76 protein-coding genes (1 of these 76 running past the window's edge) are annotated in these 85,146 nt (G+C 62.1%); 40 read left to right on the plus strand and 36 right to left on the minus strand.

The window, feature by feature from the left end; translation table 11 throughout:
- The 6 genes from AB4Z25_RS22980 to AB4Z25_RS23005 form a co-directional block, all read right to left on the minus strand.
- Nucleotides 1-708, minus strand: the 5' portion of a protein-coding gene (locus tag AB4Z25_RS22980) for a DUF2218 domain-containing protein (protein ID WP_442209241.1). 405 nt of this gene lie to the left of the window's left edge; 708 of the gene's 1,113 nt are visible here — the first part of the coding sequence; it begins with the start codon at nucleotides 706-708; the stop codon falls past the left edge of the window.
- A complete protein-coding gene (fhuB, locus tag AB4Z25_RS22985; RefSeq protein ID WP_442209242.1) occupies nucleotides 705-2,693 on the minus strand; it encodes a Fe(3+)-hydroxamate ABC transporter permease FhuB in 1,989 nt (662 codons plus the stop codon). Before fhuB ends, AB4Z25_RS22980 begins: the two co-directional genes overlap by 4 nt.
- Nucleotides 2,677-3,549, minus strand: coding sequence for an ABC transporter substrate-binding protein (locus AB4Z25_RS22990; RefSeq protein ID WP_442209346.1), 873 nt, complete (start codon nucleotides 3,547-3,549; stop codon nucleotides 2,677-2,679). Before AB4Z25_RS22990 ends, fhuB begins: the two co-directional genes overlap by 17 nt.
- 5 nt (nucleotides 3,550-3,554) lie before the next feature.
- The gene (locus AB4Z25_RS22995) at nucleotides 3,555-4,334 is read right to left on the minus strand and encodes an ABC transporter ATP-binding protein (RefSeq protein WP_442209244.1); all 780 of its coding nucleotides are present in this window, start codon (nucleotides 4,332-4,334) and stop codon (nucleotides 3,555-3,557) included.
- Nucleotides 4,335-4,418: 84 nt separating this feature from the next.
- Nucleotides 4,419-6,587 (minus strand): TonB-dependent siderophore receptor, encoded by a 2,169-nt coding sequence (locus AB4Z25_RS23000; protein WP_442209246.1) that lies wholly within the window; start codon nucleotides 6,585-6,587, stop codon nucleotides 4,419-4,421.
- A 171-nt stretch (nucleotides 6,588-6,758) separates the two neighbouring features.
- Nucleotides 6,759-7,643, minus strand: coding sequence for a helix-turn-helix domain-containing protein (locus AB4Z25_RS23005; protein WP_442209247.1), 885 nt, complete (start codon nucleotides 7,641-7,643; stop codon nucleotides 6,759-6,761).
- 151 nt (nucleotides 7,644-7,794) lie between these two features.
- On the opposite strand from AB4Z25_RS23005, the gene AB4Z25_RS23010 reads away from it, so the two are divergent.
- Nucleotides 7,795-8,253 carry a YbaK/EbsC family protein gene (locus tag AB4Z25_RS23010; RefSeq protein ID WP_442209249.1) on the plus strand — a complete coding sequence of 153 codons (459 nt, stop codon included), beginning with the start codon at nucleotides 7,795-7,797 and terminating at the stop codon, nucleotides 8,251-8,253.
- 82 nt (nucleotides 8,254-8,335) lie between these two features.
- Nucleotides 8,336-9,343, plus strand: coding sequence for a Tim44 domain-containing protein (locus tag AB4Z25_RS23015; RefSeq protein WP_442209250.1), 1,008 nt, complete (start codon nucleotides 8,336-8,338; stop codon nucleotides 9,341-9,343).
- A gap of 19 nt (nucleotides 9,344-9,362) precedes the next feature.
- Here AB4Z25_RS23015 and AB4Z25_RS23020 read toward each other — a convergent pair whose 3' ends face one another.
- On the minus strand, nucleotides 9,363-10,640 hold the full coding sequence (locus tag AB4Z25_RS23020) for an L-fuconate dehydratase (protein ID WP_442209252.1): 1,278 nt from the start codon (nucleotides 10,638-10,640) through the stop codon (nucleotides 9,363-9,365).
- A gap of 14 nt (nucleotides 10,641-10,654) precedes the next feature.
- The gene (locus tag AB4Z25_RS23025; protein WP_442209254.1) at nucleotides 10,655-11,389 is read right to left on the minus strand and encodes an SDR family oxidoreductase; all 735 of its coding nucleotides are present in this window, start codon (nucleotides 11,387-11,389) and stop codon (nucleotides 10,655-10,657) included.
- A gap of 311 nt (nucleotides 11,390-11,700) precedes the next feature.
- On the opposite strand from AB4Z25_RS23025, the gene AB4Z25_RS23030 reads away from it, so the two are divergent.
- Complete coding sequence (locus AB4Z25_RS23030; RefSeq protein WP_310290391.1) at nucleotides 11,701-12,030, plus strand: hypothetical protein; 330 nt, start codon at nucleotides 11,701-11,703, stop codon at nucleotides 12,028-12,030.
- A gap of 15 nt (nucleotides 12,031-12,045) precedes the next feature.
- Here AB4Z25_RS23030 and AB4Z25_RS23035 read toward each other — a convergent pair whose 3' ends face one another.
- Nucleotides 12,046-15,666, minus strand: coding sequence for a hydantoinase B/oxoprolinase family protein (locus AB4Z25_RS23035; protein ID WP_442209256.1), 3,621 nt, complete (start codon nucleotides 15,664-15,666; stop codon nucleotides 12,046-12,048).
- Between the two features lie 89 nt (nucleotides 15,667-15,755).
- On the opposite strand from AB4Z25_RS23035, the gene AB4Z25_RS23040 reads away from it, so the two are divergent.
- The 9 genes from AB4Z25_RS23040 to AB4Z25_RS23080 all read left to right on the plus strand — a co-directional run bounded on the left by AB4Z25_RS23040 (nucleotide 15,756) and on the right by AB4Z25_RS23080 (nucleotide 25,026).
- Nucleotides 15,756-16,313 (plus strand): winged helix DNA-binding protein, encoded by a 558-nt coding sequence (locus AB4Z25_RS23040; protein ID WP_442209258.1) that lies wholly within the window; start codon nucleotides 15,756-15,758, stop codon nucleotides 16,311-16,313.
- 173 nt (nucleotides 16,314-16,486) lie between these two features.
- On the plus strand, nucleotides 16,487-16,912 hold the full coding sequence (locus tag AB4Z25_RS23045; protein WP_442209259.1) for a hypothetical protein: 426 nt from the start codon (nucleotides 16,487-16,489) through the stop codon (nucleotides 16,910-16,912).
- A 293-nt stretch (nucleotides 16,913-17,205) separates the two neighbouring features.
- The gene (locus AB4Z25_RS23050) at nucleotides 17,206-18,339 is read left to right on the plus strand and encodes a transporter substrate-binding protein (RefSeq protein WP_442209261.1); all 1,134 of its coding nucleotides are present in this window, start codon (nucleotides 17,206-17,208) and stop codon (nucleotides 18,337-18,339) included.
- Nucleotides 18,336-18,917, plus strand: a complete 582-nt coding sequence (locus tag AB4Z25_RS23055; protein WP_112538740.1) for an ANTAR domain-containing protein — start codon at nucleotides 18,336-18,338, stop codon at nucleotides 18,915-18,917. The genes AB4Z25_RS23050 and AB4Z25_RS23055 overlap by 4 nt, the downstream gene beginning before the upstream one ends.
- Nucleotides 18,917-19,765, plus strand: coding sequence for an ABC transporter permease (locus AB4Z25_RS23060; RefSeq protein WP_112388866.1), 849 nt, complete (start codon nucleotides 18,917-18,919; stop codon nucleotides 19,763-19,765). The genes AB4Z25_RS23055 and AB4Z25_RS23060 overlap by 1 nt, the downstream gene beginning before the upstream one ends.
- On the plus strand, nucleotides 19,762-20,682 hold the full coding sequence (locus AB4Z25_RS23065; RefSeq protein WP_112538741.1) for an ABC transporter permease: 921 nt from the start codon (nucleotides 19,762-19,764) through the stop codon (nucleotides 20,680-20,682). The genes AB4Z25_RS23060 and AB4Z25_RS23065 overlap by 4 nt, the downstream gene beginning before the upstream one ends.
- 25 nt (nucleotides 20,683-20,707) lie before the next feature.
- Nucleotides 20,708-22,327 carry an ABC transporter substrate-binding protein gene (locus AB4Z25_RS23070; protein WP_442209264.1) on the plus strand — a complete coding sequence of 540 codons (1,620 nt, stop codon included), beginning with the start codon at nucleotides 20,708-20,710 and terminating at the stop codon, nucleotides 22,325-22,327.
- Nucleotides 22,328-22,396: 69 nt separating this feature from the next.
- Nucleotides 22,397-23,341: an acetamidase/formamidase family protein gene (locus AB4Z25_RS23075; RefSeq protein WP_112388863.1), complete on the plus strand. Its 945-nt coding sequence runs from the start codon at nucleotides 22,397-22,399 to the stop codon at nucleotides 23,339-23,341.
- Entirely contained in the window at nucleotides 23,338-25,026 is a 1,689-nt protein-coding gene (locus AB4Z25_RS23080) for an ABC transporter ATP-binding protein (protein ID WP_442209266.1), read from the plus strand. The genes AB4Z25_RS23075 and AB4Z25_RS23080 overlap by 4 nt, the downstream gene beginning before the upstream one ends.
- Nucleotides 25,027-25,069: 43 nt before the next feature.
- Here the strand turns inward: AB4Z25_RS23080 and AB4Z25_RS23085 are convergent, their stop codons facing one another.
- The 9 genes from AB4Z25_RS23085 to AB4Z25_RS23125 all read right to left on the minus strand — a co-directional run bounded on the left by AB4Z25_RS23085 (nucleotide 25,070) and on the right by AB4Z25_RS23125 (nucleotide 33,759).
- On the minus strand, nucleotides 25,070-25,867 hold the full coding sequence (locus AB4Z25_RS23085) for a transporter substrate-binding domain-containing protein (RefSeq protein ID WP_112388861.1): 798 nt from the start codon (nucleotides 25,865-25,867) through the stop codon (nucleotides 25,070-25,072).
- Nucleotides 25,868-25,929: 62 nt separating this feature from the next.
- The gene (locus tag AB4Z25_RS23090) at nucleotides 25,930-26,658 is read right to left on the minus strand and encodes an amino acid ABC transporter ATP-binding protein (protein ID WP_112538745.1); all 729 of its coding nucleotides are present in this window, start codon (nucleotides 26,656-26,658) and stop codon (nucleotides 25,930-25,932) included.
- The gene (locus AB4Z25_RS23095) at nucleotides 26,642-27,295 is read right to left on the minus strand and encodes an amino acid ABC transporter permease (protein ID WP_112598015.1); all 654 of its coding nucleotides are present in this window, start codon (nucleotides 27,293-27,295) and stop codon (nucleotides 26,642-26,644) included. Before AB4Z25_RS23095 ends, AB4Z25_RS23090 begins: the two co-directional genes overlap by 17 nt.
- A 7-nt stretch (nucleotides 27,296-27,302) precedes the next feature.
- The gene (locus tag AB4Z25_RS23100; RefSeq protein WP_442209269.1) at nucleotides 27,303-27,986 is read right to left on the minus strand and encodes an amino acid ABC transporter permease; all 684 of its coding nucleotides are present in this window, start codon (nucleotides 27,984-27,986) and stop codon (nucleotides 27,303-27,305) included.
- A gap of 48 nt (nucleotides 27,987-28,034) precedes the next feature.
- The gene (gene kduD, locus AB4Z25_RS23105) at nucleotides 28,035-28,790 is read right to left on the minus strand and encodes a 2-dehydro-3-deoxy-D-gluconate 5-dehydrogenase KduD (protein WP_442209271.1); all 756 of its coding nucleotides are present in this window, start codon (nucleotides 28,788-28,790) and stop codon (nucleotides 28,035-28,037) included.
- A 4-nt stretch (nucleotides 28,791-28,794) separates the two neighbouring features.
- On the minus strand, nucleotides 28,795-29,631 hold the full coding sequence (gene kduI / locus AB4Z25_RS23110; protein WP_442209273.1) for a 5-dehydro-4-deoxy-D-glucuronate isomerase: 837 nt from the start codon (nucleotides 29,629-29,631) through the stop codon (nucleotides 28,795-28,797).
- Nucleotides 29,628-30,398, minus strand: coding sequence for a GntR family transcriptional regulator (locus tag AB4Z25_RS23115; protein ID WP_442209275.1), 771 nt, complete (start codon nucleotides 30,396-30,398; stop codon nucleotides 29,628-29,630). The genes kduI and AB4Z25_RS23115 overlap by 4 nt, the downstream gene beginning before the upstream one ends.
- Before the next feature lie 196 nt (nucleotides 30,399-30,594).
- Nucleotides 30,595-32,508, minus strand: coding sequence for a DUF5054 domain-containing protein (locus tag AB4Z25_RS23120; protein ID WP_442209277.1), 1,914 nt, complete (start codon nucleotides 32,506-32,508; stop codon nucleotides 30,595-30,597).
- Nucleotides 32,509-32,745: 237 nt separating this feature from the next.
- Complete coding sequence (locus tag AB4Z25_RS23125) at nucleotides 32,746-33,759, minus strand: LacI family DNA-binding transcriptional regulator (protein WP_442209279.1); 1,014 nt, start codon at nucleotides 33,757-33,759, stop codon at nucleotides 32,746-32,748.
- Between the two features lie 179 nt (nucleotides 33,760-33,938).
- Between AB4Z25_RS23125 and AB4Z25_RS23130 the strand changes: the two genes are divergently transcribed.
- The 17 genes from AB4Z25_RS23130 (at nucleotide 33,939) to AB4Z25_RS23210 (ending at nucleotide 53,663) form a co-directional block, all read left to right on the plus strand.
- Nucleotides 33,939-34,967, plus strand: coding sequence for an ABC transporter substrate-binding protein (locus AB4Z25_RS23130; protein ID WP_112388852.1), 1,029 nt, complete (start codon nucleotides 33,939-33,941; stop codon nucleotides 34,965-34,967).
- A 78-nt stretch (nucleotides 34,968-35,045) separates the two neighbouring features.
- Entirely contained in the window at nucleotides 35,046-37,286 is a 2,241-nt protein-coding gene (locus tag AB4Z25_RS23135; protein WP_442209281.1) for an ABC transporter permease, read from the plus strand.
- On the plus strand, nucleotides 37,283-38,344 hold the full coding sequence (locus tag AB4Z25_RS23140) for an ABC transporter ATP-binding protein (protein ID WP_112388851.1): 1,062 nt from the start codon (nucleotides 37,283-37,285) through the stop codon (nucleotides 38,342-38,344). Before AB4Z25_RS23135 ends, AB4Z25_RS23140 begins: the two co-directional genes overlap by 4 nt.
- 29 nt (nucleotides 38,345-38,373) lie before the next feature.
- Nucleotides 38,374-39,174, plus strand: coding sequence for an inositol monophosphatase family protein (locus tag AB4Z25_RS23145; protein WP_442209284.1), 801 nt, complete (start codon nucleotides 38,374-38,376; stop codon nucleotides 39,172-39,174).
- 171 nt (nucleotides 39,175-39,345) lie between these two features.
- Nucleotides 39,346-40,077: a FadR/GntR family transcriptional regulator gene (locus AB4Z25_RS23150; protein ID WP_112538782.1), complete on the plus strand. Its 732-nt coding sequence runs from the start codon at nucleotides 39,346-39,348 to the stop codon at nucleotides 40,075-40,077.
- 47 nt (nucleotides 40,078-40,124) lie between these two features.
- Complete coding sequence (locus AB4Z25_RS23155; protein ID WP_442209286.1) at nucleotides 40,125-41,633, plus strand: ABC transporter substrate-binding protein; 1,509 nt, start codon at nucleotides 40,125-40,127, stop codon at nucleotides 41,631-41,633.
- A 60-nt stretch (nucleotides 41,634-41,693) separates the two neighbouring features.
- Nucleotides 41,694-42,641, plus strand: coding sequence for an ABC transporter permease (locus tag AB4Z25_RS23160; protein ID WP_112388847.1), 948 nt, complete (start codon nucleotides 41,694-41,696; stop codon nucleotides 42,639-42,641).
- Nucleotides 42,638-43,510, plus strand: coding sequence for an ABC transporter permease (locus tag AB4Z25_RS23165; RefSeq protein ID WP_112538753.1), 873 nt, complete (start codon nucleotides 42,638-42,640; stop codon nucleotides 43,508-43,510). Before AB4Z25_RS23160 ends, AB4Z25_RS23165 begins: the two co-directional genes overlap by 4 nt.
- 21 nt (nucleotides 43,511-43,531) lie before the next feature.
- Nucleotides 43,532-45,316, plus strand: coding sequence for a gamma-glutamyltransferase family protein (locus tag AB4Z25_RS23170; protein ID WP_442209288.1), 1,785 nt, complete (start codon nucleotides 43,532-43,534; stop codon nucleotides 45,314-45,316).
- Between the two features lie 3 nt (nucleotides 45,317-45,319).
- Entirely contained in the window at nucleotides 45,320-46,075 is a 756-nt protein-coding gene (locus tag AB4Z25_RS23175) for a DUF1028 domain-containing protein (protein WP_442209290.1), read from the plus strand.
- A gap of 27 nt (nucleotides 46,076-46,102) precedes the next feature.
- On the plus strand, nucleotides 46,103-47,923 hold the full coding sequence (locus tag AB4Z25_RS23180) for an ABC transporter ATP-binding protein (protein WP_442209292.1): 1,821 nt from the start codon (nucleotides 46,103-46,105) through the stop codon (nucleotides 47,921-47,923).
- 275 nt (nucleotides 47,924-48,198) lie between these two features.
- Nucleotides 48,199-49,695, plus strand: coding sequence for a DegQ family serine endoprotease (locus AB4Z25_RS23185; protein ID WP_442209294.1), 1,497 nt, complete (start codon nucleotides 48,199-48,201; stop codon nucleotides 49,693-49,695).
- Nucleotides 49,696-49,843: 148 nt separating this feature from the next.
- Nucleotides 49,844-50,515 (plus strand): amino acid ABC transporter permease, encoded by a 672-nt coding sequence (locus AB4Z25_RS23190; protein WP_442209296.1) that lies wholly within the window; start codon nucleotides 49,844-49,846, stop codon nucleotides 50,513-50,515.
- Nucleotides 50,515-51,186: an amino acid ABC transporter permease gene (locus tag AB4Z25_RS23195; protein WP_112388840.1), complete on the plus strand. Its 672-nt coding sequence runs from the start codon at nucleotides 50,515-50,517 to the stop codon at nucleotides 51,184-51,186. The genes AB4Z25_RS23190 and AB4Z25_RS23195 overlap by 1 nt, the downstream gene beginning before the upstream one ends.
- A gap of 1 nt (nucleotide 51,187) precedes the next feature.
- Nucleotides 51,188-51,922 carry an amino acid ABC transporter ATP-binding protein gene (locus tag AB4Z25_RS23200; protein ID WP_112388839.1) on the plus strand — a complete coding sequence of 245 codons (735 nt, stop codon included), beginning with the start codon at nucleotides 51,188-51,190 and terminating at the stop codon, nucleotides 51,920-51,922.
- Between the two features lie 9 nt (nucleotides 51,923-51,931).
- A complete protein-coding gene (locus tag AB4Z25_RS23205) occupies nucleotides 51,932-52,849 on the plus strand; it encodes a N(4)-(beta-N-acetylglucosaminyl)-L-asparaginase (RefSeq protein WP_442209298.1) in 918 nt (305 codons plus the stop codon).
- 22 nt (nucleotides 52,850-52,871) lie between these two features.
- Nucleotides 52,872-53,663, plus strand: coding sequence for a transporter substrate-binding domain-containing protein (locus AB4Z25_RS23210; RefSeq protein ID WP_442209299.1), 792 nt, complete (start codon nucleotides 52,872-52,874; stop codon nucleotides 53,661-53,663).
- A 34-nt stretch (nucleotides 53,664-53,697) separates the two neighbouring features.
- Here the strand turns inward: AB4Z25_RS23210 and AB4Z25_RS23215 are convergent, their stop codons facing one another.
- From AB4Z25_RS23215 to AB4Z25_RS23245, 7 genes are all read right to left on the minus strand, one after another.
- Complete coding sequence (locus tag AB4Z25_RS23215) at nucleotides 53,698-54,699, minus strand: LacI family DNA-binding transcriptional regulator (RefSeq protein WP_442209349.1); 1,002 nt, start codon at nucleotides 54,697-54,699, stop codon at nucleotides 53,698-53,700.
- A 173-nt stretch (nucleotides 54,700-54,872) separates the two neighbouring features.
- A complete protein-coding gene (locus AB4Z25_RS23220; RefSeq protein WP_442209351.1) occupies nucleotides 54,873-55,391 on the minus strand; it encodes an RES family NAD+ phosphorylase in 519 nt (172 codons plus the stop codon).
- Nucleotides 55,384-55,755 (minus strand): antitoxin Xre/MbcA/ParS toxin-binding domain-containing protein, encoded by a 372-nt coding sequence (locus AB4Z25_RS23225; protein ID WP_112389052.1) that lies wholly within the window; start codon nucleotides 55,753-55,755, stop codon nucleotides 55,384-55,386. The genes AB4Z25_RS23220 and AB4Z25_RS23225 overlap by 8 nt, the downstream gene beginning before the upstream one ends.
- Nucleotides 55,756-55,833: 78 nt before the next feature.
- Complete coding sequence (locus AB4Z25_RS23230) at nucleotides 55,834-56,613, minus strand: crotonase/enoyl-CoA hydratase family protein (protein ID WP_442209352.1); 780 nt, start codon at nucleotides 56,611-56,613, stop codon at nucleotides 55,834-55,836.
- Nucleotides 56,614-56,615: 2 nt separating this feature from the next.
- Nucleotides 56,616-57,473, minus strand: coding sequence for a hydroxymethylglutaryl-CoA lyase (locus tag AB4Z25_RS23235; RefSeq protein WP_442209301.1), 858 nt, complete (start codon nucleotides 57,471-57,473; stop codon nucleotides 56,616-56,618).
- Nucleotides 57,470-59,449, minus strand: a complete 1,980-nt coding sequence (locus AB4Z25_RS23240) for an acetyl/propionyl/methylcrotonyl-CoA carboxylase subunit alpha (RefSeq protein ID WP_442209303.1) — start codon at nucleotides 59,447-59,449, stop codon at nucleotides 57,470-57,472. The genes AB4Z25_RS23235 and AB4Z25_RS23240 overlap by 4 nt, the downstream gene beginning before the upstream one ends.
- A 7-nt stretch (nucleotides 59,450-59,456) precedes the next feature.
- Nucleotides 59,457-61,064, minus strand: coding sequence for a carboxyl transferase domain-containing protein (locus tag AB4Z25_RS23245; RefSeq protein WP_442209305.1), 1,608 nt, complete (start codon nucleotides 61,062-61,064; stop codon nucleotides 59,457-59,459).
- Nucleotides 61,065-61,130: 66 nt separating this feature from the next.
- Here AB4Z25_RS23245 and AB4Z25_RS23250 point away from each other — a divergent pair, with 66 nt between their 5' ends.
- Both AB4Z25_RS23250 and AB4Z25_RS23255 read left to right on the plus strand, forming a co-directional pair.
- Nucleotides 61,131-61,385: a type II toxin-antitoxin system HicA family toxin gene (locus AB4Z25_RS23250; RefSeq protein WP_442209306.1), complete on the plus strand. Its 255-nt coding sequence runs from the start codon at nucleotides 61,131-61,133 to the stop codon at nucleotides 61,383-61,385.
- A complete protein-coding gene (locus AB4Z25_RS23255) occupies nucleotides 61,382-61,741 on the plus strand; it encodes a type II toxin-antitoxin system HicB family antitoxin (RefSeq protein WP_442209308.1) in 360 nt (119 codons plus the stop codon). The genes AB4Z25_RS23250 and AB4Z25_RS23255 overlap by 4 nt, the downstream gene beginning before the upstream one ends.
- Before the next feature lie 11 nt (nucleotides 61,742-61,752).
- Here the strand turns inward: AB4Z25_RS23255 and AB4Z25_RS23260 are convergent, their stop codons facing one another.
- Together AB4Z25_RS23260 and AB4Z25_RS23265 are read right to left on the minus strand one after the other, a co-directional pair.
- Nucleotides 61,753-62,916, minus strand: coding sequence for an isovaleryl-CoA dehydrogenase (locus AB4Z25_RS23260; RefSeq protein ID WP_442209310.1), 1,164 nt, complete (start codon nucleotides 62,914-62,916; stop codon nucleotides 61,753-61,755).
- Between the two features lie 84 nt (nucleotides 62,917-63,000).
- Nucleotides 63,001-66,471: an indolepyruvate ferredoxin oxidoreductase family protein gene (locus tag AB4Z25_RS23265; RefSeq protein ID WP_442209312.1), complete on the minus strand. Its 3,471-nt coding sequence runs from the start codon at nucleotides 66,469-66,471 to the stop codon at nucleotides 63,001-63,003.
- 260 nt (nucleotides 66,472-66,731) lie between these two features.
- Between AB4Z25_RS23265 and AB4Z25_RS23270 the strand changes: the two genes are divergently transcribed.
- Complete coding sequence (locus AB4Z25_RS23270) at nucleotides 66,732-68,096, plus strand: Xaa-Pro aminopeptidase (protein ID WP_442209314.1); 1,365 nt, start codon at nucleotides 66,732-66,734, stop codon at nucleotides 68,094-68,096.
- Here the strand turns inward: AB4Z25_RS23270 and AB4Z25_RS23275 are convergent.
- The 4 genes from AB4Z25_RS23275 to AB4Z25_RS23290 all read right to left on the minus strand — a co-directional run bounded on the left by AB4Z25_RS23275 (nucleotide 68,093) and on the right by AB4Z25_RS23290 (nucleotide 71,821).
- Nucleotides 68,093-68,998, minus strand: coding sequence for a DMT family transporter (locus AB4Z25_RS23275; RefSeq protein ID WP_112538771.1), 906 nt, complete (start codon nucleotides 68,996-68,998; stop codon nucleotides 68,093-68,095). The two genes, AB4Z25_RS23270 and AB4Z25_RS23275, sit on opposite strands and share 4 nt — an antisense overlap.
- A gap of 93 nt (nucleotides 68,999-69,091) precedes the next feature.
- Nucleotides 69,092-70,123 carry a hydroxyacid dehydrogenase gene (locus AB4Z25_RS23280; RefSeq protein WP_442209316.1) on the minus strand — a complete coding sequence of 344 codons (1,032 nt, stop codon included), beginning with the start codon at nucleotides 70,121-70,123 and terminating at the stop codon, nucleotides 69,092-69,094.
- Between the two features lie 22 nt (nucleotides 70,124-70,145).
- Nucleotides 70,146-70,574, minus strand: coding sequence for an aconitase X swivel domain-containing protein (locus AB4Z25_RS23285; RefSeq protein ID WP_442209318.1), 429 nt, complete (start codon nucleotides 70,572-70,574; stop codon nucleotides 70,146-70,148).
- A complete protein-coding gene (locus AB4Z25_RS23290; RefSeq protein WP_112538774.1) occupies nucleotides 70,571-71,821 on the minus strand; it encodes an aconitase X catalytic domain-containing protein in 1,251 nt (416 codons plus the stop codon). The genes AB4Z25_RS23285 and AB4Z25_RS23290 overlap by 4 nt, the downstream gene beginning before the upstream one ends.
- 248 nt (nucleotides 71,822-72,069) lie before the next feature.
- On the opposite strand from AB4Z25_RS23290, the gene ugpB reads away from it, so the two are divergent.
- The 5 genes from ugpB (at nucleotide 72,070) to AB4Z25_RS23315 (ending at nucleotide 76,546) form a co-directional block, all read left to right on the plus strand.
- Entirely contained in the window at nucleotides 72,070-73,380 is a 1,311-nt protein-coding gene (gene ugpB, locus AB4Z25_RS23295; RefSeq protein WP_112538775.1) for a sn-glycerol-3-phosphate ABC transporter substrate-binding protein UgpB, read from the plus strand.
- Between the two features lie 64 nt (nucleotides 73,381-73,444).
- Nucleotides 73,445-74,326 (plus strand): sn-glycerol-3-phosphate ABC transporter permease UgpA, encoded by an 882-nt coding sequence (ugpA, locus tag AB4Z25_RS23300; RefSeq protein ID WP_112388824.1) that lies wholly within the window; start codon nucleotides 73,445-73,447, stop codon nucleotides 74,324-74,326.
- 9 nt (nucleotides 74,327-74,335) lie between these two features.
- Nucleotides 74,336-75,184, plus strand: coding sequence for a sn-glycerol-3-phosphate ABC transporter permease UgpE (gene ugpE / locus AB4Z25_RS23305; protein WP_442209320.1), 849 nt, complete (start codon nucleotides 74,336-74,338; stop codon nucleotides 75,182-75,184).
- Complete coding sequence (locus tag AB4Z25_RS23310) at nucleotides 75,184-76,242, plus strand: sn-glycerol-3-phosphate import ATP-binding protein UgpC (protein WP_112538776.1); 1,059 nt, start codon at nucleotides 75,184-75,186, stop codon at nucleotides 76,240-76,242. Before ugpE ends, AB4Z25_RS23310 begins: the two co-directional genes overlap by 1 nt.
- A 52-nt stretch (nucleotides 76,243-76,294) precedes the next feature.
- Entirely contained in the window at nucleotides 76,295-76,546 is a 252-nt protein-coding gene (locus AB4Z25_RS23315; protein ID WP_112516414.1) for a hypothetical protein, read from the plus strand.
- A 39-nt stretch (nucleotides 76,547-76,585) separates the two neighbouring features.
- Here the strand turns inward: AB4Z25_RS23315 and AB4Z25_RS23320 are convergent, their stop codons facing one another.
- Both AB4Z25_RS23320 and traA read right to left on the minus strand, forming a co-directional pair.
- Entirely contained in the window at nucleotides 76,586-77,107 is a 522-nt protein-coding gene (locus AB4Z25_RS23320) for a DUF6118 family protein (protein ID WP_442209323.1), read from the minus strand.
- Between the two features lie 8 nt (nucleotides 77,108-77,115).
- Nucleotides 77,116-80,274: a Ti-type conjugative transfer relaxase TraA gene (gene traA / locus AB4Z25_RS23325; protein WP_442209325.1), complete on the minus strand. Its 3,159-nt coding sequence runs from the start codon at nucleotides 80,272-80,274 to the stop codon at nucleotides 77,116-77,118.
- Between the two features lie 349 nt (nucleotides 80,275-80,623).
- Here traA and AB4Z25_RS23330 point away from each other — a divergent pair, with 349 nt between their 5' ends.
- The gene (locus AB4Z25_RS23330; RefSeq protein ID WP_442209326.1) at nucleotides 80,624-80,884 is read left to right on the plus strand and encodes a mobilization protein; all 261 of its coding nucleotides are present in this window, start codon (nucleotides 80,624-80,626) and stop codon (nucleotides 80,882-80,884) included.
- A gap of 2 nt (nucleotides 80,885-80,886) precedes the next feature.
- Nucleotides 80,887-82,536, plus strand: coding sequence for a type IV secretory system conjugative DNA transfer family protein (locus tag AB4Z25_RS23335; protein WP_442209354.1), 1,650 nt, complete (start codon nucleotides 80,887-80,889; stop codon nucleotides 82,534-82,536).
- 70 nt (nucleotides 82,537-82,606) lie between these two features.
- Here AB4Z25_RS23335 and AB4Z25_RS23340 read toward each other — a convergent pair whose 3' ends face one another.
- Nucleotides 82,607-82,771: a hypothetical protein gene (locus AB4Z25_RS23340; protein ID WP_162702732.1), complete on the minus strand. Its 165-nt coding sequence runs from the start codon at nucleotides 82,769-82,771 to the stop codon at nucleotides 82,607-82,609.
- A 391-nt stretch (nucleotides 82,772-83,162) separates the two neighbouring features.
- Between AB4Z25_RS23340 and AB4Z25_RS23345 the strand changes: the two genes are divergently transcribed.
- A complete protein-coding gene (locus AB4Z25_RS23345) occupies nucleotides 83,163-83,321 on the plus strand; it encodes a WGR domain-containing protein (RefSeq protein ID WP_442209328.1) in 159 nt (52 codons plus the stop codon).
- Nucleotides 83,322-83,483: 162 nt separating this feature from the next.
- On the opposite strand, the gene AB4Z25_RS23350 is transcribed toward AB4Z25_RS23345, so the two are convergent.
- Nucleotides 83,484-83,807, minus strand: coding sequence for a DUF736 domain-containing protein (locus AB4Z25_RS23350; protein WP_442209330.1), 324 nt, complete (start codon nucleotides 83,805-83,807; stop codon nucleotides 83,484-83,486).
- 867 nt (nucleotides 83,808-84,674) lie between these two features.
- The coding region (locus tag AB4Z25_RS23355) for a zincin-like metallopeptidase domain-containing protein (protein WP_442209332.1) at nucleotides 84,675-85,146 on the minus strand (472 nt) is incomplete at its 5' end.

The raw sequence follows: 85,146 nt of genomic DNA on the forward strand, positions 1-85,146 counted from the left end.
GTCTCCGGCAAGGATAAGATCGGTCGCCTCGGGCATCCAGCCACCGCCCGGTCCCATGATACCAATCAAGTCGCCAGCGGCCGCCGTCGCCCCGAAGGTGGCGCCGGGCATGGTTTCGCCCTCGTGCAGCACGAAATCGATATCGACCTCACCGCGCTCCAGATCGACCTTGCGGATCGTGTAGATGCGGACTGCGGTGATCTTCTCGTCCGGCCATTGAATGCGGCCGTCGTCGCCGACAGTGGGCCAGACCGGCGCCTCACCATTCTGCGGCAACAGCAGGCGCACATGCAGACCACCCTGCTGGAAATCCTGAACATTGGCGCAGGAGAAGGTGACCCGGCGCATATGCGGCGTGACATTGCGGGCACCCGCTACCGTCGCCAGCCGCATATTGCCCGGCAGCGCCGGCTTCGGCTTTTCCGACCACGTCAGCTCGAATTTCTTCTCACCAGCGAAATGGAAGAGGTGCTCGGCGAGCACGGTGCGGATCATCGTCAGCTCGTCCTCGCTGTTCGAGGCGAGCTCGATTGTCAGCGTCTCGCCGGCGATGCGAATATCGGCTGCGCCGATCTCATGCTCGAGATGCACGGTTTCCCCGTTGCGGGTCACCGACGCATGCTCGGCGAAATGCTCGGCGATCTCTTCCAGCATATGCCTGGCATCCGGTGGAATTGCCGTACCCGAAAGCCGGAATTGCGCCGTCATGCCGCTTCCTTTCGCGTCAGGAGCCAGATGAGATAGGGGCCGCCGATCAGCGCCGCGAAGAGGCCGACCGGGACCTGATAGGGATAGATCACCACGCGCGAGAGCCAGTCGGCCACGACAAGCACGCCTGCGCCAAGCAGGATCGCGGCGGCAAGCTGCTGGCCCGGCCGGTGGAAGCCGGTGAGCCGCGCCAGATGCGGTGCGATGAGGCCGGTGAGGCTGAGCGGCCCGACGAGGAAGGAGGCGACCGCTGTCATCAGCGCCGCGATCATCGCCAGCAACAGACGGCTGGCGCCGACAGGCAGGCCGAGGCTGCGCGCCGAGGGACCGCCGAGTGGCAGGATGGTGAGCCAGCGGCTGAGGAAAGGCAGCGGTGCGGCGAGAACGGCGAGCGAGATCACTGCCGTCCAGGCTTCAAAGCCGCCGGCACGGTTGGTCGAGCCGGTGAGCCAGGTCAGCAGCACGTAGCCGCGCATGTCGCCCTGCGCCAGCACCATCGAGACGATCGCCATCGAGAAGGCGCCGATGGCGATACCGGCAAGCAATAGTCGCTCGGGCGCGAACTGGGCGCGAGCGGCGATGGCGATCATGATCAGGAAGGCGACGAGCGCGCCGATTGCCATCGACGCCAGCATGACGAAGGGCGGTGGGAAGCCGAAGATGAAAAGCGCAACCGTCAGCCCCGCGCCACCGCCGGTGCTGACGCCGAGCACTTCCGGGCTGGCGATCGGATTGCCGGTCACCCGCTGCATGATGAAGCCGGCGGCCGCCAGCATCGCGCCCGCACCGGCGGCAACGATGGTGCGCGGCAGGCGAAGCGGCAGCAGATCGGTAAATAGCGTACCGGTGGCGATATGCCAGCCGTCGTCGGCCGGTGCCGTGGTCAGCACCAGGGCGACGACAAGGGCAAGCGCCAATAGTAGCATGAGGAACACCCGGCCAGGGCTTTGAAGACGCCTGATCGCCACGGTCGTCTGCGCCGTGACCGACGCGAAGGAGTGGACGCGTGGCAGGAGATAAAGCAACAGCGGGCCGCCGAGCAGCGCGGTTGCGGCGCCCGCGGGAGCAAGATCGGTAAAGCCCGGACCAAGAAGCTGCGTCACGCAATCGGTGAAGAACAGCAGCGCAGCGCCGGTCAGCGGCGCGGCAATCACCAGCTGTCGGGTGGTGCGCGCACCGGCAAAGCGGGCGATTGCCGGCGCTGCAAGGCCGAGAAAGCCGATAATGCCGACCTCTGCGGTGACCGAAGCCGAGAGCCAGACGGCGAGCAGCAGCACGGCGAGGCGGGTCGTATGCAGGGCGACACCAAGGCTTTTCGCACCAGCATCGTCGAGCGACAGCACCTGCAGCGGCCGCAGCAGAAGAACGGAAACGGCGAAGCCCACGAGCAGCCGCGGCGCCAGCGATATCACCGCATGCCAATCCTGCTGGCTGAGCGAACCCGCGCCCCAGATGAAGATCGACATGGCATATTCGCCGCGGGCGAGAATGAGGGTGACGCTGAGCGCCGAGGCAATCAAGGTCACGATCATGCCCGACAGGGCGACGGTTACGGGATCGAGGCTGCGCCGCCAGCTGAGCGCCAGCACGATCGCCACGGCCACAAGCCCGCCCGCAAACGCCACCAGCTCGCGCGAAAGCCCGAGCAGCAGCGGCGAAACGCTGATGCCGATGGTCATGGCAAGCTGCGCGCCGGACGCGATTCCGAGCGTCGAGGCATCGGCGATCGGATTGCGCAGGACGCGCTGCAGCAGGAAGCCGGAGAGACCGAGTGCGGCGCCGGCGATCAGCGAAAGTGCTGCGCGCGGCATCATGCTCTGCCATAGCAGCACCGCATCGAGCGCCGCCTGTCCTTCCGGCAGACGCGGCCGGAAGGCGACGAGCAGGGCAAAGACGAAGGCGCAGGCAGCGAAGGACGCAGCTATACCAAGCAGCGTGCGGTTCGGGCGGCCACCGGCCACCCGGCGGCTAACCATTCCATGCATCGGTGAGCCCCTTCGCAAGCAGATCGGCAAAGCGCGACGCCGCAGGCAAGGCGCCATAAGGATTGATGGAGCCAAGTGTCAGCACCCGGCCTTCGCGGACGACGGGAAGCGCCTGCCAGAAGGCACCGCTCTGCAGCGTCACCATCGCATCCGGCGGATGCGGCGGGATGAAGACGATCCAGGTGTCCGGCATCGATGCCAGCGTCTCGATGCCGATCGGCGCCATCGCCGTATAGCTCGTCTTGCCCTGCCAGGCGTTTTTCAGCCCGGTACGGGCCAACACTTCGCCGAACATGCTGTCGCTGCCGAAGACGCGGTAGTGGCGCGCATCGCCGAGATTGATCGGCAGGATCGTGCGGCCGTCGCCTGCTGCAAACAGCGTCCGGTATCTATCGAGCCTGGCCATAAGATCGTCCGCATAGCGCTTGCCGCTATCGAGCTCCAGCTCGCCTGCCATCGCCAGCGTCACATCCTGCGCACGTTGGAAGGGACTATCGCCCATGCGATAGATCGCATGTGTCTTCACCGGCGCGATCCGGCTCATCAGGCCATCGGCCCAGCTGTAGAAATTGGAATTGAAGATCAGGTCCGGCCTGGCAAAGCGCAGCACTTCGAAATTCGGCGTGCCCCGGAGCCCGAGATCGGCAACGCCCTCGGGCACCGCGGGTTCGACGGCGATCTGCCGGTAGCCGCGCAGCTCGCTTCCCGCCACCACATTGGCGCCGATCGCCAGCAGCGTTTCCAGCAGAGCCCAATCGAGTGCGGCCGCGCGCGGCACCGCGGCGGCCTTCAGTACCGAGGGGGCGGCGAGAACCGCCGACATCGCCAGGAAGTTGCGCCGCGTCAGAGCTTGCATCGGCATCACAGCAGATAGCTGACCGGCTCGCCGCGTGCCGGGTGGGTGAAGACGCCCATGCCGACGCCGAAGATCGACTGAAGCCGGTCGGCCTGCATGATCTCTTCAGGCTTGCCTTGCGCGGTGATCCGGCCGCGGTTGAGCGCGATGATCTCGTCGCAATGGCGGGCCGCCAGATTGATATCGTGGAGAACGATGACGACGGTCAGCCCACGCTCATGGCTGAGCGATTCCACCAGCGACAGCATGGAGGCCTGATGCGCGAGATCCAGCGCCGAGGTTGGCTCGTCCAGCAAAAGACAGCTGGCATTCTGCGCCAGCATCATGGCAATCCACGCCCGCTGGCGCTCGCCGCCGGACATGTTGGCAACCGGACGCGCGGCGAATTCTTCGAGACTCGTGCGGGCGATAGCATCATCGACCAGATCGTGATCGGCCTTGCCGAAGCGGCCAAGCGTGCCGTGCCAGGGAAAGCGCCCCAGCGCCACCAGCTCGCGCACCGTCATGCCGTCGGTCCCCGGAGTGAACTGCGGCATATAGGCGATCTTGCGGGCAAATTCCCGCGCGCCCCAGGCGGCCACGTTCCTGCCTTGGAGTTCCAATGCCCCGCCGGTTGCCGCATGCTGGCGGGCGATGATCTTCATCAGCGTGCTCTTGCCCGACCCATTCGGCCCGACCAGCCCATAGATCCGCCCGCTCTCCAGTGTCAGATCGATGCCCGAGAGGATGGTGCGCTCACCTGCAGAAAAGCGGACATCCGACATTTTCAGAAATGGCGTGGACATGAAACGAGCTCCTGAAACAGCTGCGGGAGGGGCACCGCCCTCCCGCCATTTTGCTTGGTGCAAAACTTTACTACGATTGTCAACTTACCATTTTTTGCTGAGCTTGAAGGTGATGGTGCGGGCGTCGCCGTAGCCGCAAACGCCGAGGCCACCGCAACCGCTTACATATTCTTTGTCGAACAGATTGGTGACGTTGACCGATGCGCCCCAGTTGTCGCGATCGTAACGCAATGCAGCGTCGAAGATCGCGGCTCCCGGGACCTTCTTGGTATTGGCTTCATCCGCCCACGACCAACCCTGATAGCGCACGCCGGCGCCGAGGCTGACACCCTCAAGAGGTCCTGCCGTCACGGCGTAGTCCAACCAAAGTGAAGCCATGACCTTCGGCACGATAAAGGGCGATTTACCCACCAGCGACAGGTTGGCCTCGTTCTCAGTGACTTCCATATCGGTATAGGAAGCCGCACCGAGCAGTTTCCAATTGTCGTCGAGGTTGATCTTCGCTTCCAGTTCGGCACCACGGGAGACGACTTCGCCGAGCTGGCTCTGCTTGAAATCCGGATACGTCACAGTGTTGTTGCGCTTGGTGATGTGGAAGACAGAGGCCGTGATCGAGCCGTCCATAAAGGTCGGCTCATACTTGACGCCACCTTCGAATTGCTGGCCTTCCGCCGGTTTCAGGGCACCGGAAATGCCGGTACCGATCTGTGGATTGAAGAATGTGGCGGCGCTGACATACGGTGTGAGACCGTTATCGAACTCGTAGGCCAGACCGGCCCGGCCGCTGGCCGCGGTATCGGTGGTCGCATATGTGGTCCCCACGACTGCATCGGCATCGGTGTCCACATAATCGAAGCGGCCGTTAAGTGTCATCAGCCAGCCGTCGCCGAAGTGGATCTGGTCCTGAGCATAGAGGCCCAACTGCTGTTGCGTCACGACCTGATCGATCTGGACGTCGTTCACCGGTTGCGGCAGGCCATAGACTGGGTCCCAAGGGTCGATAGGGCTTGCAGCCGCCGGCCATGTCGGCCACTTCTGAACGTGGTCGAGGCGATAATATTTGTAGTCTAGACCGGCCATGAAATTGTGCTGCGTGCCGCCAAGATCGAATTCGCGCTCCGCACGATTGTCGATTGAAAGGGTGTCGGCCACAGAGTCACCTTCGAAGCCGACACGATACAGCGTGTCGGTACCGGCGACATATCCATAGGGATATGGCCCCTTCTCATGCTTGTCGAGATGGCCGTACCGGAGGTTCTGGGAAACCTTCCAGCCGTTGTCGAACTCGTGCTCGAACTCGTAGCCAAACATCTGCTGCGTGTAGTTGCCCGCATCGATATCGGGCTCGCCGAGAAAGGTCTTTCGATCGATCTTTCTTCCGTTCCTATCGACCACGGTTCCTTCGTAAGGAAGAAACCCGTTGCTGCTGTGAACCTGATCCAAGGCACCCGCGTATGCCCAGACGGTAAAATTCGTCTCTGCGTCGGGAGAAACCGTCAACTGAGGCATGATGAAACCACGAAAATCGTGGGTGAAATCGACATAGTTGTCTCCACCGGCGACCTTACCCGTGAGCCGGTAGGTCATGGCGTCGCTCGAGCCGACCTTGTCGGAGACATCAAAACCGGTAAACGCGTTGCCGTTACTATTGATGCCGATCTCCGTGTAATAGAGAGGCTCATCTGTGGGACGCTTGCGGACGAGATTGACAACCCCGCCAGGGTTGGCGCCGCCAAGCAAGACCGAAGCGGGGCCCTTCAAAACCTCTACGCGCTCAAGCATGAACGGATCGATCTGGAAACCGCCGAAGCCGTAGCTGAAGAGGGACAGATTATCCATGAAGACGCCCGTCTGCGTGGCGTCGAAACCGCGGATGTAAAACCAATCGGTATCAGCGTCATTGCCGTAGGGCTGCGTTGTCACGCCCGGCGTATAGCGTAGAGCCTCGTCCACCTTGTTGACGACACCACGATCGTCCATTTCCTGCGTTCCGATCACCGACACAGACTGCGGAATCTCGTTGATCGGCGTATCGCTTTTCGACCCCGTCGCCGACCGCTTCGCCACATATCCCTTGACCGGGCTGGTCGCCGTCGCCTCGGAATTTGCCGCTCCGGCCTGCCCCTGGATGGTGATCGGCGCCAATGCCGTCGCGTCCTGGGCCTGCGCCGGCATGGCGGCTACGAGGCCGATGGCGGCGGCGCCGGTCAGAAGGTTGGTCTTGAAGATGAGAGCCTTGGTCTGCCCACGCATTGTCTTACCCCACTCGCGCCGCGCAAACCCCAAAGTCACCCGGCTAAACAGCTTGTTGATAAGATGAGCGTTTAACTCAAATTTAACGGGTTGGATTGTCGCGATCCGGGGAATTTGAACGTTCTTGGGCAAATTTCCGCACTTTAAACAAATGCTCGTGAGGCGTGGTTTTCAGGCAACGTGAGCCTTCTTCCACAGCGCCGGGGTGGCGCCAGTCGTCTTGCGGAAGACGCGGGTGAAATGGGCCTGGTCGGAGAAGCCGGTATCGGCGGCAATCGCCGGAAGACTGAAATCGCCCCGCAGAAGCAGACGCTTGGCTTTTTCGACACGGGCATTGGTCTGCCACTGATGGGGCGCGATCCCGGTCGAGGCCTTGAAGGCGTGGCTGAAATGCGATTGCGACAACCCGGTCAGGTTTGCAAGCTCCTCGAGCCTGATGTTGCGAAGGCAATTCTGTTCAATGAAATCGGTGGTGCGGCGAAGCTGCCAGGTGGCCAGCTTGCTGCGCTTGCGCGGCTGCGCCTTGGTCAGCTTCAATACGTCGATGATCAGCGACAGGCACAGGCCATCGCCATAGAGATCGTGTAGCGGCTGCGGGTTCAGGCATTCAGCACCGATCAGATTGGCAAGCGCCATCACCCGCTCGTCGTGAAACAGCAGCCGGGCATCGGCAAGCCGTGACGGGTCGATATCTTCCATCAGCCGCCGTCCGACGATGTCGGCATCGAAATGGATATCGAGATGGCGGACGAACTGGACATCGACGAGATCGGCCCAAAGTTCCATCCCGGCGGGCACATAGGAGATCGGCCGGCGCACGGTGTCCTGGACGGCTCCTGCGCTCTTCGGTGTCAGCTTGACGCGTGAATCGCCGGGGCCGCGCATGTCGAGCAGAATGAAAAGCCGCGGATCGTGGGCGACATAATAGCCACCGGCATAGGGCGCGCACTCGACATCCCAGACATCGGCGACGATGCCATTCCAGCTCCGCCGGTTCATGCCGCCAACCACGGAGAAGCCTTCGATCCTGTTCTGCATGCGCGGTTGAAAGGTCATGGGGACGCCGGAAAATAAACCTTCATTTTATAATCAAGTTTTCTCCTAGCGAATATATGCCGGATTAGCAACATGCTTTCGCTGCAGCGCACAAGCGATCGTGAAACGCCGCCTCTTCATTTCCGCGCGCCGCTGTTCTAGCATTTGCGCCATGAGCCTCGAATCCGTCCGCGCCTTCTTCAGCGCCCATGCACCCGATATCGATATCATCGAAACCGAAGCCAGTTCTTCGACGGTGACGCTTGCGGCCGAAGCCCATGGGGTCGAGCCCGCGCAGATCGCCAAGACAATCTGCCTGCGGGTCGGCGACGAGGCCATGCTGGTGGTCGCCAGCGGCACGGCGCGGCTGGATAACCGCAAATTCAAGGACACGTTCGGCGGCAAGGGCCGCATGCTCGGGGCCGACGAAGTGCTCGAAATCACCAGCCATCCGGTCGGCGGCGTCTGCCCTTTCGGCCTGCCGTCTCCGCTGCCGGTTTATTGCGATGCGTCGCTCAAACAATTCGCCGAAGTCATACCCGCCGCCGGTTCCCCCAACTCCGCGGTGCGCATTCAAACAGGGCGGCTGGCAGAGCTGACGGCTGCAAAATGGGTCGATGTCTGCCAATAGAACTTTGGCATAACTTCAAATTGCCGAAAGAGCCCCTATATTAGGCTGCAACATGCCGTGGTTGCGCATGAGAGGAGATGAAATGCCGGGTGCCGTTTCGCGTTTTGCCAAGATTGCGGCGATTGCCGTTCTGACGAGCGCTACTGTTTTTGCTGCTTATAGTGAGGCCGAAGCCCGGCGGGCGGGCGGCGGTTTCAGCAGCTTCGGCAGCCGCGGCACACGTACCTTCCAGGCTCCTCCCGCAACCCGCACGGCGCCGGCACCTGCTGCACCCGTCGAGCGCTCCATGACACCCCAGCCGCAGACGACGGCCCCTTCGATGGCGCAGCCCGGCGTGGCGGCGCAGCGCCCCGGCGGCATGTTCGGCGGTTTCGGCCGCTCGATGGTCGGCGGCCTGATCGCCGGTGGTCTGCTCGGCATGATGCTCGGCCATGGTTTCGGCGGCGGCTTCGGCTTCCTCGGCCTGCTGCTGCAGATCGCGCTGATCTTCGGCGCCATCACGCTCGCCATGCGCTTCTTTGCCAATCGCCGCCAGCCGTCCTACGGCTCGGCAGGCGGGCCGTCCTATAGCAACATGTCGTCGAACAATAACAGCTCGTTCCGCATTCCGACGATCGGCTCGGGTGCGGCCGCCGCGGCTCCGCAGCGCAACAACCAGCGCCCCAGCGACGAGATCGGCCTGGCGCAGGCAGACCTCGACCAGTTCGAGGAGCTGCTGACCGAAGTGCAGACCGCCTATGGCGCCGAAGACTACGGCACGCTGCGCAAGCTGACGACACCGGAGGCGATGTCCTATCTGGCGGAAGAACTTGGCGAGAATGCCACAAATGGCGTTCGCAACCGCGTCTCCGACGTGAAGCTGCTGCAGGGCGATATTGCAGAAGCCTGGCGTGAAGACGGCCTCGACTATGCAACGCTTGCCATGCGCTACTCGTCGATCGACGCGATGGTCGAGCGCGACAGCGGCCGCGTCGTCTCCGGCGACGATCAGCGCCCGAGCGAAAGCACCGAAGTCTGGACCTTCGTTCGCAAGAACGGCGCCGACTGGAAGCTTTCCGCTATTCAGGGCACAGAGCAGCGCGCCGCCTGAGCGGCGCGCGTTTTCTTCCTCAGCCCTTGAAGGTGTAGTCGGCGATCGACTGCGCCTTCATCTCGATCGAGAATCCGGGCTTCGACGGCGGCATATAGGCTGCGTTCCTGATATCGCAGGGATCGAGAAAATGTTCGTGCAGGTGGTCGACATATTCGATCACCCGTCCGTCCTTGGTGCCTGATACGGCGATGTAATCGATCATCGACAGGTGCTGGACATATTCGCAGAGCCCGACGCCGCCGGCATGCGGCCAGACCGGCAGGTCAAACTTCGCGGCGATCAACAGCACCGCCAGAACCTCGTTCAATCCCCCCATGCGGCAGGAATCGATCTGCACGATATCGATCGCGCCTTCGGCGATGAACTGCTTGAACATGATGCGGTTCTGGCACATCTCACCGGTCGCGACCTTCACCGGCGCGATCGCCTGGCGGATCTTGCGGTGGCCGGCAACATCGTCGGGGCTGGTCGGCTCCTCGATGAAGAACGGCTTGGCGAAGGCGAGCTTGTTCACCCAGTCGATCGCCTGCGGCACTTCCCAGACCTGGTTGGCGTCGATCATCAGATAGCGGTCCGGCCCCATCACCTCGCGGGCGATCCGCAGGCGGCGGATATCATCCTCAAGATCGCGCCCGACCTTCATCTTCACATGGTTGAAACCGGCATCGATCGCTTCTTGGCAGAGGCGGCGCAGCTTCTCGTCATCGTAACCCAGCCACCCGGCCGAGGTGGTGTAGCAGGCATAGCCCTCGGCCTTCAGCGTGGCGATCCGCTCCGCCTTGCCGGCTTCGGCCTTCTTCAGGATCGCCACCGCCTCGTCGCGCGTCAGCACGTCGGTCAGATAGCGGTAGTCGACGATATTGGCGATCTCTTCGGCCGGGAGTTCAGACACCAGCTGCCAGACGGGCTTGCCTTGCTTCTTTGCCAGCAGATCCCAGAAGGCGTTGACGACAGCGCCGGTTGCCAGATGCATGGCGCCCTTGTCGGGACCGATCCAGCGCAGCTGGCTATCGCCGGTCAGATGCCGCCAGAACTTTCCGGGCGCGGCGCGGAAGGCTTCGAGATCCTGGCCGACGACGAGGTGATCCATCGCCTTGATTGCCATGCAGCAGATGTCGTTGCCGCGGCCGATGGTGAAGGTCAGGCCGTGGCCGTTAAGACCCGGCTCATCGGTATCGAGGATCACGTAAGCGGCGGAATAATCCGGATCCGGGTTCATCGCATCCGAGCCGTCGAGGCTCTGCGAGGTCGGGAAACGGAGATCGAAGACACGAAGGCCGGTGATACGAGTCATGATTTTCCTCCGGATTAAATCGTCCAGCCGCCGTCGATGGCGTAGGCCTGACCTGAGGTATAGGTGGCGCCGGCGAGATAGACGGCGAGTTCCGCGATCTCTTCGGGTGAGCCCAGACGGCCCATCGGCTGGCGCGAAATGAAGGCGGCGCGCGCCGTCTCGTAATCGCCCTGCGCCTTCATGCGATCCTGCAGTGAAGGGCTCTCGACCGTGCCGGGGCAGATGGCGTTGCAGCGGACACCCTGCGCCACATAATCGGCAGCAACAGACTTCGTCAGGCCGATGACGGCGGCCTTGGTGACGCCGTAAGCGAAGCGGTTCGGCACGCCCTTGATGCTGGATGCAACGGAGGCCATGTTGATGATCGAACCGTCCTTGCGCTCCAGCATGCCGGGCAGCACGGCCCGGATGGTGCGGATCATCGCCTTGACGTTGAGATCGAGGGCGAATTCCAGATCACTGTCCTTCATCTCGAGGATCGAACCTGCATGGACAAAACCGGCGCAATTGAAGAGCACGTCGATCTGGCCGATCTCTGAGACCAGCGCATTGACGGCTGCCTCGTCGAGAACATTCAGCTTGTGGATCGCAATCCCGGTTTCGGCCGTCAGCTGCGCCAGTGCATCGGTGTTGATGTCGGTGGCATGCACGGTGGCACCTGCCTGCTGGAAGGCGATCGCCGAGGCGCGGCCGATCCCCTGTCCTGCGGCGGTGATCAGAACGGTCTTGCCGGAAAGTGAAATGGTCATATGTCGAAGCCTCCCTTGATGTCGCGCATGGAAGGAGCGAAGGCGGTCTTCGCCGCTTCCCCGCTCGCATTGTCATATTATCGATAAAAAACAGAACCGGAAAAAGCAATGCCGAAGTTTGCGATTGCTGGCCTTGACAGCAAGGCACGGCGGCCGATCGCGGCAAGCGATTTTTCCTGCGGCTATATATTCTATTAATTTAGACGCCTTATGATTGCGCCTACAAATATCCGTAACCCATTATTTAGACATCATTAAAAGACTTTCGCTTTCCTGATGAACGACCAAACGAACGACAAATTGAGCGCCCGATGAGCGAATATCAGAACCGAGCCGTCGAACTCATGCAAACGCTGATCGGCAACCAATCCACCGCGGACATCAACGACCGCCGCAACGCCTTCATCTTCAGGGCCATCGGGCTCTACCAGGCTCTGGGTGGCGACCCGGAAGCCGTGCAAGGCGTCGTCGAGAAGGTCTATGCCGTCCGCGCGCCGCGGATCGATACCGCCGTCGGCGATCTCATGTACAATCTGGCAGGCGTCGGCCATGCCTCGGATCTCGACATCATCCAGGCTGCCTATAACAAGCTCGATCAGGCCACGCCTTCAGCTGTTCCGCTGAAGCGCGCCCGTACCTGATCTCCGTCGCCGGCCTCAAGCCTTCCCGTAGCCACCACCTGTCGGCGTGGTGACGATGAAGGCTTCGCCGGCTTCCAGCTGCGTGTGGGCACTGCCGATCAACACATCGAGCGCGCCGGAATTCCGGCGCACGGCATTGCGGCCAAGCTCGCCCGGCTCCCCGCCTTCAAGCCCAAAGGGCGCCACGCGGCGGTGGCCGGAGAGGATCGCGAATTCCAGCTTTTCACGTGCCCGGATCGTCCTTTCCGTGCCGTCGCCCGCCGACCATTTTCCGCGGCCGCCGGAACCCTTGCGGATATGGAAATCCTCCAGAACGACAGGGAAGCGCGTCTCCAGAATCTCAGGATCGGTCAGCCGTGAATTGGTCATATGCGTGTGGACGGCGTCCGCGCCGTTGAAGCCCGGGCCAGCGGGCGCACCGGAGCAGATCGTCTCGTAATACTGATAGGTCGCGTTGCCGAAGGTCAGGTTGTTCATCGTGCCCTGCGCCGCCGCCATGGCGCCGACCGCACCGAAGAGGCAGTTGGTGACCGCCTGGCTGACCTCGACATTGCCGGCAACCACAGCCGCCGGATATTCTGGCGTCAGCATCGTGCCCTTGGGAACGATGATGCGGATCGGCCGCAGGCAACCGGCATTCATCGGGATATCGGCCTCGACGAGGACGCGGAAGACGTAGAGCACGGCAGCACGGGTAACCGGCTGTGGCGCGTTGAAATTGTCGGCGCGCTGCGGCGAGGTGCCGGTGAAATCGACGGTCGCCTCGCGCTTTTCCTTGTCGACGGTCACCTTGACGACGATCTTGCAGCCCTGGTCCATCTCATAGCTGAATTCGCCGTCCTTGAGACGGTCGAGCACACGGCGCACGCTCTCGGCGGCATTGTCCTGGACATGGCCCATATAGGCATCGACGACATCCTCGCCGAACAGCGCGATCATCTTGGCGAGCTCGGCGACACCCTTTTCGTTGGCTGCCACCTGCGCCTTCAGATCGTTGACGTTCTGCGCCAGCTGGCGAACCGGATAGCGGGCGCCGGTAAGCAGCGCTGCCAGCTCTTCCTCGCGGAAACGGCCGCGATCGAGGAGCTTGAAATTGTCGATATAGACGCCTTCCTCCTCGATATGGGTCGCGAGCGGCGACATCGATCCCGGAGCAATGCCGCCGATATCGGCATGATGGCCGCGGCTCGCCACCCAGAAGCGGATGCGGCTTCCGTCGTTGTCGAAAACCGGCGTGCAGACCGTCAGGTCGGGCAGATGCGTGCCGCCATTGTAGGGCGCGTTGATCAGGAAGACGTCGCCCGGATGGATGACCGGGTTTTCGCGGATCGCGGTGGCCACCGAAGCATCCATCGAACCCAGATGCACAGGCATATGCGGCGCGTTGGCGACCAGATTGCCCTCGGCGTCAAAGACGGCGCAGGAGAAATCGAGGCGTTCCTTGATATTCACCGAGTAGGCGGTGTTCTGTAGCGTCACGCCCATCTGCTCGGCGATCGACATGAAGAGATTGTTGAAGATCTCCAGCATGACAGGATCAGCCCTGGTGCCGATCGCTGTGCGCTCCGGCAGTGCCTTGATGCGGGTCAAGACGATATGGTCATGAACCGTCAGCTTCGCTTGCCAACCGTCTTCGATAACGATCGTCTGGTTCGGCTCAATGACGATTGCAGGACCTGTTACAGTCTGCCCTGATTGCATCGCGGAGCGGAGAACGACGGCCGCGTCATGCGCTTCGCCCTGCGAATGGAAGCGCGTACGCCGCGCGGACTCAGCCTCCCCGCCAGTGCCCTCCTCTTTGCTAACATCGATCTGCGCCGCCGCACCACCAATCGTCTCCACCTCGATCGCCTCGACCACCAGCGGCTTGTCTTCGGCAACGAAGCCGAAGCGACGCTTGTGCAGCTTTTCGAACTCTGCCCGCAGCCGCACAGCATCGTCGGCGGCAGGAAACAGCGTTTCGACCGAGATCAGCGTATCCGTGCCGGCATAGCGGACATGGGCGCGCGCAATGGTTTCGATGGCAGAAGCCGGAACGCCCTGTGCCTCTAGCTCCGGAGCGCATTCGCGCTGCAGCTCGCCCGATAGCGCTGAGATCGCCGGTGGCGCATCGGCATCGAGCGCAACGCCGAGGGCCTTCTGGCGGGTGGCCCGGATATCGGCGAGGCCCATTCCATAAGCCGAGAGTAGACCGGACATCGGATGCAGCAGGATGCTCTTCATGCCGAGCGCATCGGCCACCAGGCAGGCATGCTGCCCACCGGCACCGCCGAAACAATTCAGCGCATAGCGGGTGACGTCATAACCGCGCTGGACCGAGATCTTTTTGATCGCCTCGACCATATTGGCGACGGCGATACGGATGAAGCCATCGGCCACTTCCTCCGGGCTCCTGCCGTCACCGATCCGGGCTGCCAGTTCGGCGAATTTCGCCCGGACGGTCTTTACGTCGAGCGGCTGATCCTGATCCGGGCCAAAGATCGCCGGGAAGAATTCCGGCAGCAGCTTGCCGGTCATGACATTGGCGTCGGTGACGGCGAGCGGCCCGCCGTTGCGATAGCAGGCAGGGCCCGGATGAGCACCAGCCGAATCCGGACCGACGCGAAAACGGTTGTCCTCGAAATGCAGGATCGACCCGCCGCCAGCGGCCACCGTATGGATCAGCATCATCGGTGCGCGGACGCGGACGCTCGCGACTTCGGTTTCGAAGGCGCGCTCGTATTCGCCGTCGAAATGCGCGACGTCGGTAGAGGTGCCGCCCATGTCGAAACCGATGACACGCGAGAAACCCGCCTGCTCGCCGGTCTTCGCGAGACCAACGACGCCACCAGCCGGACCTGAAAGAATGGCATCCTTGCCCTGGAACATATCGGCCGCCGTCAGGCCGCCCGATGACATCATGAACATGACACGGGCGCCGGTGCGCTTGATGTCGAGTTCATCGGAAACCTGCGCCACATAGCGGCCCAGCACCGGCGAGAGGTAGGCATCGACGACGGTCGTATCGCCACGGCCGACGAGCTTGATCAGCGGCGAGACTTCGTGACTGACCGAAACCTGCTCGAAGCCGATTTCGCGGGCGATGCGCGCGACAGCTGCCTCGTGCGCCGGGAACTTGTACGCATGCATGAAAACGATGGCGAGCGCCCGGTAGCCTTCGGCCCGCAATGCTTCGAGGGCGCGGCGGGCTTCGCCTTCATCGAGATCAAGTTCGACCGTGCCGTCGGCCAGCACGCGTTCGCCGATCTCTGCAACCGTATCGTACAGCGCATCGGGCTTGATGATCTCGGTGGCGAAGATCTTCTTGCGCTCCTGGTAGCCGATGCGCAGCGCATCGCGGAAACCCCTGGTCGTCACCAGCGCCAGCCGCTCACCCTTGCGCTCCAGCAGCGCATTGGTCGCAACCGTCGTGCCCATCCGCACTTCGCCGATCAGCCCGGCCGGGATTGCCTGGCCTGCCGTCAGCCCCAGATGCAGCCGGATGCCGTGGACCGCCGCATCGCGATAGGCGGACGGATTTTCCGAGAGAACCTTGCGCGCATGCAATTCGCCCTCAGGGTCGCGGGCAACGATATCGGTAAAGGTGCCGCCGCGATCGATCCAGAAATCCCAGCGCTTGGCGTTCGTCGCTTGCATAGAACCGTCCTCAAGATGGATTGCGAAATTGCACGTTGATAAAATATCGATAAAATGACGACATATTCTCGTCAAGACAGGAGAACGAAATGGCTGACGGCAAAAACAAGGATATGAGTGCCGAGGCCTTTCCCGGCATGGCCTCGTTCGGGCCGATCGTCTCCTCGGCGCATCTCGCCGAAGGCGGCTCGCCCGCCTTGTCGGAGATCGAATACGGCCTCATCCTCGCCTCGCATGCTTTCGACCGCTGGATCGTCCGCTGCATGGCGGCGGCCGGATTTCCGGGTCTATCGCCGATGGAAATCCTCATCCTTCACTCGATCCGCCACCGCGACCGGGAAAAGAAACTCGCCGATATCTGCCTGGTGCTGGATATCGAGGACACGCATGTGGTCACCTATGCGATCCGCAAGCTCCAGGCCGCAGGCCTCTTAACGACGGGCCGCACCGGCAAAGAAAAGACCGTGAAGATCACCGACAAGGGCGCCGAAGCCTGCAACACCTACGCAGACGTCCGCAGACATCTGCTTGTCGATCCGACCGCCAATGCCCGCCCCGCCGAACAGACGCTGTCCGAAACCGCCGCCATCCTGCGCTTCATCTCGGGCGCTTTCAACCAGGCGGCGCGGGCAGCCGCGACGCTCTAGATAATGGGCCACCGGGCTGCCACCTCAAACGGCCTGACTTCAATATGTCATTAACGTTGTCAAACAATCAGGGATTGCGGCCTCTGCAGAGAAGAGTATTGATTTCAACGGCGCTCTCACCCCGGACGATGGGATATCTCCAAGGTTAGCTCATGCGTGTTCGGATTATCTCCGTGCTGATCCTTGCGACGGCATTTGCATACTTCATGCCGATGGTGATGGAGTTCGGCCGAGCACTTTACGTCGATAATGACTTTGGATTTCCCAGGTCTACCGATTTTACCTTCTTCGGCATCGCGATTATTCTCGGCTTTCCAGCAGCAGCAGGCCTTTGGCTGTGGGATGCAAAGCAGCGCAAGTTACCGCTGCTGATCCTGCCCGCCTGCATCCTCGCATCGGTTGTCGTTGGCTACGCGAACACGGCGTTGGCGTTCCGTACAGCGACAGAACGCTATGATATTCTGACAAGTGATTGCTTCTACACCAACACCCTAGCCGTCAAAGGAAGGAACGGCATCTTCGTTTCTTCGGGTGGACAGACGGCATATCATCCATCCAGCAAGGTTCGATCAATGGTTCCGGTACCGGGCGGAGCGTAGTCCCGTCCCCATTTTAGGGCGGCTGAAGAACGGGCCGGTTGATGGCTTCCTTCGTGTTCGTGCTCGAATACGCAACGGGAAGCAGCCTGTTTAGCGGATACCGCGTTACAAATTCCCGGCACGGGATAAGGCCTTGACAAAGATCCGATGCCTGTATTTTATTCAAGCCTGCGGATTAGGCAGACGAGCCATACCGCATTCACATGACTCCGATAGTCGCTGGGCAGTTTCGCCCCATGACGCCCCATCGATGATGGGCCCGCGTCGTGGGGTTTTTGGTTTTTGGGTTCCGCATGACCGACGCGCTGAAAATCGGCATTCTTTACTCCACCACGGGGCCTTACGGCTCGATGGGGCGGGATGCGCGCGACGGCGCGGAATTCGCGCTGGCGGAAATTTCCGCCGCCCGCCAGGTGAGGATCGAGCCGGTCTTCTTCGACCCGCATGCCGATCTCGCCGCCTATCTGGAAGGCGCCCGCCAGCTGCTGCGCTCCGGCTGCCGCCATATCGTCGGCACAATCACGTCGGCAGCCCGCAAGGAAGTCATCCCGCTGGTCGAAAAGCATGACGGGCTGCTCTGGTACATGTGCCCCTATGAGGGCTTCGAGGCCAACGAGAACGTCATCTATGTCGGCGGCTGCCCGAACCAGCACCTGATCCCGCTATTCGAACACCTGATCCCGCGCTTCGGCACCCGCCCCTATCTCGTCGGCGCCAACTATGTCTGGGGCTGGGAGATGAACCGGCTGGCCCGCGAGCTGATCACCAATGCCGGTGGCGAGGTGCTTGGCGAACGCTACCTGCCGCTGGAGGAAACCGCGGTCGAGCGCATAGTCGCCGATATTGAGCAGCGCCGCCCGAGCTTCATTCTGAACAACCTGATCGGTCCGTCGAGCTACGCTTTCCTTGCCGCGATCGGCAAACTTGCCGAGCGCGATCCGGCTTTCCGCCCGGAAAATTGCCCCGTTGTCAGCTGCGACCTGATGGAATGCGAGCTTGCCGATATCGAGCCTGGCAAAGCAATCGGCCAGCTTTGCGCCGCCTCCTATTTCGACAATCTCTCAACACCCGAAAACCTGTCCTTCAAGATCCGTGTCGCGGCCCGCTATGGCGCGAACCGGCGCATTTCGAGTGTCTTTGCGAGCGCCTATACGGCCGTCAAGCTTTGCGCCGATGCGATCATCGCCGCAGGCAGCGACGAACCGGCCGCCGTGCGCCGCGAACTCTACGACACACAGCGCCCAAGCCTGTTCGGCTCGATTGCCATCGACCGTGAAACCCATCATGCGCCGCTGCCCTTCCATCTCGGCCAGATCAATGCCGAAAATGGCTTCGACGTCGTGGCCTCGCGGCCGCCGCTCGCCGCCGATCCCTATCTGACCGGCCGCAACAAGCCGGCCTCTCCGAAATTACGGGTGGTCTCATGAAAGAAACCCCGAATTTCACCGGCTGGCACGCTGCCATCATCCATCGCGAAGACAGCAACACCGAGAGACTGATCCGTCAGCTCCGGCTTCTCGGCATCCGTACGAGCCTGCAATGGGCGCCGCTTGCGGCGACCGACCTGCCCGATCTCGTCATCGTTGATGCAGACCAGGGCTGGGATGACCTGCTGCCCTGGAAGGATCCGGCAGCGGCCTGCCCCGTCGTCGCCCTTCTCGGCTCCGAAGCGCCGGGCCGCATTGCCTGGGCGCTGGAACAGGGCGCCGGTGCCATCATCGCCAAACCGATCGCCACGTCCGCCGTCTATCCGGCCCTCGTCATGGCCGTCTCCATCCATCAGGAACGCAAGAACAATGCCGAACGGCTGCAATATCTCGAAGAGCGCGTGCGCCTTCGCCCTCTCGTCCATGCCGCAGTGGAAAAGCTGATGGCCGCACACCGGGTCGATGAGGAACGCGCCTACGCTATCCTGCGCGATTGCGCCATGCGCCGCCGGCTGCCGATGGAACAGATCGCCGCCTTTATCGTCGGCGGTGCCGAGCCCCTGCCGGAGGCCGGTTGATGCGCGTGCTGAAAGAAATGCTGCGCCAGCCTGCGGCGCTGTTCGGCCTCGTGGTCGTCCTGCTCGTCGTCGTCATGGCGATCGCCGCGCCGTGGATTGCACCCTTCGACCCTGACAACCAGATGTTCGACGGGCTGTCGCTCGAAGGTGCGCCACTACCGCCCGGCGGGCAGTTCCTGCTCGGCACCGACACGCTCGGCCGAGACCTGTTCTCGCGCCTGCTCTACGGCGCTCGCACCTCGCTGGTCATCGGCCTGGTGGCAAACGGTATCGCGGTGGCGATCGGCCTCTTCGTCGGCATCATCGCCGGCTATGTCAAAGGCTTCGCCAGCAATGTGCTGATGCGCTTTACCGACCTGATGATGGCCTTCCCGGCGCTGCTGCTCGCCATCGTGCTTGCCGCCCTGCTGCGCCCGAGCCTGTGGATCGTTGCGATGGTCATTGCGCTGGTGAACTGGGTTCAGGTCGCCCGTATCGTCTATACCGAGACCCGTGGCCTCTCCGAGCGCGACTTCATCATGGCCGAACGCTCGCTCGGCGCCGGACATATGCGCGTGCTCTTCATGCATATCCTGCCGCATCTGGTGCCGACGGCGATCGTCTGGGGCACGCTCGGCATCGCCACCACGGTGCTGCTCGAAGCGACGCTCTCCTTCCTCGGCATCGGCGTGCAGCCGCCGCAGGCTTCCTGGGGCAACATCATCTTCGAAAGCCAGAGCTACTTCCAGGCCGCTCCCTGGCTGGTGTTCTTCCCCGGTATCGTCATCCTGCTGACCGCGCTGTCCTTCAATCTCGTCGGTGACGCGCTGCGCGATATCCTCGATCCGACGCAGCGGGGGAGAAACTGATGTTCCTCGTTCTCCGCCGCCTCGCCCAGGCGTTTCTGATCCTGCTGGGCGTTGCCGCCATCACATTCGTGCTGCTCTATGCGCTTCCCGCCGATCCGGCGCGGATGATCGCCGGGCGCAGCGCCACGGCACAGACGGTCGCCAACATCCGCCATGAGCTCGGCCTTGACCAGCCGCTGCTCGTGCAGTTCTGGCATTATCTGACCAATCTTCTTTCCGGCAATCTCGGCCGCTCCTATGCGCAAAAGACCGATGTCTGGACGCTGATCGTCGCCCGCCTGCCGGCGACGCTGACGCTGATGCTCGCCGGTATCGTCGTCGAAGTCATCCTCGGCCTAACGCTCGGCACCATCGCCGCCATCCGCCGCGGCGGCTTCGTCGACCGTCTTGTGATGATGGCCTCCTTCGTCGGCGTCTCGGCCCCGCAATTCGTCGTCGCGCTGCTGCTTCTCTACGTCTTCGCCGTCACGCTCGGCTGGTTTCCGATGAGCGGTTACGGCACGCTTGCCCATGTCGTGCTGCCGGCCACCACGCTCGGCGTTCTCGGCGCCGGCTGGTATGCCCGCATGGTCCGCTCGGCGATGATCGACGTGCTCAATCAGGATTATGTCCGCACTGCCCGCGCCAAGGGCCTGTCGTCGCGCCGCATTATCTTCCGCCATGCGCTGCCCAACGCCATCCTGCCGATCATTGCGATGATTGGCATCGATATCGGCCAGTTCATGGGCGGCGTGGTCGTGGTCGAGGCCGTCTTTGGCTGGCCCGGCATCGGCCAGCTCGCCTGGCAGGCGATCCAGCAGGTGGATATTCCGATCATCATGGGCGTGACGCTGACTTCAGCGCTCGCCATCGTCATCGGCAATCTGCTTGCCGACCTCATTGCGCCGGTCATCGACCCGCGTATCCGCACACGTTGACAGCAACCAAAGAAGGGGAACCAATATGTTCAAAAGCTGGCTTCGAATGACAACCATGGCATCGGTGGTGGCGCTGGCGCCGCTCTCGGTCATGGCACAGGATGCACCCAAGCAGGGCGGCGACATTGTCGTCACCTACAAGGACGATATCGCCACCCTCGACCCGGCCATCGGTTACGACTGGGTCAACTGGTCGATGATCAAGAGCCTCTATTCGCGCCTGATGGATTATGAGCCGGGTACGCCGAACCTCGTTCCGTCGCTCGCCGAAAGCTTTACCGTTTCGGATGACGGCCTCACCTACACGTTCAAGCTCCGCAAGGGCGTGAAGTTCTCGAACGGCCGCGAAGTCGTCGCCTCCGACGTCAAGTATTCGATCGAACGCGCCGTCAACCCGAAGACGCAGGGCCCGGGCGCCGGCTTCTTCGGCGCCATCAAGGGCTTCGAGGACGTGACGGGCGGCAAGTCCGAGACGCTTTCCGGCATCGAGACGCCTGATGCAGGCACCGTCGTCTTCACGCTGTCGCGTCCGGACGCCACCTTCCTGCACGTTCTCGCCATCAACTTCGCCTCCGTCGTTCCGAAGGAAGCAGTCGAGGCAGCAGGCGGCGATTTCGGCAAGAAGCCCGTCGGCTCCGGCACCTTCACCCTGAAGGACTGGACGATCGGCCAGAAGCTCGTGTTCGAGCGCAACAAGGACTACTTCGTCAAGGACGTCCCGCATGTCGACAGCTTCACGGTCGAAGTCGGACAGGAGCCGCTCGTGGCACTGCTGCGCCTGCAGAAGGGTGAAGTCGATATCGCTGGCGACGGCATCCCGCCGGCCAAGTTCCTCGAAATCAAGAATTCCGCCGATGGCGCGAAGATGATCGTCGATGGCGCGCAGCTGCACACCGGCTACATCACGCTCAACACCAAGGTGAAGCCGTTCGACAACGTCAAGGTTCGCCAGGCTGTCAACATGGCCGTTAACAAGGACCGCATCACCCGCATCCTGAACGGCCGCGCAACGCCTGCCAACCAGCCGCTGCCGCCGCTGATGCCGGGCTATGACAAGTCCTTCACCGGCTACACCTACGACGTTGCCAAGGCCAAGGCGCTGCTCGCCGAAGCCGGCTTCCCGGATGGTTTCGAAACGACGCTCTACTCCACCAACACCGATCCGCAGCCGCGTATCGCCCAGGCGATACAGCAGGATCTGGCCGCTGTCGGCATCAAGGCTGAAGTCCGTGCGCTGGCACAGGCCAACGTCATCTCGGCCGGTGGCACCGAAGGCGAAGCGCCGATGATCTGGTCGGGCGGCATGGCCTGGATCGCCGACTTCCCGGATCCGTCCAACTTCTACGGCCCGATCCTGGGTTGCTCGGGTGCGGTTGCCGGTGGCTGGAACTGGTCCTGGTATTGCAACAAGGAACTCGATGCCCGCGCTGTTGCGGCAGACTCGATGTCCGACCCGGCCAAGGGTGCTGAACGCACGGCTGCCTGGGGCAAGATCTTCACCGACATCATGGCCGATGCGCCGTGGGTTCCGGTGATCAACGAGCGCCGCGTCGTTGCCAAGTCGCTCCGCATGGGCGGCGCCGACAACGTCTATATCGATCCGACGCGCGTCATCAATTACGACGCGATCTACGTCAACCAATAAGCCCTGACGGGTGAACGCCCTCCCGGCTCCGGCCGGGAGGGCGCCATAAGAACGAGGGAGACACACAAGATGTGCATTGCCTGCACCCACACCATTCACCGCGCCCAGCACAATTTCGGCTGGAACAAGGATTTTGCCCCGGCTGTCGTCGCCAAGCCGGGCGAGACGATCCATTTCGAATGCATGGATTCCTCGGGCGGCCAGCTCGGCCGCGATGCGACCCTCGATACGCTGCGCGATCTCGATTTCGGCAAGATCAACCCGGTTTCCGGCCCTGTCTATGTCGAGGGCGCGAAACCCGGCGATGCGCTGAAGGTGACGCTGCGCAAATTCATTCCGTCGGGCGTTGGCTGGACGGCCAATATTCCGGGCTTCGGCCTGCTCGCCGACCAGTTCAAGGAGCCGGCGCTGCACGTCTGGTCCTATGATGCCAACAGCATGGTTCCGGCGCTCTTCGGCCCCGGCGGCCGCGTGCCGTTGAAGCCCTTTGCCGGTACGATCGGCGTGGCTCCGGCAGAGCCCGGCACCCATTCCGTCGTCCCGCCCCGCCGCGTCGGCGGCAATATGGACATCCGCGACCTGACGGCCGGTGTCACCCTCTACCTGCCGGTAGAAGTCGATGGCGCACTGTTCTCGATCGGCGATACGCACGCCGCCCAAGGCGACGGCGAGGTCTGCGGCACGGCGATCGAAAGCCAGATGAATGTCGAGGCGACGATCGAGCTCGTCAAGGACGCCCGTCTGCAGTCGCCGCGCTTCACCACGACGGAGCCGGTCACCCGCCACCTCGACGGCATGGGCTATGAAGTCACGACCGGTATCGGCCCCGATCTGATGACGGGCGCGCGCGAAGCCGTCATGCGGATGATCGATCTTCTGACGGTCGAACACGGCCTCAACCCTGTCGATGCCTATATGCTCTGCTCCGTCTGCGGCGATCTGCGCATCAGCGAAATCGTCGATATGCCGAACTGGGTGGTTTCCTTCTACTTCCCGAGGATCGTGTTCTCGTGACATTGCCCGCCACTACAGCGCCGGTCCTTTCCGTCCGCAATCTCAGCGTCGATGCACGCACGCCCGAAGGGCTGAAGCCTGTCCTCAGGGACATCAGCTTCAGCCTCTCAAGCGGCGAAACGCTCTGCATCGCTGGCGAATCCGGCTCGGGCAAATCGGTGACTTCGCTCGCCATCATGGGACTGCTGCAGAAGGCGTCGCTGCGCGTCACGTCCGGCAACATCCTGCTTGGCGAGCGTGACCTGCTGACGCTGTCGAACCGCGCCATGCGCAGCGTGCGCGGCGGCGATGTCGCCATGGTGTTCCAGGAGCCGATGACCTCGCTGAACCCGGTGATGTCGATCGGCGCACAGCTGACCGAGGCGATCCGCGAGCACCAGGGCAACGAGAATGCCGAGGCGACGGCGCTGAAGATGCTGGATGCGGTGCAGATCACCGATCCGGCGCGGCGGCTGAAGCAATATCCGCATGAGCTATCCGGCGGCATGCGCCAGCGCGTGATGATCGCCATGGCGCTCTCCTGCCAACCGAAGGTGCTGATCGCCGATGAGCCGACGACGGCGCTCGATGTCACGGTTCAGGCGCAGATCCTGAAGCTGATGCGCGAGTTGAAGGCCGAGTTCGGCACCTCGATCGTGCTCATCACCCATGACATGGGCGTGGTCGCCGAAATGGCCGATCGCGTGCTGATCATGCAGAACGGCCGGATCGTCGAGGAAGGCCCATCGCTCGCGATCTTCAACCGTCCCCAGGAAGACTACACCAAGCAGCTGCTCGCCGCCGTGCCGCGCCTCGGCGCACTTGCCGGCACCGATGGCCCGCCGCGGGTGACGCCACGCAAGATCGAGCCCGAGCGGACCGGTGCTGCACCCGTGATCGCCGTTCGCGATCTCGACGTCCACTACGGCAGCCCGGTCGGCCGGTTCTTCAAGGGCAAGCCGCAGGTGCAGGCCGTCAGCGGCGTTTCCTTCGGCCTGATGCCCGGCCAGACCCTCGGTCTCGTCGGTGAAAGCGGGTCCGGCAAGTCGACGACGGGCAAGGCCGTGCTCGGCCTCATTCCCTTCACCGGCAGCGTGCTGATCGACGGCCAGAACATTGCCGGCCTGACGCAGCGCCAAATGCGCCCGGTTCGCCGCTCGGCGCAGATGATCTTCCAGGATCCCTATGCCTCGCTCGACAGCCGCATGGCCGTCGGCCCCGCCATCGCCGAACCGATGCTCATCCACGGCATCGGCAACAAGAGCGAGCGGCAGGATCGTGTCGCCGAACTGCTGCGCCGCGTCGGCCTGACGCCGGATGCGGCAACCCGCTATCCGCACGAATTCTCGGGCGGCCAGCGCCAGCGCATCTGCATCGCCCGTGCACTTGCCGTTGGCCCGAAGGTGATTGTTGCCGATGAAAGCGTGGCAGCACTCGACGTTTCCGTCCGCGCCAAGGTACTCGATCTGATGCTGGAACTGCAGGAGACGATGGGCCTTGCCTATCTCTTCATCTCGCATGACATGGCGGTGATCGAGCGCATGTCGCATCACGTCGCCGTCATGCGCGGCGGCAAGATCGTCGAGACGGGAACGCGGCGGGAAATCTTCGAGAATCCGAAGGACGACTATACCAAGGCGCTGATCGCCGCGGTGCCGATCCCGGATCCCGAGGTCTATCAGAAGCGGGCGCAGGCGCTCGCTTGAAAACCCGCCGGGGCCGCAAAGCCCCGGCGTTTCTTTTTGATGCTTACTGACGCGAGGTCAGATCGTCAGGCAGTTCGGCATTGTGGAACTGGCGATAGATATCGCGCAGCACCTTGTTGTCGAAATTGGTCTTCACCCAACCATCGAGCCAGCCCTTCAGCGCCGTTTCGCCCTTGGGTATACCGATGCCGAGGTTGGTTTCCTTCTGGGTGAACTTTATCTGCAGCGGATTGGCGGTCATCTTCTTGTTGATGCCGTTGATGACCGCAGACTGGCTGGAGAGGATATCGACCTGGCCGGAGACGACGGAGGTGATCAGCGTTGCATCGTCTTCGAAGCGAACGATATCGGCACCCTTGGCCTTGGCGGTGATGTCCTGGTCGTTGGTGGTGGCGCGCGTAACGCCGATGCGCTTGCCGTCGAGATCGGCATAGTCCTTGATCGCGGCGTCAGCCGGACCGGCAACGACGAGCGCCAGCGTCGCGTAGGGAACCGAGTAATCGATCGCCTTCTTGCGCTCTTCGGTGATGCCAAGCGAAGAGACGACCATGTCGGCCTTGCCCGTCTGCACCGAGGGAACGCGGGCAGCGTTGGTGATTTCCACCAGTTCCAGCTCGACGCCGAGATCCTTGGCGATCAGCTTTGCGGTTTCGACGTCGGAGCCTGTCGGCTTCAGATTTTCGTCGACGAAGGAATATTCCGGAATGCCCATCGCAACCGCGATGCGCACTTTTCCGGCCTTCTTGATATTGTCGAGCACGTCGGCATTGGCGGCCGATGCGAAGGCCAGCAGGCTTGCGCCTGCGATGAGTGCCAGTTTCGAAATCATTGTCGTCGGCATATGAGTCTCCTCTCTCGTTTACCCGACCCTGCGCGCATGCGTGCAGGTACTCCTCCTTGAATTCAGAGCTCTTCGGCCATGAATTCCTTCAGTTCCGGCGTCTGGGGATTGGAAAGGATGTCTGCCCCTCCCGTCTCCCAGACCTTGCCGGTATGCATGTAGATGACGCGGTTGGCGGCGCGTTTGGCGAAGCCCATCTCGTGGGTGACGACGATCATCGTCATGCCGCCGCGGGCGAGATCTTCCATCACGCGCAGCACTTCGCCCGTCAGCTTCGGATCGAGCGCCGAGGTCACCTCGTCGAACAGCATCACCTTCGGCTGCATGGCGAGCGAGCGGGCGATCGCCACGCGCTGCTGCTGTCCGCCGGAAAGCTGTTCCGGATAATTGTCGATCTTTTCCGACAGGCCGACCTTGGCGAGAACCTCTGTGGCGATCTCGCGGGCCTGATCCTTGCGCATCGACTTCACGCGGCGCAGCGCCAGCATGATGTTTTCGGCGACCGTCATATGCGGGAAGAGATTGTAGCTCTGGAACACCATGCCGATATCCCGGCGCAGCGAGCGCAGATCGAGCTTCGGATCCTCGACCCGGTGGCCGCAGACCTCGATCGTGCCGTCCTGGATTGTCTCCAGCCGGTTGATGCAGCGCAGCGCCGTGCTCTTGCCCGAACCGGACTGGCCGATCAGCGCCACGACTTCGCCGGCGTTGATTTCGAAGGAGACGCCCTTCAGCACCTCCAGGGCGCCGAAGCGCTTGACGACATTGGTGAGTTTAACGGCGGCCGACATTGAGTTTCCTCTCAAGCGAACGGCTCCAGACCGACAGCGGATAGCAGACGCAGAAGTAGAAGAGCGCTGCGACGCCGAAGACCAGGAACGGCTGGAACAGGGAGTTGTTGATGACCTGCGCCGCACGCGTCAGCTCCAGGAAGCCGACGACGGACGCAAGCGACGTGTTCTTGACGAGCTGCACGAGGAAGCCGACCGTCGGCGGCGTGGCGATCTTCAGCGCCTGCGGCAGGATGACGTCGCGCAGCGCCTGCCAGCGGGTGAGGCCCAGGCACTCGGCAGCTTCGAACTGGGTCTTGGCGATCGATTCCACCGACCCGCGCCAGATCTCGCCGAGATAGGAGCTCGAATAGACCATCATGCCGAGACCGGCGGCAACCAGCGGCGGCACCGAGATGCCGAAGACGCCGAGACCGAAATAGAGCAGGAACATCTGGATCAAGAGCGGCGTGCCCTGGACGATCTGGATGTAGACGAGAGCGGTGCGCCGCAGCCAGCGGAAACGCGAGATGCGCGCCAGCATGACGAAGAAGCCGGCGATGCCGCCGAGGATGAAGGCGAGCGCGGACAGCACGATCGTCCAGAGCAGGCCATCCAGCAGGTAGATCAGATGATTGGTCGAGAAAGCGCCGAGCATCGTCACCTCACACGCCGAGCCCGAGCCGGCGGCGGCGCGGGAATGCAATGAGGCCGAGCCCGAAGAAGGCGGCACGCATCAGATAGGTGATGGCGATATAGAGAAGCGCCACGACGAAATAGGTCTCGAGCGAACGAAAAGTGTTCGACTGGATGTTGTTGGCGACACCGGTCAGTTCCTCGGCCGAAATCTGCGAGCAGATCGAGGTCGACAGCATCATCAGGATGAACTGGCTGGACAACGCCGGATAGACGCGCTCGATCGCCGGCAGGAGGATGATGTCGCGATAGATCTGCAGTTTCGAAAGGCCAAGCGCTTCGGCCGCCTCGATCTGGCTCGGATGGATGGAATCCATCCCGGCGCGAATGATCTCGGCCGTATAGGCGCCGACATTGATCACCATCGCGAAGACGGAGGCGGCAAGGATGGGCAGGCGGAAGCCGATGGACGACAGCCCGAAGAAGATGAAGAAGATCTGCACGATGAACGGCGTATTGCGCACCGCTTCGATGTAGATGCCCACGACCGTGCGCAGTAGCGGCACATCGGACCGGCGCGCGATGGCGCAGGCGATGCCGATCGCAAGCCCGATGATCACCGAGAACACGGTAATCTCGATCGTCGTCAGCGCGCCCGACAGGAAATCCTGCCAATAGGGCATCAGCGCCGCAAAATCGAACTGGTACTGCATGTCTCCTCCAGACGCGGCCCGCGAGCGGGCGCGAATTCACTCATTCGTTCAGCGCGCCAGCCAGCCGCCATCGACGGGGATCACGGTGCCATGGACATAGTCGGATGCGGCCGATGCCAGGAACACGGCGGCCCCGCCAAGCTCAGCCGGCGTTCCCCAGCGGCCCGCCGGTATACGCGCAAGGATCGCAGCGCTGCGATCCGGATCGTCGCGCAGCGCCGTGGTGTTGTTGGTGACGAAATAGCCGGGCGCGATCGCATTGACGTTGACGCCCTTGCCCGCCCATTCGCAGGCGAGCAGCCGGGTAATGCCGGCAAGCCCGCTTTTCGAAGCGGTGTAGGACGGGATGCGGATGCCGCCCTGGAAGGAAAGCAGCGACGCGATGTTGACGATCTTGCCGCGGCCCTTCTCGATCATGTGGCGGCCGGCTGCCTGCGACAGGAAGAAGCCGGTCTTCAGATTGGTGTCGATGACCGCATCCCAGTCTTCCTCGGTGAAATCCACTGCATCGGCGCGGCGGATGATCCCGGCATTGTTGACCAGAATATCGAGGCCGCCGAATGTCGAGACCGTCTCCGAGACGATATCCTTGACCGGCGCGATGCTGCCAAGATCGGCCTTGATGGGGTGGAAGCGGACGCCCGCCTTGCTGACCAGCGCCTCGGTCTCGTCCATCGACGAGCGGCCGACGGCGACGATTGTGGCACCGGCCTCGGCCAGCGCCAGCGCGATACCCTGGCCGATGCCTGTGTTGGCGCCGGTGACGACGGCGGTGCGGCCGGAGAGGTCGAAGGGATTGGCCATCGTCCTACCTCAGATCCGCAATGGCGATATGGTCCATGTCGGTGAAGCTCTTGTTGTCACCGGCCATCGCCCAGATGAAGCTGTAGGTCTTGGTGCCGGCACCCGAATGGATCGACCAGGGCGGCGAGATGATCGCCTGCTCGCTGGCCACCAGCATGTGGCGGGTCTGCTGCGGCTCGCCCATGAAATGGAAGACGCGCTGATCGGCTTCGAGATCGAAATAGAGATAGGCTTCCATGCGCCGGTCGTGGGTATGCGACGGCATGGTGTTCCAGACGCTGCCCGCATCGATCATCGTGAAGCCCATCGTCAGCTGGCAGGACTGGCAGACTTCAGGATGGATGAACTGGTAGATCGAACGCTTGTTGGCGGTCGCAGCTTCCCCCGGCGTCAGATGACGCGCCTTGTCGCGGGTCAGGAGAACGGTCGGATGGGTCTGGTGTGCCGGCGTCGAGACCAGGTAGAACTTGGCCGGGTTTGCCGCATCGGCGCTTTCGAAGCTGACGTCCTTGGCGCCCTTGCCGACATACAGGCAATCATATTTGGCGAGATCGTAGCGCTTGCCATCAACGGTGACGCTGCCGGCGCCACCGACATTGAGGGCGCCAAGCTCGCGTTCGGCAAGGAACGTCTCCTGACCGATTTCCTTCGTCGCACCAAGGACCAGCGCAGCAGCAAGCGGCGCGGCGCCACCGATCACCATGCGGTCGTAATGCGAATAGGTCAGCCTGATCTCGCCGCCTTCGAAGACGGTCTCGATCAGGAAATGGCGGCGCAGCGTCTCGGTGTCGTAACCACGGACGGCTTCCGGATGGGAAGCATGGCGAACGTCGATCTTCATTGAATTTTTCCCTTCTGATCAGCGGATGCCAAGGGAGATTTCGCATCCTCGATGAAATAGTTCGGATCCCAGATTTCGGCCTTCTCGACTTCGCCGAGCAGCTTGCCGAGATGGAAGCCCATGGCCGATGCGGCGCCTGCCTTGTCGCCTGCCTTCATGCAGTCGATGACGGCGGAGTGCTCTTCGATGACGCGGGCGAGACGCCCTTCCTGTGGCAGGGTCAGCAGGCGGTAGCGGTCGGAATGGACCTTGACCTGCTGGATGATCGCCCAGATACCGGGAAAACCGGCGATATCGCTGATCAGCTTGTGAAAATCATTGTCGACCACATGGAAAGCGGCGACGTCGTCGTCACGCACACAAGCGCTGAGATCGGCAAGATTGCGCTCCAGCAGACGCAGACCAGCGGGGGTCATCTTCTCGACGGCGATCGAGACGGTGGTATCCTCAAGCGCCTTGCGCACAAGGATCGCCTCGTAGAGCGCATGGCGTGGAATGCGGGATACGAAGGTTCCAGACTGCGGGAAGACATCGACCAGACCATCGTCCGACAGACGCAGCATCGCTTCGCGGATCGGCGTGCGGCTGACGCCGAACTGCGCTTCCAGCTCCTTCTCGTTCAGGAGATCCATCGGCTTGCGGCGGAGCGAGATGATGTCGTCGCGGAGCGCGTTATAGACCAGCGTCGCGGCGCGTGGCGCGGCGGCTCGCTGATGCGAGAGATGGGTAACGCCGGCGAGCGAGCGCTTCTTGCGGGTCTCGCTCATCGCGCCCCGGCTCCAGTTTCAGTCGTGATTCGCTGACCTGTTGTCCTCACCCGTCGCCACCTCCCGTTGGCTTGGCAAGAAGTAGTATATTAGTATCCAACTTAGCGCAAGCGGGTAAAGGCAAGGACTTTTCCACAATGAAAAAGCCGCGGAGATCGCTCTCCGCGGCTTACTTTTGCTATTATTTTTCAGGTACTTAAATTTCTGAAAGCCTGAAGCGGGCAATGAGGTCGCCCTCGCACCACATCGGAAAATTCGTGCCCCACTTGTTGTTGTGGAGATTGAACCGGATGCCGCCGGAGAAATCCGGACGCGCCTTGCAGAAGGTCATGAAGTCCCAGCTTGCGGGTGCTGCGAGCGGCGTATCCAGCGGCTCGATCTGCAGCGCACCGGTGCGCGCGGCGCTGACGGCCTGCAGCTGCGCCCCGCCGCCCTCGGCGATCGCGCCCGACCTGTGCCAAAGCCCCATCTTGCAGAAACTCCACGCCGCATCCCCGGCAGGCGTGACGAAGAAGAAGCTCGCCTCCGGCATGCGATTGGCAGGCTTGGCATACAGCGTCAGCTGAATGGAAAGCGCATCGCCTTCATCCAGGAACCGCAGCGAAACATGCCTTGGCGCTCCATATGACGACGATGCGCGCTCGGGCAGCGAGAGCAGCATCATGTTGCCTGCAGCCGCCTCGAGAACCGGTGAAAACACTTGGGACAGCGCCGCGCCGGATTGGGCGAGGCCAGGCTTGTCATGATCGAGAACCGCCCATTCCTGGCGGTGCGTCAAATAGGTGTCCATATGCCTGCCGACATCGGCTGCATCATAGCTTTCGTAGCGATAGCCAAGAAGCGCGCCGCCGCGGCCCGAGATCACCGTCTCTGCCGGCGTTGCGATCGATGCAATGTCGCCGCTTTGACCGTCGAGCGTCACCGTCCAGCCACCGGTCTTGAGGACCGTTTCTCTACCTGCGATCACCGGGAGTGCTGGAGCCGAAAGCGCGGAAACGGCATCCGTCGCCAATGCCGCGTCGTCAGGCTCGAGCATCGAGACCGCCTTGTCGAGATAGTCGCGCTGCTCCTGCCAGGACTGTTCGGCATAGGCGAAGCGGTAATCGGCCTTGCGCGTCGCCTCGAAATCCGGCCGCGACCAGGCCTTGTCGTCTCGGAGATAGGACTTGATATCGACGCCGCATGTATGTTCGGCCACCATCGCCAGTTCGCGGCCGAAGGCCAGTCTGCTGGCGCTCAACCCTTCGGCGGCGAAACGGTCATAGAGCCGCTGCAGCGCCAAGAAGCGGGCGGTCTTCTGCGGATCGGTGGCGCTGCCATGGATCCAGCTGTCGCCGAGCTCAATGTCGAGAACCGGAAAGCGCTCGCGGGCTTCCCAAAGCAGCGCACCGTAATCTTCCAGCGTCGCGGCGCGGATCACCGCATCCGGCTCGCGATTGCGGATTTCGCGCAGCGCTTCGGCCGTCTGCGGCACGCTTTGCGGACCGATATTGTCGTTGGTATGGGCAAAGCTCAGCCCATCCGAGAAACCTTCAGGGAAATAGGTCTCGCCATAGGAGCGCTGATACATGACCACGACTTCGGCACCATCCGGCGCCCGCCAGCGAAAAACATCCGGCACGCCGGGCGGCGGCGAGGCGGTGTTGACGCCGAGATGCAGGAAGCGGATCCCGGCTTCGGCGAGCAGCGGCACCATGCCGAGCGTATGGCCGGGCACATCCGTCATCTTCGCAGCAATCGTCGTCTTGCCGAAGCGGCGGTCGAGCTCCTGCGAATAGGACAGGCCGGCGCGGAACAGATCCGGCGACGTCAGTTCCGTATGTGTCGTGAACGGCAGGCCGTGCCAGCGGATCAGCCCGCGGTCGATCGCTTGCTCAAGGGCTGCGACTTCCGCGGGCGAGCGCGAATTCAGATGATCCCAGATCAGCCAGGCGCCCGTCGTCCAGATGAACTTCGGCTCATCGGGGTTCTCTGCATGGAAATGCGCCCCGGTTTCGATCGCCTGGGGAATGAACCGCTCGTGATACTGGCGGCGAACCTTCTCCGCGTGATCCGTGAAACCGATATCCAGATGGGTCTTGAAGACCAGATGCACGCGCTTTTCTGACATGTCCATTCCGCTCGCTGGCCTCGGCAACCGCACCGGCCGCTTCGACATCTACGAGACAATGTAAACGTGTTCAAGACGACTTTTGACGCAGGTTGCAAAGCGGAGAGGTCGGCGGATTGCGCGTCTGCCCGTTACAGACGTGAAATCAGAGCTTTATGCTGCAGAAGCAGCTTTGCGCGGAGAAGCTGCAGCCTGTGAAAATCTGTGTAATCGTATGCACAGATCGGCTCAACACCGTCATCCGCCGCGGATCGACCCTCGCCAGATCAACTCCGCATGCAGCCTGATCGACCGCCCCTGTCCGTCGTCCTCCGCGCTTCCGGGCTCCGCCAGAAAAGCGACTGCCTCGCGGGCGATGGCTTCGACGGGCTGGGCGAAAGTGGTGAGATCGTAGGATGACCAGGAGGTCTGTTCGATATCATCGAAGCCGGCGACGCAGAGCTGATCGGGGACCGCCATCATGAACTGATGGCGGGCCGCGTCCATGACACCGCAAGCGAGCAGGTCGTTGGCGCAAAAGATCGCGTCGGGCCTTTCCTTGCGCGTCAGCAGCCGCTGGGCGACGACCTTGCCCGCCTCGTAGCCGGTCGGGCCGAAGCGCTCGACGGCGACCTCCATGCCGAGTGCTGCGGCGGCGGCAACGAAACCATGCTCGCGGGCCATCAGGCTGGGCGTCCCGACCTCCGAATTGGCGAAGGCGAGGCGACGGCAGCCGGCGCGCACGAAGGCGGTGAGGATGCGGCTTGCCGCTTCCTTGTCGTCGAGATTGATCCTGAACGGGCCCGGCTGCGCGTCGTCGCGGTTGATCAGCACCAGCCGCTGGCCATTCTTCAGGCAGAGCTGGGTGATCGACTTGTCGGGCTGACCTGACAGGATGATCGAAGCATCGGCGCGGTAGCGGATCGCCTGGCGTAGTGCTCGGTCAACACTGCCGTCGGAGCGGTCAGTGTTGATCAGCATCGCGATCTTGCCAGAGTTCTGCAGATGTTGCGTCACCGCCCTGATCAGCGACGAGCGATAAGGCGTGCCCATCTCCGAAACAATCAGGCAAACAATGCCGCTCTCGTTGCGCATCAGCCCGCGGGCGAGATGATTGACGTGATATCCGAGCGCCTCGGCCGCCTCCATCACCCGCTTGCGTGTCTCGGGCGCGACGCTGGCCCCTGGTGTAAACGTGCGCGACACAGCCGAACGGGAAACCCCCGCTTTTTCCGCGACTTCCTGCGCGCTGACAAAGACTTTCGTGACCAACTGAATCTCCCCTTGCACGCGACTGTGCACGATATTGCAATTGCGTGCAATATCCCCGCGAATGGATTTATGACAGTTTGTGACAAAAACTGTTGACAGGCTTTCCTGGGTCATGCAGCATTTGCACACGCTTGCAAAGGCGATCGGCGTGGAGGCGCCGCCACATCCAGGAGGAAAGAATGCGTTCAGCTAAACTTGCCGCGGCAGCGCTTGCCGCGAGTGTAACTTTTGCTGCCTTTTCGGCTCATGCCGCTGGCAATCTCAATGTGATCTGCTCGGCAGACCAGGAAGTCTGCGACCTCATGAAGGGGCTGTTCGAAAAGCAGTCCGACATCAAGGTCAACATGGTGCGCCTCTCGGCCGGCGAGACCTATGCGAAGATCCGCGCCGAGGCCCGCAACCCGAAGACCGATATCTGGTGGGCCGGTACCGGCGACCCGCATCTGCAGGCCGCTGCCGAGAACCTGACGCTGGAATACAAGTCGCCGCTGTTCGATCAGCTACAGGATTGGGCGAAGAAGCAGGCCGAAAGCGCCAAGTACCGCACCGTCGGCGTTTATGCCGGTGCGCTCGGCTGGGGCTACAACACCGACATCCTGAAGCAGAAGAACCTCAAGGAACCGAAGTGCTGGGCCGACCTGTTGGATCCGTCCTACAAGGGTGAAATCCAGATCGCCAACCCGAATTCCTCGGGCACGTCCTACAACACGCTGGCAACGCTGGTGCAGATCATGGGCGAGGACAAGGCCTTCGACTACCTGACGAAGCTGAATGCCAACGTCTCCCAATACACCAAGTCGGGTTCGGCACCGGTGAAGGCCGCCGCCCGCGGCGAATCCACCATCGGTATCGTCTTCATGCATGATGCGGTTGCCCAGACCGTCGAAGGCTTCCCGATCAAGGCGGTCGCGCCTTGCGAAGGCACCGGATACGAAATCGGCTCGATGTCGATCGTCAAGGGCGCCAAGAACCTCGAGAACGCCAAGAAGTGGTATGACTGGGCGCTCAGTGCCGATGCACAATCGCACATGAAGGACGCCAAGTCCTTCCAGCTGCCGTCCAACAAGTCGGCCGAGATTCCGAAGGAAGCGCCGAAGTTCGAGGACATCAAGCTCATCGACTACGACTTCGCCAAATACGGCAATCCCGATGTCCGCAAGGCGCTGCTTTCCCGCTGGGACAAGGAAATCGGCGCCAAGGCCAACTGATTTCAAGTGATCTCGATGGCCGGCTGCCGATGGCTGCCGGCCGCCAAGCATAATGCCGTGCTCAAGCGGGAGCGAACCATGAAGAACCACAATCGCAGACTGGATATCGCTCTCGTCTTCGCCATTGCCGCCCTGATACTGCTCCCGTGGTATCGGATCGAAGGCGGCTTCTTCGGCCTTGGGTGGCTGTCTGATTTTCTGGGCGATCCCTCCACGGCGCCCGGCATCCTGCAGATCACCACCTATGGCCGATGGTGGCTCGCGATCGCCGTCTTCCTCGTATTGCTAGGCGGCATCGCGCGCTTCCTTCCCGATCCGAAACGCCGTGCTACGCTGCTGGCCTGGGCCGGTGGCCTGGGCGTGCTTTTCCTGACGATCGAGGGATTGGCGATCAATCTCTCCGGCTGGAGCTGGACATTCGCCGAAACCCTCTTCGGCGCGCTCCCTGACGGACAGCCGTCGATGGGCGCTGGCGCAGTGGTGACCGGCGTCGTCTTCGTGTTTCTCTTCGCCTTCGGCCTTGCCGAACGCGGCGTGATGAAAGGCGACGCCTTCGTGGTCGGCGCTATCGCCATGCTGGTGTTCCTTGTCGCCATCTTCGTGTTCTACCCCGTCGGCAGCATGTTCGTTGGCGCCTTTCAGGATTTCGACGGCTCCTTCAATCCGACCGGCTTTCTCACCAATATCCAGGATTCATCGGTCTGGAGCCTTGGCTGCGTCGTTGGCGGCGAGCGTTGCGGCGTTGCCTGGCGTACCCTCTGGCTGGCGATCATGACGGCCGCCGGATCGACGACGCTCGGGCTCTGCTTCGCGCTGGTCGCCACCCGCACCCGCTTTCCCTACAAGAAGGGTCTGCGGCTGCTGACCATCCTGCCGATCATCACGCCGCCCTTCGTCGTCGGCCTGGCGCTCACCCTGCTCTTCGGCCGTTCCGGTGTCGCCACACAGCTTGTATCTTCCCTGCTTGGCGTCGAGCCCGGCCGCTGGCTCTATGGCCTGACAGGCATCTGGATCGCTCAGGTTCTATCCTTCACGCCGATTTCCTTCCTGGTGCTAATCGGGGTCGTCGAAGGCGTCAGCCCGTCGATGGAGGAAGCATCGCAGACGCTGCGCGCCGATCGCTGGCGCACCTTCTGGCGCGTCTCGCTGCCGCTGATGAAGCCCGGCCTCGCCAATGCCTTCCTCATCGGCTTCATCGAAAGCATGGCCGATTTCGGCAATCCGATGGTGCTCGGCGGCAGCCATGGCGTGCTGTCGACGGAGATCTTCTTTGCCGTCGTCGGCTCGCAGAACGATCCGGCCCGCGCCGCCGTGCTCGCCATGATCCTGCTCGTCTTCACCATGTCGGCCTTCATCGCCCAGCGTTTCTGGCTGCAGGGCAAGAGCTATGCGACGGTGACGGGCAAGGGCGATTCCGGCCAGCATATCGCCCTGCCGCGCGGCGTCTCGATTGCCGTTCACTCCCTCGTCATCCCCTGGGCGATCTTCACCATCGTCGTCTACGCGATGATCCTGTTCGGCGGTTTCGTGCGCACCTGGGGCCTCGACAATACGCTGACATTCGAACACTACATCCGCGCCTTCTCGATCGGGTTCCGTGATGACGGCGGCCTGGCGTGGACGGGGGTCGCCTGGAATTCGTTCTGGACGACAATGGAGATCGCCCTGATCTCCGCCCCGCTCACGGCTGCTGTCGGCCTGCTGACCGCCTATATCATCGTCCGCCAGAAGTTCGTCGGCCGCAACGTATTCGAATTCGCGCTGATGCTGAGCTTCGCGATCCCCGGCACGGTCATCGGCATCAGCTACATCATGGCCTTCAACCTGCCGCCGCTGGAAATGACGGGGACGGCGCTGATCCTCGTTGCCTGCTTCGTCTTCCGTAACATGCCGGTCGGCGTGCGCGGCGGCGTGGCGGCCATGAGCCAGCTCGACAAGAGCCTCGACGAGGCATCGCTGACGCTGCGCGCCAACAGCTTCCGGACGATCCGCAAGGTCATCCTACCGCTGCTGCGCCCGGCCATCACCGCAGCCCTCGTCTATTCCTTCGTGCGTGCCATCACCTCTATCAGCGCCGTGATCTTCCTGGTCAGCGCCGAATACAACATGTCCACCGCCTATATCGTCGGCCTTGTCGAGAATGGCGAGTATGGCGTTGCCATCGCCTATTCCTCGGCCCTCATCGTCGTCATGGTCACGGTCATCGCAGGCTTCCAGTTCCTCGTCGGCGAACGCCGCCTGCGCCGCGAAAACCGCGTCGCCATGGCGGCACCGGCGGCCATAGCATCCGCACCTCTCGGTCAGGAGAAAACCGCATGAGCAGCAACAAACCCGGTTCCGTCGTCTTCGAGAACGTGCGCAAGACCTTCGGCGCCTTCACCGCCATCCCCGATCTGTCTTTGACGATCGAGCCCGGCACGCTGGTGACGCTGCTCGGCCCATCCGGCTGCGGCAAGACGACGACGCTGCGGATGCTCGCCGGTCTCGAACATCCAAGCGCCGGCCGCATCCTGATCGGCGGCAAGGACGTGACGATGCTGCCGGCCAACGAGCGCGATGTGTCGATGGTCTTCCAGTCCTACGCGCTGTTCCCACACATGACCTCGCTCGATAACGTTGCCTACGGGCTGGAATCGTCGGGCATCAAGCGCAAGGAAGCGCGCGAGCGCGCCGAGGAAGGCCTGAAGCTCGTCGGCCTTGGCGGCATGGGCCAGCGGCTTCCGGCCGAACTCTCCGGCGGCCAGCAGCAGCGTGTCGCGGTCGCCCGCGCCTTGGTGCTGGAGCCGCAGGTACTGCTGCTCGACGAGCCACTCTCGAACCTCGACGCCCGGCTCCGCCGCCGCGTCCGCACCGAGATTCGCGAGCTGCAGCAGCGGCTCGGCTTCACCGCCGTCTATGTCACGCATGATCAGGACGAGGCGCTTGCCGTCTCCGACCAGATCATCGTCATGAAGGATGGCGAAGTTGCGCAGAAGGGGGCGCCGCGCGATCTCTACGACCAGCCGGTGTCGGCCTTCATCGCCGACTTCATGGGCGAGGCCAATGTCGTACCCTGCAATGTCGTCGGCATCGATGGCGATCACGCGACGATCAATGTCGAGGGCCTGACGCATCGCATCTCCGGCCGCAACATGCGCCCCGGCCCGGCGCAATTGGCGGTACGCCCGAACGCCATCACGCTGGCGCCGAAAAACGGCGGCGCCTTCAGCGGCCAGATCACCCATGCCGCCTATCTCGGCGATCATGTGGAGTATGAAGTCAAAACCAGCAACGGCACGCTCTTCGTCGTCGATCCCGCAGTGGAAAGGGCTTTTGCGCCTTTGACAGAGGTGGAGATCGGCTTCAAGGATCGCGGCATTGCCATCATCGGCGGCTGAACGCCGCATTTCATCAAGGGAAGATTTTCATGACGTCGCATGTCGTACCCGGGCTCGAAGCGCGCCTTGCGCTGGCCGAAGCCGTGGCCCGCGAGGCCGGAGCCGTGGCGCTCGATTATTTCAAGCGCCGCGAAACGCTTGTGATCGAAACCAAGCGCGACCCGCAGGACGTGGTCTCGATCGCCGACCGCGAAGTGGAAAACCTGATCCGCAAGCGCTTCAACGAAGCCTACCCCACCGATGGCGTTCTCGGCGAGGAATACGGCCTGGAGACCGGCACATCGGGCTTCACCTGGGTGGTCGATCCGATCGACGGTACCAGCCCCTTCGTCAACGGCATGCCGAACTGGTGCGTGTCGATCGGCCTGCTGCATGAAGGCGTACCTGTGGTCGGCGTCATCTCGGCGCCCTGCCACGACGAGCTCTATGCGGCGGCTCTCGGCATGGGTGCGACGCTGAACGGCAAGAAGCTGTCGCTCGACCCGTCGCGTACCATCCGCAACGCCGTCACCGGCATCGGCGCCAACAACCATGTGACGCCGGCCTTCGTCGGCAAGATGGTGGAAAGCCTGCTGGAAGCCGGCGGCAACTTCATCCGCAATGGCTCCGGCGCGCTGATGCTCGCCTATGTCGCGGCCGGCCGCCTGGTCGGCTATTACGAACCGTACATGCACGCCTGGGATTGCATGGCGGGCTATTGCCTCGTCAAGGAAGCCGGCGGCTGGTACCACCCCTTCCCGACCGAAGGCGAGCGCCTGACCAAGGGATCGCCGGTTTTGGCCACCGCTCCCGGCGCCACCGACGATCTGCGCAAGATCGCCGGTATTTAAGGGATTCCGCATCTTCCACCTGCCCAATCCGGCGTCATCGGCGCCGGATTTTTTGTGCATGGCGAAGATCGCAGCCTAATTTTTGTGCGCTGCAAAAATTGCACAAAAAACCGCTTGACGAGGTGAACCAATATGGTTTTGGATTGAACCAATAAGAAATTGGTTCGGACCATTCGCATGGATGAGACCACGGGGAACTCCAATTACGCACTCGACAAGCTGCGTGCGCTGCTGCGCTCGGACAGCCTCGATGCCGATGGCAAGCTGCCGACGGAGCGGGCACTTTCGGAGATGCTCGACGTCAGCCGCCGGGCCATCCGCCGCGCGCTCGAAGTTCTCGAAGCCGAGGGATTGATCTGGCGCCGCCAGGGATCCGGCACCTTTGCCGGAAGGCGCCCCGACGGCTGGAGCGAGCATGTGGATTCGATCGTCGCCGGCACCGACCTGATGGAAATCATGGAAGTGCGCCTGCGCATCGAGCCGCAGCTCGCTCAGCTTGCCGCCATCCGCGCCAAGAAGCACGACGTCGAGCGGATGTATGAGCTGGTCAAGAAGATCTACGAAAGCACCGATGCCGACGGCCGCGAACTGTGGGACGGCGCGCTGCACCGCCATATCGCCCAATCAGCCGGCAACCAGTTTTTCCTGACGATCTTCGACGTCATCAACCGCGTGCGCCAGGATGAAGCCTGGCAGACGATCCGCGAACGCGCCCGCGCCGCCAGCAAGACGCGCACGGTGACCTACGGACAGCATACCGCAATCGTCGATGCCATTGCCGCCCGCGATCCCGCGAGAGCCGGCGAAGCGATGCGCCAGCACCTGCTGACGCTGCAGGAGAGCCTGGTCCGCATGACCTCGCTCGACCACCAGATACCGGAGACCAAAGAAGAGCTCACCTGAAGAGCCACCGGCAATGAAGCAAACAAAAAGAACCAGAGGAGAGTGAAATGAAGACCGCCAGTTATGTGACGACCCTTCTAGCCGGGGCAATTGTTGCCCTCCCATCCTTTGCCGCCGAGCTTAAGATCGGCCTGCAGGACGATGCCGACGTGCTCGATCCCGCGCAGTCGCGCACCTTCGTCGGCCGCATCGTCTATACCGCGATGTGCGACAAGCTCGTCGACGTGACCCCCGACCTGAAAATCGTGCCGCAGCTCGCGACCGAATGGAAATGGTCCGACGACGGCAAGACGCTGACCATGAAGCTGCGCGAAGGCGTCAAGTTCCACGACGAAACACCGATGAACGCCGCGGCCGTGGTCGCCACCATCGAGCGCAACATGACGCTGCCGGAATCGCGCCGCAAGAGCGAGCTGACCTCGGTCGAGAAGGTCGAGGCTTCGGGCGAATACGAGGTGAAGTTCACGCTGAAGAGCCCTGACGTGACGCTGCTTGCCCAGCTTTCTGACCGCGCCGGCATGATCGTTTCGCCGAAGGCTGCCAAGGAACTCGGCGCCAATTTCGGCAATCATCCGGTCTGCGCCGGTCCCTTCAAGTTCGTCGAGCGTGTCCAGCAGGACCGCATCGTGCTCGAGAAGTTCAAGGATTACTGGAACAAGGACAATATCTTCGTCGACAAGGTCACCTACCTGCCGATCCCGGATACCACGGTGCGCCTCGCCAACCTGCGCTCCGGCGATCTCGACATGATCGAGCGCCTGGCGCCGACCGACGCCGCTTCGGTGAAGGAAGATACGACCCTCACCTATGCCGATGCGATCGGCACCGGCTACATGGCGCTCTACGCCAATGTCGGCAACGGCGCCCGCGCCGACAATCCGTTCGGCAAGGACAAGCGCCTGCGCCAAGCCTTCTCGCTGGCGCTCGACCGCGATGCGCTGAACCAGATCGTCTATGAAGGCACCTCGGTTGCCGGCAACCAGTCGTTCCCGCCGAACAGCCCATGGTTCGACAAGGACATCCCGGTTCCGGCCCGCGATCTCGACAAGGCCAAGGCGCTGATCAAGGAAGCCGGTTTCGACCGCGTGCCGATCGAGTTGCAGGTGCAGAACAACCCGGTCGCCTCGCAGATGATGCAGGTCGTCCAGTCGATGGTTGCCGAAGCCGGCTTCGACGTCACCATCCGCTCTACGGAATTCGCAACGCTGCTGTCGGAGCAGACGGCGGGCAACTACCAGCTCAGCCGCTCGGACTGGTCCGGTCGTATCGATCCTGATGGCAACATCCACCAGTTCATCACCTGCAAGGGCGGCATCAACGATACCAAGTATTGCAACGCCGAGGTCGACAAGCTGCTGAACGAGGCCCGTGCGTCCACCGACGACGCGGTCCGCAAGCAGAAGTATGACGCCGCGGCCGTCATCCTCAACGACGACATGCCGATCATCTATCTCGGCCATAACTCGTGGATCTGGGCGATGCACAAGAACGTCACCGGCTTCGTCGCCTCGCCTGACGGCATGATCCGCCTGACCGGCGTCAAGAAGGAAGGCTGAACCAGCCATCGCGGCGGCGGGTAGTGCCCGCCGCCTCTCCCCGCTCGCTCAGGATCGTTCATGTATACCTACATCGCCAAGCGGCTTCTCGTCGCCATTCCGACGCTGCTGATCATATCGGTCTTCGTCTTCTCGCTGCAGAAGCTGCTGCCGGGTGACCCCATCCTCGCCATGGCCGGCGAAGAGCGGGATCCGCAGGTCATCGAATATCTGCGCGAGAAATACCGGCTGAACGATCCCGTGCCTTACCAGTATGTTTCCTGGCTGGGCTCGGTGCTGCAGGGCGATCTCGGCATTTCGCTCAGAACCAATCAGCCGGTTCTGGAATTGGTGGCCGAGAAACTTCCGGTCACCATTCAGCTCGCCATCATGTCGATGATCTTCGCCTTCGTGATCGGCGTTCCCATGGGCATTCTGGCGGCCGTGAAGAAGAACACCGCGTTCGACTACATCGCCAACCTGATTGCGCTTTCCGGGCTTTCGATCCCGAATTTCTGGCTCGGCATCATGCTGATCCTGCTGGTCTCGGTGAAACTCGGCTGGCTGCCCGCCTCCGGATACGAGCCCTTCTTCAATGACCCGATCCGCTCGATCCAGACGATGTTGATGCCATCCTTCGTGCTTGGCAACGCGCTGGCCGCGACGCTGATGCGGCACACGCGCTCGGCGATGCTGAGCGTGCTCAGCGCCGACTATATCCGCACCGCCCGCGCCAAGGGCCTCTCCGAGCGATCGGTCGTCCTCGAACATAGCTTCCGCAATGCAGTGCTGCCGATCGTGACGCTCAGCGCCCTGCTCTTCGGCGAACTCCTGGCGGGTGCGGTTCTCACCGAGCAGATCTTCACCATTCCGGGCTTCGGCAAGCTAATCGTCGATGCCGTCTTCAACCGTGACTATGCGGTCGTCCAGGGTGTCGTGCTTTGCACCGCGATCGGCTTCATCCTGATGAATCTCATCGCCGATATCCTCTATGTCCTACTCAATCCGCGCATGAGGGCCTCGCTATGACCGCCATCGATCAGGTCGCCGTCACCACGGAACAGCGTGTGCCGAGCCGCGCCTGGCGCAAGCTGAAGGCCAACAAGGGCGCGCTTGCCGGTCTCTGCATCATCGCCTTCTTCGCGATCCTGGCGATTGCGGCACCTCTGCTGCCCATTCCCGATCCGAACGGCACGAGCTGGTCGGCGATCCGCAAGGCACCATCGGCTGCCCATTGGCTCGGCACCGACGACCTCGGCCGCGACATCCTTTCGCGGATGATCTGGGGCGCCCAGGCCTCGCTGATGGCGGGCGTCTTCTCGGTGGCGATCGCCGTCATCGTCGGCGTGCCCTTCGGCCTGATGGCCGGCTATTTCGGCGGTTGGGTCGATCAGATCATCTCGCGTATCACCGAAGCCTTCCTTGCCATGCCGTTCCTGATCACCGCGATTGCGCTTGCCGCCTTCCTGGGCCCGAGCCTCACCAACGCGATGATTGCCATCGGCCTTTCGGCCATGCCGATCTTCATCCGCCTGACCCGCGGCCAGGTGCTGGCCGTCAAGACGGAGGAATATGTCGAGGGGGCCCGCTCCATCGGCCTCCGGCATTTCAGGATCATCACTCGCTACATCCTGCCGAATGTCGCCGCCCCCATTCTCGTGCAGGCGACGCTGACGATTGCGACAGCGATCATCGCCGAGGCCAGCCTCTCCTTCCTCGGCCTCGGCCAGCAGCCGCCCGCCGCCAGCTGGGGCTCGATGCTGAACGTTGCCAAGAATTTCCTCTCCCAAGCCCCATGGATGGCGATGTGGCCGGGGGCGGCGATCTTCCTCGTCGTCATCGGCTTCAATCTCCTCGGCGACGGCCTGCGCGATGCGCTCGATCCGCGCGAAGCATGATTTCCTGAAAGGACATTCGAAATGACCGCATTCACGACCCGTCCCGAAATCCTCGGCACGTTCGGCGTCGTCACCTCCACCCACTGGATCGCCTCGGCGGTCGGCATGAGCATTCTCGAAAAGGGCGGCAACGCCTTCGATGCGGCTGTCGCGACCGGCTTCGTCCTGCAGATCGTCGAGCCGCATCTCTGCGGCCCGGGCGGCGACATGCCCGCGGTCCTCTACTCGAAGAAGAAGGACAAGGTCGAGGTCATCTGTGCGCAGGGCCCGGCCCCTGCAGGCGCGACTATCGAGCATTACAAATCCGAAGGCCTGAAGCTGATCCCCGGCGACGGTCTGCTTTCGACCGTCATTCCCGGCAGCTTCGACGGCTGGATGCTGATGCTGCGCGACTACGGCACGATGAGCGTTCGCGACGTGCTGGAACCGGCGATCTATTACGCGGAGAACGGTCACCCGATGCTGCCGCGCGTCTCGGCGACCATTGCAGGCCTCGCCTCCTTCTTCGAGAAAGAATGGCCGACATCCCATAAGACCTGGATGCCCGGTGGCGCCGCACCCGAGCCGCTCTCCAACTTCAAGAACCCGGTTCTCGCCGAGACCTGGAAGCGGATCATCGCGGAGGCGGAAGCCAAGCGCGGCCGCGAAGAACAGGTCGAGGCTGCGCGCGATGCCTTCTACCGCGGCTTCGTCGCCGAGGCGATCGAGCGCTATGCCGGTTCGACCGAGGTGATGGATGCGAGTGGCATCAAGCATAAGGGCGTCATCACCGCCGATGACATGGCGAACTGGTCGGCCACGATCGAAGCGCCGCAGACCTACGACTACCACGGCTGGACGGTGGCCAAGATCGGCCCCTGGGGACAGGGACCCGTCTTCCTGCAGACGCTGGCGCTCCTGAAGGGCATCGATATCGCCTCTATGGATCCTGTTGGCGCCGACTTCGTCCATACCGTTACCGAAGCGATGAAGCTCGCCTTCGCCGACCGCGAAATCTACTATGGCGATCCCAATTTCTCGAAGATCCCGATCGAGCATCTGCTGTCGGACGCCTATAGTGACGAGCGCCGTCAGCTGATCAAGCCAGAGGCATCGCTGGAACTGCAGCCGGGTATCGTGCCGGGCTTCGAGGACCAGTATGCGCTGACGATGGAGATGCTCGGCGTCACCTCCAAGACCGGCGCGGTCTATGAGCCGACCATGGCGCATCTCTCCGAAAAGCGCGGCGACACCGTCCATATCGACGTCATCGACCGCGAGGGCAACATGGTGTCGATCACCCCTTCGGGCGGCTGGCTGCAGTCTTCGCCGACGGTGCCCGGCCTTGGCTTCTGCCTCAATTCCCGCGCCCAAATGTTCTGGCTGAAGCCCGGCCTGCCGACCTCGCTTACCCCCGGCAAGCGCCCGCGCACAACGCTGACGCCGTCGATCGCGCTTCATGAAGGACGCCCGACCTTGTCCTTCGGCACGCCCGGCGGCGACCAGCAGGAGCAGTGGCAGCTTTCCTTCTTCCTGCGTTATGTCCATTACAAGATGAACCTGCAGGCGGCAATCGACCAGCCGCTGTTCCACACCTCGCATTTCCCGGGCTCCTTCTATCCGCGCACTCGCGAGCCGGGCAGCCTGATGGCAGAAGCGAATTTCGGCGAGGGCGTTCTCGAGGCCCTGCGCAAAAAGGGCCACAAGCTCACCGTCGCCGATCCGTGGACCGTTGGCCGCCTGACCGCCGCACGGCGCGATGCGGATGGGCTGCTGCGGGCTGCGGCGACCCCGCGCCTGATGCAGGCCTATGCGGTGGGGAGATAGACCGTGACCTATTCCATCGTCGCCCGTGACCCCAGCACCGGACATCTCGGCATCGCCGTCGCCAGCCGCTTCTTCGCCGTTGGCGGCATCGTCCCGCATGTTCGAGGCGGGATCGGTGCGGCGGCGAAGCAGGCTTTCGTCAATCCGCTGAACGGCGTCGATGGCTTGGCGATGCTTGGTGCCGGGCAAGCGCCGGAAGCGATCGTCGCCGAACTGGCCGCCCGCGACGATGGCCGTGATCAGCGGCAGTTCCACATGATCGACGCGACCGGCCGCAATGCCGCCTTTACCGGCGAGAAATGCATCGACTGGGCCGGGCATCTGATAGCTGACAACGTTTCCGTTGCCGGCAACATGCTTGCCGGTCCCGAGGTGATCGCAGCAACGCTCGCGGCCTATCAGAAGACCGCAGGCAAGCCGCTGGCCGAGCGGCTGCTGGAGGCCATGCACGCCGGCGAGGATGCCGGCGGCGACAAGCGCGGCAAGCAATCGGCCGCCCTCGTCATCTACCGCGACCAGGATTACGCCTGGCTCAATATCCGCGCCGACGATCATACCGATCCGCTGGAGGAATTGCGGCGGCTCTATGCGGTCGCCAGCGAGCGCTACCTCTATGTCGCCGAGACGATGGCGACGCGCCAGAACCCGAGCGGCATGATCGACCGGCGCGAGATCGACGCGAGAATTGCCGCCGTCGAAGCAGCCCGCATTGCCGAAGGGCGGCCCTCGGCCTCCTTTGCCACGCCGCTCAAGACCTGAGACCGAACCATGAAGCAGGAAAAAGACATGGGTGAAGCTGCAAATCCGGTGCTTTCGGTCAAGAACCTGACCACGTCGTTTCTGGTCGATGGTGCCTGGAAGCCCGTCGTGCGCGACGTCTCCTTCGATGTCATGCCCGGCGAGACTGTGGCGATCGTCGGCGAATCCGGCTCGGGCAAGAGCGTTACCTCGCTGTCGATCATGCGGCTTCTGGCCAAGAAGCAGAGCCGCGTCGAGGGTAGTATCCTGCTGAACGGCAAGGACATTCTGGCGCTGTCCGACAAGGAAATGCGCAACGTCCGCGGCAACGACGCGGCGATGATCTTCCAGGAGCCGATGACCTCGCTGAACCCGATCTTCACGATCGGCCGCCAGATCTCCGAGGCGCTGACCTGCCATGGTGAGATGACCAAATCGGAAGCCCGGGCCGAGACGATCCGGTTGCTCGAAAAGGTCCGCATTCCGAATGCATCCTCCCGCTTCGGCGAATATCCGCACCAGTTTTCCGGCGGCATGCGCCAGCGCGTGATGATCGCGATGGCACTTGCTTCCCGGCCGAAGCTTTTGATCGCCGACGAGCCGACGACGGCGCTCGATGTGACGATCCAGGGCCAGATCCTCGACCTGATCAAACTGTTGCAGGAAGAGGAAGGCATGTCCGTTCTCTTCATCACTCACGACATGGGCGTTGTCGCCGAAATCTCCGACCGCACCATCGTCATGTATCGCGGCGAAGCCGTCGAGGCCGGGCCGACCGACGATATCTTCCACCGCGGCAAGCACCCCTATACCCGCGCGCTGCTCTCGGCCGTTCCACGGCTGGGCTCGATGACCGGCCACCAGTGGCCGCTGCGCTTTCCTGTCGTCGACACCACCACCGGCGAGCGTACCGAGCCAGTTGCTGTCGCCGATACCGTCGATCGCGGCAAGACGCCGATCCTCGAGGTCAAGAACCTGACGACGCGCTTCGCAATCCGAGGCGGCGTTTTCGGCACGCGCACCGGCGCGATCCACGCCGTCGAGGATGTCTCCTTCGACCTTTTTCAGGGCGAGACGCTGTCGCTGGTTGGCGAATCCGGCTGCGGCAAGTCGACGACCGGCCGATCGATCACCCGGCTGATCGAGCCGAATGCCGGCACCGTCAATCTCGACGGCTACGACATGACGGGGCTGGACTCATCGCGCCTCCGGCACATGCGCCGCAGCATCCAGATGATCTTCCAGGATCCCTTCGCCAGCCTCAATCCACGCATGACCATCGGCGCCACCGTCAGCGAGCCGATCGTCGCCCATGATCTCGGAACCCGGGCGCAGGCGCGCGACAAGGCCGCCGACCTCCTCGAACGCGTCGGCCTGAAGCCTGACATGATGGAGCGCTATCCGCACGAATTTTCCGGCGGCCAGCGCCAGCGCATCTGCATCGCCCGGGCGCTGGCGCTCGATCCGAAGGTCATCGTCGCCGACGAGAGCGTTTCGGCCCTCGACGTCTCGATAAAGGCACAGGTCTGCAATCTGCTGATGGACCTGCAGCAGAGCCTCAAGCTGGCCTTCCTGTTCATCTCGCACGACATGGCCGTCGTCGAGCGCGTCAGCCATCGCGTCGCGGTGATGTATCTCGGCGAGATCGTCGAGATCGGCCCGCGCGAGGCGGTGTTCGGCAATCCGCAGCACCCCTATACCAAGAAGCTGATTGCCGCCGTTCCGGTTCCCGATCCGTCGCGCCGCGGCATCAAGCGCGGGCTCTCCACTGACGAATTGAAAAGCCCGGTACGCCCGCTCGGCTATGTGCCGCCAAAGCGCTGCTACAAGAGCCTCGGCGAGGGGCATCTGGTTCAGGTCGAGGCCTGAGACATGCACCCCAGCAGCGATGCGGGCCGCTCTCGATCCGAATATTAATTCCCTGTAATTCTTACCGTTTTGCAATGAAACGGTAATGAACATTTAATTTGTAAATGAACCCCGAGCGGCGCATATCAGTATCAAGCGCTAATTCTTCATGAACACCAGTAATCGCTAAGTAAAGCGGCGGTTTTTAATTTGAAGAGTTTGTGCATTTCGCCCGACGCCCGCGTTCCCCGGAACATCGACGCCGCTTAGCAACCATTTGCAAGGGACCATTCGCCATGCCCAATATCCTTCTCAAGCACCGCACTGCAGCGCTTCTCGGCGCCGCCCTGATTGCCGGCACCGCGGCGCTGCCTTTCACCATCAATGCCGCCTCCGCGGTTGCCGCGCCTGCCGAAGTCAGCGGTACATTTGCCCCCGGCGGCTCGTTCGCGCCGATCGTCGATGCCGACAAGCCGGCCGTCGTTACCGTAACGACGACGATGAAGGCTACCGACACCAGCGACCAGCAGTCCTCGCCGATGGATGAGCAGTTCCGCCAGTTCTTCGAGCAGCAGGGCATCCCCATGCCGCGCCAGGCCCCGCAACATGACAGCGGACAGCATGCAATGGCGCTCGGTTCCGGCTTCATCATCAGCCCTGATGGCGTGATCGTCACCAACAACCACGTCATCGACAATGCCATCGACATCAAGGTGACGCTGGATGACGGTACCGAACTGCCCGCCAAGCTCGTCGGCACCGATCCGAAGTCGGATATCGCCGTCCTGAAGATCCAGGCTCCGAAGCCGCTTGCAACCGTTGCCTGGGGTGATTCCGACAAGCTGAAGCTCGGCGACCAGATTCTCGCCATCGGCAACCCGTTCGGCATCGGCACCACGGTGACCGCCGGTATCGTCTCGGCCCGTGGCCGCGACCTGCATAGTGGCCCGTATGACGACTTCATCCAGATCGACGCGCCGATCAACCACGGCAATTCCGGCGGCCCGCTTGTCGATCGTGACGGCCATGTCGTCGGCATCAACACCGCGATCTACTCTCCGAACGGCGGCAGCGTCGGCGTTGGTTTCGCCATTCCGTCCGCCGAAGCCCGCACCATCGTCGCCAAGCTGCAGAAGAACGGCTCGATCGACCACGGCTATCTCGGCGTGCAGATCCAGGCCGTCACCAAGGATGTCGCCGATGCCGTTGGCCTGACCGATGCCCAGGGCGCTCTCGTCGCTGCCGTATCGGATGATACCCCGGCTGCTCATGCAGGTATCAAGACAGGCGATATCGTCACCGCAGTCGGCGGCGAAGCCGTCAAGACTCCGAAGGACCTGTCGCGCCTCGTTGCCGACATGTCGCCCGGCGCCAAGCAGACGCTCACCGTCTGGCGCGACGGCAAGAGCGCCGAACTCAACGTCACCATCGGTGGCAATGACGACGGACAGAAGCAGGCCGCTGCCGATGAGGGCGATGGCAAGGTGCAGACCGGCCCGAGCATCGGCGTCGGCCTCGCCGACCTGACGCCGGACACCCGTCAGGAACTGAACCTCCCGCGCGGCGTCACCGGTGCTGTCGTCGCCAGCGTAAACCCCGACAAGACGGCCGCTGCAGCCGGCATCCAGACAGGCGACGTGATCGTCTCGGTCAACGACAAGCCGGTGCATGGCGCAAGCGATGCCAAGACCGCCGTCGCCGAAGCTGCCAAGTCCGGCCGCAAGTCGGTCCTGCTGCTCGTCGAACGCGGTGGCAACAAAACCTTCGTGGCCGTGCCCTTCTCCGCCGCTTAGGGCCCCTCAACGGTCATGGAGGCGCCTCGCATCTCCGGATGCGGGGCGTTCTTGTCATATTCCACAACTTCCCTGCCGCGGCGCTTGACAGCATCCGCCGGTTTCAGCAATATGAAACCGGTTTCAATCGTGCTGGGGGAGAGCGATCGTGCGGTTCGACCTTTCGATCCTTTTGCCGCATATCGGCTTTCTCGCCAAAGGCGCCATGCTGACGGCAGAGGCCTGCGCCCTGGCGCTGCTCGGCAGCGTCATCATGGGCGCCTTCGTGGCGATTGCCCGCACCTCGTCCTCTAAGGCGTTGCGGCGCGTTGCCTTCGTCTATGTCGATATTTTCCGCAACGTGCCGTTCATCGTCCAGCTGTTCTTCTTCTACTACGGCCTGCCGGAACTCGGCATCTATATCGATGCCTTCACGACTGGTGTGGTGGCGCTGTCGATTGCCGGCGGCGCCTATGCTTCCGATGTTATCCGCGCCGGGATCCTGGCGATCGACCCCGGCATCATCGAAGCGGCTGAGGTCAGCGGCCTGTCGCGCCGGGTGACTTTTACCAAGATCGTTCTGCCGATCGCACTCAGGACGTCGATCCGGCCGCTCGGCTCGGTGCTGATCAACCTGATCCTCACATCGTCGATCCTCTCGACCATCACGCTGAACGAGCTGACAGGTTCGGCGCAGATCGTCGTGTCGCAGACCTACCGGCCGTTCGAGGTCTATGTCGTGCTGCTCGTTGCCTATGCTGTGCTCACCTATCTCGTGTCGCTTGGTGTCACGCTGCTTCACCGCCGCCTCAACCGTGACATGATGGAGGCCGTCGGCTGATGCGCTATACCGATTTCACCTCTTACGATTTCGTGCTGCTCGCCCAGGGCCTCGGCGTCAGCGTCGCATTGTTTTTCGGCACGTCGCTGATCGGTCTGCTGATCGGCATTCTCTGGGCCGTCGTGCGCTTCTACCGCGTGCCGGTGCTGCTGCAGATCGTTACCTTCGTCTCCGAGCTCCTGAAGAACTCGCCTGTTCTGGTGCAGCTCTTCCTGGTCTTCTTCGGCCTGCCGGCGCTCTTCCATATCCGCATCACGCCTGTTACGGCCGCGACGATCACGCTGTCGGCCAATACCGCCGCCTTCGTCTACGTCATCGCCGTTTCGGCAATCGAATCCATCGGCCGCGACCAGATCGAGGCAGCGCGCGTCTTCGGCCTGACCCGCTGGCAGGTGCTGCGCCATGTCGTGGCGCCACAGGCGATGGCCTTTGCGATCGGCCCGCTGATCGCGCTGCTCGTCAACCAGCTGCAGGTGACGTCGCTGATCTCGGTGATCGGCGTCGTCGATCTCACCAAGATCGGCAACATCCTGAACCTCAGGACGCTGAAGCCGTTTATCGTCTGGACCGCCGTCGGCCTGCTCTATTATGCGACCGCGAAGCTCGTCGCGCTTCTCGGCACCCGTTTCGAAAACCGCCTCAGGGCTCATAGCGCCTGGAGAGGGCTCTGACATGCTCAAAGTAGAAAACGTCAAGAAAGCGTTCGGCTCGACCACCGTCCTTGACGGCATCGACCTGACGATCAATCCCGGTGAGGTCGTCTCGATCCTGGGATCGTCAGGTTCCGGAAAATCGACGCTGATCCGCTGCATCAACGGCCTGGAAAAGCTGAATGGCGGCCGGATCCTTGTCGACGAATTCGACACCGGCAAGCCCAAGGAACTGGCCGAGGCGCGCAAGCGCTCCGCAACGGTCTTCCAGCTGTTCAATCTCTATCCGCACATGACGGTGCTCGGTAACATAACCCTGGCTCCGATCGAGGTTCTGAAGAAGCCGCGGGCCGAAGCCGAGGCGACCGCCCGCGCTCTGTTGGCCTCAGTCGGCCTCGCCGATCGCGCCGATGCCTATCCGGCCCAGCTTTCCGGCGGCCAGCGCCAGCGTGTCGGCATCTGCCGGGCGCTTGCGATGCAGCCGCGTTATCTACTGCTCGACGAAGTGACGAGCGCGCTCGATCCTGAAATGACGGCCGAGGTGCTGGCTATCCTCGCCAAGCTCGCCGAAGAGGGTACGACGATGCTCTTCGTCACCCACGAGATCGAATTCGCCCGGCAGATTTCCGACCGGATCGTCTTCCTCGACAAGGGCAAGCTGCTTGTCGACCTGCCGACCGAACAGTTTTTCGCCGCCGATGGCGGTATGGCGCAGCCCCGCGTTGCCCAGTTCCTTTCCAAAATGCGTAAAGATTAGAGGTTTTTCATGCTGCTCATCGCCAACAAAGAAGCCTGGCCGGGTTTTGCCCATACGGTCGATATGCTGCGCAGCGGCGCCAATAGCCTCGACGCCATGGTTGCCGGCATCAGCAAGGTCGAGAGCGAAGTTAAGGTTCGCAGCGTCGGTTTCGGCGGCTGGCCGAACATGATCGGCGACATGGAACTGGACGCCGCCGTGATGGACGGCACGACCCGTGACGTCGGCGCTGTCGGCGCCGTACCCAATACGCTGCCGGTCGCGAAACTTGCCCACGAAGTCATGAAGCGCCTGCCGCATGTGATGCTGACAGGCAATGGCGCGCGCCGCTTTGCTAGTGAAATCGGTTTCCCTGAGGACGACGTGCTGTTCGAAGACAGCAAGCGCGTCTGGTGGGACAGACTGGAAAAGGAACTGTCGGCCGAAGAGCTAGCGAAATTCCCGAACATTCCGCTGGCACCGCTCAGCAAGGCGATCACCGATCCGGAGCGCGTGCGCGACACGACCGTGTTCCTCTCGGCCGATCCCGCTCGCGGCATTCATGCTGCGACCTCGACTTCGGGCTGGGCCTGGAAATATCCGGGCCGTCTCGGCGACTCGCCGATCCCCGGCGCCGGCTTCTACGCCGACAGCCGCTATGGCGCGGCCGCCTGCACCCATACGGGAGAAATGACGATGCGCTGCTCGACTTCGCGCACCATCGTGCTCGCCATGAAGCTCGGCTATTCGCTCTCCGACGCGATCAAGCTTGCCGTCGAGGAGCTTAGCGAACTCAATACCGGTTTCCTTGCCGGCGTCGTCATTCATGCGGTTGACGCAAAAGGAAATCATGAGGTGGTGAATTTCAGATGCGAGGGCGAAATCAGCTACTGGCTCTGGGAGGATTCGATGTCCGAACCGGAATTGCGGACTGCGAAACAGGCATAATCAACGAAGAGGGAATGGAACAATGAAACGCTTACTCACCGCAATTGCTGCGATCGCTGTCGTCGCAGGCTCGGCTCTGCCGTCCTTTGCCGGCATGCTCGATGATATCCGTTCGCGCGGCACGATCCGCATCGGCGTGTCGCTCGGCGGCGAGCCGATCGGCTTCCGCGACGACCAGAACAACCCTGTCGGCTATGACGTCGATGTCGCCAAGCGCCTGGCTGAAAAGATCGGCGTTCCGGTCGAATTCACCGACGTTTCCGGTGACGCGCGCATTTCCATGCTGGTTTCCGGCCAGATCGACGTGGCGATCGCCAATACCTCTGCGACGCTCGAGCGCGCCAAGGTCGTCAATTTCTCGATCCCCTATAACCGCGCCGGTCTGCGCATCATCGTGCAGAAGGATGCGGGCATCAAGGATCTGAAGGATCTCGCCGGCAAGAAGATCGTCGTCGGCCGCGGCACGACGGGCGAAACCTTCCTGAAGACCGCCGTTCCGGATGCGGAACTCGTCTATGTCGACCAGTTCGCGCCTGACGGCGTGCTGCAGCTGCAGCAGAAGCGCGTCGATGCCGCTATCGAGGACTCCTCGCTGCTCGACTATCTCGCGACCAAGAACCCGACGCTGGTGACGCTTGCCGGTCTCTATTCCAACGACCCGATCGGCATGGCCGTCGCCAAGGGCGACCCGGAATTCGTCCGCTGGCTCGACATGTTCGTGTCCGATTACATCCAGTCGGGCGCCTATGAGGCAAACTACAAGAAGTGGTGGGGCGCTGAAGCCAACCCGCCGGCTCTGAATCCGCAGTGGTAAGACAATAAAGGCCGCCTCCGGGCGGCCTTTTTCTTTACGAGGTGGCGCGCAGCACGAAGCGCGTCGGCACCATGATCGGCGGCTGTCCCGGCTTGAACGCCTCCGGATTGGCGATGAAATCGACGATGTGCCGGACGTAATCCGACTTGTCGTAGCCGATCGACGAGATCGGATAGGCCTCGAAATCGGTCAGCGACAGGTTGTCGAAGCCATAAAGCCGGAAACGCGGCGGCCGGTTGCCCGGAAAATCCGAACGGCAGACATCGAGAATGCCCATCGCCATCGCATCCGATGTGCAGAAGATCGCATCGGGACAATCATCACCGGCGAGCACGGCCGCAGCGGCATGTCCGCTGGCGTAGGAATAGTCACCCTGAACCGTGCGCTTCAATTCGATCCGGTGCTGTTCGAAAGCCTTGCGATAAAGACCGATACGCGCATGCTCGACCGGCGAAGAGGCGCGGCCGGTGACCAGCCCCGCCGTGCGCACCCGCTTGCCGGCGGCATCCGCGACCGCCTCGAAAATACCGACGGCTTCGTCGGGCATCACAACGGGCGAGAGCTCGTCATGCAGCCCGTTCAGCATGACCACCAGATCGGAGCGGAACATCCGCCGCACGGTGGTCGCATCCGCGAAGTCCGAGAACACTAACCCGGCATCGACATGGTAGGCGACGCCGTTTCTGAGGAACTCTTCGACGCGCGCGACCGAACCGATGCGCACCAGGATGACCTGTTTGCCGATCGCCTGGATCTGATCGATTAGGCGGTCGAACAGGTCGAGGTCGGAGAGATCGTGAATGTGGTTGACGACGACGGCGACGAGATTGACCGTCTTGGTGGTCAGGCTCTGGGCCAGCAGATTCGGCTTGTAGCCGAGAGCATTGGCCGCATCGATGACGCGCTCGCGCTTGTCGGCGGATACCGGCCGCGGCTCGGTCGAAAGGGCCCGGCTTGCGACAGCGCGGGAAACGCCGGCCAGCCGCGCAACATCGGCAATCGTCGGAGCGGCATCACGGCCAGTCGGTGCTTTCATCGTCAGTTGCTTCCCCACCTTCTTCCGGCCTGATACCGCAAGCTTGCCATCCTGGCCATGCGAAATACCAGCCATTTTCAGCCCAAACTGCCAGATTGCGCCGCGCTTCGCAATCTGGCCCAAATGGGTCAGTTCCTTAGGTGGCGAAATGCCTGCCTGGAACGCCGGAAGCGCTAAAGCCAGGACGCAGCGGTTTTCGGCAGGCGTCCTTCGGGATCGACGGCGCTAAGCTTCGGCGCGCCGGGTGTATTCCAACGCCAGAGCGCCACGCAGCGGCCGCCCGGCGACATGAAGGACGGGTAGATCACGCCATCGAAGCCAGCGGCGATCAGCCGTTCCCGCAACTGGTGCGTCGCGGGAACGCGCCCGCCATCGAGTTCCAGCCGCCACTCGCAGCGGTGTATTGCAATCGTTTCCGCATGTGCTTCGAGAAACGCGGCACTCGTCGTGTCAGCAAGACGCGCACCCGTCAGTTCAAGCTTGGCGATGACGGCCGGATGCTGGACGAAGCCCTGATTATATTCGGCCCAAGCCGTCGAAAGTTCGCAGGCCGCATAGATGGTTGCCTCACCCACCGGGTTCCAGCGGCCGCCGAAGCGCGCTGCCCCTTCACCCGAGAGTGGCGCAAAGGCCCAGCGCGGCACGAAGGCCCGCCAGAGCTCAAGCGTGCCGGCCTCAGGGCCTTCAGGCATAGACGCCAGACCGGACAGCTTCCAGATAGGCAAGCACCTTGTCCGGCTTGCCTTCGCCAACGAGATCGAAGGCGGTCTTGCCTGCCCAGCCCGGGATCGGCTGGTGCTTGAACCAGATCACGGCGCGATTGTCGTCACCCGCCATCTCGCTTGCCATGGAGAGGATGCGCACGACATTGCTGAGCGCGCCATCAACCTTCCGGGCACTCGACTTCGCCGTCAGCGTATTGCGGGCGACACCGATCAGCCGGGCAAGTTCGGCAAGGGTCACGCCGAGCTGATCGGCAACGCGGCGCGCGGAAAGAAATGCAGACTGGCCGTCGCCGTAACGCGCGGCTGCAACATCGAAGCTCAGAGCTGCCATCATCGTCACCTTGGCGTAAATTGATCAACCGCTTATCAAAATAGGCTCAGTTTTCGACCAATTCAAGCGCAAAGCATATCATGCCCGCCAGGGCGGATTGCGCTTTTCGAAGAAGGCCGCAATGCCTTCATGTGCTTCAGCCGTTTCCCAGGCATCGGCAAGCTGACCGATCACGCTTTCGAGCAAAGCATCGGTGATCGGCGGTGCCAGCGACTTTGCCAGCACCTTGGCGCGTGCCGCCGCTTCGGGCGAGGCTTGCAGGAAATGGCTGACCTCGACCTCGATAGCGCGGTCCAGCTCCTCGACAGCAACGATGCGATCGACGAGACCGATAGCCCGCGCCTCCCCGGCGTCGATCGGTTTACCGGAGAGAAACAGCGGGCGCGCAGCAGCCGCGCCGATGCGCGCAACGACGAACGGACTGATGGTCGCCGGAATGATGCCGAGCCGCACTTCGGGCAGGCCGAAACGCGCAGTATCGGCAGCGACGGAAAGATCGCAGACAGCCAGCAGCCCCACCCCGCCGCCGAAGCTGTTGCCATGAACCCGGGCGATCACCGGCTTCGGCAGATCGCTCAGTGTGCGATACATCGTTGCCAGGCGGCGGGCTTCCTCCATACGCTGAGCCCGTGAAGCGGCAAACTGTTGCTGCATCCAGCCGAGATCGCCACCGGCGCAAAAGCTCTTGCCCTCCGCAGCAAGCACGACGACCCGCACCGCCGGATCGGCTCCGATCTCTCTCGAAGCAGCAACCAACTCGTCCATCATCGCGGACGAAAGCGCATTGTGCTTTTCGCCCCGCGCCAGCGTGAGGCGCGCTATGCCATTCTCGATGGCGACTTTCAGCGTTTCAGGCATCGTCATTCACTCCTCAGGCTTCTGGCAAGGCTCGCGGCCTCCGCAAGCCGGTCCAGAAGCAGTCCCGTCTCTATTCCCTTCGCTTGGAGATGGCGGGCGACATCAAGCGTATCGACATTTCCCTTGGCGCCCGGCGCATAGGGGCAGCCGCCGAGACCGCCGGCCGATGCGTCGAACACCGCGATCCCCCGCTCCCGCGCCACATCGATATTATCCAGCGCGCGGCCCGCCGTATCGTGGAAATGTCCAGCCAGCCGATCCGCCGGGACCTCCTCCAGCACCTCCGCCAGCATGCGGTCGACCGCCTCAGGCCGTCCCCGGCCGATCGTGTCGCCGAGGCTGATCTCGAAGCAGCCGAGGTCGCGGAGCCGGCGCGCCACATCGGCCGCCGCCGCAGGCTCGACCATGCCCTCGTACGGGCATTCGACGACGCAGCTGACATAGCCGCGCATGGGAATGCCGTGCTCCCGGCTCGCTTCCGCGACGGGCCTGAAACGCTCGATGCTTTCGGCGATCGAACAGTTGATATTCCGCTGCGAAAAGCTCTCGGAGGCCGATGCGAAGATCGCGATCTCATCGGCTTTTGCTACCAGCGCCGCTTCGAAGCCCTTCATATTCGGTGTCAGCGCCGCGTAGCGGATGCCGCGGCGGCGGGTGATGCGTGCCATCACATCGGAAGCATCGGCAAGCTGCGGCACCCATTTCGGACTGACGAAACTCGTCACCTCAATGCGCTCGAAACCGCAGCCGGAGAGGAGATCGACGAGCGCGACCTTATCGCTGGTCTCGACGAAGCGCGTCTCATTCTGCAGACCGTCGCGCGGCGACATTTCGACGATCGAGACGCGGCGCGGCCTCATTCCCCGAGCGCCTTCAGGCTGACCAGTACCGCACCCTCAGAAACCTGATGCCCCTCGCTGACCGCCACGCTTTCCACCACGCCATCGCGGGCGGCGGTCAGCGTCAGCTCCATCTTCATCGCCTCCATGACGATCAGCGGCTGCCCTTTGGCAACGGACTCGCCTTCGGCCGTCCGGACCAATTTGATAAACCCGGGCATCGGCGCCACCAGCCGGTCGCCGCCAGCGATTTCGGAGGCTGCAGCCTCGAGCGGATCGGGCAATTCGAAAACGTGCGTCAGGCCATCGAGCCGGAGCGAAAGCTGCCGTCCATAGTGCCGGGCTTCGACGAGAATCTGGCGTCCATCGGCTTCGGCATGAATGCGCCCATTGTCACGGCTGACGATCCTGACCGGGACGACACGCTGGCCGTTATGGGCCGCGAACATGTCGAAGCCGCGGGCGATAACCCGAAGGCTCAGCGTTTCGCCCGCATGTTGCAGGGTGACGATGCGCTGCATCTCGCTCCACAGCTGCCAGTGGCCAAGCGTCTCCCAGGGATCGCTGCCGCCGCGCGGCATGTCGAGCGACAGGACCGCCGCAAGCGCGATGGCCGATCCGCTTGGCGCCGGAACCTCCGTCAGGCTGTCGAGGTTCCTTTCGATCAGGCCGGTATCGGGATGACCGCTGACAAAATCCTCCTGGCGCGTCAGATTGGCGAGAAACGCCAGATTGCTGACGGTTCCCTCGATCCGCGATGCCTCGAGCGCGTTCCGCAGACCCGACAGCGCCGCCTGGCGATTGTCTCCATGGACGATCAGCTTTGCGATAAGCGGATCGTAATGCGCCGAAATCCGGTCTCCGGCCCTGATGCCTGCATCGATCCTCGCTCCGCTTTCGGGAAATTGAAGGCGCTCGATCTTGCCGGTCGCGGGGAGGAAGCCTTTCGCCGCATCCTCCGCATAGATGCGCGCCTCGAAGGCCCAGCCGTTGATGCCAAGCTCGGCCTGCTTCTTCGGCAGCGGCTCGCCCGCCGCCACTCTCAGCTGCCACTCGACGAGATCGACGCCCGAGATCGCCTCGGTCACGGGATGCTCCACCTGCAGACGAGTGTTCATTTCCATGAAGAAGAAGCGATCCGGCCAGAGACCGTCGGAAACGTCGGCAATGAACTCCACCGTTCCGGCGCCGCGGTAATCGATCGCCTTGGCGGCACGGACCGCGGCCTCGCCCATGGCCCGGCGCATCTCCGCCGTCATCCCGGGGGCCGGCGCTTCCTCGATGACCTTCTGGTGGCGGCGCTGCAGGGAGCAGTCGCGCTCGAAGAGATGCACCACATTGCCGTGGCGGTCGCCGAAGACCTGCATTTCGATATGGCGCGGCCGCAGGAGATACTTCTCGATCAACACGGCGTCGTCGCCGAATGCAGCCGCCGCCTCGCGCCGCGCCGCTTCCAGCGAGGCGGAAAAATCCTGCGCCTGATCGACACGACGCATGCCCTTGCCGCCACCGCCCGCCCGCGCCTTGATCAGCACCGGAAAGCCGATTTCGGCCGCCCTTGCCGCCAGGAAATCAGGATCCTGATTGTCACCGTGATAGCCGGGCACGACAGGAACGCCGGACTGTTCCATCAGCCGTTTGGCTGCGTCCTTGAGGCCCATGGCACGGATGGCGGAAGGCTGCGGGCCGATGAATACCATGCCGGCCGCTTCGACAGCCTCGGCGAATTCCGCATTCTCTGAGAGAAACCCATAGCCCGGATGGATCGCCTGAGCCCCGGAGCGGGCCGCCGCCGAAATGACGCGCTCGATCGACAGATAGCTCTCATGCGCCGCCGCGCCGCCGATGCGATAGGCCTCGTCAGCCATTTCCGCGTGAAGCGCGCCGGTATCGGCGTCGGAATAGACCGCAACCGTGCGAACGCCCAAGCGCCTTGCCGTGCGGATGATACGGCAGGCGATCTCACCCCGGTTTGCGATCAGTATCTTGTCGAACATGGCAGCCTCACATCCTGAACAGGCCGAAGCGCGTGTCTTCGATCGGGGCATTCAGCGCCGCCGACAGCGACAGGCCGAGCACATCGCGGCTCTTCATCGGGTCGATGACCCCATCGTCCCAGAGCCGTGCAGAGGCATAGAGCGGATGGCTCTGGCTCTCGAAGCGATCGAGCACCGGCTGCTTGAAGGCAGCCTCCTCTTCTGCCGTCCACCGCTTGCCGGCGCGCGTCAGCGCCTCGCCGCGCACGGTCGCCAGTACGCCAGCCGCCTGCTCGCCGCCCATGACGGAGATGCGGCTGTTCGGCCACGTCCAGAGGAAGCGCGGCGAGAAGGCGCGGCCGGCCATGCCGTAATTTCCGGCGCCGAAGGAGCCACCGATCAGCATGGTGATTTTCGGCACATTTGTGGTCGCCACCGCCGTCACCAGCTTGGCACCGTGCTTGGCGATGCCTTCCGTCTCGTATTTCCGACCAACCATGAAACCGGTGATATTCTGCAGGAAGACCAGCGGGATCTTCCGCTGTGAGCAGAGCTCGACGAAATGCGCGCCTTTCAGCGCCGATTCCGAAAACAGCACGCCATTATTGGCGATGATACCGACCGGCATGCCGTGGATATGCGCGAAGCCGCAGACAAGTGTGGCGCCATAGCGCGCCTTGAACTCGTCGAAGCGCGAGCCATCGACGATGCGGGCGATAACCTCCCTGACATCATAGGGCGTGCGCAGATCGGAAGGCACGATCCCGGCGATCTCCGAGGGGTCGTAGAGCGGCGGCTCCGGCGCCTGAAGCTCGATCTCCGTCCGCTTGGAACGATTGAGCGCCGCAACGCTGCGGCGGGCCAGCGCCAGCGCATGGATGTCGTCGCGCGCCAGATGATCGGCAACGCCCGAGAGCCGGGTGTGGACATCGCCGCCACCGAGATCCTCGGCGGTGACGATCTCGCCGGTCGCGGCCTTCACCAGCGGCGGGCCGGCAAGAAAGATCGTCCCCTGCCCTTCGACGATAATAGTCTCGTCGGACATGGCCGGCACGTAGGCGCCACCGGCCGTACACGAGCCCATGACAACAGCAATCTGCGGAATTCCCACCGCCGACATGTTTGCCTGATTGAAGAAGATGCGGCCGAAATGATCCCGATCCGGGAAAACCTCGTCCTGGTTCGGCAGGTTGGCGCCGCCAGAATCGACGAGATAGATGCAGGGTAGATTGTTCTCCGCGGCGATCTCCTGCGCCCGCAGGTGCTTCTTCACCGTCATCGGATAATAGGTGCCGCCTTTGACCGTCGCATCGTTGCAAACGATCATGCATTCACGGCCCATCACCCGGCCGATCCCGGTGACCAATCCTGCCGACGGCGCATCGCCATCATACATCCCATGCGCCGCCGTGGCCGCCACCTCAAGAAACGGCGTCGCGGGATCGATCAGCCCCATGACGCGATCACGGGGCAACATCTTGCCGCGCCCGACATGCCGCTCCCGCGCCACCTGTCCACCGCCATTGGCGGCAACACGAACGGCTTCGTCGACGAGCTTGCTGGCTTCTTGCATCGCCGTGCGATTCACCTTGAAGGCTTCGGAATTGGTGGAGATTTCGGATTTGAGTACGGTCATTGACCGCCTCCCGGTGATACCATATTATGATACCATAATCGCAGATCGGGACTGGGGAGACCTGACTTGCACAAGGCCCATCGCAATACGCTCAACGCAATATTTTCGGAACCGGTCAGCGGATCGATCAAATGGCGCGACATTGAGGCTCTGCTTGTTGCGTTGGGTGCGGATGTTTCGGAAGGCAGCGGGTCGCGTGTGCGTTTCACGCTCAGCGGCTCATCGCTCTTGATCCACCGCCCGCATCCGTCGCCGGATACGAAGAAATACGTGGTACGTACGGTCAGGGAGTTCCTGACAAATTCGGGAATACAGCCATGAAAGCCTACAAGGGATATACCGGGTCGGTCGAGTTCGACGAAGACGACATGGTCTTTCACGGTCGCGTTGTCGGCATCAAGGACATCGTGACCTTCGAGGCCGAGACGGCGCAAGATCTGGTCAAGGCGTTCCACGACAGCGTCGAGGACTATCTGGCCTTTTGCGCCGAGACGAAGCAAGAACCCGAAAAACCCTTCTCCGGAAACCTTTCGCTGCGGATGTCGCCCGGCCTTCACAAACAGGTCGTTCGCGCCGCCGGCAACAAAGCTCAATCGGTCAATCAGTGGATCACCGACACATTGAGCGAAGCGGCAACGCGCGATGCGCAATCTACGTCGAGCACCGTTAGAACCTAGCGCGAAACCCATCATGCCGTCTCCGCAAACAGTTCGCGGCCGATCAGCATCCGGCGGATTTCGGAGGTTCCGGCGCCGATCTCGTAGAGCTTGGCATCCCTGAGCAGGCGGCCGGCAGCATAGTCGTTGGTATAACCGTTGCCGCCGAGCGCCTGGATGGCCTCGAGCGCCATGGTGGTTGCCTTTTCGGCGGCGTAGAGAATACAGCCGGCGGCGTCCTTGCGGGTGGTCTCACTGCGATCGCAGGCGGATGCGACGGCGTAGACGTAGGCACGGGCCGTATTCATCGTCACATACATGTCGGCGAGCTTGCCCTGCATCAGCTGGAACTCACCGATCGCCTGGCCGAACTGTTTGCGCTCGTGCAGGTAGGGCACGACGATATCCATGCAGGCGGCCATGATGCCGAGGGGGCCGGCGGAGAGCACGACGCGCTCGTAATCCAGCCCGGACATCAGCACCTTCACGCCGCCGCCGACCGTGCCGAGCACATTTTCCTCGGGCACTTCGCAATCGGCAAAGATTAGCTCCGACGTGTTGGAGCCGCGCATGCCGAGCTTGTCGAGCTTCCGGCCGGTGGAAAAGCCTTTGAAACCCTTCTCGATCAGGAAGGCGGTGATGCCGCGCGGGCCGGCTTCGGGATCGGTCTTGGCATAGACGACGAGGACATCGGCATCGGGACCGTTGGTGATCCACATCTTGCTGCCGTTCAAGACGTAGCGGTCGCCGCGCTTTTCGGCTCTGAGCTTCATAGAGACCACGTCGGAACCGGCTCCAGGCTCGGACATGGCAAGTGCGCCGACATGCTCGCCAGAAATCAGCTTTGGCAGATAGCGGCTTTTCTGTCCGGCATTGCCGTTGCGATTGATCTGGTTGACGCAGAGATTGGAATGGGCGCCGTAGCTCAGCGCCACCGAGGCCGAGGCGCGGCTGATCTCCTCCATCGCCACGCAATGGGCGAGATAGCCGAGGCCGGCCCCGCCATACTCTTCAGCGGCAGTGATGCCGAGAAGGCCCATATCGCCGAGCTCGCGCCAGAGCGGCATCGGAAAGGCATTGTTGCGGTCGGTCTCGTCGGCCAGCGGCGCGATCCGTTCGCTGGCGAAGCGCCTGACGGCGTCGCGCAGCGCTTCGATTTCCTCGCCAAGCGCAAAACTCAAGCCACCTGAATACATCCGGCCTCTCTCCCTTAGACCCAGTCCACAATTCCGGACGCAAAACCGCTTCGCACCCTTGTTGGAATTGCTCGTCGCCACCAACTATGCGGCGTCCGGCATGCGTGCCGGCTCTCCCGTCGTCTCGTAAGCCTTCAGACGCTTGTCGATCTGATCCATGATCGTGCGGGCGGCCGCCTCCTTGACCAGCCCGTAGCCGCGAATCTCATCGAACAGCGTCAGAATGGCAAGCGCTTCCGCTTCGTTGCTGCCGTTGAGTTTTGCGAGGACGCGGGCGGCCACCGCCTCGTAATCCGAAATCAGCCGGCGCTCGAGCTTGCGCTCATGCAGGTAGCCGAACGGATCAAATGCTGTACCGCGCAATGTCTTGAAGCATGCCAGACCGCGCAGCAGCGGCAGGATCCAGGCACCGAACTCCCGCTTCTTCGGGCGGCCGTTCGGGTCCTTGCCCGAAAGAACCGGTGGCGCGAGATTGAAGACGAGGCGGAAGTCGCCCTCCATTTCCTCGCGCATCTTCGCCTCGAAGGCAGGATCGGTCAGCAGCCGCGCCACCTCATATTCATCCTTGTAGGCGAGCACACGGGCATAGGTGACGGCCGTGGCAAACGGTATCTTGTCCGAAAGCCCAGCCTTTGAGGCTGCGGCCCTAGCACGCTCGACGAAGGTGCCAAAGCGGGTGGCAAGGCGCTCGTCCTGATAGGCGGCGAGATGCGCCTTGCGATGGGCGACGACCTCGGCAAAGGACATGTCGGCCAGCGTCTTGCGCTGCTCCTTCTCACCCATCGCGGCGCGCACGGCGTCCGGATCGTGAGCGAGAAGGCGCCCCCAGTTAAACGACGCCCGGCTTGTCTTGACGGCGACACCATTGAGTTCGATCGCCTTTTCGATCGATTCAAGCGACAGCGGCACAAGGCCCGATTGCCAGGCAAAGCCGGTGAGCAGGATATTGGTGTTGATGCCATTGCCGGTCAGCGCAGTCGCCGCATGGCTGAAGTCGAGGAAGACCGAGCGGTCGCTGACGGTCTTGGCGATCGTGTGCATCACCGAGCCGGTCTTGAAATCGAAGTCGCGGTTGCGGACGAAATCGGCAACCGGCATCAGTCCGGTATTAACGATCGCCGTCGTGCGCTCGCTCTTGCAGAGCGTGATCGCATCCTTCGAGGCGCCGACGACATCATCGGCTGCGAGCAGCAGATCGGCACCGCCATTGACGATGCGCGGCGAGGTCACGTCCTTTTGCGCGCGGCCGATGCGCAGATAGCTCATCACCGCGCCGCCCTTCTGGGCGAGACCGGCCATGTCGAGGATCATCGGCACCTTGCCATCGAGATGGGCGGCCATGCCGAGGACGGCGCCGATCGTCAGGATGCCGGTGCCGCCGACGCCGGCGATGGCGATATTCCAGGGACGGTCGCCGATCTCCGGGATGACAGGCATCGGGATGTCGGCATCGACGGGCTCGACCGCCTTGCGCCTCTTGCGCTCGCCGCCCTTCACGGTAACGAAGGATGGGCAGAAGCCCTTCACGCAGGAGAAATCCTTGTTGCAGGTGGACTGGTTGATTTGCCGCTTGCGGCCGAACTCGGTTTCCAGCGGCTCGACGGAAATGCAGTTCGACTGCACCGAGCAATCGCCGCAGCCTTCGCAGACTGCCTCGTTGATGAAGACGCGCTTGGCCGGGTCTTCCATCAGGCCGCGGCTGCGGCGCCGGCGCTTTTCGGCAGCACAGGTCTGTACGTAGACGATCGCCGAACAACCCGGCGTTTCGCGCAGCTTCAGCATGACGGGATCGAGATGATCGCGGTGCAGGACGGTGACGCCGGGCGCAAGCTCGGGCGCCACATAGGCATCCGGATTGTCCGAAAGCAGATAGATCGGCGAGACGCCTTCATTGTAAAGCTGCTTGGTCATCAGCTGCGGCGTCATATAGCCGTCGATCTGCTGGCCGCCGGTCATGGCGACGGCATCGTTATAGAGCAGCTTGTAGGTGACGTTGACCTTGGCGGCGACCGACTGGCGCACCGCCAGAATACCGGAGTGGAAATAGGTGCCGTCACCGAGATTGACGAACATGTGCTTTTCGTCGGTATAGCGCGAGATCGCCGTCCACGGCACGCCTTCGCCGCCCATCTGCGTGAAGGTCTCGGTATTCCGGTCCATCCAGGTGACCATGTAATGGCAGCCGATACCGGCCGTGGCGCGGCTGCCTTCGGGCACGCGCGTCGAGGTATTGTGCGGACAGCCGGAACAGAAGAACGGCGTGCGCTGCAGCGGTGGCACATGGCTGCGGCTGATCTGGCCACGCTCGGAGAGATAGGCAAGCTTGTCGGAAATCCGCCGGTGCAGCGCCGGGTCCATGTCGAGTTTCAGGATGCGCCCGGCGATGGCGCGGGCAACAGCGCCGACCGTCAGCGCCGCCGAGAGGCTGAGATAGGGTTTGTCATGCTCGTCGAACTTGCCGACGATGCGTGGGCGCACGTCGTAACGCCAGTTGAAGAGCTGCTGCTTGATCTGGTTCTCGATGATCTCGCGGCGTTCCTCGATGACGAGCACCTCGTCCAGACCCTCGGAGAAATGCCGGACGGCCTCAGGCTCCAGCGGCCAGGGCATGCGGATCTTCAGGATGCGGATGCCGATCGCTTCCATCTCCGCGCGGCCGAGCTCCAGCTCGCGCAGCGCCTGCAGCACGTCCTCATAGGCCTTGCCCGAGGAGATGATGCCGAAGCGGGCATGCGGCGCATCATGGGTGATTTCATCGACCCGGTTGGCGCGGGCAAAGGCAATCGCCGCATAGGCCTTGTAGGTCTGCAGCCGGTCGTCCTGGATCAGCGGCGGGTCCGGCCAGCGAATGTTGAGCCCACCCGGCGGCAGCTCGAAATCAGTCGGGATCACGAATTGCCGCTTTTCGCCTGAGAGATCGACGGCCGCGGTCGTCTCGACGGTATCGGCGATGAATTTCATGCCGACCCAGCAGCCGGAATAGCGCGACATGGCGATGCCGAGCAGGCCGTATTCGATGAATTCGTGGATCGACGATGGGTATAGAACCGGAATGACCGCCGACATGAAATCATGATCGGTCTGATGCGGCACGGTGGAGGACTTCGCCGCGTGGTCGTCACCGGCAAAACAGAGCACGCCGCCGTGCTTGGAAGTGCCCGCCGCATTGGCATGTTTCAACACGTCGCCGGAACGATCGACGCCCGGACCCTTGCCGTACCAGATACCGAGAACGCCGTCCTTGTTGGCTTCCGGCGAAAGACCTGCCTGCTGGCTGCCCCAGACGGCGGTGGCGGCAAGATCCTCGTTGATCCCGGGCTGGAAGGTAACCTGGTGCTGGTCGAGATAGCGCTGCGCCTTCATCAGCTGCTGGTCGTAGCCGCCGAGCGGTGAGCCGCGATAGCCCGATATGAAGGCAGCCGTGTTCAGCCCGGCGGCGTGGTCGCGCCGCATTTGGGTCATCGGCAGGCGAACCAGCGCCTGCAATCCGGACATGAAGACCCGGCCTTCTTCGGCCGTATATTTATCGTCGAGCGATACACTCGTCGCCAGCATCTGCTCTCCTCCCGAGATCGCAGTGGTGAACCATGACGCCTGGGGAGGGCTCCTCTTCCGCTCCCTTGGCATGTAACGCGATAGTAGCACTGCGGTTGCGGAATTTCCGGGCCAAGAATGGCGCGGTTGCGCATCATTCGAAAATTAGAATGTGCCATCACGACATTTTTGCAATGGGTGGCCTTTGCCGATTGACCTTGCGGCCGCCATCTCGCCATATCCGTCGAGCCCGGTTTGGAGCGGGCGCATCGGAGGAAAACATGACCATTTCGCTCGCACCCATCGCCCTGCCGGATTTCGGTCCGCTCGGCGAACAGCCACAGATTCCCGCCGCCACCTATGCCGCGCGCGCCGACGCAGCGGTGAAGAATGCCGGGACGGACTGGCTCGTCGTCTATGCCGACCGGGAGCATTTCGGAAATATCATGTTCCTCTCCGGATTCGAGCCGCGTTTCGAGGAGGCGCTGTTGCTGCTCGGCAAAGGCGGCAAGCGAGTGATCATCACCGGCAATGAATCCGAAAGCTATACGGCGCTCGCCCGGCTGCCCGGCATCGAGGTGATGCGGGCGCAGACATTCAGCCTGATGGGCCAGGACCGCTCGCAAAACCCGCGCCTTGCCGACCGTCTCAAGGATGTCGGCATCAAGGCGGGAGACAGCGTCGGGCTGGTTGGCTGGAAATATCTATCTGCCGAAGAAGATGACGATTACGCACAGAGCTTCTTCGTTCCTGACTTCATTGTGAAGATCCTGAGCCGCACCATCGGCAGTAGCGGCAAGCTCGTCGATCGAACCGAAGTGCTGATGCATCCGCAGGACGGCTTGCGTTCCGTCGTCGACGTCGATCAGCTCGCGGCTTTCGAATGGGCGGCGGCACGCTGCTCGACGGCGCTCTGGCGGGTCGTTTCGGGCGTGCGCGAAGGCGATACGGAATTCGAGGCGCTGGGACGGCTCGGTTATGAAGGCGATCCGCTCAACGTCCACACCATGTTTGCCTCGGTCAGCAAGGGCGAACACATCATCGGCCTGCGCAGCCCGTCGGCGCGAAAGCTGAAGCGCGGCGACGGCGTCACGACAGCGCTCGGCTATTGGGGCGCGCTTTCATCGCGCGCCGGATTGCTTGCTGACCACGACCACGATTTCCTGAAGCCGTCAAAGGCCTATTTCGAGGCGCTGATCACCTGGTACGAAACATCGGATATCGGTGTCACCGGCGGCGCGCTCTTCGAGGCGGTGACCGGCAAGCTAAAGTCGGCGGGGCTCAACTCCGCGCTCAACCCCGGCCATCTCGGCAGCCATGAGGAATGGCTGCATTCGCCGGTACAGCCGGGATCGACGGATCGGCTCCGCTCCGGCATGCCGTTTCAGGTCGATGTGATCCCGGGCCCAATGCCCGCGGGCTGGGCGCTGAATAGCGAGGATGCCGTTGCATTTGCCGACGAGGCACTGAGGGAAGAGATCAGGCAGCGCTATCCGGCCATGCATGCGCGCATCGCAGCGCGCCGCAGCTTCATGGCGGACAAGCTGGGTGTCGCGGTCAAGGACAGCATCCTGCCGCTGTCATCGACGCCGCTCTATCTCCCGCCATTTTGGCTGAAGTCAAGGCATGTGCTGGTTCGCGACTAGGCTGTGAGCCGGCGTCTTGAAATAATCACGAGGCGCCGCTCCCACCAGATCAGCACGAGGCTGGAGCCGACGATCAGCAGCGCTCCGGCGACGACATTCAGTGTCGGGATCTCGGCCCAGATCAGGTAGCCATAGAGGAAAGCCCAGATCAGGCCGCTATATTCGATCGGCGCCAGTGTCGAGGCCGGCGCGTAGCGGAAGCCTTCGTAAAGAATGTACTGACCGGCCGCGCTGATGCAGCCGAGACCGATCATCAGCACCCATCCGAAAGCATCGGGGGTTTTCCAGACGAAGGGCAGTGCGGCGCCGCAGACGATGATGAACAGGACGCCGGTTGCCAGCATCTGGTTGACGGTGCTTTCCGTGCGGCTGACGAGGCGCACGAGGATGGTGCTCCACGCCCAGCAGAAGCCGGCAAAGAACACCATGCCGGCCGGAATGAGGCTCGGCGCTTCGGCGGGGTTAGCCGCCAGGACGACGCCGATGAAGCCGCCGATGCAGGCCAGCCAGCGGATCGGCCCGACATTTTCGCGCAGGATGAAGATCGACAGCACGACGGTGATGACGGGTGCCGAGAAATACATCGTGGTGATTTCGGCGAGCCCGAGATGGCGGGCCGCGGAGTAGTAGGCAAGCCAGGCGCCGAGCATCAGAACGGCGCGCAGCAAAACCGAACTCCGGTGCGGACTTTTCAGGATCGACGGATGACGGTTGCGGTGGATGAAGAAGGCCGAGAAGCCGACGATCATCACGCTGCGGATGAACAGGATCTGCGGCACGGCATAGTCTGCCACGAGCCACTTGACGACGGCGTCCTGGATGGCAAACAGCGAATAGCCGATGCAGGCAAGGGCAATTCCCACCAGCGGGGAAGGCGCCTCATCGGTCGATCTGGAGAACATGGAAGCCTGCGATGGGAATGCGTTGGGGTGCCACGGCCTAGCAAGACCCGGCACCGTTGACAATGCGAGGAATAGCCCTCCGCGAAGATTTGATCAGTTGATCTTCACGCCCTTCGACCGCATGCGTGAAACCGTTTCCCGTTCGGCCCGCTTGCAGCGCATCGGCGGCAAGCCGCGATCCATCAGGTCCATGTCCTCAAGCACCATGTCGCCCATGTTCTTGAAGGCGCTGTCGAGCGCTCCGGCGCGATGCGCCGAGCGGATAAAGCCCTTGAGCTTGCGCACCGGATGATCGGATGGCAGCGGCTCTTCCGGATAGACATCGCTGGCCGCCACGATATGGCCTGACGCAACAGCGGCCATCAGCGCATCGAAATCGACGACATCGGCGCGGCTGAGCAGGATGAACGCTGCGCCCTTGCGCATGCTGGCGAAGGCCTCGGCTCCGAGAAAGCCCTTGTTCTCGCTTGTCACGGCGGCAACGACGAAGACGAAATCGCTCTTCGTCAGCACATCCTCAAGGCTCGCCGCCTCGACGTTGTTTTCCTCGAGGATCGACTTCGGCTGCCAGGGATCGAAGACCCGCACCTTGGCGCGGAAGCCTGACAGCACGCGCCGCAGCGCCTTGCCGAGATCGCCGAAGCCGACAATGCCGATTTCCGATCCGGCGATCAGCCGGGCGCTGGCATTGCCCTCGCCGCCCCAGAGCTCAGTGCCATCGCGAAAGGCGACATCGGCATCGACGATGCCGCGGGCGAGCGACAGGGCGAAGCCGAGACCGATTTCGGCCACCGGCTCGGCAAAGACCTGACCCGTCGTCACCACATGGATGCCGCGCTGGAAGAGGATGTCGTAGGGCATGTTATTGATAAGATTGCTCTCGACATTCAGCACGCAGCGCAGCGACGTCATCCGCGCCAGCGTTTCCTCCGATAGCGGCGGCTGACCGATGATGTAGAGCGCCTTGCCGAGAACCTCGTCACCGAGACCGGCAACGTTGTCCGGATCGGCCTCGACGATCTCATACTTGTCGTGAAGCACCCGGCGCGCTTCGTCGGTGAAGATCAGATCGAGCGTGCGCGGTTCAGGCGCGCTGATCGCCAGGGGCTTTTCGGTCTTCGTCATGATGTCCTCCTCCCGCAGCCGCCTAAAGCTGCACAATCCTTATCTCAGCGCCACGCTCACCGGCATCGATCGACAGATAGGCGGCCGCCGAAATCAGCGCCCAGTCCTCCGGCCTTGCCAGCGCCACCGGACAGCCGATCCCGTAGAGTGCCTCCGCGACCATTGCGCCGGTGACGACGATCGCATCGCGCTTCAACAGGATGATCCCGGCAGGGGCGGTCTTCAGCCGGACGGCCTCAGCGAGCACCGAGCTTCCCGAACTCGATCCCCTGCCCGCCTCCATGACGAGGATCGCCCCGCTGATCGACTGGCCGCTTTGCGGATGCCACTGGTCGATGATCTCGCCGGTCGCCGAATCCACGCCGCCCCAGAAACTGAGCGGCTCGGCAAGCACGAAGGCCGCAGCCGCAGCCTTGCCTTCCATGAGGGTCGTCGCGGAAAATGCCGTCACAGCCGCACCACCTTGCCCGAGCGCGCCGAGGCCATGCATTCGGCGAGCGAACCGAAAGCGACGTCGACGCCGATATTGCCGGGTGCGTAATAGGCCCACTTGCCCGAGTTGGTCATAACGGCACCCGACATGTCGCGGATGATCGCCGTGACATAGGTGCAGGTGTCGATGACGAGCGTCACGCCTGCCGTTTCCAGAGCAGCGCGCCAGCCACGATTTTCAAGCTCCGCCAGGACCTCGCGATTGGTGTTGATGTAGATATCGATCGCCGCTTTCCCGCCTGCGAGCAGCGGCATCAGCCGCTCGAACTCGCCGATGGAAAAATGCGGCGTTCCCATGCTGACGGCCGCAAGCCGCGTACCTTCCGCCACCGTCGAAAGATTGCGGATGGCGTCGCGGATATCGGTGCGGCTGAGCCGGATCGTCTCCTGCGGTTCGATGCCGCCGCAGGCCGCCTGCAGCGTCGGCGCCTCCGGTGTCAGACCGACGGCGTGAAACAGCGCGACGGCGCCTGCCGATGCCGCGACGGCACCGAGCGCCTTCAGGTCGTCCTCGGAGCTTTCCTTCGGCAGGCCGCGGAGGACGGGGATGCGATCGCCGCAGCGGCGGCCGATGGCGTGACCGGCAGCGACACAGATCGACCCGGCATCCCGCTCACCCCCGGCAAACTCTTCGATATCGACGAGCACGGTCGCCCGCCGGTTTTCGGTGAGGTGCAGTCCATAATAGGGCGCCCGGCCGGTCAGCGCGCAACAGAGGTCGATGAAATCGCCATAGCGGTTGGTACGCGCGCCAAGCACCGAATTGGCAAAGACGATGGCATTCGATTCCGCCCAGGCGATCTGCGCCCCGAAGCGCGGCCGGAAGATCGTCTGGTAGGGCGCGCAGGTGAAGGTCGGCACGCAGCCGAGCTCCTCATGCGCCTTCATCAGCCGCGCACCGTTGCGGCCAAGCGCCTCGTCGCCGCGGAAAAGTTCGGGATGGATGAGATCGACCGAACCGACATTCAGCGTCGTCGGCACGCGGACACGGCCGCCCCAGGACACCATGCGCTCGACGAAATCGAGGCTGACCTCGCCGAGATAGAGACAGCCGTCGATATGGGCGGCCTCGATGTCCACCAGTTTTGTGGCGCCGACAGCCTCGGCGAAACGCACGAGAAGCCGCATGGCAAAAGCAGCCGCCTCACCGTGGCGGCCATCGAGCAAGGCTTTGTCATCAGGGGAAAGCTGGAGAGAGGAATGCATGGCGGCGACGCTATCAGGTCGTCTTGCGGGAGAGAAGCGGCATGACGAATTCGACCAAAGGCGCCCTCGACAAAACTGTCACAAACACTATGTCACAAAACCTTCACAATTTCATTTGCCAGTTCGTTTCTTTTCGTTTTGTATGCGGAAAGTTTCGTAACGAAACCGGCCGGTGGGATCGAGGAGGATCTGCGCCGGCAGGCCGTAATCCGTTCAAAACGGCACGGCAGGACACATAGGGAGGAACCATGTCCATTCGTTTCATGGCCGCATCCGCGGCAACCATCATCTTGTCGCTTTCGTTCGCTTCGAGTGCCTTTGCAGTGACCGAACTGCAGTGGTGGCACGCCATGGCGGGCGCCAATAACGAAGTGGTCAACCAGCTCTCCAAGGAATTCAACGAAAGCCAGAAAGACTACAAGATCGTCCCGGTTTTCAAGGGCACCTATCCGGAAGCGCTGAATGCCGGCATCGCCGCCTTCCGCGCCAAGCAGCCGCCCGCGATCCTGCAGGTCTTCGACGCCGGCAGCGGCGTGATGATGGGCGCCGAGGGCGCGATCATGCCGGCGGCCCAGGTTCTCGAAAAGGGCGGCTTCAAGTTCGACAAGTCGGAATACCTGCCCGGCATCGCCGCCTATTATTCGAAGCCCGACGGCACGATGCTGTCCTTCCCCTACAACTCGTCCTCGCCGATCCTCTATTACAACAAGGACACCTTCAAGAAGGCCGGCCTCGACCCTGAAAGCCCGCCGAAGACCTGGCCCGAAGTGTTCGAAGCGGCCAAGAAGATCAAGTCGAGCGGCGCGTCTGCCTGCGGCCTGACCTCGACCTGGCTCACCTGGATCCAGACCGAGAACTTGGCCGCATGGAACAACGTGTCCTACGGCTCGAACGAGAACGGCCTTGCCGGCACCGATGTGAAGCTCGCATTCAACTCGCCGCTCTTCGTCCAGCATTTCCAGGCGATCGCCGATCTCGCCAAGGACGGCACGTTCCGCTACGGCGGCCGCACCTCGGAAGCCAAGCAACTCTTCACCTCCGGTGAATGCGGCATCATGACGGAATCGTCCGGCGGTCTCGGCGACATCATCAAGACGGGCATGAACTACGGCATCGGCCAGCTGCCTTACTATGAAGGCGAAGGACGCCCGCAGAACACCATCCCGGGCGGCGCCAGCCTCTGGGTCTTCGCCGGCAAAAGCGACGAAGAATACAAGGGCATCGCCCAGTTCTTCCACTTCCTGTCGCAGACCAAGATCCAGGCCCGCCTGCATCAGGTTTCCGGCTACATGCCGGTGACCATGGCCGCCTATGAGGACACCAAGAAGTCCGGCTTCTACGAAAAGAACCCGGGCCGCGAAACGCCGATCCTGCAGATGATGGGCAAGGCGCCGACCGAAAACTCCAAGGGCGTGCGTCTCGTCAACCTGCCGCAGGTCCGCGACATCATGAACGAGGAGTTCGAGGCGATGCTGGCCGGCAAGCAGGATGCGAAGGCCGCGCTCGACAAGGCGGTCGAACGCGGTAATGCCGCGATCCAGCAGGCGATCGGCCAGTAAATACGGCGTTCGCGCCCGCAACCAATATGGCTGCGGGCGGCCCCTTCACGTCAAGGAGATCGCCGTGCAGCGCGTCGTCTTTCCGAACAAGATCCTTCCCTATTTCCTGGTCGCCCCGCAGATCATCCTCACGGTGGTTTTCTTCTTCTGGCCGGCAAGCCAGGCGCTCTATCAGTCGATGCAGCGCGAGGACCCGTTCGGCCTGAAGAGCGGCTTCGTCGGCCTCGCAAATTTTCGCGACGTCTTCGCCGATCCGAATTATCTGAACTCGCTCTATGTCACCGTCGTCTTCAGCGTGCTGACGGCGCTTCTCTCGATGGTCGTGGCGCTGGCTTTGGCGACGGCAGCCGACAAGGTGGTGCGCGGGCAGACCTTCTACCGGACGCTGCTGATCTGGCCCTATGCCGTGGCGCCTGCCGTCGCCGGCATGCTCTGGCTCTTCATGTTCAATCCCGCCATGGGCACCTTCGCCTATATCCTGCGGCGCAACGGCTTCATGTGGGATCCGCTTCTGAACGGCAACCAGGCGATGACGCTGGTTATCGTCGCGGCCGCCTGGAAGCAGATCAGCTACAATTTCCTGTTCTTCGTCGCCGGGCTGCAGGCAATCCCGAAATCGCTGATCGAGGCAGCCGCCATCGACGGCGCCCGCGGCAGCCGCCGCTTCTGGACCATCGTCTTCCCGCTGCTGGCGCCGACAACTTTCTTCCTGCTCGTCGTCAACACCGTCTATGCCTTCTTCGACACCTTCGGCATCATCCATTCGGTGACCGGCGGCGGCCCGGCCAAGGCGACGGAAACGCTGGTTTACAAGGTCTATAACGACGGCTTCGTGAACCTCAATCTCGGCTCGTCCGCGGCGCAATCGGTGATCCTGATGATCATCGTCATCGCGCTGACGGCCTTCCAGTTCCGCTTCGTCGAGAAGCGCGTGCATTATGCGTGAGGGCCTGAAATGATCGAAAAACGCCCTGTCGCCAACCTCATCGGCCACCTGATGCTCATCATCGGCATCATCATCGTCGCCTTCCCGATCTATTACACGTTCATCGCCTCGACGATGACGTCGGCCGAGATCATCAAGCCGCCGATCTCGTTGCTGCCGGGTAGCCACTTCACCGAAAATTACACCGAGGCGCTGTTCGGCGGCGTCGAGCGCGCCGTCGGCGTCAGTCTCGAACGGCTGCTCTTCAACACCTTCGTGGTGGCGATCCTGATTGCCGTCGGCAAGATCCTGATCTCCTTCCTGTCGGCCTTCGCGGTGGTGTTCTTCCGCTTCCCGCTGCGCATGGTGTTCTTCTGGATGATCTTCGTGACGCTGATGCTGCCGGTCGAGGTGCGCATCCTGCCGACCTACAAGGTGATCGTCGATCTCGGGCTAATCGATACCTATGCGGGCCTGACCCTGCCGCTGATGGCCTCGGCGACCGCGACCTTCCTGTTCCGCCAGTTCTTCCTGACGATCCCCGGCGAACTGCTGGAGGCGGCGCGCATCGACAATGCCGGACCGTTCCGCTTCATGCGTGATATCCTGCTACCGCTGTCGCGCACCAATATCGCCGCGCTCTTCGTCATCCTGTTCATCTATGGCTGGACGCAGTATCTCTGGCCGCTGCTCGTCACCAACGACGCGCAGATGAACACGATCATCATCGGCCTCAGGAAGATGGTGGATTTTACCGACGCGGCAACGCCCTGGAATTTCGTGATGGTGACGGCGATCCTTGCGATCATTCCGCCCATCCTCGTCGTGGTGCTGATGCAGCGCTGGTTTGTCAAAGGTCTTGTGGAGACGGAGAAGTAATGGCCAGGATCACCCTCAACGATGTCCGCAAGACCTATGGCGGCGGCGTCGAAGTCATCAAGGGCGTCTCGCTCGAGATCGCCGACGGCGAACTCCTGGTGCTCGTCGGCCCCTCCGGTTGCGGCAAGTCTACGCTGCTCAGAATGATCGCCGGCCTGGAAGGCATCAGCTCCGGGGAGATCAGCATCGGCGACCGCGTCGTCAACGAGCTGGAACCCTCCGAGCGCGATATCGCCATGGTCTTCCAGAACTATGCGCTCTATCCACATATGACGGTGCGACAGAACCTCGCCTACGGCCTGAAGAACCGCAACACGCCGAAGGATGAAATCGAGCGGCGGATCGTCAAGGCGGCAAAGTCGCTGGAGATCGAACCCTTCCTGGAGCGCAAGCCGCGCCAGCTCTCGGGCGGCCAGCGCCAGCGCGTCGCCATGGGCCGCGCCATCGTGCGCGAACCCGCAGCCTTTCTGTTCGACGAGCCGCTCTCCAATCTCGATGCGAAACTGCGCGTCCAGATGCGCGTCGAGATCAAGCGGCTGCAGCGGGCATTGGCGACCACAAGCGTCTATGTCACCCACGACCAGATGGAAGCGATGACCCTTGCCGACCGGCTCGTCGTCCTGAATGGCGGCCACATCGAACAGGTCGGCACACCGATCGAGCTTTACGAGAAGCCGGCAACCACCTTCGTCGCCACTTTCATCGGCTCGCCGTCGATGAATCTGCTGGAGACCAGTGGCAGCGGCTTTGCGCTCGGCAACGGCGCGACACCCCTGCCATCCGGTACTGCGACACTCGGCATCCGCCCTGAAGACCTGCATCTCGCCGAACCCGGCAAACCCGATGCCTTCACCGCCGACGTTCGCGTCGGTGCCGTGGAGCTCGTCGGCGCCGAAAGCTATGTCCACGGCACGCTGCCGAACAACCAGGACATCGTCTTCCGCGTCCCCGGCCGGTCGCAGATCGCCATCGACGCCCGCGTGACGATCGGCGCGGCGCAATCGGCGCTGCATTTCTTCGACAAATCAGACAAGCGAATGGCTACGATGGCTCAGTAATACCACGCACCGTTTTATGACGTCCTCTGTTGCCTTTCCAAGCGGTATGCATATGGTTTTCGAGCATGGCAATGCAGCAACGCTCAAGCGAGCGTCGCGGGTTCTCTCAGTGGTCAAGGAGGAGTTTGAAACACTTGGAAGAATCCTCGACGGCATCAAAAGCAGCTTCAGAAGCGTCCGAAAAATCGACAATGTCGAGGTGCGTGGTCGCACAACCAACCGCAAACACCGCAATGTCGAAATCCTGACCCTGCCGTCAGCCGACCTGTATATCGGACGGAGCGATGGCAACGACTTGGTCTAGTGCTCGCCAAGGGACAAATTGGGTCGTCGTTCGGTGAAATTAGAAGGACAGACTCTGCCACACTCGGACTACCGTCCACGTTAGCAAGCCTCCGAGCAACAGACCTGCCAAACCCGCAGTCAACAGCCGCCGATCCTGCCGATTACGATCGCGCGCAGCATACACGAGTTCTCGGAGCTCGCGGGTAACGGACTCGATGTCACTACCACCTAGCTTTGCCCGATGGAGATTGACAATCACGCGATCAGCAATCACCTCGAACATGCGTCCATAGTCGTCAGGGCCATAACGAAGCGCCGGCGATATTTCGAGGGCTTTGACGTGCTCGGCAATAAGAACCATGTCGTCAGCCATCCGCTCGAAGTGATTGCCGTAGTCCGCCGGCGACGCAAGTCCGTCATATCGATCGAACGCGGCCTCTAAGCCTCTGCGAATAGTGGCCATATCGCTATCGATGTTGAGGGCAAGTTCTTCTACCGCATGGCGGAGGGCATCGAATGCAAGTGTCGCGCCATCGGCTGGCAACTCCTGCGGCTTTGTTGTTCTACCTTGGTCTGTCATACGCTGTCCTAACGTTCAAAATCGTCGCCGCGCTCGCGCGAGATCCCTCGATCCGCGTCGTGGACACGATGGTGGTCGGCAGTGCTATTCCCCACCTTCCCGACTTCCACAGCCCGATCCGACCGCAAACGTTCTCGCAAGTGATTGGATCCCCTCACGTCACTTGCAGCAGTAATCCCCTCAGGTTTCATCGTCGCCGCCGTACGAGTTAGATTCAAACCGGCGAACATCTCGCGACGCGCTTCTGATTGTTGCAGAGACGTTTGGCCCCTGATCTCCAGCTGTCCAGATTGCCCCTCAGGGCCACTCGCCAAGCGTGTGACCCCGAGCCTTTCGAAAGCCTTCTGACCTTTGCTGGGTAGGCTTCTAGCTCGAGCGCTTACGCTGACTGGATCGCGGGTGAGAGTCGCCAGATCCTTTCGGCGGGCTACCTTGAACTCCTCAGCATCCCGGGTGTCGGGCATTCCTCGTCGCCCGGCGAAATCGCTGAGGTAATCCAGCGTTGTTTCCTTGACCCCCGATCTGCCGAGCCGCTGTGTCATCCGTGCGAAAGCAAGGTCGGTGGGTTTTTCCACTTCCCAATTGTTGCGATCGGCGGCGCGGCCATCAGGCAATTGGACTGTTTCGGAGCCGATGTGTCTCAGCGCGAGTTTTTCACCAACAATTACTCCCGCTTTCGCTATCGCTCGCTCAAGATCGACGCCCCACGTCGTGTGTCTCTCGCCTTGGGCGTTTTCAAGGCTGACAAAATAGCTGAACCGGTTTCGGGGGTCGCGCTCATAGGGCGCCGCTCCATGCTCGACTAAGTGCCCGGCCCTGCGATCGGCAAATTCTTCCTCAGCCACATAGAGCCGCACACCGTCCCGGTGACGTGTCATCGCCACATAGGTCAGATGCCGATCCATCGTTGCCGACGCCAACACGAATGCACGATCGATCGTAGCGCCCTGGTTCTTATGGATCGTGGTTGCGTAGCCGTGATCGAAATAGCGATACCGATCTGTAGCGACGTGGACCGAACCTGTATCGTTACCCGTCTTCCCGTCGAGCTGCACCCTCATGGATCGCCGGTCAACAGCCATGACGGTCCCAAGCATACCGTTCTTTACCCCGAGCTCGCGATCGTTCTGCAGGAACACGATCCTGTCCCCAATTGCAAACGTCCGTTTTCCGGTATTTGTCTGGAAAGAGACCTCGCCTGCACCTTCACCTCTAGCCAGCATGTCCCGGTCCTGAAGTTCACTCCGAACTGCATCATTGAAGGCGCGCACATCCACGCGCCGATGTGCCATTGCCACCCGGCTTGCATCCGGCCGGGCCAATCGATCAAGGAGATAGTCCTGAACCATCGCGGCCATTGTCTGTGAGCGCGTCTGACTGAACTTGATATCCCCCCGTTCCCGATAAGCCGAAAGCCCCTCGCCCGTTCTGTTCCTTGCGAAAGATGCCGATGCATTGCGCTGCCAATCGACGCGCTGGCGTCGAATCTCGGACAGTTCTGCATGACCGATCGTTTCGGCGATTGCCCGAAACGGCGCGCCGGCACCAATGGCCTGCAACTGTTCATGGTCTCCGACAAGCACGATCTTGGCGCCTCTTACCTCTGCTTGCCTGACAAACCGCCCAAGTTGGTGACTTCCGACCATACCTGCTTCATCGACCACGAAGACATCCCCGCGACCGAGCAGATCGCGCGGTTCTGCATCATTCCGGAGTAGGGCATCCGACGCTCCATCGCCTCGCACGGCCCAGCGGTATTCCCAAGCAGCAAGCGTCCGGCTCTTGATTCCCGACGCCTCCTCCAATCCCTCCGCCGCCTTGCCCGATAGCGCCGCGCCGTGGACGCGATATCCCTGTGCCTCCCATATCTCACGTGCTAGGGATAGCATCATACTCTTGCCCGCACCCGCGAGACCGACAACGGCCGCAATGCGCTCCGGGCCTGTAATGTGCTGGACGGCGTTTCTCTGCTCGTCGGAAAGTCGAGGCGTTGCCGGTTTGGCGAATGCCGCATCCACTAAATTCTGGCCAGGATCAGGCTTTGCCACGCCGTCACGTCCCTGGCCTGTCCGCGCTGTCCGAGCCTGTCGATCAGACATCCCACTGCGGTGGCTTGGATCGACATGATGGCTACGTTCAAGATGCATGCGTTCGGCCGACCCAACCATTTCGTTTTCGACCCTAACCATCTCCCGTGTCGAATAGCGTGCAAGTTCGATCTCGCCCGTTACTAGATCAGCCTTCTCGGGCTGCAGTTCGACCAAGCATGGGGAGGCCATGACCGACGCGAATGTGTTTTGGAATACCTGTATGTCATCGTTGATATAGCGATGCAGCGTGCGCGCAATGTCCTGGCGATCAAAGACGCTCTTCTCGTTGGTGATGAACGTCCGAATCTGATCGGGTTTTTTGCGGATAAGGTCAGCGTTGCGTCGCGCCGCTTGCCCTTCCAAGCGACTACGCTCGATATCCTTGCCACGCCGTTCGATCTGCGTTGCATGCACACCGACATGTTCGGTCGGTACAAGCTCAAGGCCGCGATCCTGGTGCGAGCGTCGATCGATCCTGATATCCAGACCCGCCCTTGCGAGATGCGTGTTGGCGAGTTCTTCCCAGACTTGTCTGAAGTCTCGAAGCTGCATTTGCGACGTCGGCATTTCATGCGAGAGCAGCCACTTGTTTTCCCGCTCGAACATCGTTTTGCCGCCAAGCCCGTCTGCCGTTACGGTGCGAGTCGTCATCAAGATATGGGCATGATGATTTCGCACGTCGCTTTTTTCATGCGGATTGTGGATGGCAAAGTCGACAGCGCCCCCTTGGCTCTCTGCAAGATATCGTGCAAACTCGCGCACCAGCGACAGTCTTTGCTCCGCTGACAGCTCATGAGGCAGCGCTACCTCGAACTCGCGAGCAACGCGGGCGTCCCTGCGTACTTCTGCCTGTTCTGCCGCATTCCAAAGCACGGAACGGTCCCGGGCCCAGTCAGCCGCCACGCCTTGGGGAAGGATAATCTCTGCATGCGCGACACCGCGCTTGTTGGTGAAGTCGTGCGTGATGCCGTCGCGGGCGTTCGTCAGTTTTACGCCACTGCGATAGGCGGCAGCTGCAACAGCACTGCGGCCAGTCGCCCGCGAGATCGATTTCGTGCTTGCATGATAGATCGACAACTTTCCTCCCCATCACGACGACCGCCGACTGGTTCGATGTAACCGATGTTTCCCCGGTCGTAGTACCTGAGTTGCGCAGCAACTCGTAAGTGCGCCCTTCCCGTCAAAAAATCCTCGTCCCTACCTGCACGATATACACGTCTTCGTAAGAACAAGTGCTCGCATAAGTTACACACGTCTCGCAACGTGTCCATTATTATATTCTCCTTTTTGGTGTATTTTTACTGGCGTTTGCGCAGCCCTTTGATAGAGTGCGTATGTTCAGGAACGATGCCGGCAAGCAGTGCAGCGCGGACCCGGCCGTCCCGCGCAAAATTCCAGCTACTGGCCTACAAACGGAGCAAGGACAGTGACACGCAAATCACTTGAAGAGCGGCTCGCCCAGCTCGACGCACAGAAAAAGGCCTTGCAGGCACGTCTGACGACACAAGAACGTGCGCGCGACACGCGCCGCAAGGTTCTTCTCGGGTCGCTCGTTCTCAACGAGTTGACTCAAAGCGAGGGCGAGTTTTCTCGCAATCTCCTGGCTTGGCTTGGAGAGCGATTGCCGATGTTTCTGACCAGGGATCAGGACAAGGCAATCTTTGACGATCTCCTGAAGTCGAGGTGATGATGCTTCGTCTGCGCCAAACCTGGGCTGCGATGAAAAACCTCGTTCGCGTGGTGCGACACGACCCTGTCTGGGCAATCGCAAGCGCCTTGCTTTCTCCGGTGCGGACAATCCGCTTTGTCGTTACGATCGCGAGCACAGTCTTCATCGCAGGGCTTGTTCTTTCAGTACTCGGTGCGATTATTCCCCCGCAATACGTGATGCTTCGTCAAATCGTCGCTCTTGCGATCGTCATCTTCATGTGTGTGCTGGCAATGCGTTTGATAACCGATCCGCTGATCGCGCATTTCGGCCCCACTGACGACGACACGCACGGTAGTGCGCGCTTTGCCACACCAAGGGAAATCGCCAAGCTGCCCAGCTCGACATCCGCCCTCCTCATCGGACGTGACGGAGAAACGGGGAAGCTTATTCGCTACTCAGGTGAGTCCCATCTCATGACCATGGCGCCGACGAGGACGGGAAAAGGCGTCGGCACTATCATTCCCAATCTACTGACTGCCGATCGATCCGTCATCTGCATCGACCCAAAGGGAGAGAATACCGGCATCACAGCATTGACCCGCGCCAGCTTTGGTCCCGTTCATGTTCTCGACCCCTTCGAGGTCACGAATGCACCCCCAGCCGCCTTCAATCCGCTTGATCACCTTGATCCTTACAATCCTGACCTGGCCGAGGAGGCAGGCACCCTTGCCGACGCTCTCGTTTTCGATGAACCAGGCATGACTGGCGAGGCTCACTGGAACGAGGAAGCAAAGGCGCTGATGGCGGGGATGATCCTGCACGTCGTGACAAAAGAGGGGGCGATGCGAAAAACGCTGGTGACGCTCAGGCAATATCTGACACTAGCGCCGGAACAGTTCAAATGTCTCCTCGCTGAGATGCAAGCTTCGATCGCCGCAGGTGGGCTCGTTGCTCGTGCCGCCAATCGTCATCTCGGCAAATCCGACCGCGAGGCTGCCGGCGTTCTTTCGTCTGCCCAGCGTCACACGCATTTCCTCGACAGTCCACGCATGGCACGCGTCCTTGGCAGGTCGGACTTTCGGTTCACGGAGTTGAAACAAAGCCACCAAACCATTTTTCTCGTATTGCCCCCAGACCGACTATCGACATATTCGCGCTGGCTGCGCCTGGTCGTGACCTGCAGCCTGATCGACATGGCGCGCACGATTCACAAACCGGATGCGCCGGTCCTCTATATGCTCGACGAATTTGCAGCCCTCGGCCACCTTCAGGCGGTCGAAAAGGCAATGGGACTGATGGCTGGTTATGGCGTCCAGCTTTGGCCAATTTTGCAGGATGTTCATCAACTGCGCGCGACCTACGGAACGCGCGCCGGCACGTTCCTGTCGAATACCGGGCTACTTCAGGTTTTCGGCGTCAACGATCATGCAAGTGCTGAGCTTGTTTCAGGTTTGCTTGGGCAGGAGACCGTCGTATTCCAAACGATGAGCAGGAACCTCGACGCCGAGAAGTCGGGATTGAGCATTTCGGAGCAACATGCTGCTCGGCAACTATTGACGCCCGATGAGGTCCGCAATCTTCCGCCCCATTCACAACTGCTATTTCTTGCCGGCCACCGCCCGATCCTCGCCAGAAAAATTGTCTACTATGCAGACCGCGAGTTCAAGGGGCTGTTCGGTTCGCCATGATCTGGAGCGATTCAGCAGCAAAGCAAATGCGCCAGGCAATAGCTGGTGCAAACGGCCATACAGAGCCGCCTCAGAAGGGCGGCTTGGCCTCAATGCGGCCGTCGAGTTCGGCCCAGATGACTTCGCGCTCCGCCTTCACCATGTCAAGCTCGGCCTCCAGCGCCCGGCGCGCCTCGATGGTTTCGGCATTGCGGACTTCGGCGTGCAGTTCTTCGATGTGCTGGTCGATGGTCATCGTCGTCATTCCTTGACTTGTGTTGAAGATGACGGCGGGACGCAGGGTGGGGAGAGACAGGTCAGGGCTCGGAACGACCGGCGGAGCCGGCGTGCGGAGGAACCGATTTTGTTGCAGTGGAGTGAAACGGAGCGGAAGCAAAATTGGAGGGGCCGCGCGGCCTTGAGCTGGCTCTTCCCGCCCTGCACAATTGCCCGATCTGAGCAGACAGGTTTTGTTCTCGTGTGGCACCCGTTCCTTGTCTTCGCGGAACGTGATGCTTAGTTGGCGCTGATCTCGCAGCGCTAGCAGCGAGCGCCGACTGCTGATCCATCAGCGGGACGGATCGGCACGCTCGATCAATTTAGAACGTGCACTGGACGAGACCGGGAGTGTCTCGTGTGCTCCGGCCATGGCGCACTATCCTAACCATCTCTATTGCCAGCGCATCGATGCCGCAAAGAAGATAGCGGGCTATTATGGCCTCACGATCGAACCCACACTGTTTGGTTCGACAGCGGTGATCCTATGTTTGGGCCGGGTTGGCGAGAACCGCGGCAAGAAGATCTAGATTTCTGAGATCGAAAGGAAATTCGCGATTCACTTCCTGGATACTTCACGCAAAAGAGAGCCCGGCGATACTTGTAGAATATTCAATGATCCAGGCATTTTTGCCGTTGAGTGCGAATGCGAGTTGTGACGCCCCGGATGCAGGGCGTCACGTAGAGGCGGTTCAGTCACCAGTGCGGCGGTTCAGCCGCGACCAGATGAGGCTGAAGGCTTTGCCATCCTCGTCTTCGACCAGGTTGGCGTAGAGTGGAGCGGTGAAGCTCGGATCGTCGAGCTTGAGGCCGAGATATTTGCGGCCCTCGTTGGACTGCTTGGACCAGGCTGCTCCGATTTCGATGCGGCCGACGAAGACACGGTGGCTGGGAGCGTTTTCGCCGCCGGAGCGGGTATCGGATACGATGCGGACGTTTTTGGTCTGGAGTGAAAGGGTGACGATCTCGCCGCTGAAGTCGTTTCCGATTTGCTGGAAGGTTCCGATGGTAGCCATTGTTGTTCTCCTGACTGGGTTGCCGAAGCCGCCCCTTGCGACCTCGATAGCGGCCGTGAGACGGCGATCTCGCCGGCTGCATCCCAACGGGACCGTAGCGCCAGCGCAGGACGGCGAAAGCCGGACTTGTTGTCTCGCGAGGAATGCAGCGGAGCTGCAGGGGAAGAAGTTTGGCGAAGCCGTTGCAGGATCAGGAGAGATTGACGTCAGACCCGCCTGAAGAGAGGTCGAAAGGGGTGGCTTGCGGACATCGTCCAACGGGAACGATCCTGGCCAACGGGCTCTGATCATAAGCCGGCAGGTGGCAGACTGAGTTAGTCTCGCAAGCGCTAGTCCGGGCGGCTCCGCGATGATCACCCACGAACGTCAACCTCATATACGATTGCCGTTTCAACGGCCGGATTCCGATCCCAGCTGTAGCCGCGAGAACTCCGGAGGACGGGACCGATCTCGTTTCACAGTGTTTTGTCCAGGTTCGCTATTCGGTCGTGCCTCTGGTCCCAGCGAGCCTGATCGGGCTCGGGCCGAACAGAAACTCGGTTGAGTGATCACTACCTGGATACTCCATCTTCGATCACGATGTCGGCTGGCGGGCTTTGTTTCATCAGGTAGGCTGGTCGATCGGCTGCAAGCAATGTGATTGTATGGCGTGAGCGCTTGCGTCGAGAGAGGCACCGCTGATTCTCACCGGCAATTTCCGGCGCCTTTGAGCCCTCGAACCTTGTCCCGGGTTGCCTGTGAGCAGGCTCACTTCGCTGGCTGCATCCAGGCATCAAATCGCACGCAGAGGGCAGAACCTGCCGGCCTGGCATCCCGGACGGATCTGCCTCGTCTAGCGAGCCGCTCAGATACTCATGGAGAAGCGGCTTACGTCGCCTCCCCCTCACCTTCGATGTGCGGCTGCAAGTAATGCAGATAGTTTGCTGCGCGCTGGGCTTGGGCAGCCGCCTGGAAGATGGCGCGCTTGTCATCACGCAATACCTTCAGCCAGCTGCCGATATAGCTGGCATGATCAGACCGGGGTTGAAGTTCCGGCGCAATACCGAGATCTGCACAGAGGAAAGCACTGCCGAGTTCCGCAACGAGTTCTTCGCGCGCGCGCGCTGACCGGTCCTTTGCATAGCGGGAAAGATCGCGATCAAGCCGGGTTTTTTTTGAGGTCCAGTGGGTCTTATGCCGATATCGGCATAAAATCCATAATGCCGACCGCCGGATTATGCCGATAAGGGTGGGAATGCGCCGACGTTCGCAACGATTCCGGCGCATCCTGCGCGGCATAATCAGAGCGATCATTAAACCGCGAAGCTGATCTGCAATCAAAAATGCGGAGACGATGAGA

Origin of the sequence: Rhizobium sp. RAF36 (genome assembly GCF_052114105.1) — a bacterium.
Lineage (GTDB): Bacteria > Pseudomonadota > Alphaproteobacteria > Rhizobiales > Rhizobiaceae > Rhizobium.

Coding starts and splice junctions, on each gene's coding strand:
- fhuB (WP_442209242.1), bottom strand. CDS start 2,693: ATGCATGGAATGGTTAGCCGCCGGGTGGCCGGTGGCCGCCCGAACCGC.
- AB4Z25_RS22990 (WP_442209346.1), bottom strand. CDS start 3,549: ATGCAAGCTCTGACGCGGCGCAACTTCCTGGCGATGTCGGCGGTTCTC.
- AB4Z25_RS22995 (WP_442209244.1), bottom strand. CDS start 4,334: ATGTCCACGCCATTTCTGAAAATGTCGGATGTCCGCTTTTCTGCAGGT.
- AB4Z25_RS23000 (WP_442209246.1), bottom strand. CDS start 6,587: ATGCGTGGGCAGACCAAGGCTCTCATCTTCAAGACCAACCTTCTGACC.
- AB4Z25_RS23005 (WP_442209247.1), bottom strand. CDS start 7,643: ATGACCTTTCAACCGCGCATGCAGAACAGGATCGAAGGCTTCTCCGTG.
- AB4Z25_RS23010 (WP_442209249.1), top strand. CDS start 7,795: ATGAGCCTCGAATCCGTCCGCGCCTTCTTCAGCGCCCATGCACCCGAT.
- AB4Z25_RS23015 (WP_442209250.1), top strand. CDS start 8,336: ATGCCGGGTGCCGTTTCGCGTTTTGCCAAGATTGCGGCGATTGCCGTT.
- AB4Z25_RS23020 (WP_442209252.1), bottom strand. CDS start 10,640: ATGACTCGTATCACCGGCCTTCGTGTCTTCGATCTCCGTTTCCCGACC.
- AB4Z25_RS23025 (WP_442209254.1), bottom strand. CDS start 11,389: ATGACCATTTCACTTTCCGGCAAGACCGTTCTGATCACCGCCGCAGGA.
- AB4Z25_RS23030 (WP_310290391.1), top strand. CDS start 11,701: ATGAGCGAATATCAGAACCGAGCCGTCGAACTCATGCAAACGCTGATC.
- AB4Z25_RS23035 (WP_442209256.1), bottom strand. CDS start 15,666: ATGCAAGCGACGAACGCCAAGCGCTGGGATTTCTGGATCGATCGCGGC.
- AB4Z25_RS23040 (WP_442209258.1), top strand. CDS start 15,756: ATGGCTGACGGCAAAAACAAGGATATGAGTGCCGAGGCCTTTCCCGGC.
- AB4Z25_RS23050 (WP_442209261.1), top strand. CDS start 17,206: ATGACCGACGCGCTGAAAATCGGCATTCTTTACTCCACCACGGGGCCT.
- AB4Z25_RS23055 (WP_112538740.1), top strand. CDS start 18,336: ATGAAAGAAACCCCGAATTTCACCGGCTGGCACGCTGCCATCATCCAT.
- AB4Z25_RS23060 (WP_112388866.1), top strand. CDS start 18,917: ATGCGCGTGCTGAAAGAAATGCTGCGCCAGCCTGCGGCGCTGTTCGGC.
- AB4Z25_RS23070 (WP_442209264.1), top strand. CDS start 20,708: ATGTTCAAAAGCTGGCTTCGAATGACAACCATGGCATCGGTGGTGGCG.
- AB4Z25_RS23075 (WP_112388863.1), top strand. CDS start 22,397: ATGTGCATTGCCTGCACCCACACCATTCACCGCGCCCAGCACAATTTC.
- AB4Z25_RS23085 (WP_112388861.1), bottom strand. CDS start 25,867: ATGCCGACGACAATGATTTCGAAACTGGCACTCATCGCAGGCGCAAGC.
- AB4Z25_RS23090 (WP_112538745.1), bottom strand. CDS start 26,658: ATGTCGGCCGCCGTTAAACTCACCAATGTCGTCAAGCGCTTCGGCGCC.
- AB4Z25_RS23095 (WP_112598015.1), bottom strand. CDS start 27,295: ATGCTCGGCGCTTTCTCGACCAATCATCTGATCTACCTGCTGGATGGC.
- AB4Z25_RS23100 (WP_442209269.1), bottom strand. CDS start 27,986: ATGCAGTACCAGTTCGATTTTGCGGCGCTGATGCCCTATTGGCAGGAT.
- kduD (WP_442209271.1), bottom strand. CDS start 28,790: ATGGCCAATCCCTTCGACCTCTCCGGCCGCACCGCCGTCGTCACCGGC.
- kduI (WP_442209273.1), bottom strand. CDS start 29,631: ATGAAGATCGACGTTCGCCATGCTTCCCATCCGGAAGCCGTCCGTGGT.
- AB4Z25_RS23115 (WP_442209275.1), bottom strand. CDS start 30,398: ATGAGCGAGACCCGCAAGAAGCGCTCGCTCGCCGGCGTTACCCATCTC.
- AB4Z25_RS23120 (WP_442209277.1), bottom strand. CDS start 32,508: ATGTCAGAAAAGCGCGTGCATCTGGTCTTCAAGACCCATCTGGATATC.
- AB4Z25_RS23130 (WP_112388852.1), top strand. CDS start 33,939: ATGCGTTCAGCTAAACTTGCCGCGGCAGCGCTTGCCGCGAGTGTAACT.
- AB4Z25_RS23135 (WP_442209281.1), top strand. CDS start 35,046: ATGAAGAACCACAATCGCAGACTGGATATCGCTCTCGTCTTCGCCATT.
- AB4Z25_RS23140 (WP_112388851.1), top strand. CDS start 37,283: ATGAGCAGCAACAAACCCGGTTCCGTCGTCTTCGAGAACGTGCGCAAG.
- AB4Z25_RS23145 (WP_442209284.1), top strand. CDS start 38,374: ATGACGTCGCATGTCGTACCCGGGCTCGAAGCGCGCCTTGCGCTGGCC.
- AB4Z25_RS23155 (WP_442209286.1), top strand. CDS start 40,125: ATGAAGACCGCCAGTTATGTGACGACCCTTCTAGCCGGGGCAATTGTT.
- AB4Z25_RS23160 (WP_112388847.1), top strand. CDS start 41,694: ATGTATACCTACATCGCCAAGCGGCTTCTCGTCGCCATTCCGACGCTG.
- AB4Z25_RS23165 (WP_112538753.1), top strand. CDS start 42,638: ATGACCGCCATCGATCAGGTCGCCGTCACCACGGAACAGCGTGTGCCG.
- AB4Z25_RS23170 (WP_442209288.1), top strand. CDS start 43,532: ATGACCGCATTCACGACCCGTCCCGAAATCCTCGGCACGTTCGGCGTC.
- AB4Z25_RS23180 (WP_442209292.1), top strand. CDS start 46,103: ATGGGTGAAGCTGCAAATCCGGTGCTTTCGGTCAAGAACCTGACCACG.
- AB4Z25_RS23185 (WP_442209294.1), top strand. CDS start 48,199: ATGCCCAATATCCTTCTCAAGCACCGCACTGCAGCGCTTCTCGGCGCC.
- AB4Z25_RS23195 (WP_112388840.1), top strand. CDS start 50,515: ATGCGCTATACCGATTTCACCTCTTACGATTTCGTGCTGCTCGCCCAG.
- AB4Z25_RS23200 (WP_112388839.1), top strand. CDS start 51,188: ATGCTCAAAGTAGAAAACGTCAAGAAAGCGTTCGGCTCGACCACCGTC.
- AB4Z25_RS23205 (WP_442209298.1), top strand. CDS start 51,932: ATGCTGCTCATCGCCAACAAAGAAGCCTGGCCGGGTTTTGCCCATACG.
- AB4Z25_RS23210 (WP_442209299.1), top strand. CDS start 52,872: ATGAAACGCTTACTCACCGCAATTGCTGCGATCGCTGTCGTCGCAGGC.
- AB4Z25_RS23215 (WP_442209349.1), bottom strand. CDS start 54,699: ATGAAAGCACCGACTGGCCGTGATGCCGCTCCGACGATTGCCGATGTT.
- AB4Z25_RS23220 (WP_442209351.1), bottom strand. CDS start 55,391: ATGCCTGAAGGCCCTGAGGCCGGCACGCTTGAGCTCTGGCGGGCCTTC.
- AB4Z25_RS23225 (WP_112389052.1), bottom strand. CDS start 55,755: ATGGCAGCTCTGAGCTTCGATGTTGCAGCCGCGCGTTACGGCGACGGC.
- AB4Z25_RS23230 (WP_442209352.1), bottom strand. CDS start 56,613: ATGCCTGAAACGCTGAAAGTCGCCATCGAGAATGGCATAGCGCGCCTC.
- AB4Z25_RS23235 (WP_442209301.1), bottom strand. CDS start 57,473: ATGAGGCCGCGCCGCGTCTCGATCGTCGAAATGTCGCCGCGCGACGGT.
- AB4Z25_RS23240 (WP_442209303.1), bottom strand. CDS start 59,449: ATGTTCGACAAGATACTGATCGCAAACCGGGGTGAGATCGCCTGCCGT.
- AB4Z25_RS23245 (WP_442209305.1), bottom strand. CDS start 61,064: ATGACCGTACTCAAATCCGAAATCTCCACCAATTCCGAAGCCTTCAAG.
- AB4Z25_RS23255 (WP_442209308.1), top strand. CDS start 61,382: ATGAAAGCCTACAAGGGATATACCGGGTCGGTCGAGTTCGACGAAGAC.
- AB4Z25_RS23260 (WP_442209310.1), bottom strand. CDS start 62,916: ATGTATTCAGGTGGCTTGAGTTTTGCGCTTGGCGAGGAAATCGAAGCG.
- AB4Z25_RS23265 (WP_442209312.1), bottom strand. CDS start 66,471: ATGCTGGCGACGAGTGTATCGCTCGACGATAAATATACGGCCGAAGAA.
- AB4Z25_RS23270 (WP_442209314.1), top strand. CDS start 66,732: ATGACCATTTCGCTCGCACCCATCGCCCTGCCGGATTTCGGTCCGCTC.
- AB4Z25_RS23275 (WP_112538771.1), bottom strand. CDS start 68,998: ATGTTCTCCAGATCGACCGATGAGGCGCCTTCCCCGCTGGTGGGAATT.
- AB4Z25_RS23280 (WP_442209316.1), bottom strand. CDS start 70,123: ATGACGAAGACCGAAAAGCCCCTGGCGATCAGCGCGCCTGAACCGCGC.
- AB4Z25_RS23290 (WP_112538774.1), bottom strand. CDS start 71,821: ATGCATTCCTCTCTCCAGCTTTCCCCTGATGACAAAGCCTTGCTCGAT.
- ugpB (WP_112538775.1), top strand. CDS start 72,070: ATGTCCATTCGTTTCATGGCCGCATCCGCGGCAACCATCATCTTGTCG.
- ugpE (WP_442209320.1), top strand. CDS start 74,336: ATGATCGAAAAACGCCCTGTCGCCAACCTCATCGGCCACCTGATGCTC.
- AB4Z25_RS23310 (WP_112538776.1), top strand. CDS start 75,184: ATGGCCAGGATCACCCTCAACGATGTCCGCAAGACCTATGGCGGCGGC.
- AB4Z25_RS23315 (WP_112516414.1), top strand. CDS start 76,295: ATGGTTTTCGAGCATGGCAATGCAGCAACGCTCAAGCGAGCGTCGCGG.
- AB4Z25_RS23320 (WP_442209323.1), bottom strand. CDS start 77,107: ATGACAGACCAAGGTAGAACAACAAAGCCGCAGGAGTTGCCAGCCGAT.
- AB4Z25_RS23335 (WP_442209354.1), top strand. CDS start 80,887: ATGCTTCGTCTGCGCCAAACCTGGGCTGCGATGAAAAACCTCGTTCGC.
- AB4Z25_RS23340 (WP_162702732.1), bottom strand. CDS start 82,771: ATGACCATCGACCAGCACATCGAAGAACTGCACGCCGAAGTCCGCAAT.
- AB4Z25_RS23345 (WP_442209328.1), top strand. CDS start 83,163: ATGGCGCACTATCCTAACCATCTCTATTGCCAGCGCATCGATGCCGCA.
- AB4Z25_RS23350 (WP_442209330.1), bottom strand. CDS start 83,807: ATGGCTACCATCGGAACCTTCCAGCAAATCGGAAACGACTTCAGCGGC.